The following is a 115,343-nucleotide window of genomic DNA, read 5'->3' on the forward strand; positions in this document are numbered from 1 at the left end:
AGCGTTCCGATTTTACATCGGAACGCTTCACTTATCATTTTCTTTAGTTTATAAACTGGCCAAAGAAGTATTTAATGTTTCACTTGGGCGCATGGCTTTGCTTGTCAATTCATCATTCGGGTTGTAATAACCGCCAATGTTTTGAGGCTTGCCCTGAGAACCGATCAACTCTTCGTTAATTTTCGCTTCATTTTCCAATAAAGTTTTAGCCAATGGTGCAAATCTAGCCTGCAAATCAGCATCCTTTGTTTGAGCGGCTAATGCTTCAGCCCAATATAAAGCCAGATAGAAATGAGAGCCACGGTTGTCGATCGTTCCCAATTTTCTACCAGGAGATTTATCTGTTGCCAGGAATTTAGCGTTAGCCTCGTCCAAAGCATCGGCCAATACCTGTGCTTTTGCATTATTTTGTGTTTGCGATAAATGCTCCAAAGAAGCCTGAAGCGCTAAAAATTCACCAAGCGAATCCCAGCGTAAATAACCTTCTTCTATAAATTGCTCGATGTGTTTTGGGGCAGAACCACCTGCACCGGTTTCGAATAAACCGCCACCGTTCATCAAAGGAACGATTGATAACATTTTAGCCGAAGTTCCCAACTCTAAAATCGGGAATAAATCCGTTAAATAATCACGCAATACGTTACCGGTAACTGAAATGGTATCTAAACCTTTACGGATACGTTCTAACGTAAATTTAGTGGCTTCGATCGGTGCCAAAATACGGATATCTAAACCTGTAGTATCGTGGTCTTTTAAATACGTATTTACTTTAGCAATGATCTCTCTATCATGTGCTCTTTTTTCATCTAACCAGAAAACGGCCGGAGTTTCTGATAAACGTGCCCTGTTAACCGCTAGTTTAACCCAATCCTGAATCGGAGCATCCTTAGTCTGGCACATGCGGAAGATATCGCCTTTTTCTACTTTCTGATCGAAAAACACTTGACCATCAGCATCAGTTACACGGATAGTTCCGGAACCGGTTGCCTGAAAAGTTTTATCATGCGAGCCATATTCTTCAGCTTTCTGGGCCATTAAACCAACATTCGGTACCGAACCGATTGTGGTCACATCGAAAGCACCGTTTGCTTTACAGTCGTCTATGGTAGCGGTATAAACCCCGGCATAAGAACGGTCTGGAATCAAAGCGAAGGTATCCTGAGCCTTGCCTTCTTTGTTCCACATCTGGCCAGAAGTACGGATCATGGCAGGCATAGAAGCATCAACAATCACATCTGATGGCACATGTAAGTTGGTAATTCCTTTATCAGAGTTAACCATGGCCAAAGCCGGACCGTTTTCTATGGCCTGAGCCAAAGCAGCTTCAACCTCAGCTTGTTTAGCATTGCCGGCAATTTTCGCATATACATCACCTAAACCATTTCTGGTATCGATGTTAAGTTCTTTGAAAAGATCTGCGTATTTGGTAAAAACATCCGCAAAATACACTTCAACAATGGCACCGAAAATAATCGGGTCAGACACTTTCATCATCGTTGCTTTTAAGTGTGCAGATAATAAAACACCTGCGGCTTTTGCTTCAGCAATTTCTTTGGCCACGAAAGTTTTCAATGCCGATAAACTCAATGCCGAGCTATCAATCACCTCTCCTGCTTTTAATGGCGACAAAGCTTTTAATTCGGTTACCGTACCATCAGCCGATACAAATTCAATTTTGAACTGGCTTGCCTCAGCAACGGTTGTCGATTTCTCAGAACCGTAAAAATCGCCTTCGGTCATGCTTACTACTTTAGTTTTCGAATCTGCCGACCATTTCCCCATCGAATGTGGGTTTTGCTTTGCATAGTTTTTAACCGCTTTTGGGGCTCTACGGTCGGAGTTACCTTCGCGTAAAACCGGATTTACAGCCGAGCCTAAAACTTTTGCATATTTAGCTTTAATTGCTTTTTCTTCATCAGTCTGCGCATTATCCGGATAATTTGGAATGGCGAAACCCTGAGCCTGTAACTCGGTAATGGCACCAACCAATTGCGGGATAGAGGCAGAGATATTTGGTAATTTGATGATGTTTGCTTCGGGAGTGGTAGCCAATGCACCCAGCTCGCCTAAAGCATCACCAATTTTTTGATCGTCTTTTAAATACTCAGGAAAGTTTGCCAAAATTCTTCCTGCTAAAGAAATATCTCTGGTTTCTACATCAATACCCGCTGATGCGGTAAAAGCTTGTACGATAGGTAAAAGTGAATAGGTTGCCAACATTGGCGCCTCATCGGTTTTGGTGTAGATAATTTTTGATGTATTTGACATGTTTATATTGATTTTGCTTATTAAGGTTAATGATCAGATCAGTTTCAAGCATTGTAAACCGATCTTTTTAAAATCGCCTAAAGATAAAATAATCGAATGAATTAAGGAACATCGCAATGTTATTTATAGTTTACGTAACCGTTTAAATACTTTAAAATCATACTTGTATTTTCTATATTTTAGTTTCAGGAAAACCTAAACTAAAAAACCTGCTTTGAAAACACTCAAATATCCGCTTCCTGAAAAATTAGAAAAAATACTTAGCAGTGATGATTATGAAGACGGCGGAATGGTTATCTCCGGACTTATTTATCAGGACAACGACCTTCTAGTAACCTTTGATCTTTATCCCAGCTCCGACAGACAAATTAAGCAAGTATGGAAACTTAGTATAAAAAATATAGTTGATGAAAAATTCATCAGAAGCTGGGCATATTATTTCACATTCTACTCTGATCATTTTTTACTTTATGAGTTTACCGATACTTATACCGAACTTTATTTTAATGGAAAAGCAAAAGACCCGAAAAAGCTGTTTGTAGATCTGTACAAATCACATTTAAAATCCTACTCCCGGGATTTCCAATTTGCATATGGAATAAATGGCGCAGCGAATATTTTTAACCTTTGCAAAATAGGCAGTGGATTATTTGCTCAAGGCCCTAGAAAAATCATGGAAAATTATCAGCTATGTTTAGCAAAACATCATATAAAATCCAATTTTATTAGTGGAATGCCAAAAACCAATAATAATCTCAAACTATTGATATTCGGCGAAAGTTATTTTATTGGAGAAGAATTTTCATTTACGGAAGTATAAAATTATTGAATCTTCATATGATAATAAATTAAACGCTTATTCTAAATAACAATATCATTTTGGAGCAGTGCACCATTTGCAATTCCCACAGCCACTCCTGCTCTGCATTTTATCCCCAAGGAAATCGGGATACCGCTTCGATCAGGGCTATACACTTAGGCCTGTAGCATGGAAAACCGACATAGTAGCAGAAAACCACCTAAGCTAAACCTGATCGAACGAATGCCATTTTTCATGGCAGCAGGTAGAGCAGGAAGATATTAACCTATGGAATGCCTCAACTGCTTTCCAAAAAAAAATAGATAATTATAACTTAATGATATTAATTATGATGCGGATTGCCTATTTATATGATTTGTGGCTGCCCAGGACAGGAAGCTTTCATGACCCTCATGATTTGTCGCCACCCATGGCAGGAAGCTTTCATTACCCTCATGATCTGTCGCCATCCATGGCAGGAAGCTTTCATGACCCTCATGATCTGTCGCCACCCACGGTGCGAAGCTTTCAACATAAATAGACCTTAACTTCTTCATATTTTGGCTAAACTTTTGTAGGTTGAAAATCTAATATATCTATCTATTTTAAACTTTTTAATTGAAATGACCGAAGCTACCTTAGATCAACTGTTAAATGCCCGCAAATTCGATGAGGCCAAAACACTGATGCAACATGGCGAAAAGCTCTCCAAAAGCATTCAGGAACACCAAAAATCATCTATTCTGGATAACCTTGTTAGAGAAAAACAATACGAAATCCTCCACATGATGGTAAAAGATAAAACCATCGAAACCGACATTTACGAATTCGACAATTTTGATAAAAGCATTTTTCAGAGTATTGTCCGCAATCTTGGCGATAGCAAAGAGGATATCGCATTCTTTAGCGAATTTATTACCCGTTTCGATAACTTAAATGATGAAGTCGATACCAAAACATTATTGGGTTATCTTTTCGAAAACGGAGTAAGCCTAGGGTTGATCAAAGCCTGTATTGATGCGGGTTGTGCCACAAACTTTAAAACCAACGCCGAAGAAAATTACATCCATCAGGTGGTAAAAAGTTTCATCCGCCGTTATGGCCTAAATGATGAGCAGACCACCGACTTATTAAAAGGCTATATCGACATACTCATTAATGAAGGTGTTGATATGAACGAAGGTAATGTAATACAGGAAACGCCATTAATTACCGCGATAAAAACCAACAAGAAAAATTTAATCGCACATCTGCTCGAAAACGGTGCCGATCCCAATCATACCGACCGGGAGGGCAATTCGGCATTCTTTTATGCCGTGGCCCATTCGCAAAGTGAAATTATATATGACACCCTGCGTAACTTTGCTTCGCCAGATTTCGATCAGATCAACAAGGATGGGGTAAACCTGCTTTTCGAATATGTGCGGATGATGTCGAACAGCGAAAGCGGCATAAATTTTCTTAAAAAACTGATTGAAGATGGTGCTGATTTATACCAAACCAGCATATGGTATAGCGCGGATAAAACACCACTGGATGTTATTGCCGAAAAACAGGTGGATATTTTGCAGGCTGTATTGGAAACCGGAAAGGTTGATATTAATAGAACCGATGACGAAGGCAATACCCTCTTGCATAAAGTTTGTGCTTACAATGTAAACTACGAAGCCGAAAAAGCTAAGGAAACTTATCGTAAAGTAAAGTTCCTGATCGAAAATGGAGCAGATATTGCAATCACCAACGATAAGGATCAGACCGCTTTAATGCTCGCTTCGGATGATAACCTGAAAATAAAAACTGTAGAACTATTGCTGAAACAATCTTAAATATGTCGATGTCATTTATAATTGCCTGCGAAAGCGGCAAACGAAAAATTGCCGAACTTTTACTGGCCAACGGTGAAGTAGAAATTGGTTATACAGACGAAAAAGGCAGAACTGCCCTCCATTATGCAGCGCATCGTGGATATCTGGATCTTGTACAGATTTTAATCGACCGGGGGGCCGACTTAGATTACGAGGACCATGCGGGCGAAACCCCATTGTACTTTGCCTGTTTACAAAAACAGAAACAAACTGCACTTTATTTACTCGATAAGGGAGCCAGAATTGATATTAAAGACTTAAAAGGGAACAGCCTGCTGCATTTAACGGCACAGAACGGGCAGATCGAAGTACTGGAAAAACTGCTCAGCAAAGGGCTTGATGTTGATGGTGAAAATAACGAGGCCGAAACACCCTTGCTTATCGCTTCCAGCTGGAGAAATAAAGAAATTGTGCAGAAACTATTGGAATTTGGTGCCAATATCAATACCACAAACAAACATGGCGATTCGCCATTAATTTTTGCAGTCAAATCTAAAAACGCACCAATGGTCGAACTCATCCTGGATAAAGGTGCGAACATTAATCATATCAACCATGCCGGCGAATCGGCGTTGTTGCTCGCCTGTTACGATGCCAACCGGATGCTAACCAAAACCCTGGTGGAGAAAGGCGCAGATGTATTCGTTTCCTCAAAAGATGGACTGTCGCCAATCTGGTATGCCTGTGCCAATAACCAGAAGGAAATTGTCGATCTGTTTTTAAATAACGGCGTTGATGTCAATTATGCAAAACCACTTTCTGGTAAAGACGATTCGATGTATTCTTACCTCGAATGGGTAGAAACGGCCAATAACATTTCCATTTCGGCCAGTTTTTCGTTTGATAACAGTTACAGTTACGGCGGCGAAAGCATGCTCCATGTAGCAGCAAAGAGCGGGCATTTGAGTATGCTAAAAATGCTAATGGAAAAAGGTGCAAATGTGAACATACAGGATGAAAGTGGAAATACCGCCTTGCATTATGCAGCAGCAAACGGCAAAAAAGACGCAGTGAAATTTTTACTTGAGCAAATGGCCGATCCCAGCATTGTAAATGTAAAAGAACAGAAAGCAATCGATTATTCGAATATCAAAGGTTTTAATGAGATCACAGAATTACTGTTAAAATCTGGTCCGAAAAGCGATTTGCACCAGCCTTTGAAAACTGCAATTGTAGAAAACGATGTACCAACGGTAAAAACTGACATGTCTGCAAAAAAGCAGGCCTTATTAGACCTTAAAGAACTACTGGATGCCGGAATATTGTCACAGGAAGAATTTGATGCCGAAAAGGCAAAAATTTTGAAAGGTTAACCAATTTAACCTGATAAATTTTCATGCTCAACATTTAAGTTATAAATTTATCATTAAGAATTTTCCTGGCAGGATTATAAAATTCCAGTCAGGAAAATTCGAAATTAATGCTCACACAAATGAAAAACACATCTAAAATCAAACTGCAGTTATTTACGCTCCTCCTGCTTTCTATCTTAATCTACAGCTGTTCTCCAAAGCTTTATGTAGATGAAACCAAACGTTATCAGGCAGGAACACTCACCGATGCGCAGATAGATTCGCTGCATCTTTTCTTAAAAGAAAACCAAAGACTGGCACTCAAAGATACCATTATCATCAAATACGATTTTAATAAAGATGCCTGTTGGAATGATCTTGATTATCAAAACCCTGAGTTTCTGAATAATGTAAGGTGGACCTTTCAAAAAAACATTACCGAAAAGGCTGAAGCCCGTCCAAAAGTCGCTATTTATCAATACCGTGAGGTAGGAAACAGTTTTAGTCCGGTTAAATCAAAAGGTTTAGAAATAGAAACCGATCCCGGATTTCTCAAAAAGCTGTTATTCAAAGAGAATACCACTTGTGGTACTTCGGCAATTATCCTCCCCGACGGAAAATTTTTACTGGTAAAGTCTGATCCGCAGTTCTCTGCACTGCTTTTGAATGCTAAAGATATCGAGAAAAAACTGCTCGAAAACCTGGTCAAATAAACGTCCAAAATTCTGGTTGCTGTTCATAAACGATTTAACAATTCCTTAACTAAATCTTTGGTTATCATACCGTAATTTAGTTTTAACTAATCGTTTTTAACTTAACATTACTCAACCGGAAAATTATTCTCAGATTTCTTTGCGTCAACACCTTTATCCTAAAGTTGCCTGATACCTTCTATAACACATCACTATTTTAAAAAAGCCGTTAAAGCATGCTAAAATATATCCTTGTTCATCATTACAATGTATTGACAGGGAAAACAATCTGCGCTCTCTCAAGGAAGGTACTTTAGGGTACTTTCCTTTTATGATTCCGGAGTTGTGGCAATTCTGCTAAAATCAAAAACATCTATCCGATTTTGATGTTATTTTTCTAAGATTGTTAAAACCGGTTAATATGAAAAATAAGATTTTTTACGCATCAATACTCTCAACAGCAGTCCTTTTAGGATGTCAATCCAATTCAAATTCGCAGAAACAGGGAGAAGATACCACCGTAACCACCAAAAATGGGGCAGTAGATTTACCCGCACCAGATACCAATGCGGCTAAAAGTAAATTCAGCAAAGTAATTGGCTGGCCAGATGGCAAAACGCCCATTGCTCCTGAAGGATTTGTGGTGACCAAATTCGCTTCCAACATCAAAAGCCCACGCAACACCTATATCGCACCCAATGGCGACGTATTGGTGGCGCTTTCCAATTCAGAAAGAAGTACTGCAGAAGCGGTGGCCAATACAGTAACAGGTAAATCAAAATCTGAGGTTCCGGGAAAAAGTGCAAATACCATTTTGCTTTACCGTGATGAAAACAAAGATGGTAAACCCGAAACTGTTACCACCTTTTTAAATGGTTTGAACCAACCTTTTGGTATGTTGATTATCGGCAATTCATTTTACGTGGCCAATACCGATGGTTTATGGCAATATCCATATAAAGCCGGTGATACCAAAATCACCGCTACAGGGAAAAAGATTTTAAGTTTGCCAGCAGGAGGTTACAATAACCATTGGACAAGAAATCTGATTACCAATGCCGATAAAAGCAAAATTTACGTTACCGTTGGTTCGGGCAGTAACGTTGGTGAAAATGGTATGGAAAATGAAGTGCGAAGAGCCAATATACTGGAAATCAATCCCGATGGAACGGGTGAAAAGATTTATGCCAGTGGCCTGCGCAATCCGGTTGGCGTAGACTGGGCTCCAACCACCAATATGCTTTGGACAGCAGTTAATGAGCGTGATGGATTAGGCGATGACCTTGTACCGGACTATATTACCAGTGTAAAACCCGGCGCCTTCTATGGATGGCCATTTTCTTATTACGGCCAGAACGAAGATCCGAGGTTAAAAGGTAAAAACCCGGAGATGGTTAAAAAAGCAATTGCACCAGATGTACCTGTTGGTGCACACACTGCCTCTTTGGGCTTAGCCTTTTATAAAGGCACAAAATTCCCTCAAAAATACCAGGGTGGTGCCTTTATTGGTCAACATGGATCATGGAACAGGTCGGCAATATCTGGCTATAAGGTTGCCTTCGTTCCATTCAAAGACGGAAAACCAACGGGGAAACCTGAAGATTTTTTAGCCGGATTTGTAGCCGACGCTGATAAGGCAGAAGTATATGGCCGTCCGGTTGGCATTACCCTAACACCTGATGGAGGTTTATTGGTGGCCGACGATGTTAGCGGCGTAATCTGGAAGGTTGCTGCAAAATAATTAATACAATAGCCACAGATCCACAGAATATGCATTAAATTTATCTGCCAGATCTGTGGCTAAACCATCAATCCTTATCCTCTTGAAACCGAACCTGACCTTACTCTTTACCTTATTTTCACTTAGCTGTTTAGCACAGACCATTAAACCCGATTCGGTAAAAAAACTTAGCGAGGTTACGGTAAAAGGTTATTATAACCATCAACCTTTATTGAGATCGGTATCTGCTGTAAACCTGCTTGATAGCAGCTCAATCCGAAATCAACAAACCAGTTCATTGGTAAGCACATTTAACACCGTTCCCGGGGTGAGAATGGAAGAACGTTCACCTGGCAGTTACCGTTTATCGCTTCGTGGCAGCTTGTTGCGCTCACCTTTTGGCATTAGAAATATTAAGATTTATGTCGACGATTTCCCCTTGACTGATGCTGGTGGCAACACCTATTTAAATGCATTGGATGTAACTGCGGTTGGCACCATCGAAATTTACAAAGGACCTGAAGCCAGTATATTTGGGGCAAATACCGGAGGCGCCGTTTTGATCAATCCACCAGGTTTAGATCAGAATGAAATCAGTGCCTCTGCCATAACCGGTTCTTACGGTCTCTTTCATCAAACGGCCGATATTAAACACCAGTTTAAAAACTACAGTTTTAGCTTTAGTGAGGGTTATCAGAAAAGCGATGGTTTCCGTCAGAACAGTGCTATGGACCGAAAATATTTTCAGACCATACACCAATGGAACTACAGTACTGCCGGTAGTTTAAAAGCTTTTGCTTTTTATAGCGATTTGGCATACAGCACTCCTGGGGGCTTAACAGCTGCTCAGTTAGATCAAGATCCTAAACTGGCACGCCCAGCAACACCTACTATTCCAGGGGCCATTTCACAGCAGGCAGCCATTTACAATAAAACCATTTTCGCAGGTTTATCCAATTCTTATCAGATCAATACGCATTTCAAACATGTTATTGCGCTATTTACCTCCTATACCGATTTCAAAAACCCTTTCATTACCAATTACGAAAAACGTTATGAAAGCACTTTGGGTTTACGGACATTTTTAGATTATGCGCAGGCGAGTGAAGGCTTTAAATTTAATGCACAGATTGGCTTAGAAAGCTCAGCGACCAAGAGCCAGATTAATAATTTCGATAATAATGGCGGAGACGCAACTGCGATGCAAGCATCCGACCGGTTAAAAGCCAGTCAGGACTTTGCTTATTTAAGATTAAACTTCGACATCAACAGCAAGTTGCTGGTCGAACTCGCCTCAAGCCTGAATTTCTACAGGTATCAGTATGAAAGTTATTTCCCTGTGGTTATCGCCTCGCAACAACGGAAATTTGATGCGCAATTTATGCCAAAAATAGCACTATCTTATTTATTGACCAGCGATTTTTCAGTCAGGGCTTCGGTAAGCAAAGGTTACTCACCACCCACCATTGCAGAAGTGAGGTCTTCCGACAATAACATCAACAACAATTTACAGGCTGAATCAGGCTGGAATTATGAATTGGGCTTGCGTTACAAAACAAAGAATAACCGCTTTTATGCCAACGGAAATATTTTCCGATATCAGTTGAAAGATGCCATTGTAAGAAGGTTAAACCAAAATGATGCTGAATATTTTATCAATGCCGGTGGAACCAGACAGGAAGGTATCGAACTGGAAACAGCCATCTGGATGATCAGAAATCCTTCTTCTTTTTTAAGAGGACTACAGTTGAGAAGCAACTATACTTTTAGCCATTTCAGGTTTGAAGATTTTGTAAGCGGCAATACCAGCTATAGCGGTAACAAACTGACCGGTGTACCTGAAAACATTTTGCTTAGTAGTTTAGAGTTTAACTTTCCAAAAGCATTTTACCTGTTTGTTCAGCACAATTATACTTCTACCATCCCCTTAAATGATGCAAATACTGCATTTGCCAAAAGATACCATTTGGTAGAGACAAAAGCCGGCATCCGGAATTTAAAGATAAGTAAAACCCATGTTGATGTATTCGCGGGGGTAAATAACTTACTGAATGTTAATTACAGTCTAGGAAACGATTTAAATGCCGCAAACGGAAGATACTTTAATCCAGCCGCCGGAATCAACTTTTACACTGGCCTGGCTGTAAAGCTTTAACAAAAATACCCTAACGATAACTATTCGCCATGTGGTGGGAATGAATTTACGGTATTATGATTGATTACAATATCAAACTTATCAGCCCATCAGTAACACCGAAAATGGAGAAACCTCAAATGAATCCATTTTTAAATATCAGCAGTCAGGCAATGTACTTACCGCCGGATATGCTCGCGGTTAAAATTATTTCTGGTCATTTAACCGGTCTGGCTGATGAGAACGGTTGTATCGAAATGCACTACCGTCAGGTAAATGTTCAGGGGGCACTGATGAGGGGGATCTGTTACTCAAAACCTGAACTATTGGAAAACGGTCAAATCAGGCTCGATGAAACATGGGAATGGACACCGGGTGATCGATCGAAAGGTATATCGGTTATAGAGGAAGAATAATAGCTGATTCCTCTAGCTGTCTTAACGTCTTAATGGTCAAAATTTAAATTAGTTGATCGCTGTAGCAATTCTTAATTATCTTGCCCGTGGGTATGGGCAAAAATGGATAACTTGCCAAAACCAATAAAGATGCTGTGGACCACCGTTAGAAGATAATTTTTGATCAGCCGATATGCAATCCAATATTTCTTGAAAATGCCAGAAAAAGAAACTCGAACTACACGTTTGCCTGCAGTATTAAAAAATGCTGTCGATTTGATATACCATCCATTAGGCTATCAAATCAAAAACTTACAAATGGAAAGCGAAAGCCAGGAATATTTAGCCTGTACATTTGAACTAAAAGGTTTAAAGATTAAACACCGTCTTTCAAAAATCACTCCGACTAAAACCGGGCAATTTGTTACCATCTGGAAAAGGAATGAAGCTGGTATTATTGCTCCATTTGATGATCATGATAATTTTGATCTGGTGATCATCACTGCAAAAAGCGAAGATCGCTTAGGGCAGTTCATCTTCCCAAAGGCAATACTCGTACAACATAAAATCATCACTAAAAATGGCATCGAGGGTAAAAGAGGGATTAGGGTGTATCCCCCGTGGGATACCACAATCAATAAACAGGCAGAGAAAACCCAGCAATGGCAAGCTCCATATTTCCTCAGGGCTTCCTCGAATGGAGAAATCGATCTCGCATTAGCAAAAAAATTAATTGACGTCCATTATTAAAAACCTAAATTAAACTTAGCAAGTTTCGGGTGGTTTGCCGTTTCTTACGATAGTACTTTTGGATATAAATTATTCAAGACCATGAAAACACAGGAAGAAATTAATTTCAACAGGATAGCCGAAGCCATCAGCTATATCAAGGCCAATTTTAAAGCGCAACCGGGGTTAGAGGAAATTGCTGAACAGGTAAATTTAAGTCCCTTTCATTTTCAAAGGTTATTTAGTGAGTGGGCCGGTACCACACCAAAACGGTTTTTGCAATACATCAGCATTGGTTATGCCAAAGAGATGTTAAAAGAAAATCAAAGTTTGTTCGATACGGCCCTCAAAACTGGTTTATCAGGAACCAGCAGGTTGCACGATCTTTTTGTGAACATTGAAGGCATGACACCTGGCGAATATAAAAATGGTGGTGAGAACCTCCACATCAATTATAGCTTTGCAGAAAGCCCTTTCGGAAATATTATTGTGGCAAGTACTTCAAAAGGAATCTGCCATATTGCTTTTTATGATGATGAAAGCATCGCATTGGCGAACCTGCAACGGTCTTTTCCAGCAGCTACCTACCAACAGATACTGGATAGGGAACAGCAGAACGCATTATATATTTTTAGTCACGACTGGAGCAAACTGCACCAGATTAAACTCCACTTAAAAGGAACTGATTTCCAGTTAAAAGTTTGGGAAGCATTGCTAAAAATCCCAATGGGCAAACTAGCCACTTACGGAGGTGTCGCGAAACATCTGCAAAATCCTAATGCATCCAGAGCAGTGGGTTCGGCTATCGGCGACAATCCAGTGGCCTTTCTGATTCCCTGCCACCGTGTAATCCAATCGAGTGGCGCATTGGGTGGATACCACTGGGGGGTGAACAGGAAAACAGCGATAATTGGATGGGAAGTGGCAAAAGCCAATCAGGAATAGTAAAATGACCAGCAAGAGACTACAAACGATGGATTTATTCAACACAGCAATAGATATCAATCAGAACCTGCTGCCCTATGGCGGAACCGTAAATTATTACGGAAAATTATTCACCTTATCGGAAGCTGATCACTATCTCAAGGTGCTGATGAATACCATCGAATGGAAAAACGATGAAGCCTTTATCATGGGCAAACACATCATTACCAAAAGAAAAGTGGCCTGGTATGGCGATGAGTCATATTCTTATACCTACTCCAATAAATCGAAACTGGCCCTACCCTGGACAAAGGAGCTCCTGGAGTTAAAAAAACTCTCGGAGGAGCAAACGGGTACTACATTTAATTCCTGCCTGCTCAATTTATACCACAATGGTGATGAGGGAATGGCCTATCACAGTGACGATGAAAAAGCCTTAGCTAAAGATTCTGCAATTGCATCTTTAAGCTTTGGGGCCGAAAGAAGATTTCTATTCAAACACAAACAGACCAAAGAAACCGTTACTTTATTTTTGGAAAATGGAAGCTTACTGGTGATGAAGGATGAAACCCAAACGAACTGGTTACACCGCTTACCCCCTACCAAAAAAGTAAATCAGCCAAGGGTAAACCTAACGTTTAGAACGATGGTGGTTTAAGCTTGGCTTTTTTTTATATCATTTGCGGTACGTGTGGCACGTACCACGGCCTTAAAAGCTATAAAATGAAAAGAGTAGTTATCACAGGCCTAAACCAGTGGATAATTATTCACTCTGATACTTGGTTCATGTCTCCACGAACTGAGCATTTTAAAAGTTTATATTTTTAGTGGAACTTGGGGCACATACCATGGCTATAGAGGTCATAAAATGAGAAGAGTAGTTATCATCAGCATAAACCAATCGATCACTACTCTCAATCAGATTTTAATGCCTCGGTTTGTGTCTCCCCGAAACAACATTTAACAAATTTATATTTTCAGCAATTTTGGCTTTACTTCATCATAGAATTCCTGAAATATCTTATTGTTATCATAAGACATCCCCGGAAATCCACAACTCTCGAAACAGATCCTCAAATAGTTGATAAACGTAGTATCATTCGGTTCATTTAGAAACCTACCGTCAATACTTTTATCCTTATTTAACTGCAATGCGTATGGAGCTCCGCCACTAATGTTATCCTTATGAAGGTCATCAGCGGAAAGATCTAGATAAGCAAAACCAAAGTCTCCATCTTGAATACATTCTTCCATTTCTTCCAACCAATATTGATCAGTTACCTGAGAAACACAATCCGTTATAGGTGTAATCTGAATCGGATCTGCCATCTCCCACAAAATATTTGGATCTTCTTGATAATTCCATGCAAAATTGCACGAACCAACAAACTGATAAAACATTTTAATCGATACCGGTAATTTCCCGATAGGCTCAACATTCCGCTCTAATACTTTCAGTAATTCGTTCGTATCAGAGAATGGCTTGAGTAATGCTTCATCATTTCCCAATTTATCTTTCCAAAAAATGTAATCAATATCTTTAAGCGCCTTATAGATAACATCTAGATTGAAATTAACCCTTTGGAAGGTTTCAATCAACACTTTTTCAATATCACTATAATAGCTAGGAGAAAATGCCTCTTCTCCCAGCTTTTCAATGTCTGCATAAACACCATGAGTTTCTCCGTTTTTATATCTCTCGTAAAAACTCATTGTGAATAATTAAAAATAATGTTGATTAATGTTTAAACTCCTTAATATCTACAATACGGTTGTCGTCTGCATTTTTCTTTAAGAAAGAAGTACCATTTGAATTAACCACCCAGGTATAACCGTTCTGGATATTCCCAACCAATGTTTCAGGCTCATTTGTCAATGTTGCCGGCAACGGCAGGTTAAAGCTTTCACCTGTGGCCGTGTTTACCTGGTACAAAGAATTAGCAGTTAAAAACACCAATGTAGTTTTATCACTAGAGTACATAAAAAACTTTCCTTGAATGCGTTCATCAGGATTTTGTCGTTTGATGGGATATACCCTGGAATTGATGGTGGTAATAAAGAAATCATTGTTAACCAGGATATTACTACGGGTTAATTCTTCCAGGCCATTGGTATATTTTTTATCTTCTGCACCTTTTGATGCTTTGTTCAAACTGATCACTTCTGTTGCACCATCCTTTACCGTGATGATATAAAACGGCGCCATTTTACCCGCTTCACTGGCTACCTGTACCAATACAGCTGTTTTTTGGGTATTGATATAAGAAGCAAGCAAAAATTTCTTTGCCGCCGCATTCGGTGCATCATCAATGGTAATGGTCGTATCTTTAGATTGGATGGCAAAACGATCAGCAGCAGCTGAAGCGCCCGAATCGGTTTTTACAATAGTCAGGATATTTTTCTTTGATTTAGGGAAGACATTAAAATCTTCGTTGGCAGCAAATGCCTTTGCCTTGTAGGTTTTTTCTGAACTACCGCAACCGAATAAAACAACGGAAAGGAAGAGTGCATAAAGCGTAATTTTCATAGGTATAGTTATTTATTTTTTCGCTAATTTATAATCTTTATTGCTTTTCTTTGGTTAAAGTCACCAGAAAATTACGGCATCTGATAAAAAAATTGTTCTGGTGCAAATTGGTTGTGTTTTTATTTTAACCGTAGCGATCATAAAAAAAGGTGTGGATTACAGAAAGCTGGGAGAACAGTTTAATCTGCGGCTATCTATTTAATCTGCAGGAAATACCTTAGCCAATTTTCTCCCGCGGATTACCCGGATTTACGCAGAACCAGTTTCATTGTCCATTTTATATCTCCCACCATTTACCGCAAAGATCAGGCTCCAAACTCAAATAAATTGGTGGTCTATTCCTAGGTACCAAGTTAACCCCAGGTTAACCCTTTGTTTACCTATTCTCTACCTTTCTTTTATACCTATCCTTTACCTTTTGCTTACCAATTGGTTACCTTTTGCTTACCAATTGGTTACCTTTTGCTTACCTAAAAGGTAAAGAAAAGGTATATATATCATAAATAAAGAGTTAGGTTAGGGTATTGGTGCGTAGCTGCTGGCTACAACACCCATGCTTTTAACTGTCGAATCTTGAGTTTAGATTAAAGATTAATGAATAAAACTAATTTCCTTATTTTTGATCAACGGATAAGCAATGGCAAATACATCGAAGTTCCTGAGTAAAAATAAAAGTGTAGTCTTATATGGGATATTTCTGGCTGTACTGCTTTTTTTGTTAAAGTGGCTGGAGCTTCGCTTTGTGATTATGAGCCATGCCTTTGAAATTTATGCAGGTTCGATAGCCGTTCTTTTTACCGCCCTGGGCATTTGGCTGGCACTTAAATTAACCAGGCCTAAAACCATATTGATCGAAAAGGAGGTTTTTACAGCAAAGTCCGAAATGTTTGTTCTCAACGAAAAAGAACTCGCCAAACTTAACATCAGTAAAAGGGAGTTGGAAGTTTTACAATTGATGTCGGAAGGTCTGAGTAACCAGGAAATTGCCTTAAAATTATTTGTATCGTTAAACACGATTAAAACGCATAATGCCAGGTTATTTGAAAAACTGGAAGTTAAACGCAGAACACAGGCCATAGAGACAGCCAAAAGATTGAGTATTATTCCTTAAGTGGGCTTATTATCTGCATTAAAAACCGAATATTTTAAAAATCACCCTAAAGTATGAGCGTTTAAAAAAATAATCGAAACAATTTTGTGGTATAAATCAATCAAATAAACAACATGAAAAAGAACGTAATTGTATTCGGATTAATCGCGGGCATAATTGTATCGGTATTAATGGTGCTGTCTATCTCGAGGTGTTATAACGATCCCAATCTTGAGCACAGCATGCTTATTGGTTATGCCTCCATGGTATTGGCATTCTCCTTTATTTTTGTGGGCATAAAAAACTACCGTGATAAATATAATGATGGTTTAATTACTTTTGGCAAGGCCTTTAAAATCGGCCTCTACATTAGTTTAATCGCCTCTAGTATTTATGTAGTGGTGTGGCTGATCGATTTTTATGTATTTATTCCCGATTTTATGGATAGATATGTAGCCCAGGCATTGAGAGAGGCTAAAGCTAAGGGTACATCAGCAGCTGAGCTCACTAAAATGGCAAAAGAACTCGCCACTAATCAGGAACTGTATAAAAACCCTATTATGGTGGTGTTGTTTACCTATATGGAAATTTTACCTGTTGGAATAATTGTCTCCCTGGTAGCCGCACTTATTTTGAAAAGAAAAGCGAATGCTCCGGTTGCTTTTCCATCGTAATGCTCCATTAGGTAGAAATTATGCTAAATTTGATCAAATACGATCATAGAAATGAAGATTTTCGCCGAAACAGCACGATTAATTTTACGTGAGTTAACACCAGCAGACGCCGAAGGGATGTTTGAGATGGACAGCGATGCCGAGGTCCATCTTTTTCTTGGCAATAAGCCAGTTCAATCTATTGAACAAAGTAAAGCAGATATCGAATTTATCAGAAAACAATATACTGAAAATGGGATCGGCCGTTGGGCGGTAATCGAAAAGGCAACCGGTAACTTTATTGGCTGGGCAGGCTTAAAGTTGATGACGGAAACACACAATAACCATAGCAATTATTACGATCTGGGCTATCGGTTTAGCAAGCAGTATTGGGGGAAAGGTTACGCCACAGAATCGGCTATTGCCGCAAGGGATTATGGTTTTAAGGTATTAAAGCTTGATGAAATTATTGGAATAGCGGATATCGGCAACCTTGCTTCTATCCATGTGTTAGAAAAAGCGGGCTTAAAGCGAATATCCATTTTCGATTACCGTGGCCTGCCGCACCATTGGCTGAAGATTGAAAAACCAGTTTAACCTCATCAAAAGTGCATTTTGCCTTTTATGGTTTAGTTTTTGATGGTAAATAATAAAATCATTTAAACTTATTGTTATGAAACACCTTATTTACTGCAGCATGCTGATTTTATTATTGAGTTCTTGTAAAGAAAAACTGGATCCGGCAAGTTTTACCAATACCAAATGGGAACTCACTGAATTGCCAGGTTTAACATTGCCCGGATCAGCAAAAGCAACCTTAAATTTTGCAGATAGTTTAAAGATCAGTGGTAAATCATTCTGCAATAGTTATGGCGGAAAAGGCGAAATCACAGATAATAAAATAACAATTAAAGATGTTATCGGCACCAGAATGTTCTGTCAGGAAACTGATGCGGCCGAACGCTCCTACCTGCATGCCCTTAACCAGGTAAACAGTGCCAAAGTAACTGATAACAAGCTTTATCTGCTCAATGGCGATAAAACACTGCTTGTTTTTACTAAAACGGACTAGAAAACTTTAACATTTAGAAAAAAGGCTGAACAAAGTATTTTTACTATTTTCGGCCTTTTGAGTTTAACGCAGGAGTAATGCCATCGATAACAAAAGATCTGAAGTTTTTTTTCTCAACCATAAAAAACGCCTTTAATTTATTTCAACAGAACGATCCGCTGCGCCTGGCCGGTGCAACTGCTTTTTTTACCAATTTTGCCCTACCTCCGATCTTGATTATCCTGATCAGGCTTTTCGGAATGTTTACCGACAGAAAACTGTTGGCTACCCACCTGTTCGAGCGTTTGGCCAGTATTCTCGACAATGAGAGTATTTTACAGATCAGAACTACCTTAAAAAATATCCGCGGCATCGATCAGGCCTGGTATGTGACCTTGTTCAGTTTTATATTTTTCTTGTTTGTGGCCACCACTTTGTTCAACGTGATTAAAAACTCCTTAGAGCAGATCTGGAATATTGCCCAGAAAGATAAAAAAGGCATTATCAATACCTTAAAATCAAGAGCCATATCGGTTACCATTATCCTTTTAGCCGGAATACTGTTTTTTATCGGTTTATTGGCCGATAGCGTGCAGGCTTTAATCGGTGCGTATTTAAAAAATGGCGCGCCATCTTTCGGGCTGATCCTCACCTCTGTAATTAACCAGTTGGTATTTGTGGTGATTGTAACCACCTGGTTTACCATATTGTTCCGGTATTTAACCAACGGGCGCCCAACCTGGCGGGCAGCCATTTCAGGCGGACTATTAACCGGATGCCTTTTTACCGCAGGAAAGTATATACTGAGGATTTTATTGCCACTGAGCAACATCAGTAATATTTACGGCTCAGCAGGATCCATAATCGTAATTATGCTTTTTGTATTCTACTCCTCCCTGATATTTTACTTTGGTGCGTCGTTTATCAAAGCATTAAGTGTGGGCAGGGCTACGCCGATTATACCAAAAAACGGGTCGTTCGCTTATGAGCTTACCGAGGTCGAACCGGAAAAAGAAGACTAACTTTTTTAAGCCATCCAGACAGCGCATAATAAAGCGAACAAATGCCAACAGACTTATTGGATTTGATTCCAGTTTTTAATGTTATACAAAGATTTCCTTTTTTTATCAGTCCGGTTAATCATCCCCTTTCCGTTCGTGTATGCTAAACTTAAAATTCCGTAATCCCCGTTCTGGTAATTAAATGTAGTGCCATCATCTTCAAACAAGGTTGTTTTACGGAGTTGGCTTCCATATAAATTGCAGGTGATTTCGAACCGGCTTTGCGGTGTAATATATTCAAGTGGCTTCGCAAGCGGCAATATCGTTCCTTCTTTCACAAACAAGGGCAGATCGGTATATCCAACTTTTACTTTATATGATTTTCCTCCTTCATATTTTTTGTTGTTATTGAAATCATACCAGTTTCCTTTTGGAAGATATACGCTTCTTTCTTCTGCTTTCTCTGTTAAGGGTGCGGCCAACAGGTCTTGTCCGATCATATATTCATCAGCGATGTTATATACTTCTTTATCATCCGGATAATCCACAACCAGGGCCCTGAATGGTGGTGTACCTTCGAGGTAATATTCCGAAAAAGCATTATACAAATAGGGTATCAAACTCATTCTGAAATTGAGCAGTTTACGGACATCATCCTCTACCGTTTTCGCGTTGTCCATCAGTTCGCCCCTGTTGTTTTTTTCTTTATCGATTTGTAACCAGGGCGGATGTTGAAGATACCAGGAGTTGTAGAGCGTTTGGGCAGATAGTACGGCCGTCTGGCTCCGTCTCATCAGGTCGCTTACAGAGTTTGATTCACGGACTTCCGGCGACCATATTAAGCCTGAGAAACCTGAATTGCCAATCATTTCAATATAATCCTTATGCCCATAAATATCGCTGTAAATGGCAGCGGGATAGGATGAAGCAAATGCGTTTGAAGACCTTACGTCGAGCAGGGTGCGTTTATTCATATCCTTAAAGATCCCATAGATACTTTTTTGATAAAGCAGGCCAAAAACCTGATGCATCTGTTCGCCATCAATGCCTGATGGAAATTCACTGTGTTCGGGAAAACTCCATGTGGCACTACCATAGCTTAGATTTGAATTGTCACATTCATCCATTTTGAAACCATAAATCCCCTGTTCAACAAATGTTTTTTTATGATAATCCGCAAATAGGTTACGCGCTACGGGGTCCGCAAAATCCGGCACCAGTCCATTCCATACCAGGTAATTTCCAGCACGGCTTTTTAGCTGATGATAAAGCGGGGAAGCCGCATTTACAAAGGCATGTTCCCAAAGATTTACTTTAAATCCTTTTCTATACATTGTATCTATAAATTTATTTGGCGACGGGAAATATTGCGTGTTCCAAACATAAGAGCAGGAATAAGCTGTAGTTTGCCATTTCGGCTCCAAACCAATAACATCGCACGGAATATGGTTCTTTCTAAAATAATCTGCAACAGCCCCAGCCTGACTTTGATTAAAGTCGGCTTTCACCCGGTACTTCACACCCAGCGCCCACATCGGTGGCAGCGCCCCTCCACCCGAGAATAGATTGTAACGCTTAAGCGCAGTGAGCAGATCTGGCCCCTCGAATATAAAAATTTCGATGCCCTTTGCTCCCGGAATATCAGCAACCACGTTGCCCGAAGCGGATTTACGGTTTTGGTATAAATCTTCTACTGAATTGGCTGCTCCGAAACTTTTTGTCGGTTTACTTGAATCATCCCTGAGCTCATTTGTAGTACCGCAGTAAAAGGTGGTATAACGTGAAGTATTGATCAATATTCCATAACCTTTGGTAGATACATAAAAGGTGGATGGTGCATGGGTATAGCCCAGATCATTCAGGGGGTTATCATTTACAACCGGTTTTTTTCTCAAGCCTCTTTGATTAAAAGAACCGATCTGCAATCCGAAGCCATATAACTGTTCATTGTCGCCCAACGGGATTTTCACCACTGTTCCACGGGCATTTACCGAGATTTCTATTTCTGAGAGCTCAAATGGGAGTTTCCCATTGGCCAGTTTGCCCATCGCGGCCACTCTGGGTTTCTCATTGCAAAAACTATATGGGGTAAATCTGTCGGGCTGACCTGTACTGATTATTTTAACCCCGGGGCCAACAGTTGTGATATTTGGCTGTGGTATTGAGGCAACAACGCATTTCGCGCCAAATAGTGCAAAAAAGCAGAATGCTTTCGCAAAAGAATATCTCATCATATTTTATACTAGCTTAATGTAAATATAAATCGTTTTAGCAATAAGTTGTGTTTTCAGCGGGTTATTTTTGTTTTATTAAACGAATAGCTTGAATAGTTCAAGATGGAAATATATGGCACGAAAAAAGGGTATCCATTTTTAAATGGATACCCTTTATAAATTTAAATTCAGTGGTTACAAAATCCTATAACCTAAGCCAACTGTAAATAAGTTTAACTTTGTACCAGGATAACCTGCTTTATTGATTTTTGATAAACCCAGTTCGTAACGTGCATCAAAGCTTAATTTTTTAAGGTCTAACCCAGCACCAAACTGCCATGCCAAAGCCTGGTTTTTAAAGTCGGCCCTGAAAACGCTTCCTGCCGCCTGACCGAAACTCTGGTTTTCATCTAGGATTAGTGAAAACATTGGCCCTGTGTTTAAGCGAAGGCCGATACCAGCGGCACCAAATTTAGTACCTATCAATAAAGGCACGTCTAAACTTGTAAAGCGGACTTTATTTACTTCTCCCGTTGCATCACTCACCAAATCCGCTTTCTTTCCTGAAACATAAAGCTCCGGTTGGAAGTAAACACCTGCTGCACCTACCCTGGCCCAAAGACCACCGTAAAAACCTGTGCGGTTGTTACTGTTGAAAGTGTTTTCACTATCAAATTTTGCAAAATTTGCGCCAGCTTTAATGCCTAGCTGGAATGATGGCAATACCTGTGCGCTGGCGAATAAGCCAACAAGCAAAAAGGCAACGGTTAAAGATAAAAATTTCATATGCGTTTAATTTTAGCTGGTGGCATTGTTGATGGCTTCCTGTTCTTTTAAAGCATCAACATTGTTTTTATCACCAAAGTTTTGTGTTTTACCTGCAAAGTAATCTAAAATTCCTGAAATAGTATCTAAGTTATCGGCTAAATTTTGATGGATGTCCGGTAAATCTTTTTCCAGACGGCTATCGCCCAGTTCGATATTATCTACTTCAATTTTACCAATTTTCTGAATAAGTGCCTGTTGAGAGTTTTGCAAGTCTTCCAATTCACGCACAATCTTTTCCATTAATTCAAACTTCTTTAAAGTATTCATAGGTCTTATTTTTTTAGTTCAACTATTTCTTATAAACCCCTGAGCCTCTGTTTTGTTTTTATGCGACCATTTTTTAACAGATAGATTTGGAATTATCAAAAACAACTAATAAATTAGTTTAAAATTATAGGTCATGAGGAAGCTATGCACGTTGTTAATATTAGTGGTTTTGGGTTTAACGGCTTATGCACAAAATGCACCTGCCATTGATAAGGAAAAACTTTTCGATTTTTATCAGACACAACGGTATGCTGATGCCGCGCAGTACCTTAAAAGTATGTTTGGCGAAGAGGTGAGCGATTTTAAAACCCTCAGTCAGATCGGTTATTGCTTTTTAATGGCGGGCAATAATGTTGAAGCAGAAAAATTTTATACCAAGGCTTATGCGCTGCAACCTCTAAATCTGCCGATACTCTTCAGTTTGGGCAGTATCAACACCAAAAGGGGAAATACCGATAAAGCTAAACTGTACTATGGTGAAATTGTAAAAATAGACAGCAATAACTTCAGTGTGCAAAAACTGATGGCCAGCCTATACAGTTCGCCAAAAGATGATTCACTAAAACGGATCTACCTGTTAAAAGCGAACCAGATTAACCCGCTTGAAGGTGATGTGGCCGCCGATCTTGCAGAGGTACACGCCAATTATCAGCAATATGAAAAAGCTTATGATGTGCTTGATATTGCCATTAAAGGAGATAGCGACAACCTGATGCTGCAGCGGACAAAACTTCCCATTGCCAATCAACTCAAAAAGTATGCTGAAGTGATTGCCGCAGGAGAGAAATTACTGAAAGATGGTGCCGATGCCGGGGTGATAAAAGACGTCGCCAAAGCTTATTATTATACCAAAAAATATCAGAAAGCAATAGACCTGTTTAAACTGCTGGAAGCTGCCGCAATGGAAAATGAGGCTACTTTATATTATACCTCACTGAGTTACCGCGCATTGAAAAATTATCCGCAAGCGGCTGTTTACACCAGAAAAACCATCGATGAGGCCATTTCGCCCAATACCTCCAGCTATTATTCGCTGCTGGGACTGGTTTATGAAGAAAACAACCAGTTGCTGCTGGCCAATGCTGCCTATAAAAAAGGACTACAGTTTAAGGCAACACCAACTTTATATTACCGTCTGGCGGTATTTTACGATACGCGTTTAAAACAGGGGAAGAATGCACTTAAATATTACAACCTCTATTTAAAAAGCAGGCCGAGTACAATGGATGATAAGGAAGAAATTAAATTTTCAAAAGACCGGATCGCGCAGCTCAACCTGGCCGATTAAACCAGATCTTCGAAAACAGGTTTTACATTGTCCCAAAATTCATCGAGGGCAATAATCCTGGGTTTAAAAAAAGAGATCAGCTCGGGCCAGTGCTGTTGATTGAAGATGCTCACCCCTTTAATACTAATGGAAATCTGTGATACGGTTTTGCCGAAATCATCCGTTGCATCTTTGATCCAATCCCACTCTTCATTAACTGTATTGTTGAACATGAGCTTAAACTCTTCAAACTGCTCGAATATAAGATGCCTGATATCGGCATCAGGGTGTGAAAGCTGAATACTGACAAAAGCTTTTTTGTTGTCGACATCCATTTTAAAGAAGATGTTTTTTACACCCGTTTTATAATTTGTCCAGTTCACGGTCGAACCGCTGGCTGAAGGAACGGGCTTCATATATTGCCCAAAACTGATCCAAAACTGTTGGCGTAAACGGGCTGCTTCTTCTTTACTGTACATTAATTATTTAACATAAAGCATCGTCATCTCGACTGAAACGCAGTGGAATGGAGAGATCTATCTAAATAGATTTCTCGGTTTCGTTGCACTCCGCCCGAAATGACGATCACTAGTATCCTTTTTTACAATGCCGCAATATTACAGATTAATATTTATATTCAAAATGATAGCTACCGGAGCCTACTTCTTCTTTTTTATCTGTTTTTGGCAATACCACCGTGGCGGTTGCATTGGCTGGAATAGTCACATCAAGTTTGAATACACCATCTGCAATGGTCCATGATGATTTAACGGTACCATAAACCGTCTCCAGTTCTGCTGATGCATTGGTTAATTTTCCACCTGGTCGAGGTGCGATTAAAATGGTCTTGTAACCAGGTTGAGTTGAAACCGGATTGATGCCAGCAATATTTTTATACATCCAATCGCCAATGGCACCATAAGCATAATGGTTAAAAGAATTCATATCGGCCGTTTGGAAGGATCCATCCTGTTTAATCCCATCCCAACGTTCCCAGATAGTGGTTGCGCCCATTTTGACCGGGTAAAGCCATGAAGGATAACTTTCTTGTAGCAACAGATCGTAAGCAACATCTTCATATCCGAACCTGCTCAATACATGACACAGGTATGGTGTGCCTAAAAAGCCTGTGGTGAGGTGGTTTCCATAATCTTTTACATTATCTACCAACCTTTGTGCAGCCTGGGCACGCAGGTTTTCTGGCAACATATCAAATTGTAACGCTAAAACATAGGCCGTTTGTGTATTGGAAATCAGTTTGCCGCTTGGCGTCATATTTTCTTTGATATAAGCCGATTTGATCTGTTCCAATAATGCGGTGTATTTCGTTACATCATCTGTTTTACCCAATACCTTTGCTGCATTCAAGAGCAACTGTGTAGAATGTGCATAAAATGTTTGGGCGATCATATATTTATCGGTTACCGCAGCACGGCCATCATTATCATCATTGGGGCGGTAAAATAACCAATCGCCAAAATGGAAACCCGTGTTCCAGAGATTGTTTCTGGATACCGAAGAAATATAATCGACCCATTTTTTCATACTGCTATATTGTGCTTCCAGTATGCCTTTATCTCCATACGACACATACATATCCCAGGGGATAATGGTGGCCACATCTGCCCAGCCAGCTGATCCCGCATCCCTGTCGCTCAATACATTGGGCACCACAAAAGGTACACTCCCGTTTGGAAGCTGATCTGCGGCGACATCTTTTAACCATTTGGTAAAAAAGCCTGATACATCCATGTTGTAGGCCGCCGTTGTGGCAAAGGCCTGTGCATCTCCCGTCCAGCCTAAACGCTCGTCCCGCTGTGGACAATCTGTGGGTACATCAACAAAATTACCCTTTTGCCCCCAGGAGATATTATGTTGCAACTGGTTTAAGAGGGCATTGGAAGTGCTAAATTTTCCACTGGTTTTCATATCCGAATAAACAGCAACAGCAGTCAGGTCTTCTAGTTTAAGCTCGCCGGGATAACCTTCTATTTTTACGTATCTAAATCCCTGGAACGAAAAATGTGGCTCGAATACCTGCACAGCATCGCCCTTTAAGATATAGTTGTTCTGTTGTTTGGCTGTCCGGAGGTTGGTGGTGTAAAAATTTCCTTCTTTGGTTAATACTTCCGCATGGCTGATGGTGATTTTTGTACCTGCAGCACCTTTGGCTTTCAGCATTACCCAGCCCACTAAGTTCTGCCCGAAATCGACAACAGTTTCGCCAAGCGGGGTTTTAAATATTTTTAAGGCCTTAAATTCCTCATGTTTGCTTACCTGTGGTCCGCTCATGCCAATCAGTTTTTCTGGTCCTTTGGTTAATTCCTGAACAGCTTTCCAGCTGGCACTTTCTTTAAAGCCGGTATTGTTCCAGCCTGCTATTTCCAATCGGGCATCGTAGGTTTCCCCGTCGTAAATATTGGAAGCCCGTATCGGGCCATAAGCGGTTTTCCAGCTGTTGTCGGTAATGATGGTTTCTTTGCTTCCATCGGTATATTCTACTTCAAGCTGTAGCAATAGTGCCCTGGCATCGCCATAAAATTGTTTCTGGTAACCGAAGCCGATGCGTCCTTTATACCAGCCATCACCCAGTGAAACGCCGATTACATTCGCGCCTTTCTTCAATGATTTTTTAATGTCGTAAACCTGATATTGAATATGGTCTTTATAACTCGTCCAGCCTGGTGCAAAGTAGGCATTGCTCACACGTTCACCATTAATGTGGGCCTCATATAAACCTTTCGCAGTAATATAAGCCGTTGCGGATTTTACATCCTTTTTTAAGTTGATTTCCTTTCTGAACAACGGACTGGCCAGCGCAGTATCTTTTCCTTCTACCGAAATCCATTTCGCGCTCCAGTCTTCGGGTTTTAAACCTGTTTGAAAAAACTGGATGGGCGACCACGCAGAGGTGTTGCCATGGTTATCTTTTACCCTAACCTGCCAGTAATATTTTGTTTTCGACGAGAGCTGAGGTCCATCATAGTTAACCAGTACCGATTGATCATTGTTTACTGTTGCTTTCCAAAAAACTTTATCAATGCTTGCCGAGGTACCCAGTTTGATTTCGTAAGTGCGCTGTTTCGTGTTTTTAATACCTGAAACGATCTTCCAGCTAAACCGGGGTTTTGGGTTATCAATACTAAAAGGATTTACTAAATGTTCTACGGTTAAATCTTTTATCGAGATTTTCTGCGCGAATAGTTGAGTGGTGGATAAAAACAGCAAGGTAATCGTCAATATTACACTTGAGGTACGGAAAATCTTATTCATAAATGGTTAGCGTTAATTTTTTAATCTTAACACTACGATATTCAGAATTATTATTCAGGCAACCATCCTGCACTGTCATGAAGATTAAACGTCTATATAACGCATATAAACACACAACAACCTATAATTAAACCACTTATAAAAAGAAACGAAGATTACCGATTCATTAATCTGGCAACATATTTACCGATGATATCGAACTCTAAGTTTACGGTATCGCCCACTTCAACCTCCTGAAGATTGGTGTGTTCGTAAGTATAAGGTATAATAAAAACTGAAAATTCGTCGGCCTGAGAATTTACAACCGTCAGGCTGATGCCGTTAACACAGGCAGAGCCTTTTTCTACCGTTACATTTCCGGCAGAAGCATCATATTTAAAGCGGTATTCCCAGCTGCCGTCCAGTGCTTCACGTTTTACGCAAACGGCCGTTTGGTCTACATGGCCCTGCACAATATGTCCATCCAAACGTGCATTCATCTGCATGCAGCGTTCGAGATTGATTTTACTGCCCACCTTTAAATTATCCAGATTGGTTTTGTTCAAGGTTTCGTCTATCGCGGTAACGGTATGACTACCATCGTTTAAAGCAACAACGGTTAAACATACGCCATTATGGGCCACGCTCTGGTCGATTTTTAGCTCGTGGCTGATGGCTGATGAAATGGTAAAATGGATATTGGTATGGTCGTTTTTAATGGCGGTAACTTCGCCAAGTGTTTCTATAATTCCTGTGAACATTTTTTTATTTATTTCATCGTCCATTTAAACCTTATTACTGAGATTGCTTCGTCGGCTGAAAAAGCCTTCTCGCATCCGATAGCTATCGGATGACGATGTATGTTATTAATATTTCAATCTATTTTTTCTCCAGTGCGAAGGATTTTTAACTACCGCACTTCCAATCTTTATATCTTTCTTTCCGAAAAGGTTCGCTGCAATTACCGCGGCAATCAGTGCTTCGGTTTCATCCTGTACCTTTAAACTTTCAGACTTAAAGTATTTGCCTACAAAATGGGTATCAAAATTACCGGTCTTAAAAGCCTCGTGTTGCATTACAAATTTACCAAAACCCAAAGTAGTTTGTATCCCCGTAATATCATATTCTTCAATCGCCCTCACCATTCGTTCGATCGCTTCTTCCCTATCTTTGCCATATGTAATCAGCTTGGCGATCATGGGATCGTAATAAATCGGGATTTCCATACCCTGTTCAAAGCCATCGTCAACCCTTACCCCATTACCTTTAGGCGTATTGTAAGTCTGCAAGGTACCGATATCGGGCAGGAAATTATTGGCCGGATCTTCGGCATACACACGAAGTTCGATGGCATGCCCGCTGATTTTTAAATCCTCCTGGGTAAAGCTCAATTTTTCGCCTGAAGCAATTTTGATCTGTTCCTTTACTAAATCTATCCCCGTGATGAGTTCGGTTACCGGATGCTCTACCTGCAAACGGGTATTCATTTCGAGAAAAAAGAAATCGAGGTTTTCATCTAAGATAAACTCTACCGTACCAGCGCCGGTATAATTTACCGAACGGGCAACATCTACCGCACATTTACCCATCTCCTGCCTGATTTCCTCCGTTAAAACCGACGAAGGCGCTTCTTCTACCACTTTTTGATGGCGCCTTTGCACGGAACACTCACGTTCAAAAAGATGCACAATATTGCCGTGATGATCGCCCAAAACTTGTATTTCGATATGCCTCGGTGAGGTAACATAACGTTCAATAAAAACAGCACCATCGCCAAAAGCCGAAGTAGCCTCGCTTACCGCAAGTTGCATCTGTTCTTCAAAATCTGCTGCCTGCTCTACAATCCGCATACCTTTTCCGCCGCCACCTGCGGCAGCTTTAATTAAAATCGGAAAACCAACTTCGATGGCACGCTGTTTTGCCTCGTTGACGTCCTGAATGGCTTCTTCTGTACCAGGCACCATGGGGATATTATATTTTAATGCTGCAGCTTTCGCCGACAGTTTGTTACCCATGGTTTCCATTGCCCGGGGCGAAGGGCCAACCAAAATCAGTCCTGCATCGGCAACTTTTTGTGCGAAGCCGGCATTTTCCGATAAAAAGCCATAACCTGGATGGATGGCCTCTGCTCCTGTGAGTTTACAGGCATCGATAATTTTCTCCCCTACCAGATAACTCTGGTTAGAGGGAGCCGGCCCGATAAAAACTGCTTCGTCTGCGTAACGTACATGCAACGCATTACGGTCGGCTTCAGAAAAAACGGCGACGGTTTTGATCCCCATTTCTCTTGCTGAACGCATAATACGCAGGGCAATTTCACCGCGGTTCGCGATGAGAAGTTTAGAGATCGGCGTTAGGGGTTTGGAATTTTCGGACATTTTGGTTAGACTTTAATATATATGCAGATCATAAATAAACGACCTGACTATTGACCATGAACTATAAAACTATGATGTCGGACTTCCGTCTTCGAACCTCCGACTCTGCCTACAAATGTAATATTATTTCAATGGCCTGATCGATCATTTCGGTACTCAGATCCAAATGGGTAACCAAACGGACAGTACTTGCACTGGTGGTATTGCAATGCAATCCTTTTTCTTTCAACTGCTGCACAATTTTCTCTGCCGATCCTTTTTCTACTTCGAAGATTACAATATTGGTTTCTACGGGCATTACCGATTTTACATATTTTGCGTTGGCTAATGCATTGGCCAGCGCCTGTGCATGGGTATGATCATCCTTTAGGCGTTTTACATGGTTATCGAGCGCATAAATGCCCGCAGCGGCTAAAAACCCTGCCTGGCGCATGCCGCCGCCAAAAGCTTTTCTGATTTTCCTTGCCTTATGGATCATCTGTTTGCTTCCCAACAAGACAGAACCAACTGGCGCACCAAGCCCCTTTGATAAGCAGACTGAAATTCCATCGAAATACTTTCCGTATTCGCCGGCCTGATCTCCGGTAGCGATAAGGGCATTAAAAATACGGGCGCCATCCAAATGCAGTTTCAAACCTTTTATATTACACAAGTGGTGGATAGGCGCAATCTGTGATAAGGTATAACAGCTACCGCCACCTTTATTCACCGTATTTTCTAACACCACTAAGCTGGAGTTAGGATAATGAATGTTATCTTCATTGATTTCGGGCTCAATCAGCTCCGGGGTTAAAATTCCCCTTTCGCCATGCAACAACCTTACCGATGCTGCCGAGTGGTACGCGATACCTCCAATTTCGTAGCGATAAACGTGTGCCGTTTGATCGCAGATCACCTCATCCATCGGCTGGGTAAAACATTTGATCGCAATCTGGTTGGTCATCGTTCCCGAGGGGCAAAATAATCCTGCCTCCATGTTAAAAGTCGAAGCCAGTTTTGTTTCTAAGGCATGCACCGTTTCGTCTTCCCCAAAAACATCGTCACCAACTTTTGCACTCATCATGGCATCCAACATTCCGGCAGTTGGCTTGGTTACCGTATCACTCCTGAAATCTAAAAATCTGTTGTTCATTTATCTATTTTGTTGTAAAATATTGTTGACATAAAAAAAAAAGACCGATGCCTTTTCTGGTATAATTTTAAGGTTTTTCGGCGATTAAACACCCTATATAGTGTATTTTTTACACACTTAAATTCCCACAACAACAAATTGTTAAAAAATTATTAAAAAAAAGGATACAAAATATAAGAGTTTTTATACTTTTATCGTGCTAAAACCAAAAATAAATAAAATGATAGTAATTGCAGACGGCGGATCTACCAAAACAAATTGGTGTTTGATTAACGAGGCCGGCAGAAAAATTTACTTTAACACTGAAGGTTACAATCCATATTTTTCAAAAGGAGAGTACATTGTAAAGTCTTTAAATGAGACTCTTCCAGACCACTTGGAAAGAGAGAAATTAACAGCAGTTTATTACTACGGCGCCGGCTGTTCTACACCTGCAAATGTAAAGATTGTTGCTGATGCCATGCAACAAATTTTCACCAATGCAACCATTTTTGTTGGTCATGATTTACTTGCCTCTTCTAGAGCACTCCTTGGAAATGAGCCGGGATTTGCAGCTATTTTAGGTACGGGAACAAACTCATGTCTGTATGATGGATCTGAAATTACCATGAACATCGATTCTTTGGGTTATTTCCTGGGTGATGAAGGTAGCGGTTCGTATATCGGTAAACGCATTTTAAGCGATTACATGAAAGGTTACATGCCGAAAGGATTACGTGAAGCTTTTTACGATAACTATGCTTTAACCAACGAAGATATTTTCGATAACATTTACAACAAACCTTTGCCAAACCGTTTCTGCGCAAGCTTTAGTAAATTTTTATACGATTTTAAAGATAACTATGAGGATTATGCTTTTGCTACCATCGATTACGCATTTACTGCATTTTTCGAAGCATTGGTGATCCACTACCCTAATTATAAAGACCACAAATTAAACTGTGTAGGTTCTGTAGGTTATAGTTTCCGTGATATTTTAAGTATTGTAGCCGACCGTTATGAAATGGGCGTGGGCAAAATTATCCGCTCGCCTATAGATGATCTGGTACACTACCATTTAGAGCTGGCACCGAAGGTATAGTTTGGAGTTGGGAGTTTTCAGTTTGGAGTTTCCAGCCTGGAGTCTTAGAAGATATAATATACAAGCATTAAAAAACCGGTTTGAAGATCAAACCGGTTTTTTAGTGTTCTATAACTGATGTTTGCTTTATTCTTTGATCTTTCTGTTATCTCAGGTCTCATATCTCATATCCTAAAGCTGCGTGTCTTCCGCTCAACGCCCAGCGCTATGCGCTAAAATGAAATTTCTTTCCCGAAAAGCTTCGCATACTTCCGTTTATCAAAACGATATAAGGTAGCAGCACGATAGGATACGCCTTTTTGTTTTTCGTCGAGTTCCTTCAACACGCCAAAACTCACAATTTTTTTTCTAAAATTCCGCTTATCGAGTTTTTTGCCCAAAACCAGTTCATATACATGCTGTAACTGCGTTAGGGTAAATTTCTCCGGCAGGAGTTCGAAAGCAATCGGCTGGTGTTTAATCCGGCGTTTAATTTTTTCTAAACCTTTATCATAAATTTTCTGGTGATCGAAAGCCAGTTTCGGAAGATCAGTTATCGGTAACCAATTTGCCCGTTTTGCATAGGTACTGATCGGACGCAGTTCCTTATCGCCGCCCAAACGGATCAGTGCATAATAAGCCAAAGTAATTACCCTCCCCTGTGGGTGCCTGTGCGGATCGCCGAAAGCATAGTACTGTTCCATGAAAATACCGCGCAAACCGGTAAGTTCATACAAAATCCTTGAGGCTGATTGATCTAAACTTTCATCAGGGCCAACAATGTTACCGGGCAGTGCCCACCAATCTTTAAATGGTTCTTCATTCCTTTCAATGAGTAAGATTTTTAATTCCTTACCATCAAATCCAAACAAAACGCAATCTATCGAGAATACAGAATCTAAATGAGGTAAAATTTGTTCCAAAGTAAAATTTAGTTATTTTAAGCAGATAAAGGTATGACTTTCAATATTAAGTAAAAAAAATAAAATAAATTACTTAGTGTAAAAAATACACACTATATTCGTATTATAAAGATGGAGCCAAATATAAAAAATATAGCTGTACTTACTTCTGGAGGCGATGCCCCAGGAATGAATGCCGCAATTAGAGCTGTTGTTCGTACCGGAATTTACCATGGCATTAATATGTTTGGTGTAATGCAAGGGTACCAAGGTTTAATTACCGACAACATAAAACCAATGGACGCCCGTTCTGTAAGCAACATTTTACACTTGGGTGGAACCATATTAAAAACAGCACGCTGTTTAGAATTTAAAACAGACGAAGGTCAGCAGATTGCCTACAATAACCTAAAGAAAAACGGAATTGATGGCTTAGTGGTTATCGGAGGTGATGGAACATTCACCGGAGCGAAACGCTTTTCAGAAACTTTCGGCGTTAAGGTAATCGGCATACCGGGTACAATTGATAACGACCTGGTAGGGTCTGATTTTACTTTAGGTTACGATACTGCCATTAACACGGTAATCGAAGCCATTGATAAAATCAGGGATACTGCCGATGCACATGACCGGTTATTCTTTATTGAGGTGATGGGCCGCGATTCGGGATGTATCGCCTTGAGGAGTTCGATTGCCAGTGGTGCCGAGGCGGTATTACTGCCTGAGCGGGAAACGAGCGTGAACGAATTGATTAATAAACTCGCCCTTGGTGCGGCTACTAAAAAATCATCAAGTATTGTGATTGTAGCAGAAGGACATAAACAGGGTGGCGCTTATGATATTGCTAAAAAGGTAAAGGAAACTTTCGATCATTATGATACTAAAGTAACCATCCTCGGCCACTTGCAACGTGGCGGCAGTCCCAGCAGTTTCGACAGGATTCTAGGCAGCCGTTTAGGTTTTGCCGCGGTAAATGCGTTAATTGCAGGCGAAACAGAGCAAATGGTAGGTTTAAAAGGAAACGAAATAAAATTAACCAGCATAAGAGAGGCTTTAACAGCGCACTCCTTTAAACTCGAACCCGATTTAATGGAAATGACTGAGGTACTTTCAATATAATATGGTAGCAGTTGTTTATAGCGGATCGAAGACAGCATTCTGGAAAATAACCCAAAATGGACAAGTAGTGGCACATTGCAATACTACTGGCTTAAACCCCTGCTTTGTTGATCCGAAAACGATCTTACAGATTTTAAACAAAAAAGTTGCGCTGGTAAACAATGCTGAAAATATAAAAAAAATCTATTTCTTTGCAGCCGGAGCATCCTCTGCAGACCGAAAGGAAGAATTGGCAAAAACCCTTGCATCATTTTTTAAATACAGCAAAATTGTAGTGGAAAATGATTTATTCGGTGCCGCCAAAGCTGCGTGTTACGATCAGCCTGGTATTGTTGGGATGTTGGGCAGCGGTGCACATTGTGCCTACTTTGATGGAAAAAAACCAGTAAACAATAACTTTGGATTAGGTTATATATTAGGCGACGAAGGTTCTTCAAATTACTTTGGAAAAATACTGCTTAAAGAATTTTTAAGTCTTAAAATGCCTAAAGATATTGAAACCAAGTTTACACTAACGCACAATCTTGATCGCCCTCAAATATTAGAACGCATTTATAATAAGCCACAGGCCAATATATTTCTAACCTCGTTTTTTGATTTTATTACCCAAAACAGCAAACACGAGTATATCCGCAAGCTGATTGATGAAGGATTTGAAAAATATATAGAAACCTACGTTTTGCCCCTGGCAGAAAAACATAACGACCGCGACATCCATATTGTGGGTAAAGTAGCTGCAGAGCTCGAAGACCGTTTAAGGCTGGTAGCCGACAGGTATGGCATAAAAATTAAAAGCATTATTAAAGAACCAATACAAAATTTATTAAAACATTACATTAATTAACAAAACAATGAGCAAAATTGGAATAAACGGCTTTGGCCGTATCGGCCGCTTAGTTTTCAGAGCCGCATTAAAAAGAGGATTGGATATTGTAGCGATCAACGATTTGATCGAGCCAGATTATATGGCATACATGTTAAAATATGATACTACCCACGGTAAATTTGATGGTACTATCGAAGTTGTTGATGGTAACTTAGTGGTAAATGGCAAAACAATCCGGGTAACTGCAGAAAGAAATCCTGCAGATTTAAAATGGGATGCTGTAGGTGTTGAAGTGGTAATCGAATCAACAGGTTTATTCTTAACCCGTGCTGATGCTGAAAAACACATCGCTGCCGGTGCTAAAAAAGTAGTTTTCTCAGCTCCAGCTAAAGATGGTGATATCCCTACCTATGTAATGGGCGTTAACCACCATAAATTAACGGCAGATCAGACTATCGTTTCTAATGCATCATGTACTACTAACTGTTTAGCACCGATTGCTAAGGTTTTAAACGATAACTTTGGTATTGTTGAAGGTTTAATGAGCACAATCCACGCAGTAACTGCAACGCAAAAAACAGTTGATGGCCCGTCGGCTAAAGACTGGAGAGGTGGCCGCGGTGGTTTCTCTAACATCATCCCTTCTTCTACAGGTGCTGCTAAAGCAGTAGGTATGGTTTTACCTGAATTAAAAGGTAAATTAACCGGTATGTCATTCCGTGTTCCTGTTGCTGATGTTTCGGTAGTGGATTTAACTGCACGTTTGGAAAAACCAGCTACTTATGAGCAAATTAAAGCAGCGATGAAAGCAGCTTCAGAAGGTGAATTAAAAGGTGTGTTGGCTTATACTGAAGATGAAGTTGTTTCTTCTGACTTTATCGGTGATGACCACGCTTCTATTTTTGATGCAAAAGCAGGTATATCATTGAATGATAATTTCGTTAAAGTGGTATCTTGGTACGATAACGAATGGGGATATTCTTCTGCACTGGCTAAATTCGTAGAATACTACGCAAGTTTATAAGAAAAAACAGCATATAGCGGTTTTTAAACCACATAAAAGGCAACATTATTCGATTAATGTTGCCTTTTTGTTTTAAACATGTTTTTCACCAGTAAAATATATTTTAATTTTATATAAAAAAATATTTTAGATCGCGATATCACTTGTCAAATCATCACTTATATCATAAAAAATCCAAAAAAGGCTATAAAAAATTGATAAAAGCGATTTTAAAACAAAAATTTGATACCATTTGACTATATCATATTATAAATTGACAATATTTAACAATTCCTTAACATATTTTTGAGCTATATTTGCAATACAGTCGTTTTAAATACCGAAATCTTCCAGAAAAAGATCAGTAAATAAAAAATGACAAAAAAAATACTTAAATTTTTCTTAGTGTATTTTTTACACTATCAAATTTTTTACTATATTTGTAGAGTAATAAACGGAACGATGTTTACTACCATTAAAAAAGATAAATCATTTTCCTGAGAAACTCCGGTTTAGATGGAAGATTAAAGACAAAGCCTGGCTCATAACAGGTTTATATTTGGTTAGAAAAAAGAGACAAGTCTGGATAGATTGTCTCTTTTCTTATTTTAGGGCAAATTGAATTAAGGTTTACTTTTCAGCCATTCCTTAATTCTTATTTCATCATATAACAATCTGTTCTCAAAATAATGGAGCATTAACAGGTAATCTTCGCGATAAAAGTTCAATTCTTCCATTTTATCAAACCATTCAACACTAGTACCAACCTTATCGGCTTCCCATTCCTTTGTTTGGTCTATGCCCAATCTTTTCCACTGTATAACATGACCACAATTTTTAATTTCTGCTACAATTAACGTACAAGAAAAATCATTATCATCAGGACACATTAAAATTGGACAAATAGCCGTTTGGTTTTCTTCAGGCAGTATCCGTTTCCAAACCACAGTTTTTTCTGCTTCAATCTCCATCCAATATACAAGTGTCGGAATAAGCCCTTTATACATATTGTCAGGATATAACTCATCGATTTTTTCATCCAACCAATAACCATCAATACAATAATTTATAAAATCCCAATAACCTTCATAATCACTTTTGTCTAATAATCCTTCAATTTTATTCATTAAATACTTCATTACAATTAATTATATCATAGCTATATAGCTGAGTTTAATTCTATACTTCAATGATCAATTCTTTATTATAACCATTGTATTTTTCATTTATATAGCCGTGTGGATTACAGATAATTTCCGTTTCATCGACCCTATACCTAACCGGAGTATGAATATGGCCATGCACCCAATAAGCAGGTTTGTATTTGAGGATAACTTCTTCAAGATCTGATGCGTAAGCTGAAGCGACAGGATCATTTTGATATTCCTGCGGGATAGACTTTATGCTTGGCGCATGATGACTAATCACAACATTTTTATATGCTTTTGATTCTTCAAGGCTTTTCCCGAGCCATCTTTTAGAAATCTGATGGATTTTATAGGTATCGATTGTCCTTAATTTTGAATAGGACGGATCTCTTCTGATCAATTTGTAATCATTCATTTTAGCCTGGCAGATGATACCGTATTCTACAGGATTTCCGAACAGGGAAAAGTCTGTCCACAAAGTTGCGCCGTGAAACCTGATTCCCCCGAAATCAATATGATCATTCTCTAACACGCAAACATTTGAACCTCTTGAGGCTTGCATTATTTTATGGAACGTATTGGGATAAGTTCCTTTGTAATATTCGTGGTTGCCCAAAACATAAATCACAGGTTTATCCGGAACATTTTCCTTAATCCATTCGATGCCTTTTGTTCCAAGATTGATGTCGCCTGCTAAAATAACGAGATCTGCATTTCTGAAACTCAACTCCGAAACGCCAAACTCCTGATGTAAATCGCTTATAATCTGTATTTTCATCTATTCTGTTATCGCCCAATTGTTTTGTGCCGCCAAACAGCAATCACATTGGTATTTGCATGGTGTTCTTCAGGATTATTTTCTAAAAGAAGCTTTTTTACATCATAGGCCTTTTTGAAGTCACCGATAAGCCCCTTTTCGTTTAAATCTGCTGGAAGAAATGTTTCATCAAAGCCCCCACAATTGCTTAACGCACTGATAGCAAAGTCCTGATCCAATAATTCGTAACCTACAAATTCATATCCCTCAATCAAAATATTTTTACAGTCCTGATCTGGCTCCACAACCACTGTCAAAAGATTAAATTTATTTTGAGGTTCCATCCTTTTGAGAACATAATCGACTGTTGTGAAAAAATTGGTCTGATATAATTCTACAACATGAATAAAATCCCAATCTGTTCCATTGTTGTAATCAGGCTCTACTAAAACTTCATTTAACATTCCATCCAGCGAAACAAGTTCCGTTAAATGAGGCAACCTGGCCCATTCGATGTATTTAGCCCACGACATTCCATCCTGATCATAATTTTTATCGTAAGTTCCTCTGGCAGTATATAAAAAATCCATTAATAAATCATTTTGGTTAGCATACACAACAAGCCGTTATTTAAGCGGTAAAACTTCTCATTGCCATAAAATACACTGAATATGATAATGAAAAATACTTTTAACAGGCTTACCGGCAACAACTGGAGCTATCCAACCTTTCATAGTCAACAGCTTGGCTTTTATCTTCGTCTCACCGGCTTCAGATAGCGTTGCTTCAGGAAACCCCACATCGGCTACTTTGCTCTTTTCATCTATATATAAATCTATATTTAAGCGTGTTGGGGGATATGAACTATTCAGAAAGCTCTCCTTGTTTATCATGGGTGATACTTCTGCCGATAAATACTTGTATAATGCAGACATTCCCTTTTTGTAAACAGGCAAGCTATTTTCGGAGGCAACGGGCTTGCTGAGTACCTTTTTCGTCTGGGCATAACTACCTGTGCAAGAACCGACAATGAGAGAGATAAGAAGCAGAGAGACGTTTTTCATTTGATGAAGATAATATAATCAAAGAATAGCACAAAACTTTTATTATTTCACTCAGATTTTTATTAAGCCATCAAACATTGACCGTTATTGATAAACCTGCCTTCACTAACTGATGAACTAAAGCACCTTCATTTCCAAAAACGAAAAATATTCTGATGACGATATCAATCACTACCGGTCATCTGAATTATTGATTTTAGCAAAAAAAAGGATGTAGCCGCCGGCTACACCCTCTATCTAAATTAACGCTCTCAACTATGAAGTTGATATAAGGCTCTCACCCCTTATAGAGGACAATATTACTAAAGAAAGATTAAGATTTGATGAAGATTTCGATTTTGGAATTAAAAATGTTAATCTCCGCCGCAACCGCCACAGCTTCCGCACGAACTTCCACAGGATGAACCGCATGAACTGCCCCCACTCCCACTATCACCGCTAGCACCATCTGCTGCCCATCCGTTTCTACCATAATTTACAAATGGAATCAAAACCGGTGTCAAAACCGCCGCGCCGTATAAAAAATAACTCCATTGCCAATCTTCTTCTGCTTTGCGTTTATACTGAATATTATTTTCATACCAACCGGGAATGGCTACCGTGCTTAATTTTGAGCTGAGTTTGCGCAGATAGGAAAATATAAAAAAAAGTAAAAACACAAATATGATAACAATTTGTGTCACGGGTTTATCCCTCATAATCCCTGTGATTAGCCTGATCAGCGGAAGCATTAATAACAGAGCAAAAACTAAAAAACTGTTATAAAACAATTTCCCGAATACTTTAGATTGCGTAAAATGGTATTTAAAAGTATCTAAGCTATTGCTTGCATTTCTGAACACAGGTTTCGAGCCTAATATCTTCAACAATTGTGGATAGGATACGCTGCCTGAATCCTGCAAAACCGCGACAATTTGCGCATGCTCCACAGATTCAACCTGAATATCCCTGGAAACGGAGATCATTTGCCCGCTTATCTCTAAGGTTCCGTTATCAATCAGTTCATTCACCGAGCCACTGATCACATCCGACAGCCGGCCGCTTTTGAGATAAACCAGCTCAAAAGGTTTCAGGTGATAAACAAATGAATCCCTGCTAAAAGCATTGAAAATCTGTTTGATTTTATTCTTATTGTACAGGTTCAAGATCACATATAACGGAAGTGCCAATCCGATGAAACCCAGAATAAAATAAGGATTATCGAGATGCACGTAAAGCGGTTTGAGCAAATAATAAAACGGAAAAATGAGCAGAATGAAAACAAGAACGCCATAAAGTGTAAAAAAACCGGTATTAAGTTTAGCTGGCTCAAGCGCTAAACTGCCAAGCATTGTATCATATTTCCAAATGCTTTCGGGCTGTTGCCCAAAATAATCAACATAGAGTTTCTCCGTTTGCTCTGCAGCCCTATTAAACTGCTCGAACTGTGTTTTATGATGTGTAGAGGGAACATGCTGAATTGCTTTCCCCAACAAGCTGCAAAAATCCTGGTAAGATTCCGAGAAAATGAGGTGTTGATGCCAAACTACATCAACAATCGCGGATGGTGATACCATCACATCAGAAACCGCTGCCAGATACATAAACTTTTTATACTCCAGAATCGCTTTTTCTGTAAAGTCTTCCGTCCAGCGGTTTTCATTGGCCAACCTGATGGAAAAGGGGTATGCTCCCGATGATAGATCGAGGTCAAATTGCTTCACGCTATTCCAGAGCGTCTCGTTCATACCCAGATATGTTATTTTTCAAGCTCCAGCCATTTCCCTATCTTTTTCCAGGGAATGCTCAGCGCCATAAATAATAAGCTTAAAAATATTTCCACATTTAAATATAACAAAATTTAATGTCATACCATACAATAAGAAATTTTAGGCCAGTTCTTTAACCAGTTTACTACGGATCCGGCTGAGGGTTTCCAAACGCATCCCCAGGTAACTTGCGATACAACGTAAAGGCACTTTAGATACATGAAGTGAATTTAGTTCGAGGAATTTTTCATAACGTTTTTCTGCTGAAGGAATCCGTGCGAGTATTGATCTTTCTGATGCGGCATGATACTGAAGTGCCAGAATCTTCCTTCCAATAACATTTGTTTCGGGGTAGCTTGCGTAAAGTTTATCGATTAAAATGTGAGGAATGGTCACTAGCTCCGAATTGTCCAGTGCCTGCAAATATTCGATGGATGGTTCGATACTCGCATCAGGATGTTGGATAGCGCCAATAAATTCGCCCCCCAAACTAATCCAGGTTGTAATTTCTTTATCATCTTCCTTAATAAAACCTCTTACCAGGCCCGATACTACAAAAAAAACACAATCATTGTTATCAATAGGCGATAAAATGTACTTGTTCTTTTTGATTAAGAGCGCTTGTACATTTTTCTCAATTTCCTGGATAAAACCCGGTGTTATGGGGCTTAAACTGCTGAAATAATTTAACACAGCATTAACTAAAAATACCTTGCGGGATTCGAGCATACACAAATAGGGATAGACTTTAGACCCTTAATTATAGCAAATTCAATTGAAACATAAAAATAAAGTCGATGATTGGGCCAATTATGCGAATAAAATACTGCTATAAAGCGAAATTCCTAATCTTTCGTGAGGCGATCCGATGTATCCATGTAAACATACTGACATTAGTTTCATTATATTCTGGAAATGATTGCCAAACCTCACAAAATGTTTGCTCCAAGATAGACCTTGCTTTTTCCTGGTCTTTTACACTCCTGATGATACATCCAAAGATGGCGGCAGCATATTGGTGGTATAATACTTTAAATGCCGCTGCATCCTTAGCGCGCAGCTTGTTGGATAAAATCCCCTGATCGGAAAGCCAGGTTTTAAGATTGGCATCCTGATTTGGATTAATGTTGCGACTGAGTGACACTTGCATGGAAATTTTGATATTATAGCTTCAACATGAGCAACTGCAATTTGTTTAGGGAACACACTAATAATCAAACAACTGGATGGAGTATGATAGAAAATGCTTCAGGATATGTGGCTCAAACTGTAAAACTACTTTGGGATTAAAAAAAATGCCTGTGGATACAAATAACGGGGATTATAAAAAAAATTGATCTGTTTCTATGATTAAGCGGTGATGCAAAAAGAGAACTTAGGCGTTCACTTTATTCATTTATAAGCATTATTAATGCTACACACAAACTTATTATTGCCCAAATAGAGTTTCTATAAAAGCAAACATATGAGGAATATCCTTAAAAATAGCACTTTGGCCTGCGGCTTTTCGCCGTCTGCAGATAATAACCAACAGATATTTCATGCGAACCATAATCATAACTGCCCAGTTTATTTAAGCTATAATCATGAGTCCAAAAAAAAATTACAGCTCGTGGTAACATGAGAAAATGGGATCAATTTGATGTAGCTGTCAATAAGATAATTTGACCGTGGAGAGACCATCCTAATTTTTATGAAATAATTCTTGTAGGAGAAAAGACTTATTGTATCTTTGCACCCTCTCTGGAAGCTTCCACTCCAGAGTTTAAGAAAGCCTTTCAGCAATGAGAGGCTTTTCTTATTTGAAACCAACTGAGATCAGTCCGGTCAATATTCAAACAACATGTCCATTGTAATTTCTTTTTGTAGCAAACCGGGGCAGCTTTCTCCATTTGTTACACCATAAGTTGTAATCATTGTTAAGAACAATGATTTTCTTGTTCCAGTTTGATGCTGGCGTATTATAAAATCTATGTCACGCCAAAACCCTGCTTTCATATGCGGTATTGGCGTGATATAAACTGAATATGATGCTTATTTACTTTTAAGTATAATCACTGCCAAAGGAGGTAGATCGACAATTACGGAATATTCCTGTCCGTTATAACCTTCCAGATTTGGAACAATATCCCCCCTGTTATTAATTCCACCGCCATAAAACACGATATCATCGGTATTAAATATTTCTGTCCATTTGGTTTTAAAGGGAACGCCTATTTTATAATTCTCACGAACTACAGGTGTTAAGTTTATGGCAATCACCAGAGTATCTTTTGCTTTTGGTCCTTTGCGCATAAATGTGAAGACAGATTCGTTTGTATTATCGGCATCCAACCATTGGAAACCTTCGTAACTAAAATTGAAATGATACAGTGCAGGCTCTTTTCTATACAGGAAATTTAAGGCCTTAACCGTTTCTTGCATGCCTTTGTGCGGCGGATATTGCAACAAGTGCCAATCTAGCGACTGTGTAAAATTCCACTCATTGGTTTCGCCAAACTCGTTTCCCATAAATAAGAGTTTTGCCCCTGGATGAGTAAACATATAACCATAAAGTGCCCTCAGGTTTGCAAATTTCTGCCAATCATCTCCCGGCATTTTATATAACATTGGCGATTTACCATGCACCACTTCATCATGCGAAAAAGGCAACATGAAATTTTCGGTAAAGGCGTAAGTCATGCTAAAACTGAGCTGATGGTGATGGTGTTTCCGTCCAAGGGTTTCTACTTTGAAGTATTTCAGCGTGTCGTTCATCCAACCCATCATCCATTTCATTCCAAAACCCAGCCCACCAGCATGTACCGGATGAGTTACACCAGGATAAGTACTGCTTTCTTCGGCAATGGTCTGTACGCCATCATAATTCCCGTATACGGCAACATTGAGGTCCTGCAAAAACCGGATCGCACCAAAGTTTTCACTTCCGCCATATTCGTTGGTAGCCGCATCCCCATCTGCTCTGGAGAAATTAAAATATAACATAGATGCCACCGCATCTACCCTTAATCCATCTGCATGGTACTGATCAATCCAGAATAAGGCATTGCTGATCAGGAACGAACGCACTTCGTTTCTATCGTAATTGAAAATATATGATTTCCAATCCGGATGAAATCCCTTTTTCATATCGGCGTGTTCATACAGATGCGTGCCATCAAATTCATATAAACCATGCCTGTCGCCAGGAAAGTGCGAAGGAACCCAATCTAATATTACCGCGATACCTGCTTTATGAAGTTCGTCGATCAGGTACATTAAATCCTGTGGCGAACCATAACGCGAACTTGCGCCAAAATAGCCTGTAATCTGGTAGCCCCAACTGGGGAAATATGGAAATTCCATAACCGGCATGAGTTCTACGTGCGTAAAACCCATTTCTTTAACATAAGGCACAAGCCTGCTGGCTATTTCCCTGCAGTTTAAAACCCGTTCCGGATTATCCGGATCGCGTTCCCAGGAACCTAAATGTATTTCGTAAACCGATATAGGCTGGTCCAAAGCATTGATCTTAGCCCTTTTATTAAGCCAGGCTTTATCCTTCCAGGTATAGTCGGTATCCCAAACAATACAGGCTGTCTGCGGTGGGTGCTCCCAGCGTCTGGCGTAGGGGTCGCCTTTTAAATGTTCTGATTCATCAAAACCTTTAACAAAATATTTATACACCTCGCCTTTTGCAATACCGGGGATAAAACCTTCCCAGATACCCGATTTATCCCACCGTTTATTTAACGGATGTAAAGTATTGTTCCAGTCATTAAAATTACCGACCACCGTTACATTAATGGCATTAGGCGCCCAAACAGAAAAATAAGTCCCTGCTGTGCCTTCAATGGCAGTCAGGTGGGAGCCCATTTTTTCATACAGCCTAAAATGTTTTCCTACCAGGAAAAGATCAATGTCGTAATCGGTAAATAAACTGTGTACCCAAACGGATTTCTTTTTATCGACCTTCGGTAACGCTGCATTTTTTGCAGGAACTTTTTTTGCTGCTGACATAGATATTTTGGCTAGATAGATGAAGCCCCAAACACTAAACAGCATTTGGGGCTAAATGTTACAGACTTAAAATCTGTATATCGGTAAAGTTTTTATTGCATTTAAAATGCAGGATATTTTTATCATCAGTAAAGAAATCGGTAACCTCTTTATTATCGATGATGATCTTTTTCACCTGGAATTTTACGCCAATTACATTGCATACATAAAATTCATAATTAGGTGTATACAATCCTTCATTTCGTTGGTTCACCTTAATGGCCTGTGTATCGCCTTTTACGGTGAATTTTTTTTCCAGATAAATATCCTGTTCGTAAGCAAAGGTATCTCCATGATCCTCGTACATGTACGAATTTACCTCGTAATCGCTGTGATAGATATTTAAGGTTACTTCAGTGATCGATTTTTCATCAACATATTGCATTACCGGATATTCTGGCAGAACGGTACCCGCACGCACAAACATCGGCATGCTGTCTATTTTAGCATCAACGGTATACTCATTACCGCCATCCAGAATTTCATTGGTCCAGAAGTTATACCAGGTTCCTTTTGGCAGGTAAACTTTTCTGGATATCGCCCCCTGCTCCAAAACCGGACAGATCAATAATTTATCACCGTAACAAAATTCATCCTGACGGAAGCTGTTGCTGATGTTTTCTTGTTCCAGCATCACCAATGGCCGTAAAATAGGAAAGCCATAGCGGTGATGTTCCCAAAATACAGAATATAGATAAGGCATTAAACGGTATCTCAATTCGATAAACTTGCGGTTGATGTCTTCGAAAAATTCGCCAAAGCTCCAGGGTTCACGTTCGGCGGTATCACCGGCAGAGTGTGCACGCATAAAAGGCGAAAAAGTTCCCAATTGGATCCAACGGGTAAATAATTCACCATCCGGCTCCCCGCTAAATCCTCCAATATCTGTCCCACAGAAAGGCACACCTGAAACCGATAAACGCTGACACTGGATATTTCCGATTTTTAGGTGCTCCCATGTGGCAATGTTATCACCCGTCCAAACACTGGCATAACGTTGCATACCGGCATAACCAGCTCTGGTAATGGTAAACGGGCGTTTATTGCGCATTAGCTTTTTCAGTCCTTCGTAAGTTGACCTTACCATCTGCATACCGTAAACATTGTGTGCTTTACGGTGCGAGCCACGGTAGCCATCATAATTATGGCGAACATCGTTAGGGAATGTTCCCGAACCAAAAACGGCAGGTTCGTTCATATCATTCCAAAAACCTGCTACGCCCATATCTACCAATTCTTTGTATAGGTTACCCCACCAGGTACGTACTTTAGGATTGGTAAAATCGGGGAACTGGCAACGGCCGGGCCAAACATGTCCTTCCATATAATAATCGTCGCTGCGGCGACAGAAAAATCTTTTTTCCTTACCTTCCTTAAAAACCCAGTAATCATCATCAACCTTAATTCCGGGATCGATCATCACTACTGTTTTAAAACCATCATCTGAAAGTTCTTTGATCATTCTCCGCGGATCTGGAAAGTATTTTTTATTCCAGGTAAAACAACGGTAGCCGTCCATGTAATCGATATCCAGATAAATGGCATCGCAAGGGATTTTTCGTTCTCTGAACTGTTTGGCTATTTCTTTAACCTTTGATTCCGGATAATAACTCCAGCGGCATTGCTGATAACCCAATGTCCATTTTGGCGGCATTGGGTGTGTACCGGTTAAGGTTGCATAACGCTTAACCACATCCATAATATGCGGCCCATGAATATAATAATATTGCAGTTCGCCCCCATCTGCCCAGAAACTGGTTTTATTTACATCTTCGCCACCAAAATCGAAATACGATTTAAAGGTATTATCGAAAAAGATACCGTAAGCGGCCTGATTGTGCAAACCGATGTAAAAAGGTATAGTCCGGTAAAGCGGGTCCTGGTTCCAACCAAAAGAGTAGGCGTCGGTATTCCAGTTTTCGAAACGGCGGCCACGCAGGTTAAAATTGCCCGATTTATCACCCAAACCGAAGAAATTTTCTTCCGGGTGACATTTTTTAGTTGCATAAATATAATAGCCGCCAAAATCTACATTTTCTTCCCAATGCATAGAATTGGCCTCATCTACCATCACCACATTGGTAATATTATCGGAGAAAGAAATATGAAAGTTTGCTTTTTCTATTTTACAGGTTACCGCGTGGGTAGAAATGGCATAGTGATCTTCGTGTTCCTGCATCTTAAAAACGGAAACTTTTTGATCTACTTCGGGCACGGCATAAGAAAAATCATCCAGAAAAACGCCATGCGGTGCCAAACGTACACGGATAATATCATCACTTACCACCCGCACTTCCACTCTGGCATCGCCATCTGAAAAATAAAAGCGGTTGCCTTCTTTCTTTACTTTTTTAACTGCCCCAAGGTATTGTTTAACAATTGGTTTTACCGATATATCAACAGGATTGTTTAAATGCTGTATTTCCTGCTCTTTTTCAATCAGATCACTTGTCTCATTCGGTTTGTCGTTTTGCGCTTCCATCCTTATTTATTCAAATTTTTAAATTCATACCTCTTAAACTGGGATGTGCTTAAGAAAGTACTATAATACAAATATTTTATAAAAGGGCTGTAGCTTTTTTACAAAAGATTCATTTAATAGTGTAAGTTTTACACTAACCATGGTATCCTTTTAGCTCAAATCAGAAATGATATGTGGCTAATCTGCGTTGACTTCAACAAAAAAGCCCGCCCTACTTTTTAAAGCAGAGCGGGCTTTTAGCAGAATATAAAAACTGTTATGGATTAAAGGCAATTCCAAGATAGTAGATGGCACCTGCCATAGGGTTACCGTAAGAAGTGATATAATATTTATTCAACACGTTCGAACCGCCCAGTTTAATTACCGATTGTACCGAAGGGATTCTTAAACTAACCTGTGCATCCAAAGAGCTGTATGCCGGTACCTGACCAGAGGTAAATGAAGAATTCCAGTAGAATTGATCCTGCCAGCGGTAAGAAACATTAAACCCAAAGTTTTTGATAATTTCTTTGTTTCCAAATCCTAAGTTATAGCGGATTTTAGGGGTATTGAAATCGTTGATGTAGTTTACCGGAAGATCGCCGATTTCGTTATAAGAAACGTTACCGCTTATGGTATACTTGCCAACTAAATAATCTAAGCCTAAAGCCGCACCATAAGAGGTTACCTTACCTTCTGCATTTACGGGTACGCCGAATTTAACAAAGCTACCGCCAACATTTTGGTACACATCAACTGCAGTGATAAAATCTTTATAGATATTGTAATAACCATAGGCATCTACCAGTAAGTTTGGAAGAAGCAAGCCTTTGTACCCTAACTCATAAGATTGTACGCTTTCGGGGCGAACACCTTTTGAATCAAAAGTATATTGTTGCAATAATGCCGGGTTAGGTATACCTGTAGCAGCCGCCGAGGCTAAAAATGCACGGTAACTTACGTCGGTATAAGGCTTATTGGTATCCAGATGGTATTTACTGAACATAATTTCCGGCAACCCCCCTATCAATCTTTGCGAACCTCCACCAACTGAAAGATCGATATACTGGTTTTGTGTGGTCGGATTGCGGTAACCTGTTTGGTAAGAAACCCTGATGTTGTTATTTTTAGCTACGGTAAACACACCGGTTACCCTTGGCGTAAACCTGCCTTCAAAATTCTGGCTTTTATCATAACGGCCTGCAAAGGTAAATTTAACCTTATCATTAAAGAGTTTTTTACCGATTTGTGCAAATGCGCCGTATTCTTTAATATCGATAGATTCTGTCAGGTCGTTAAAAATTGTTCCAGCCGAATTTAAATCGTACAAACGGTAAGAAGCGCCAACCTGGAACTCTACTACTTTATCAAAAAGGTTGGTAAAGTTGTACATCCCTTCATAGTGATACAGGTTTGATTTATCATCGAATTTAGCGCCATAAACACTTTTTGAGGGATCAACAGAATTGATACTGGTAGCGCTGATGGTCGTGTTCATTACTTTATCTTTCGCTACTTCGAACTGAGGGCTTCCAGGTGCAAAACGCCCCTGATCGGCAACACTTCTCGCAAACGCTTGCGCAGCGGCGTCACTTTGACCCGCAGCCCTTGCACCAACATAATTACCTATATATTGCGGGAACCAGGTTGTTGATGGTTTAGATATCTCATTCACATAACTACCCAAAATAGATGAAATATATGAGTCGCCCGAACGCTCCTGAGTGGTATAGGCTTTCACAAAGAAATCTTCGCCTTTCACCTCTAATTTATACTGTCCGATATTAAAGTTACGTAACGAATAACGGTCAGAGCCTGTATAAACTGATGTTCCAGTACCCCAATTGGCCTGGCCTACCACCTGTACCGTATTGCTGATGTTGTAATACAATGCTCCTGAAGCTTTTAGCGACTTGGTATCATAATCAACCAGGTTCTCTTCATTATAACCTGTTCTGGAAACATTCTGATCAGGGATAAGGCCTGCTTTTAGACCAACATAAAAAGGAAAGTAATTTTGTACGGGTGCACGCAAGCCTGCCGGCAGACCGGCCAAAAATCCAGCCTGCTGCGCGGTATTTGGAATAGCGGCACCAAAAGTCCCGTCCATTAAAGCCTTAATATTGGGGATTAATCCCCCAGAACCTGCATTGATCCCCGCAATGGTTGCATTTTGCACGCTTAAGGCCACATTCCGCATATTCTGACTCACTTCATCTCCATAAACGTTAATACCATCATAATTTGGATCGCTACTCCTGTCGCCACCTTTCACACTTCTAGAAACCCTGTCGAAATTTGTGTAATTGTTTCCAAACCAATCTTTGGCCTGTAAAAATGAAAACGCAGCTTTAACACCAAATTTATTGTTCCATGATTTTGCCAAACGCACATCCAATTGATTAAATGGTTCAACAGCGCTATTATCATCGTTCACATGGTTTACACCTGTTTTATATTGAAAGCTTGCACCAGGATATTTAAAAGGGTCTTTTGAAGTCATTAATAAAGTACCGTTGATACCACCTGCACCGTAGAGCGCTGATGATGCACCAGGTAGAAGTTCAACATTGTCTACATCAAGTTCGGTGATACCCACAATATTACCAACAGAGAAATTCAGGCCCGGGGCCTGGTTATCCATTCCATCAATATATTGGTTAAAACGGGTGTTACCATTTGAATTGAAACCACGCGTATTAATCGACTTAAAAGTTAAACTCTGCATACTGCTTTCCACACCCTTCATATTGTTCAGGGCATCATAAAATGAGGGCGCTGCAATTTCTCTTATAGAGGCTGCGCTCATCCGTTCGATGGAAACAGGCGATTCTAAAATACGCTCAGGTGTACGTGATGCCGAAACCACCACATCACCGCCCAATACAACTGCCGTTTCCAGTTCCAGATTGATACCTGAAGTGCTTCCGGTAATCTGCTGCTCTACCGAACCATAGCCTACGTAAGACGCGACTAATGTAAAGGGAAGCTTAGCTGTTGTTGTAAATGTAAAACTACCATTGCTCGTAGAGGCTGTACCGCCAGACTGGCCTTTGATGGTTAAACTTACGCCTGCTAGTCCTTCTTTCGATTGCTTATCTTTTACGGTTCCGCTCACCGTAATACTCTGTGCCTGTGCCGCCATACTACCTGCGTACACAAATAATAACACATAGAAGATCTGTGTAAAAATTCTGCTCATAAACGATTGTTAATTTGGTTATTGGGTGATTAGTTAATTCTGTTGTTTGTATTATTAGTTATATAAACTTAAATTCTTTTTTTGAATTAAACAAATTATGTTAGCATAATAATTTCAGTTCAAATTATAATTTTGATTGATATACAGTTTGTTGTATTTTGCATGGAACATAAACCGTCATTTTGCCCTATCTTAGTAAAAGACTTGTTAGCTAACCATTATGAATAAAATTAAAGCCCTGTTCTGCGTCATTATTCCGATAGCATTAGCTTTTTTATTTAATACCAAATTAGGTAGTATGCCCCCGGTGCTAAAATTCCTAAATCCTTTCATGGGTTTCTGGCAAAACGCAGAGAATAATCATTTTATGTTTAACCATAAAGCCAAGATTAAAGGGGCGATAGATAAAATTGAGATCGTTTTCGATGACCGCATGATCCCACATATTTTTGCACAGAACGATCACGACCTTTATCTGGCACAAGGTTACGTAACGGCTATGCACCGCCTATGGCAGATGGATTTCCAGACGCGTTTTGCTGCAGGAAGAATCAGTGAGGTTGTTGGCGGCAAAGCCATTGAGGTTGACCGTTACCAGCGCCGGATGGGAATGGTTTATGGCGCAGAAAATTCTCTAAAAGGAATGATGGCCGATCCAAAAGCAAAAGAAATGATCCTTGCCTACACCGAAGGCATCAATGCTTATATCAAAACACTTTCAAAGGCCAATTATCCTTTGGAGTATAAAATACTTGATTTTAAACCTGAAGACTGGACGCCCGTAAAATGTGCACTTCTGCTCAAACAGATGTCGGCAGTGTTGGCCATGGGCTCAGACGAATTTTACATGACCAACATCCTGAAAAAGTTCGGCCCTGAGGTTACAAAAAATCTTTTCCCTGATTATCCTTTCCGTGAAGATCCGATTATCCCAGTAGGCACCAAATGGAATTTTTCTTCTTTGCCAATACCAAAAACCCCAGAAAGCTTTACCCAGGCCCAAACCGGTGTGGTAAAAACAACAGAAAAAGTTGAGGGTATCGGAAGTAACAACTGGGCACTCTCCGGAACAAAAACCGCTTCGGGTTACCCAATTTTGGCAAATGACCCACATTTAGACTTAACGCTGCCCTCAATATGGTACCAGATCCAGTTACACGCACCAGGCGTAAATACTTATGGTGTTTCATTACCTGGTGCACCCGGGGTAATTATAGGTTTTAACCAGAAAATAGCCTGGGGTGTAACCAACGTTGCTGCCGATGTGCTGGATTTTTACCAGATCAAATTTAAAGACTCCAGTCATAACGAATATTGGTACAACAACAAATGGAAAACCACTACCAAAAGATTGGAGACCATTAAAGTACGTGGCGGAAAAGATGAAATAGATACGGTTTATTATACCCATCATGGCCCGGTGGTATATTTCCAGAAACCAAAATACGGCAGAGCGGATAATGTTCCTGTTGGCGATGCTTTGAGATGGATCGCGCATGATGAATCTAACGAACTCATGACTTTTTATTACCTGAACCGTGGGAAAAATTATAACGACTACCGCAAAGCATTGACTTTTTATACTGCGCCCGCGCAGAACTTTGTTTTTGCCAGCGTGGATAATGATATCGCAATCACCCCCAATGGTAAATTCCCTTTGAAATGGAAAGACCAGGGCAAATTTATACTGGATGGTACTGATCCAGCCTACGACTGGCAGGGCTGGATCCCAAATGCACAGAACCCTACAGTAAAAAACCCGCCACGCGGTTTTGTGAGCTCGGCCAACCAATCTTCGACCGATACGGCTTACCCCTATTATATTAACTGGGAATTTGCACCTTATGAGCGTGGTAAAAGGATCAACGACCGCTTATCGGCAATGAACAAAGCTACCCTAGATAGTATCCGGCTGATGCAGACCGACAATTACAGTATCATGGCACAAAACCTTGTCCCTGCTTTATTGCCTTTGTTGAGTAACGAGCAGTTAAATGCCACACAAAAAGAAGCATTGGCTTACCTGAACAAGTGGAACAAACGTTATGATGCCCATGAAATTGCCGCCAGCGTATTCGAAATATGGACCAAACGCCTGTCGTACGATATTTGGGCCGATGAATTTGAGGTCAAAGGCATCCCAATGCGTTATCCGTCAAGAGACCGTACGGTAGAAATGATCTTGAAGGAACCAAACGCTACCTGGTACGACAATGTTAACACCGCGAAAAAAGAAACACTTTCCGATCTGGCGAACGAAGCTTTTAAATATAGCTGCGATAGCCTCGAAAGACGTTTTGGCCCGATAAATAAAGATTGGGACTGGGCGAATGTAAAACAGAGCAACGTGCCACATCTGGCCAAAATACCGGGTTTCGGATCTAAAGTGCTTCAGATTGGCGGGGCAAAATCGACCATTAATGCTTTAGGCGAAAGCAACGGGCCTTCGTGGCGGATGGTGATCGAACTGGGCAAAATGCCAAAAGGACATGGCGTTTATCCTGGCGGGCAATCGGGCAATCCTGGAAGCAAGTTCTACGACAATATGATCGATACCTGGGCAAATGGTAAACTGTACGACCTGTTCTATATGCAAAGTCCTGATGATAAATCGGGCACAATTATTTCTCGTTTAAAAATTTCTAAATAGGCTAAAATGGTTTTCATTGTTATATTAATCATCTGTTTTCTCTTGCAAATGGTTGCCCCATGGTGGATCATCATCGTAATAGCTTTTGCAACCTGTGGTATTATCGGCAAAACCGGAAAAATAGCTTTCTGGCAGTCTTTCCTGGCTATTTTCTTACTTTGGATCGGTTATGCGCTATTTAAAAGCCTGCCTAATGATAATGTACTCGCTGGCCGTGTAGCGGTAATGACGGGTATAAAAATCTGGTGGGCACTATTATTGGTTACCGGATTTTTAAGCGGCCTGGTTGCCGGGATCAGTGGTTATTGTGGTTATCAGTTCCGCATGGCCATGCTTGCCAAAAAAACTGACGAGAAAATAGCATAATGCTTCGTACTTTTGCAGCGTGGATTTTAAAGCTGACAATATCTTTTCTGTAAAAACGGCCAATGAGTTTAATGCGCTGGCCTTAAATATTTTTAAGTTACAGGCGCAAAACTGTAATGTATACCGTGAATATATCTTTCATTTGGGTGTTGATGCAGACGAGGTAACTGAAGTGATACAGATCCCTTTTTTACCGATCAGTTTTTTTAAAAGCCATTCGGTTTTGAGCAGCACAGATCCTGTCGAAATCACTTTCAGCAGTTCTGGTACTACGGGCATGGCACAGAGTAGTCACTATGTAACCGATGTTAAGCTGTATGAGCAAAGTTATCTTCAGGCATTTGCCGGGTTTTATGGTAACGTTAACGAATACTGTTTTTTGGCGTTGCTGCCCTCTTACCAGCAAAGATCCGGCTCATCCTTAATTTACATGGTTAACGATCTGATCGAAAAAAGTGCACACCCACAGAGTGGTTACTTTTTATACAACCATGATGAACTGTTACACACCCTGCTGGAACTTAGATCAAAAAAACAGAAAACAGTTTTAATCGGCGTTACCTATGCCCTGCTTGACTTTATAGAGCAGTTCGACATCAATTTTCCCGAACTGATTGTAATGGAGACCGGTGGTATGAAAGGAAAACGCAAGGAAATGGTGCGTGAGGAGTTACATGAACAATTAACAAAAGGCTTTGGCGTAAAATCGATCCATAGTGAATACGGGATGACCGAACTCCTTTCTCAGGCCTATTCCTTAGGTGAAGGTGTTTTTAACTGTCCGAACTGGATGCAGATTTTAATCCGCGATACCAATGACCCTCTAAGTTTGATCGGGAATGGCAGAACTGGCGGCATCAATGTTATCGATCTGGCCAATATCAATTCGTGCTCGTTTATTGCCACCCAAGATTTAGGCAGGATAAATCCAGATCAAAGTTTTGAGGTATTGGGCAGGTTTGACAATGCCGATATCAGGGGATGTAATCTTTTGGTACAGTAAATCTTAATTCACCTTATCCGAACAATTGGCACAGATACCTGTGGCAATCAGGTTAAGATGTTCTACATTAAAGCCGGCGGGCACTTTTAAAGCCGGTACCTTAACAGCATCCAGACAATAGATTTTATGGCAGTTGTCGCAGTTAAAATGTACATGTTCATCATGGTGCTCGTGCGCACTGCAGCCACCCGAACAGATGGCGTAGTTGGCGGTTCCCTGCTGATCTAAAACCTTATGGATAATTCCCTTTTCTTCAAAGGCCTGTAGCACGCGATATAAAGTAACGCGGTCTGCATCCTTGCCCATTACCTGTTCTAAATAAGGCTGAGAGGTAGCAGAATCTCTTCCGGTTAAAATTTCCAGCACCTGTAAACGGGGGGCAGTTCTTTTCAGTCCGTTTTTAACTAAAAGTTTTTCGAAACGCTCTGTATTATTTTCCATAGCCATGCAAAAATAAACAATTAATTGATGATTTTGGCATTTTTGATGGTTATTGGCGGTGCGTAACTTGCGTCCTTTTGTTCCAGTTTCAGAATACCTTTCACATGGACGGGTTTTTCACAATAGGACACCGCACTTTCCATCTCAATCATAATCATGACTGGAACCCCGTTTTGTCCGCAAAAATAACACTGATTAATAGGTAGGGTTGCCAACAGGAATTTCTGTTGTTTCTGACCACTTTTTATAGGGATCAGATAACCGGTTAAATCAAATTCCCTGTTATCGAAGCGTTTGATCGATTCAGAAAATAAAGGCAAAAGTTCATTCTTTTCGGTGAGTTCAAATTTTACCGAACCGATTACATCCCAATTTAAAGAGCGCAACTGGTCATTAGCGTTATGTTTCTTTGTTTGTGCTGCAACGGTACTGCCACATAAGATGAAGAAGAAAAAATATGTATATTTCATTTTTTTACAGCATCTAACAGGAAAAAGGTAGACCGGCTATCCCCAGAATCATTGATCACAAACTTCCCCTTGAGCATAATGGGATCTTCTGTCCAGTTAACCGGTTTTAGCGTTTTAACTTCAATCATCGAAGGAATATCGCCTGAACCACAATAAGGGCAAGAGGCAACCGGAACAATGGAAAACATAAACTCGGTAAAACTATTGCCAACCTTGGTGGGGATAATAAAACCCGGCAGTTCGATCACCTTATTATCGATCGCTTTCAACGCCGGTGGGAAAATGGACACCCAAACCAACGGCTTCACCTGCTTATCATATTTAAGGCCGATCAGGTTCCAGATGGGTGTACGCATATCGGTATGTACACTTACCTGAGCAATACCCCTAAAAGAGATCAACAGAATCAATAAAACCGTTATATATTTTTTCATTGCAACTGTTTTGCATTTAAAAGAAAAAACTCACTTCTGTCGTCGCCCGAATCGTTGATAATGAAGACTCCCCTAAGTTTAACAGGCTTTTCCGTTATGGGAATGGCGGCCGACATTTTTACTTGCACCATTGCCGGGATATCACCAGAACCACAGTAAGGACAGGAAGCAATGGGCACAATGGAGAACATAAATTCGGAAAACTTTGCCCCCACTTTTGTAGGAATAATGTAGCCAGGCAGCTCGATCACTTTATTCTGAAGCGCTTTTAATGCCGGCGGAAAAACACTCCCCCATTTCCCCGGTGCAATTTCGGCATCGTACCTCAGACCGATCAGGTTCCAGGTTGGCGTGCGCATATCGGTATGCACTTTAACCTGCGCCACCACATTCAAGACACCAAAACCTGCAACAACCAACGAAACTACACTTCTCATCATGTTAACGGTCTTTTGTCAAAATTTCGGCAATATCAGCCTTGTAAATCTGCATGGCCGGTATCAATGAAGCCAATGTGCCTGTAAATAAACCGATCCATATTAAATAAACTTCCTGTCGAACAGCAGTAAGTCCGGTTAATTTTGCCTGTGAAGACTCCTGGCAGGCACCTATTACTTCAAGTGCAACATGCCCGATCAACAATCCAAAACATGCTCCAATAAGGGTAACCAGGATCCCTTCGAACATTACCAGAAAAAAAAGTTTCGATTTCGGGGCACCAAGACAGCGTATAATGGCCAGATCGTACTTGCGTTCTTTCATGGCATTATACAGACTGATAAAGATGCTCAGTGCGGCAATCGCCATGATCAATATGGCAAACCATTGTAAAGTCTCTATTCCGACCCCGATTAACGAAAACAGTCTTGCACTTTCCATTGCCGGGGAGGCCGCCTGCATATTGGTACTTTGGTTAACCATCCGTGGAAAAATAATAACCGACATTGGCGATTTGTACTGGATCAATATAGCCGTAATCTGTTTATCGTTAATTTCTTTTACTTCTGCTGCTGCAAGATGGTTGTGCATTTCTCCATTCTTCTCTTGATGCATCTTATACACACTCCCAATATTGGTCAGGATCAGGTTATCGGTTATATTTCCCTGTGGTTTCAATATACCCTTTACCACATAAACATGTTGTTTATGGATATCACCATCACCGCTTAATCCGTGTGCCCCATAAAAAGAGTCGCCAATACTCAGTTTAGACGTTGAAGCTACCGTACTTCCAATGGTGACCTCTAAATCTTTTTGCCAAAACCGGCCTGATTGAGTGGATAAACTGTAAAGCCGGGTAAAAGTGCTATCAGTGCCAACAATGCGGTAACCACTGTAATTATCGCCCAGGGCGAGGGGAACGGCTCTTTTCACCATAGGATTCTGCATGAGTTTATAGGCATCTGTTGCAGGGATATTTCCAGTTGGGTAATCGATATGGTAAATACTGCTCAATATCAGTTGTAGCGGACTTCCCTTTGCACCAACAACCAGATCAATATCCTTCGCGTTTTTCTCCAGCTTATTGCCGATCTGGTTGGAAGCCAAAAAAAGAATAGATAGGATACCCACACCAAATGCAACCAAAATGATGTTCAAGATGGTTGTCAGCCTATTTCTAAAGAGGTTTTTGATACTGATTTTAATGAGGTTCATCAGAGTATATAGGTTTTAGTGAAATGTTCCCGAACCCTTTGGTCGTGTGTGGCGATGATCAGTGCAGCACCGTTATCCTTGGCTTGATTGATCAGTATCTGGATTACCTGTGCTGCATTTCCGTCGTCCAAACTGGATGTAGGCTCATCAGCAATCAGCAGATCGGGTTTGTTGACCAGTGCCCGTGCCACCGAAACCCGTTGCAATTGGCCCTGACTTAACTCATCTGGATAATTTTTGGCCAGATCGGCGATGCCGAGATCGTTTAAAAGTAAAAGGTTATGTTCCTGATCTATTGGCAACCCAGCCATTACCGCTGCGATTTCGAGGTTATCAAATACGTTAAGTGAGCGGATCAGGTGTGGTCTCTGAAAAACGATACCAATATGCCTTCCCCTGAAGCGGTCCATGCTCCTTGCTGATAAAGTATATAAGCAGGTGCCGTGAATTAAAATTTCGCCTTCAGTTGGCATTAAAAGACCAGAAATAATATTGAGCAGTGTGCTCTTTCCTGATCCGGATGCACCGAGTAAAAGCCATTGCTCCATGTCTGCTATCTCCCAATCCGGAAACTTGATCTTTCTTCCCTTCTCATAAACGTGAGACAGTGATCGGATATTAATCATGATGTATTGTCTTTTGCATTTTTTTGATCACTAGATTTTTAATGGCATAACGCCTGTACAGTTCTAATCCATTATCCGTACCATGTTTACAGGCAGGATTTAACATCGTAATCAACAACAATGCAGGGATAAACAGGATCTTATAATTCTTGGACATATAGGTTGATCAGGATAAATTTTAGTGTTGATGATCTGACGGACAGGATTTGAGCATTCTCAAATTGATATAATGTGCAGTTGCAATGGTAAATCCACCCAGGGGAATCAATATGGGTTCGAGTAACCCAATTCCTGAAAAATGTCCGAATGCAATACAACTAAAGCCTGTAATAAGTATCAGTATTGGGCTAATGTGATGATGCTGCTTCCGGTATGCCGTGCTTAAACTCCATATGCCCAAAATCAGTGAAACTGCAATCATCGTCATCTCTACCCCTTCATTGGCCAAAAAACCCATACCCCACATCGGTAGAACTGTAATTAAGAATGGTAGGGCGGCGCAGTGTATGGCGCAAAGTGCCGAGGCGGTAATACCGATCCGGTCGAGGTTGATTTTGTAGCTCCTTAGTTTCATTAAAGTAAATTTATCCGACAAATATAAAAGCAATATAGTTGCATTTAGAACAATCAAAATTATATTTGCAACATAATTGCATTAAAATGATAAAGAAACTACCGGTAACCGCACCGGGCGCTTTTTCGGTCAGTAACAAAACCACTCTGCTCAACGTGTATGGATTGAATAAGCGGGATTTAAAAGTAGCTGTAATTGTGAACGACATGAGCGAGGTAAACATCGGTGCTTCCATGATTAAACGCCGGCATACGCTATCGAAAACCGAAAAAAACGGATAGAAATGGTGGAGCGAAAAGAAAGGGAGCTTTATAACGATTGTATGAAAACGAGGCAGAAATTAATGGGGACTGGGATGAGGAATTTGGCGGCCGTGAAAACGAAATTGTTTTTATCGGACAGGAAATGGACAATGATGCAAAAAAAAGCACCCGAAAAGTGTCTGTTAATCTATAGAAACAATTAATTACAGGCTAAACATCGGCTTCAAAAATCCTTTCAAGTACATTCTTTACAACTATTCGGCATAATAGTCGATGAAAGGAATAAAATGGTAGTTTAGTGATGACATCTAGGCTGTAATATTTTGTATGTTTGATTATCCCAAACCAATCCCTACTTATTATGACATCACCCAAGGACTTAACAGAGACTGCAACCTGTCCATCCTGTCCAAAATGTAAGAATTTTGAGACCTACAGGGTGCCGAGAGGTTTTATCTTTAAAACACTCATGCCGTGGATATCGACTAAACGGTACAAATGTTATAAGTGTTTTAACAAATTTTACGTATTTAAATAGTGCCATCTATATTAACACCTCACTTGAGCCACCAACCAGTGGCTTTTTTTATGCATTAAAAAAGGGTTGCCCGTTAAAAGCAGCCCCTGGAGGTTGGATACGTATCCGTTTATATAACTTCCTGTTCTATCTTAAATTCAATCCCAATAAATAAATTTTTCACCTTTAATCTCATTGGGCCAGAAAATTTTATTCAGCGATCAAAAGGAAATAGTTTTTCTTTCCTTTTTGCACGACAATGAATTTATCATTTATCAGATGATCTGCAGTAAAGACCTGCGCCATTTCTGCTACCTTTTCTTTATTTACCGAAACGCCACCACCCTGGATGGTTTTTTTCGCCTCTCCCTTTGATGGGAAAATAGCCGATTTTTCGGCAAGTAGGCTTGCAGCGTCAATTCCGGCACCAAGCTCTTCAATTAGAATTTTATATTGGGGTATGCCATCAAATATGTCTAACACTTCTCTATCAGATAAGCCTTTTAAAAACTCCAATGATCCGTTTCCGAATAAGAACTCAGAAGTTTTAACGGCGGTTTCCAACGCTTCAGCAGAGTGGGTTTTTACCGTGATATCTTCGGCTAAAGCTTTCTGCAGAATACGCAAATGCGGAGCGGCATCGTGTTCTTTTTCTAAAGCTTCTATTTCTCCCTTGTTTTTCAATGTGAAAATACGGATCCATTTTTTCACATCATCATCTGATGCATTTAACCAAAACTGGTAGAATTTATATGGAGAGGTTTTTTCAGGATCCAGCCAAACTGCACCACTCTCGGTTTTCCCAAATTTGGTCCCATCAGCCTTTTTAATGAGCTGCGTGGTAATGGCATAAGCTGTTCCGGCATCCTTTCTTCTGATCAGTTCGGTACCGGTAACAATATTTCCCCATTGATCGGAACCACCCATCTGCACCAGACAGTTTTCGTTTTTCCATAAATGGTAGAAATCGTAACCCTGGATCAACTGGTAACAGAACTCGGTAAAAGACAAACCAGAGTCGCCCTCTAAACGTCGCTTAACGCTATCTTTTGCCATCATGTAGTTTACGGTAATGTGCTTACCTACATCCCTGATAAAGGTAAAAAGGTTCATATCTTTAAACCAGTCGGCATTGTTAACCATTACCGCACCGTTTCCCCCTTCTTCAAATTTCAGGAATTTAGCCAGTTGCTTTTTCATGCCCTTAAGATTGTGCTCAATCATTTCAGGCGTTTGCAGATTGCGTTCATCGGATTTCCCTGACGGATCGCCCACCATACCCGTTGCACCACCGACCAAGGCAAATGGTTTGTGCCCGGCATTTTGAAAATGAATCAGGGTCATGATCTGCGTTAAGTGACCAACATGTAACGAATCTGCAGTAGGGTCGAAACCGATATAACCAGAAGTCATACCCTCGTTTAACTTTTCTTCAGTATTCGGCATAATATCATGCAGCATGCCACGCCATCTTAACTCTTCAACAAAATTCGTCATTGTACAAACACTTTAATAATGTGCGTGCAAAGATAAAATTTTAGCTTAGTTTAAAGCAAATTAGTTGGTTTTGTAAACCAGTTCTTAAAATCGGTCTTCGCGGCTTCAAAATCCGGATGGCCGATAAGACAACCGAGACTTGCATTACTCCGGATGGACTGGTTTGGAACACCCCCGCCATTCAACCAGTTATCACATAGTTTTTTGATCAATGAAACTTCAGCGTCTTCTACCGCGTCCATATCCATGGTATTGAGCTTCACATATTCATCTTTATTGATCCCTGCGGGCAGATCCCAATGTTTGCCGACGGCATCATCAACCAATATCGGTCTCAATGCAGGGTTCATACGGATAAAATCTACCGGTTTAGCCGGCATATCGGGATTGAGGATCATATAGGCCACAAAAGCGGCAGTATCGGGCGGGTCATTTAAGATACTTGTCCCCATTTTCTGAATATCCCTGATTAAACCGGGCGCTTCCTGTTTGGCTTTGAGTTCATCATACTTTGCAGGGATGTCTTCATCATACTGAAGCTGAGAAACTGTTCCCGTCCCTATTGAAAGTACCTGAATATTTTCGATCTGGTATTGTGCCTTATTGCAAATGGCTTCAGTAACCGCAACCAGAACAGGGTTGTTATTACCCGTAACGCCCCCATCCCAGTAATATTTTGGTTTGTTGTTTACCTTAAAAGTAGCGGGCTCATTAAAATAATTAACCGGTGCAGTACTGGAGGCATGGATGGCATCAACCAAACTCAACATACAATCCGTCGGTGTTGCTGCCTGTAGAGGTAAGTTTTTAAGCTTCCTTTCAATAACCGAAGTTGAGGCCATACTATCGCAATCAGACCGGAACAGCTCAGCCCTATTGCGGTAATAATCATAACCTATAATCAAAAACTGGGTCTTGATTGCACCATTTATGGCAATATGTGCCGGGATATCCACCATATCAATCTGCGCAATTCCGGGTAAAATTTCCTTTAAAGCGATATGTTTCCGCCTGGTGGCATATTTAGCACCGATCTTAAATATCCTCGCTATACTGGCCAGCAAACTTTTTTCAAAAAAACTTAACCTCGAAAAAACCTTGCTGCGCAATTTTTCATCCTCAAATATCTTCTCAATTTCAGATAGTCTTAAGTTTTCGGCCATTGCTGCGGCTACCAAACTGCCACCACTGTTGGCCGATACCAGATCAAATTCAGCTAAAACCTCATGTCCGGTAGGATCTGGATTGTTAAAAGTTTCGGCAAAGAGTTTACGCAGGCACTTCACCTGAATGAGTGCCCAGGAACCACCACCATCAAGCGACAGTATCCTGTAAGTTTTAGCATTGGGCATGATGCAAAGATTTAGGAACAATTAAAGCTATACATAATTAGCCTCTAAAACAATATAGCTTTACGGTCAATATTTCCAATCCGGGTTTTACAACATGTAAGAAAACATTACCTTGCAACATGAACTTTTTATCCCATTATTATTTCGACCGAGCAGATAAAGACGCCAATGTGGTAATGGGAACAGTTTTGCCGGATCTGATCAAAAACGCGGCAAAAGAAGCCAATCTTTATCCACAGAAGAATGAATTCCTATTTAAAGGAAACCCTGATGAAGAAAACTTATTAATCGGCTGGAAAAGACACCTGGCGGTTGATCTCTTTTTTCATTCCTCTAATTTCTTTCTGGAGAAAACCACCGAACTGAAACAGCTCATTAAACCGATTGTGGAAAATACGCCCGTGCGCCCATCTTTCCTGGCACATATCGGTTTAGAACTTTTATTGGACCATTTATTGATCGAACACAACCTCATTCAGGTGAACCATTTTTACGATAAGCTTAGTGCAGTTAAAAAAGAATCATTAAGCGATTTTCTGGAACACTGCAACCTGAAAGATCCAGCAATATTTTTCAACTTTCTGGAAAAGTTCATCAGCAGTAAATACCTGTTGAGCTATCAAAAACTCGAGAACATCAGTTATGCACTTAACAGGATATGTATGCGGTTATGGCCCGAAACACTGAACGAAAAACAGCTGCAGCAACTTACCTTTCAATTGGGGATTTTTAAAGCAGTTTTAGAAAAGGATTTTATGGATATTTTTGAGGAGATTGAGGGAAAATTAATTTAACCAAAACATTATGGTTTCAGAAACTATCAAAAGCTAAAGCGACCGTGATATCTATCAAGGCATAAAATAATATAATTTTCTACATCTGCCAGAGTAAAAAAGAAGTATTTTTTCTAAGTTTGTCTTATGTCGCTAACTGCAATAAAAGAAGAAATGGATGCCCTGGTGGCCGAATTAAACCAGCACAATTATAATTATTATGTGCTGGCCATGCCTACCATTGGCGATTATGAGTTCGATAAAAAATTAAAACATCTAGCTGAGCTGGAAAAAGCAAATCCAGACTTTGCTGATCCGAATTCGCCTACTCAGCGTGTGGGTGGCGATATCACCAAAAGCTTCATTACTGTTAACCACAAATACCCCATGTTATCGTTGGGGAATACCTATAATGAGCAGGATCTGCGCGATTTTGATGAGCGCATCCGTAAAGCGATTGGCGACAATTTTGAATACGTTTGTGAATTGAAATTTGATGGTCTATCAATCAGCCTGACCTACGAAAACGGCAAACTTTTAAGAGCTGTTACCCGCGGAGACGGTACCAAAGGGGATGATGTAACCAATAACGTAAAAACCATCCATACCATCCCGCATCAGATTAAATCGAAAGTTGCCCCGGAGCATTTCGAAATCCGCGGAGAGATTTTTATGCACAAAGCAGCCTTTTTACGTTTAAATGCCGCCCGCGAAGAACTCGGAGAAATTCAATATGCAAACCCGCGGAACTTTGCCTCCGGCACAATCAAAATGCAGGATAGTAAAGAAGTGGCCAAACGGCCTTTAGATGGATTTATTTACTTTTTGTATACCGATAAAAATGAATTCAAAACCCATTGGGAAAGTTTAAATGCCGTAAAGGACTGGGGATTTCATGTTTGCGAACACAACAGATTGGTTTCGAACATCGATGCAGTTTTAGAATTTATCCACCATTGGGAAGATGAACGCTTTAAACTGAGTTATGATATTGATGGGATCGTAATTAAGGTAAACAGCTATGCACAACAGCAGGAACTGGGTTTTACATCCAAATCGCCGCGTTGGGCAATTTCATATAAATATAAAGCAGCAGAAGTTGAAACCGTTTTAGAAAAGGTAACCTATCAGGTAGGCAGAACCGGGGCAGTTACCCCGGTGGCCAATTTAAAACCGGTTTTGTTGGCGGGAACCACGGTTAAACGTGCTACGCTGCACAATGCCAATGAAATAGAGCGTTTAGATTTACACGAAGGTGATACGGTTTATGTTGAAAAAGGTGGCGAAATTATACCAAAGATCATTAAGGTAAATCTGGAAAAACGTTTACCGGATGCCCAAAAAGTACATTATCTTCATAATTGCCCAGAATGCGGGACTGAACTGATCAGAAAAGAAGGGGAAGCGGTACACTACTGCCCCAACGATGAGGGCTGTCCGCCGCAGATTGTTGGCAAAATCCAGCATTTTATTTCGCGTAAAGCGATGAACATTGATGGCCTTGGCGACGAAACCATCGAAACCTTTTATAAACATGGTTTGGTAAACCACATCAGCGATTTATATACTTTATACCAAAAATCGGATCAATTGAAAACGCTTGATCGGTTTGGAGAACGTTCAATTGAAAACATGCTTGCCGGGATTGAAAAGTCGAAGGAAATGCCTTTCGAGAAAGTTCTCTTTGGTTTGGGTATCCGTTATGTTGGCGAGACCGTGGCAAGAAAAACAGCAATCGGGGTGAAGAATATCGATAACCTTTCGAAAGCAACTGTTGAGGAATTAATCGCGATTGATGAGATCGGGCAGCGTATTGCAGAGAGTATTGTTGAATATTTTGGAAAAACGGAGCATTTACAGCAGGTAGAATTATTAAAATCAGCCGGATTACAGTTCGAAATTGAAGAAAAGGTAATTACGCTTGATAGTGATAGACTTATTGGAAAAACATTCGTAATTTCGGGCGTTTTTGAAAACTTTAGCCGCGATGAGCTGAAAGACATGATTGAGTCTAATGGCGGCAAGATGTTGAGTGGTATTTCGGGCAAATTGAATTACCTGGTAGCTGGCGACAATATGGGGCCATCGAAACTGGAAAAGGCGAATAAGCTAAACGTTCCGATCATCAGTGATGCCGAACTTTTAGACATGATAAAATAAGAGCGTGACTGAGTTATTGAGTGAAAGATTGCGGACATTCTATCATTCAATAATTCAAAATTCAATAATTATAGATTAAAAATGAACAAATTTCAGGGTACTGGTGTAGCATTGGTTACGCCTTTCAACACAGATGGATCAGTTGATTATAACGGTTTAAAACACCTGATTAATCATTTGGTAGACGGAGGGATAGATTACCTCGTTTCTTTAGGTACAACCGGCGAAACCGCTACAATGACCAAGGACGAGAAGAAGAAGGTGTGGGCCTATACTGCTGAAATTAACAATAACAGATTACCTTTAGTTGCCGGAATTGGTGGCAATGATACTTTGGCAGTTGCCGAAGACATTAAATCTTTTGATGCCACAGGCTACAGTGCCATTTTATCGGTCAGTCCTTATTACAACAAACCTACGCAGGAAGGGATTTATCAGCACTATAAATATTTGGCTGAAATTTCTCCGTTAGATTTGATTTTATACAATGTACCGGGCCGTACAAACAGCAACATGAGTCCTGAAACCACTTGCAGGTTGGCACACGATTTTAAAAACATCATTGCAACCAAAGAGGCTTCCGGAAGTTTCGATCAGTTTAACCAGATTATGAGAGATAAGCCTCAAGATTTTCTTTTAATCTCCGGCGATGATCCGATTACTTTACCAATGATTGCTTTAGGCGCATCGGGATTAATCTCTGTAATTGGTAATGCATTACCTAAACAGCTTTCCGATATGGTTAGACAATGTTTAGCTGGCGATTTTAAAGATGCTGCTCCAGCGCATTTAAGCTTAATTGAGTTTACGCGTTTAGCCTTTGCGGAAGGCAATCCGGCAGGGATTAAAGCAGCACTAAACCATTTGGGTATTTGTGGAGACACGGTAAGATTACCATTGGTTAAAGCTTCTTCATCTTTAGAAAAACTGATTGTAGCAGAAATAGAAAAACTGATTGTGGCCGTTTAAGTCACGGTCTACATGTAATTTACAACAGATTGTTTGATTTTGCCGAAAGGTAGATGATAGCAGTCTGTTTTTTTGTGTGTAAATAAAAAAATTACGAAAACAAAATAATTGACAATCAATAAGTTAAGATAAATCGCCCAAACCATTTACCTTTTTTTATTTCTATCAGGGCAAACTCATGCGTTTTGTAAAATCAGACCGATTGGATGATTATAAATTTATCCGGTAAGCAGATATTACAAATCTAGATTTGTTATCCTGAGCTTGTCGAAGGACTGGTAAATGTGTTTCGACAGGCTCAACATGAGGGCATTTGAAGAGAAATCCTCTTTATGATATCATTTTCAGAAATATTATGCAATCAGTTTATTTCTTCTTTCCAGGAGCAGGTTATCTTGCCAAACACCTTTAGCTTTCCCTATTTTTTCCCTGTAGCCCACTACCCTGAACCCGGCTTTTTCATGAATTTTTAATATTGCAGAATTTTGCAGAAATATACCGGCTTGTAACATCCATATGCCTTTTCTTTCACTTTCTTTAACCAAAGCATCCAATAACGATGAGCCTATGCCCTGACCTTTATAGCCTTGTTTCACATACACTTCTATTTCACCAACTCCGCCCATATCAAAATTTGCTGATACAGGCAAAAGTGCACTCCATCCTACAATTTCATTATTTTGCATCGCTACAAACCTACAGTTTTTAAGGTGCGATAAGTCCCAATCTTTCCACGAAATTTCCGGTGTCCTGAAGCTAGCAGTACCTGTTTCGATTCCCTCCTGATAAATAGCCCTAACCTCTTCCCAATCCCCGGAGCACATGATTTTTATCATCGTTCTATTCAATTTTGGCCACGGTAAGCCTGTTAATGTATAGTTTATATTTGATCAATCACAAAAATAACTAAACATAACCCATATCGCATGTAATACAGGACTAAGTTTGTCCTGTATTATAAATCAGCACAACTCTACAACATAAAGCACACTCAAAGCGCATTTCCGTAACAGAAACGTTAGGTTAACGTTTTTGTATACCTAAGTTTTTTGAATATTCAACGGGACTCATTTTTACCAGTTTTTTAAAGGAATTATAAAAGGCGCTACGGGAAGAAAAACCTGCACTATAGGCAAGTGCCTCTAAAGTGAAATTTTGCATAATATCAGGGTTCCTAATACTTTCCTTTATCCAATTTACACGGTATTGATTGATGTAATCAATAAATCCTTTTTTAAAGTAGCAATTTAATACAATAGAAAGTTTATGGCTGCTTAAACCGATCTCCTGGGCAAGGGATTGAAGCCTAATACCTTTATCCCTAAACGACTGGTGTTTGTGGATATGCTGTTCTAATTTCTGTCCCCATTCTTCCAGTTCTTTATCCCTGTCTTTCCCCGAAAAATTTTTCTGAATGGATATAAGCGTTGAAGTTTTAACATTTAACAGCGAGGCGACCACTTCTAAAGGCAGGCGGTCTAAATAACCTGGATTGGTTTTGGCAAAGTACAGATATCTTTCTTTGGCGTTACCCACCCGTATAATGTGTGCCCTATGCTGTGCATGCTTATAATATTTTTCCAAAATCACCCTGAAGATATAATTCAGCTCAAAGTGATGTAAGAAAAGGCGGTTGAGTTCGTCATTATGCATGGCGAGCAAATGGGTATCCTCAACAGCAACAACATATTCTTGCGAATAGCCAGATCCATGAAGTCCCGATATTGAACTTACAAAATCATTCTCAACAGAGATGTAGGTTGTTATTTTGTGTTTGTTATGGGTAGTACACCCCATCAACGCACCTTTAATTATAAAATATATGTATTCGCAAACTTCGTTCTCGTTAAAAAGGACCTGATCTTTTTTAATGCTTAACTGTAAAAGATGTTCTTCAAGCTCCTCAACCAACTCTGTATCAATCGAATGGATAGCTCCCATGATATTCAGGACATGCCTGATATCTTCAGTATCTGCCTGGGTATATTGCAAGTATTTTGCCACTTTAATACAGTTAATAATGTTGATCAATAATACCCAGAGTTACCTTACTCAGATTTCAAATAGATATGATATATTGGGCACGAAAATACAGCTTTTATTCGTTCACTTGCATTAGATCAGTATTCCATAAATAGGGGTGACTGTTGTATCAACCTTTGGAGATAAGCCCTGATCACCGCAGAGAAACATCAATAAAAAAACGGAAGCTAAAGAAACTAACGGAATGAAGAATAATTAATCTTATATATTTTACGATAATAAAATTATCTACTCGTTATACCAGGAAAAAAAATAAATACAGCTCATAAAAAAGCCTTAGAAAATATTCCAAGGCTTCAAAGATTCATATTTTGATTGCTTAAGCTTTGTTTTTCGTATCCTGTACTTCTAAGCGGATTGCTTGAGCTAAATTTTTTAGATCCTGCATACCTTTACGTATACGGGTTCCAGCAGCGCTGTTACCTTTATTATAAAATTTGTCTGCATCAGCTTCCAAAGCTGCTACTAAACTTTTTACTTCTTCAAATTTTTTCATTTTTAATTAATTTATGGTTTTTTAAGGTTTGATTTTAAATTATCTACTCTAATTTAAAGGGTTTAATGAAATAAAAAAATTTTTGTCGCAATAAAAAACGGCCTTCTATGCCGTTTTTTTCCACATCTAAGGTATTTATAAACATATTGAACATCAAACATCGCCACAAATAATTGATATTCAGAATTTTAAAAACCACCGGTAACAAAAAAGCCCTTTAAACGCATTTAAAGGGCTTTGTGAAATTTTATTGATCTTAAACGGTTGCGAAAAGATTCTCTTTGTAATATCCGTTTTCTAATTTCTCGGCTACTTCACTAAAAGCATCCAAGGTACGTTGTACGTCTTCCAGCGTGTGAACAGCAGTAGGGATTAAACGTAGTTCGATCATGCCTTTAGGAATTACTGGATATACTACGATTGAACAGAATATGCTATAGTTCTCCCGTAGGTCGTAAGTAATCGCCGTAGCATCAGAGAGCTCTCCCTTCAAGAAAACCGGAGTAACCACAGAATCGGTAACCCCTAGGTCGAATCCACGTTCGCGTAAACCTTTTTGTAAGGTCATGGCAATTTCCCAAAGTTTATCCTTTAACTCAGGCTGGCTTTTCAGCAATTCTAAGCGCTTTAATAAACCGATCACCATAGGCATTGGTAAAGCCTTAGCAAAAGTCTGAGAACGCATGTTATACCTTAAAAAATTGGTGATCTGTTCTGTAGATGCAACAAAAGCACCAATACCCGCCATCGATTTAGCGAAAGTTCCGAAATAGACATCTATTCCATCAATACAGTCCTGCGCTTCGTGCGTACCTGCGCCGGTTTTACCCATCGTACCGAAGCCATGTGCATCATCAACTAAAATACGGAAATTGAAATCTTTTTTCAGATCGACAATTTCTTTCAGTTTACCCTGGGCACCGCTCATCCCGAAAACCCCTTCAGTAATTAAAAGGATACCGCCTCCCGTTTCTTCAACCAGTTTAGTAGCACGCTCCAATTGTTTACGGGCACTTTCTATATCATTATGTTTGTAAACGAAACGTTTACCCATATGCAAACGTAAACCATCTACAATACAGGCATGCGATTCCGCATCATACACCACAACATCGTTTCTATCAACCAAAGTATCAATAATGGATACCATCCCCTGGTAACCATAGTTTAATAAAAATGCATCGGGCTTACCTACAAATTCTGCAAGTTCTTGCTCTAATTGCTCATGATAGTTTGAGTTACCGCTCATCATACGGGCACCCATCGGGTAGGCCATACCGAACCGCGCAGCGGCTTCTTCATCTGCCTTTCTAACTTCGGGGTGATTGGCTAAACCTAAATAGTTATTTAAACTCCAAACCAAATGCTCTTTTCCACGAAACTGCATGTGAGGTGCAATTTCTCCCTCTAATTTTGGAAATGAGAAATACCCATGAGACCATTTCTGGTGTTGACCAAGAGGCCCCATGTGCTTTGCTATCTTATCAAATATATCCAATGTAATATGTGTTTTTTTATAATAAAATTTTGCGAATTTAAGCTTTATTCGTCTTAAAATCAACCTACTTGGCGTATTAGATGCATTTAAGATTTTTTTACATACCAATTTTATGCCAAAAAAGCCCCGATTTACCATCGGGGCTTTAAAATTATATTTGGTCTGTTTTAATCAACATTGTCATGCAAAAAAGAATTGTTCGGTCTGATCTCTGTACCGCCGTCCTGATCGTTGCTCAAAGTAAAGCGGCTAACCTGCGACTCAGAAGAATGCTGAACTTGTTGCAATTGCATCTGTTTACGTTTGTAGGCAGGTTCATTTTCCAATTCCTGTAAACCGTTGGTTGTACGCAATTTCATACTTAAATCTTTTAAACGTAAGATACGTTCCTTCGATTTTTTCAATTGCTCCTCCATTGATTCATCGCTTTTGTCATCATCTAAACCAACAACCGGCATTTCGATTTCTGGTTCAGGCTCTGGCATTGGTGGCATCTGAGCAACCGGTGTTTCAAACACAAAGTTAGTCTCAGCTAATTTCACTTCAAACTCAAAACCAGTTTCTTGCGCCGTTTCTTCAATTTGAGGCTCCTCCTCGATTAAAGTATGACGGACTATATTATTTTCCGGTTCCTGAACTTTTTGAGGTTCAGATTTATTGAACATACCACCAAAAAGATCTGCTTGCGAAACTTCTTCCTTTGTTTTTAAAACAGGCTCATATGATGGCGTTGTTCTAGGCTGAATAAAGGAGTTTACAGGTTCAACGGGACGAATTAGCGGCGCTTCTTCAGGCGTCAATAATGATATTTTCTTTTTATTTTTTTCTTCGTTTACACGTTCTTCTGATGTTTGGAAACCTGTAGCGATGATGGTTACCGAAAGTTTATCACCTAAAGATTCATCTGTACAGTTACCCCAGATCAAATCAGCTGATAAACCTGCCTTCTCCTGAATGTAATCGGTAATGATTGAAACCTCATCCATGGTTACCTCACGGAGGCCAGAACTGATATTCAATAAAATGTAACGGGCGCCCTCAATTTCATTATCTTTTAATAATGGAGAGGCTAAAGCGCCTTCCACAGCCTGTAATGCACGGTCTTCACCCTCAGCGGCAAAACTACCCATAATGGCTACACCACTATCTTTCATTACGGTACGCACATCCTTAAAATCCACGTTGATATAACCGGGTACAGTAATAATTTCTGCGATACCTTTTGCAGCTGTTGTTAAAATATCGTCGGCCTGGCCAAAAGCAGAGCCCAGGGTTAAGTTTCCGAAGATCTCACGCAGGCGGTCGTTAGAGATGACCAGATAAGAATCTACATACTTCTTCAATTCTTCCATTCCCTCGTCGGCCTGCAGCTTACGCCTTTTTCCTTCGAAAGAAAATGGAGTAGTAATGATCGCAACCGTTAAGATATCAAGTTCCTTAGCTGCTTTGGCAATGATTGGAGAAGCACCTGTACCGGTACCACCACCCATTCCTGCCGTAATAAAAAGCATTTTGGTGGTACTACCTAACATTGCCTTGATATCATCTATATTTTCTATCGCTGAGTTTTTACCAACCTCTGGGATAGAACCTGCGCCCATTCCCTCGGTTAAGCTAGCACCTAATTGTACCTTGTTAGGTATCGGGCTAGATTCCAAAGCTTGGGCATCTGTATTACAAATAATAAAATCCACACCAGTAATACCAGAAAGGTACATATGGTTTACTGCGTTGCCGCCACCGCCCCCAACACCAATTACCTTGATGATTGAAGACTTATCTTTTAACATTTCGAACTGCATATCTTTATGAATCAGTTGTTTAAAAATTTTTAAATTCTGTTCATTACTCAATGTAATATTAACACTTTTTCAACAGACGTTTTCCACAACTGTTGATAATGTGGAAAACTCATCTTTTGTGGAAAAATAATTAACTTTTCAAGTAATCTTCATCACTTACATTCATATCATCCTGAATGAAAGTTCTCGTTTTTGCAAGTAATTTATCGAACAGACCAGGTCCTCGTTTTTCTTTTTCCTTTGCTGTTTTTGGTTTTTCTACAAAAACGCCCGGCTGTTTCATCTCTTCAATCAACTCTTCTGCTTTTTGAATTCCCTTGATCAACAAACCGACACTGGTTGCATACATCGGGCTTTTCAGATCATCATAGATCGTTTTAGGCATATCTTCGTATTTAGATAAGTGCTCGTTCGGATAACCGATACGGCAATCTAAACCCGTTACATATTCTACAGCTTGAGACAAGTGTTTCAATAAAGCACCGCCACCCGTGATTACGATACCACCAATGAGCTTTTTCTCATATCCTGAAGATTTGATCTCATAGTATACGTGCTCAATAATCTCTTCCATCCGTGCCTGGATTACATAAGCCAGGTTTTTAACAGAAATTTCTTTTGGTTCGCGACCGCGCAGCCCCGGAACACAAATGATTTCGTTTTCTTTATTCTCCTCAGCAAGCGCAGAACCAAAACGCGTTTTTAATAACTCAGCCTGGTTACGCATCACCGAGCAACCCTCTCTGATATCTTCAGTAACACTATTGCCACCAAATGGAATAACCGCTGTATGACGGATAATACCCTCGTGGAAAATGGCAATATCTGTAGTACCACCACCAATATCAACCAATGCAATACCAGCTTCTTTTTCTTCCTCGCTCAACACCGATTCGGAAGAGGCCAATGGCTCAAGAATTAAATCCTGAGTTTGTAAACCTGCATTGTTTACACACTTAATGATGTTTTTTACTGCCGTAACCTGACCAGAAATGATATGGAAGTTAGCTTCAAGGCGTACCCCTGCCATACCGATCGGATCTTTGATCCCCGGTTCGTTATCGATGGTAAATTCTTGTGGCAATACATGGATGATCTCCTCACCCGGCGGCATTACCAGTTTAAACATATCATCAATCAACTTATCGATATCCTTTTTGCCGATTTCGTTGTTTAATTCTCTTCTTGTTAAAATTCCCCTGTGCTGTAAGCTCTTAATGTGCTGACCTGCAATACCCACATTTACCACCTGTATCTCTACATTGGATTGTCCGCTTGCCACTTCAACTGCTTGAGCAATACCCTGCACGGTTTTTTGAATGTTAGAAACCACTCCACGTGTCACCCCCGCCGATTCTGCCTTGCCTATTCCTAAGATTTCTATCTTACCGTGTTGTGTTCTACGACCGACGATAACACAAATTTTTGTAGTACCGATATCCAATCCTACTACAATGGGCGACTGACTGGTAAATTTTGCCTTGTCCATATTCGTTAATTTTGCTGAGTTTTATACTGTTTTTCCAGGGCTCTGATTTCCTTCTCTCTTGCTTCTTTCTCTTTTTTCAGTTGCGCCTCAGATTTTGCCGGCCTTGGCTGTGCTGTTACCGTTTGCTTCGGTTTTTCTCTTTTATCCGCAGGCTTTGTTTCCTTTGGTTTGGTAGCCGTGGTAACCGCCGGCTTTTTTACTTCTGTTTTAATCGTTGCTGTTTTTTTTGGCTCAACCTTCTTAGGTTCTGCTTTCTTTGTTTCCACCTTTTTTGGTTCAGCTTTAGCCACAACCTTCTTAGGCTCTACTTTTTTAGGTTCAGCTTTTTTAACTTCTTCTTTTTTTGCTGCTTCTTTTTCTGGCTGATCGGCCTCAGGGCGATCGTCCATCGCTGCAACAATTGTACTATTGATCAATGAATCGGCAACACTTCGTTGTATCCTCAAACTATCAACGGCCGAAAATGTTTTTGCTTTTTTTCCTAAACCTGTCGAATCTCTTTTTTCGCAAACGATCTGGTTGGTATATTTAATATTTATCGTTTTATAGGTATCCCAACCGACCTGCGGCATTGCTTTTTTATAAAACAATAACAGGTTCTTCATTTTCTTTTCCAAAGAATCAGCATTACCCAAAATGATGCGCTGATTGCCCACCCTTGGAATCAATTCGATATCATTTTTCTGATCGACTACGATCTGTTCGATCTGAGCATCCCAAAGCGTATCTTTTTTGATATACTGTGCCGTTTTATATAAATCCTTTGCTAATTGCGTATGCAGGGTATCTACGCGGCTACCAAAAACTTCTGATATATGTCCCGTTGCTACCAGTACATTCGCAGTGAAGTTTGAAGATATCGGCATTTTTAAACCATCATTGTCGATATAAAAATCCTGACCGTTTTCGTTCAACAGGCGCAAAATCGGTTGCCGCTGTTTTACTTCGATATGCAGCACGCCATCCATATCCACATATACCTTTGCAAAGCCGATATATGGGTTGGACTGTAGTTTTTTCTCGATCTTGTGGATATTGATATTTTCGAGGTTTCGACCTAAAAGAATACCCTGGTCTTCCTTTAGAATGGCATCAATTTCTTCGCGTTCGATAAAATTATCAGCACCGGGGATCAGAATCTTGACATCGGTACATTTAACCGTCTGCTTTTTAACGTTAATAAAACTCAATAGCAACACCACCCCTGCAAGGCTGATGAGCCAGGCAAAGCCAGTAAAAATTGCGTTCCAGTTTATACGTTTAAGCATGGTTTAAAGTGTTTTTTAAAGGTTCGATAACCGTGTCGATATCGCCCGCTCCTACTGTTAAAATTAGTTCAGGTTTTGTATCCTTAACATACTGAACCACAAAATCTTTTCCACATATCTTTTTATTCCTTAGGGTAATTTTATCCAATAAAAACTGTGAATTAATCCCCTCAAGAGGCAATTCTCTTGCCGGATAAATCTCTAGCAACAACAGTTGATCAGCTGTGCTTAAAACTTTTGCAAATTCATCTGCAAAATCCCTTGTACGTGAATACAGGTGCGGCTGAAAAATTACCGTTAACTTTTTATCAGGATACAACTGCCTAACCGCATCAAAACAGGCCTTTAGCTCTTCCGGGTGGTGTGCATAATCATCGATGTAAATCTGGTTACCATTATTCACGATATACTCAAAACGCCGTTTAACTCCCTTAAAATTGGCAACGGCCTGTTTTACCTTTTCAGCATCAATGCCCAATTGCAAAGCGATGGCAATGGCAACAGTCGTATTTTCAACATTGTGCTTACCAGGGAGCATTAAACTGATATCTTTTATAGCCTGGCTACCGTCTCTATAATCAAAAACAAATTTCGATCCCTCCACCCTTAAATTCTCTGCTTTCGCCGTTGCGGTAGTACTTGCGGCATAACTGATGCTATTTTCCAGGAGTAATCCTTCGTGCGCGTACAAAGTACCTTCGGCTTTAAGCTGACCTGCAAATAGTCTAAATGACTCTTCGAGGTGACTTTTATCTCCATAGATGTCCAAATGATCGGCATCCATTGAAGTAACCACCGCTACGTCCGGATGCAGCGTAAGGAAAGAACGATCATATTCATCGGCCTCTACCACCACAACATTGTTATCCCCAAAAAGTACGTTGCTGTTATAATTACTGGTTATACCACCCAAAAAAGCCGTGCAATCGTAACCTGTATCTTTTAAGATATGTGCTACAATAGAAGAAGTTGTCGTTTTGCCATGCGTACCTGCAACAGCAATACAAAACATGCCTTTACTGATAATACCCAGCACTTCAGAACGCTTTTTAAGTGAAAACCCCTTATCGATAAAGTGGTTTAAAACCTTCGAATCTTTCGGGATCGCGGGGGTATAAACCACCAGTGTATCGTCATGATTATCCAGAAATGCACAAGGCAGCGCAGAAGATTCATCAAAGTATGTAATCAGAATACCTTCCTGCTCTAATGTTTCGGTCAATTTGGTCCTGGTTTTATCATAACCACAAACCACCTGTCCGCGTTTAGCAAAATACCGGGCAAGTGCACTCATGCCGATACCACCGATACCAACAAAGAAAACCCGATTTATTTTACTTAATTCCATTTTTCTTAGATTTGAGATGGGAGATATGAGACACCAGACAAACCGTCTAATCTCAAATCTTACATCTGGTTTTTCATATCTCTACTTAATCAATTTCAATACTTCTTTTGCAATAATTTCATCTGCCTCTGGCAATGCCATTTTGCCCAGGTTTTCTGAAAGCTTTTCGCTCTGTTCTTTATTGTTTAACAACGACAGTGCTTCTTTTACCAATGCATCTTCAGCAGAACGGTCGTTAATTAATATTGCTGCTCCGTTTTTTACCAGGGCCATTGCATTTTTAGTTTGATGGTCTTCTGCAACATTAGGCGATGGCACTAAAATCACCGGCTTTTTAATTAAACAAAGCTCAGCTATGGTTCCTGCTCCTGCCCTGCTGATAATGACATCCGCTGCGGCATAGGCCAGATCCATTTTATTTAGAAACTCCAGGATCCGGACATTGGGGTGATATGCGGTGCCCAATCTTTCAATAATCCCCTTATAGTAATATTTACCTGTTTGCCAAACCACCTGAACATCCTCTGCCAGAATATCTGGCAGATGTTTTTCAACTGCTTTGTTCAATGTACCCGCACCTAAACTTCCTCCGGTAACCATAATGGTTTTTTTCAAGGGATCGAGTTTTAACAGTTCGGCACCCTGATAGTGTTTTCCTTTAATATCGACTACTTCCTGGCGTACAGGATTTCCTGTCTTCAAAATTCTGTCTGCCGGGAAAAACTGGTCCATATCATCAAAAGCGACACAGATTTTCGAGGCCTTTTTCCCCAGCCACTTATTGGTTACCCCCGCATAGGAATTCTGTTCCTGGATGAGGTAAGGAATTCCTTTTAAAGAGGCGGCATACAATAGCGGACCTGAAGCATAGCCACCAACACCCACTACGACGTCGGGCCTAAAATCATTGATGATCTGTAAGGCCTTACGCACACTGCCGATAACCTTGAATGGAAGCGCCAGATTTTTAATGATCGAGCCGCGCTGCATCCCACTGATATTCAACCCTATAATCTTATATCCGGCCGCGGGAACTTTTTCCATTTCCATCCGGCCATTTGCACCCACAAACAAAATCTCACAGCCTGGCACCATGCGTTTTAGCGCATTGGCTATGGCTACGGCGGGAAAAATGTGCCCGCCGGTGCCACCACCTGATATGATAATTTTTGGGGAATTATTCATTTTTATATTTATTTATTTTTAACCGAAGGCACTGAGTTGTCTGGCTTTATAACAGCAAGGTTATGTTGACCACCAAGGCACGAATACACAAAGTATGATCATGCCCCGTTTAATTTTTCAACCTTCCAACATTTCAGCCTTCAACCTCATTAAGCTATCGCCGGAATCTCTCCAACAATTATTTTATTTTTCGTTTTTTCTTCTTTCGATGTCAGTTTTGCGTTTTCTTCTACATCACGGCTTACACTTAATATGATACCGAAAGCCACGCTGGTAAAGATCATTGATGTACCGCCCATACTCACCAACGGAAGCGGAACTCCGGTTACAGGCCCCAACCCTACTGCTACAGCCATGTTGGCAAAAGCCTGAATGGTTAAACTGAAACTCAGTCCGGCAGCCAACAGCGCACCAAAAGCCTTGGGCGCCCGGGTGACGATCTTGATACATCGGTATAAAAGCACCAGGTAAAGCACCATAATTACAATTCCTCCCAGTGTTCCCCATTCTTCAATAATAATGGCGAAAATAAAATCGGAATAGGGGTGTGGCAGGAAGTTGCGCTGCGTACTATTACCTGGTCCTTTACCAAAAACACCACCAGTAGCCAGGGCAATTTTTGCCTGATCTGCCTGATAAGTTTTATCTGAATGCTGCATCTCGGGATGCATGAACGTATTGATACGCGATATGTATGTTTTTCTCCTCGGCCCCAAAAAGAAAACAAACAGGAGCAGCACCAAACCGCCTGCACAAACAATCGCAATCTGTTTAATACTGATCCTACCGATAATCAACAGCAAAATACTTACACCAAACAACATTAAAGCTGTAGAAAGATTGGCCAGTGCGATCAAAACAAATACCACACAGACCGAACCCATAATCGGTATAAATGATTCTTTAACGTTTTTAATATTTTCTTGCTTTTTGGTCAGCATTCGGGCCAAAAATGTAATCAATGCTAATTTTGCTAAATCGGATGTCTGAAAAGTGAGTCCGATTACGGGTATTTTAACCCATCTGGAAGCATCGTTTAAATTCGTTCCGAATATTAGCGTATAAAATAGCAGGGGAATGGTCACAATCATGAGCACCTTCGAAATACCGGCATAATAGCGGTAGTCGAGCAGGTGGGCGATATAAATCATCCCAATACCCATCAGTACAAAAATCAAGTGTTTGGTGAGCAACAGTTTCTCTACGGTTTCTCCTTTTTTATATGCCAAAGTGCCTGTTGCACTGTACACCGCCATTACGGATATAAGCGAAAGCAGGATGATAATCAACCAGATCCATCTATCGCCTTTTGTTTTATTAAGTAGTGCTTGGAACATATATTAAGCCTCCTATTATAATTCTCTAACTGCCGCTTTAAATTGGTTACCTCGGTCTTCGTAATTTTTAAACAAATCGAAACTTGCACAGGCAGGCGACAATAATACCGCATCACCCCGTTTGGCCAAATGAAAAGCAATCTGTGCCGCTTCATCTGCCGAAAAAGTATTTACGATCACATCTACATCATCTTCAAAAGCATCGTGGATACGTTTGTTGTCCTTACCTAAACAAACGATAGCCTTGACCTTGCTTCTAACCAGATCTTTAAGCATATTGTAATCGTTTCCTTTGTCAACACCGCCCATAATCAGTACCACATCACTGGTCATGCTTTCCAGCGCATACCATGTCGAATTTACATTGGTGGCTTTACTGTCGTTAATGAAATCGATACCAGAAATTTTGGCCACATGCTCTAACCTGTGCTCAATATTTTTGAAATTGCCCATGCTTTCGCGGATGGTCTCATTTCTTAATTCTAAAACTTTCGACACGATGCCCGACGCCATAGAATTGTAAATGTTGTGCTTGCCCTGTAAGGCTAAATCTGAAATCGTCATGGTTAGCGGATTATTTGGTTCTGTAAGGATATGTATAGTAGTTTCTTCTAAATAAGCACCCGGTTCAACTTTTTTGACAATTGAAAAGGGAAAGGTTTTGGCTAAGGGCTTGGTAATTGCGATGGCCTTTAAGCTCTCTTCATCATCTGCACAGTAAATAAAGACATCTTCTGAAGTCTGATTCTGAACAATGCGCATTTTTGATGCGGCATAATTTTCCAGTTTATAATCGTAACGGTCTAAATGATCTGGCGTAATGTTTAATAAAACCGCGATATCGGCTTTAAACTCAAACATATCATCAAGCATGAAACTCGAAATTTCCAGTACATAGTAATCGTAATTTTCTGTTGCCACCTGCGCAGCAAAACTCTGTCCGATGTTGCCGGCCAAACCGACATTTAAACCTGCATTTTTTAGGATGTGGTAGGTTAATAAACTGGTGGTCGATTTACCGTTTGAACCCGTGATACAAATGGTTTTTGCACTAGTGTATCTTTTGGCAAATTCGATTTCAGAAATCACTGAAATTCCCTTTGCTGTAAGTTTTTTGATAATAGGTGCTGTTGAGGGAATACCCGGGCTTTTGATTACCTCGGTAGCATTCAGGATCAGTTCTTCCGTATGTTGTTCTGACTCGAAGGGAACAGACAGTTTTTCCAATGCAGCTTTATATTTATCGGTAATCACACCATAATCGGATACAAAGACATCGAAACCTTTTGCCTGCGCCAGTTTAGCAGCGCCAACCCCACTTTCGCCTGCACCAAGAATAACCACACGGCCATGCCCTGCCATTGCTGACTTAGTATTGCCTGATGTGTTATTATCGGTGTTCATTTTTTCTATTTTTTAGTATCAAGTATTGGGTAGTAAGTACCAAGACAAGAGAACTATCATTTTTAACTTTTATTTTTTTTTGCCAAAAGGGCATTTATATTCTCTACTGTTCCGGCGTTTATACCATCTTGCTTTATTTTTCTTTTGAGGATGACCTTACCCTCTATGCTAAGCCTTCCACCTTAAAACTATCTCAATTTCAATGTTACAATGGTCATAATTGCCAGCATGATTCCGATGATCCAGAAACGCGTTACAATTTTTGCCTCGTGATATCCTTTTTTCTGGTAATGGTGATGTAATGGCGACATCAGGAAAATCCTCCGCCCTTCGCCAAACTTCTTTTTGGTATACTTGAAATAAGATACCTGCATAATTACCGACACCAGCTCCACCAGGAATACGCCACATAAAATCGGGATCAAAAGCTCTTTGCGGATCATCAGCGCAAATGAGGCGATGATCCCTCCGATGGCCAGACTTCCTGTATCGCCCATAAAAATCTGGGCCGGGTAAGAGTTGTACCAAAGGAAACCCACACAGGAACCAACAAACGCCCCTGCAAAAATCATTAGCTCTGCCGAGTTGGGGATATACATGATATTGAGGTAATCGGCCATGATGGTATTACCCGACACATAGGCCAAGATCCCAAGGGTAATCCCGATTACAGCTGAGGTACCTGTTGCCAAACCATCAATACCATCGGTAATATTTGCCCCGTTCGAAACTGCGGTAATGATGAATACTGTAATGATGAGGAAGATGATAAAAGCATATTTCTGATAATCCCCACCTAAAAACTTAAGCACTTTTGCATAATCGAACTCGTTGTTCTTATAAAAAGGCATATTGGTTTTGGTGGATTTTACATCCTGGGTATAATAAAAAGTCTCGCCTTTCTGCCGCAGCACCATCGGCACAGACGAAGTGTTTTTCACATCATCCTGCACCGTTTCCCTTACCACAATATTGGGATGAAAGTACATGGTACAACCCACGATTAAGCCTAACCCAACCTGACCTACCACTTTAAAACGACCAGCTAATCCCTCTTTATTCTTTTTAAATACCTTGATATAATCGTCCAAAAAACCGACAGCACCCATCCATATCGTAGTGATAATCATGAGGATGACATAGATGTTGGAAATATTGGCAAACAACAAAGTCGGGATTAGGATACCCAGCAAAATAATAATACCGCCCATGGTAGGGGTACCCTGTTTTTGCATCTGACCTTCTAAACCTAAATTCCTAACCGTTTCTCCAACCTGTTTTTTATGCAGATAGTCTATTAGCCTCCGACCGTATACGGTAGTAATTACCAATGATAAAATAATAGAGATAGAAGCACGGAAAGTGATGTACTGAAACAACCTCAACCCAGGTATATCGTAATGCTTATGCAGGTATTCGAATAATAAATATAACATTAGCTGATTGGTTTTAGTTGTTCAAGTAAAATTTCTTTATCATCAAAATGGTTCCTTACCCCATTTATTTCCTGGTATTTCTCGTGCCCTTTACCCGCAACCAGAATAATATCTCCAGGTTTTGCCAGGTGGCAGGCTGTTTTTATGGCTTCTCTTCTATCTAATATGGATAAGGTTTTACGCTTATTGGTAGGTGAAACACCTGCTTCCATTTCGTTGATAATCGTTTGGGCATCTTCAGTCCGTGGATTATCAGAGGTCAGGATCACCTTGTCACTCCAATCGCAGGCTACCTGAGCCATAACCGGGCGTTTCGTCTTATCCCTGTCTCCACCGCAACCAATTACGGTAATGACCTGTTCTGTTCCTTTGCGGATATTGGCTATGGTACTCAGCACATTCTGAACGGCATCAGGCGTATGGGCATAGTCTACAATGCCAATAATCTTATTGGCGGAGGTGATATAATCAAACCGGCCTTCCGCACCCGATAAGCGGCTTAACAGCGTCAATACTTTCAGTTTATCCTGTTCCAGCAAAATCGCAGTTCCATAAACTGCCAACAGGTTATAGGCGTTGAATGAACCTACAAGCTTAAAGTATACATCTTCATTATCGATATCCAAATGAAGCCCGCTGAACTGATTCTCGATAATTTTTGCTTTAAAATCAGCCAGTTGTTTCAGCGCATAGGTTTTTTTATACGCTTTTGTGTTCTGCAACATCACCACACCATTTTTATCATCGATATTGGTGAGTGCAAACGCCGATTTAGGCAAGCCATCAAAAAATGCTTTTTTGGCTTTTAAATAAGCATCAAAGGTTTTATGAAAATCTAAATGATCATGTGTTAAATTCGAAAATACCCCTCCAGCGAAAGTCAAGCCTTCAATCCGGTGCTGAGAAACCGCGTGCGAACTTACTTCCATAAAACAGTAATCGCAGCCTGCATCAACCATCTGCCTTAAAAGCTGATTCAATGCAATCGGATTGGGCGTAGTATGTGTTGCCGCCACTACCGTATCATTGATATAATTTTCAACTGTTGACAAAAGGCCTGTTTTGTAGCCTAAATCTTTAAATAGTTTGAAAAGTATGGTGGCGATGGTCGTTTTTCCGTTGGTCCCGGTAATACCGATCAGTTTCAGATCTGCTGATGGATTTCCAAAATAGTTCCCAGCAATAATCCCCAAAGCAACTGATGTGTTTTCTACTTTAACATAAGTGACCCTAAAATCATGAACCTCCGGTAAATTCTCGCAGATGATTACTCCAGCTCCCTGTTCAATGGTCTGCTCAATAAACTGGTGTCCATCTGCCGCCGTGCCCACTATCGCAAAAAAGACGTCATCTTTACTTACTTTACGTGAATCGAAATTCAGCGCATTGATTTCCCTATCAGTTTTACCAACCAATTCTTTAATCGTTACACCGTAAAGTAAATCTTGTAATTGCATTTTATTATTTATTCTTTTAATAGCAAGTAGTGAATATGGGGTAGCAGGACATGAAGTCTTATTACCCTATGCCTTCTACCTTAATTCAATTCTATCTGTACACCTAATCCTTTACCCACCCTGGTTCCTGCGATAATGGATTGACTGACTACCTTTCCTGAGCCATTAACTTTGGTTTTCAATCCAGCATTCCCTAAAAGATACAATGCATCTTTCAACCCCATCCCGGTTACATTAGGCATTACCCCTTTTCGTTCGTTGTTTTCCTGAAAAATTGTCCCCGCACTGGTATCTATAATATTGTAATATTCTGATTTTGAAGCAAAAAGCGGTTTAAAACCAAATGCTTTATATACTTTTTGAGTGGCTTTGCTCTGCCCGGCTTTTGTTGGCGGATTACCGGTATTGCCGACCAAACGGGTGGGCATATCGTTATACATCTGCATATCGCTGGCATAAATACGGTCGGCGATTTCCCTGAAAACCGGACCAGAAACCGTGGCACCATAATAAGCACCTTTTGGATCGTTGATTACCACAATCAAAGAATACTTAGGTTTATCGGCCGGGAAGTATCCTACAAAAGAAGCCTGGTACTGCTTATTGGCCTTATAGCCCTTATTCGCATCCGCCACCTGGGCAGTACCCGTTTTACCTGCTATTGGATATAAGGGATTGTAAACAATCTGCTTTCCACTGCCCTCGGTTACCACTCCTTCAAGCATTTTCTTGATTTTGCTCAAGGTAACATCCGAACAGATTTTATCATTGATTACCCTTGCTTTAAACTGCTCAATCGGATTACCCAGCCTTCTGATCTCTTTCACAAAAATTGGTGCGATCATTTTGCCATTGTTAGCCACCGCATTATACATGGTAAGCATTTTTAATGGCGTTAATTGCATCTCATAACCATAAGCCATTTGAGGAAGGGTCATATTTTTATTCCAGCTCCTGTTCGTTTTAGGGTTTTTAACCACCGGCATTGCCTCTCCGGGAATCTGCAGTTCCATTTTTTTGTTGAGCCCCCAATCATACAGGTGATCGGTAAATTTTATCGGATCGTTGCCATAATGCGTGTTAATCAGCTTTGCGATTGCCGCATTGGAAGAGGTTTCAAAGGCTTTTTTCGCCGTAACGGTTTCAATTTTTGGATGTGAATCCGTGATCAGCTTTCCGGGGATCTGATAGTAGCCTGTACCGATCATGGTGTTCGTATCGATAAGTTTGTCTTCCAAAAGCGCCATGTAAGAGGCCAGTTTAAAGGTTGATCCCGGATCCTGGTTACCTGCAATGGCATAATTAAACTTCTCTTTATATACCCCTTCTTCTACTTTAGAAAAATTCGCTACCGCACGGATTTCGCCCGTTGCGACCTCCATCAGGATCACTGTACCGTGATCGGCCTGCGATTTGATCAACTGTTTCTCCAATGCGCTCTGTGCCAGATCCTGCATATTCACATCAATGGTCGAAATAATGTCGGCACCATCTTTCGGAGCTACCTCAGCTTCTTCGTTTACGGGAATATAAACCCCTCCTGCGATACGCTGCATCAATCTTTTTCCGGTTTCACCGTTAATGTATTCTTTGTATGCCCCCTCTAAACCCACACCGTTTTTAACATTTTCATTTTTATAACCGATTGTACGGGCAGCTAATGCCTGAAAAGGAAGAATACGCTTGTTCTGTTGAACAGCGATTAAACCGCCGCTAAACTTACCAATGTTATATAAAGGAAAAGTTCTGATGGTTTTAAGATCAGCATACCCTACTTTCCGGTGAATCAATAAATAACGTGCGCTATCCTGACGGCCAACACGCAGATAACGGGCATACTCTTTAGGGGTTTTATCCTTAAAAATCTGCGAAAGTTTATAACCAAGTGAATCTACCTTCTCGTTAAACACCTTATCCTCTGCGATGCCACCGGCAAACATATCCATACGGAGTTCATACTCCGGTATCGAAGTGGCCAGCAAACTCCCATCATTGGAATAGATGTTCCCACGGGTAGCCTCAACATTTACATATCGTGTAGAAAGACTATCCGCCATAGCTTTCCATTTTTTTCCCTGCACATACTGCACCTGACCGAGGCGTAAAAACACCGCGAAAGCAAAAAGCACAATTAAGCCAAATGCCAGATATACACGAAGCAAGATGTTTGCTCTAATATTCATCGCTTTTAACAATTATTTTTTTTGGTGGTTCAATCAGTTCTTTTATTCCAAGGGTATCAACCTTTTTGGCAACCTCTGTCAATTTGCTCTTGAACATCAGGTCGGCCTTTAGGGATTTATACTCCCATCTCAACTCTTTTACTTCTTTATTTAATTTATCAATGCGGCGAACATTATTTACCGCAAAGTGGCTATTGGCAATGTAAACCATTCCCAAAAGCGCCAAAAAACACAAATAAGGCAAAGCATCAGTTGCCACCTCTTTTGTTACGAGTCCATCATTGAAAAGCTTGCTGATAAACGAATTGCTATCCATTTTTTCTTCAGCAGTCTTCGGCCTTTTGGGCGCAGCTTTAAGCTCTGGTTCGGGCCCGATCTCCTCTTCTTCTATCTCTTCCCTAAACCTGTTCATATCTTTTCTGCAATTCTTAGTTTCGCACTGCGCGCCCTATTGTTCCGGGCAATTTCTTCATCAGTGGCCATTATCGCCTTCCGTGTAATTACATTAAATGGCTTTTGCTGATTTCCGAAGAAATCTTTTTCCACCTCGCCCTGAAATTTGCCTTTTGCCATAAAGTTTTTGACCGGCCTGTCTTCCAAAGAGTGATAAGACATCACCACTAAATGACCCCCGGGTTTCAATACATCAGCGGCTTGTTGCAAAAAATCTTCGAGCACCTGTATTTCAGCATTTACCTCTATACGCAGCGCCTGAAAAACCTGCGCTAGATACTTGTTTTCTTTTCCTTTCGGGATATAGCCAGCAATGGCTGATTTCAAACTGTCGATATCCGTAAAAGGCTGCTCTAAACGCGAAGTGACAATGGCACGGGCCAAAGACTTTGCGTTTTTCACCTCACCATAAATCCCAAAGATTTTATGAAGTTTATCTTCCGTATAGGTATTTAAAATTTCGGCGGCCGTCAGATCGCGGTGCTGATCCATACGCATATCCAGAATGGCATTATGACGGATCGAAAAACCACGTTGTGGTACATCAAACTGATGCGAGGAAACCCCAAGATCGGCCAGAATACCATCAACCTGTCTAAAACCTTTTAAACGGAGATTATTTTTAAGAAAACCGAAATTCTGATCAATAAAAATGAAACGCTCATCAGTCGGAATATTGGCCTGTGCATCCGGATCCTGATCAAAAGCAATTAATCTTCCTTTTGGTCCAAGATGTTTCAATATCTCTCTGGAGTGTCCACCACCACCAAAGGTCACATCCACATAAACCCCGTCAGGGTTAATATTCAGACCATCAATACAAGGCTGCAACATCACAGGCACGTGGTAATTATTCTCCATCCGCGCCTCCTTTCTTATCGCCCATTACTTTTTGCGCAAGATTCGCAAAATTGGCCGGAACATCATCAAAAATATCTTCATAAGATTTTTTGTCCCACACCTCGATACGGTCCAACTGACAGGCCAATACAAGATCGCTCCCGATGCCCGCATATTCTACCAAAGATTTAGGAAGCAGCACACGGCCAGCAGCATCAAGGGAAAGCTCGGTTGCCCCACGGGTAAAAGCCCTTACAAAGGCACGGTTTTCCTGATCGTAAATATTAAGCTTGGCAAGGTCGGCCACTACAGCGTCCCAAACATTTTTAGGATAGATCACCAGGTTTTTTTCAAAACCACGGTTAATAATAAGCCCATCATTCTCAGCATTAGGCAATTGTTTCTTAAGCGCAGCAGGCACCATAAGGCGGCCCTTTGCGTCAAGTTTACAATCGAATTCTCCTAAAAGTTGGGTCATAGTGGTTTCTACACTTTATATCTAGTGTAAAAGTAAATAGTTCTACCACTTTTTACCACTTTTTACCACAAAAAAGTTTTCCACATCTTTTTTGTTACAGTAATGGTCCCACAATATAGCTAGAATAACTCCACCCGCACAACTAAAAAACCACTATAGTCTGATAATAAGCAGGTTAAAAATAAATATTAAAAAAGTGTCACGTCCGCCCAGATTTTCACAGAAATCAAAAATAAAGCTAAAAATGAGGATCGTAATAACTCATAACGGACGCCAAAAGCATGCATTTTATTCAAAGCCCAACATCCTGATAGACTAAATGGCCAGATCTCTCACATCACTTATTTAGACTGGTTAAAAATAATTTGGAACAAAGCATTTAAAACGATTTCTTTGTAGCATAGAACTATCCTTTAGCTGATAAGACAAAGGGAAAAAGCGCTCAACAATGAAATCAGAAAATAAATCCAAAAGTTTGAACTGGGCAAAACATCAAAAAAGATGGTTTGGCAAATGGCACCTTTATCTGGGTATTATTGCCGGAGCAATAGTTGCTTTTGTAGGTGTTACGGGAAGTATCCTGGTTTTTCAGGACGAAATTGACCGGGCTTTAAATCCCGATCTGTTTGTGGTGGTGGCTCAGAAGAAGAAGATGCCCATTGAGGATATTGTGCCGCTTATCAAGGCAAATTATCCTAAACTGAAAATTGATTATCTGTTTTTGGGAGACGTTAAAAATCCCAATGAAGCTTATAGCATCACTAACTTAAAAACAGAGGAACAGACTTTTATCAATCCTTATAATGGTAAGATCAGCGGGAAGCGGGTATACACCAGTTCTTTTATCAGGGTAGTTACCGAACTGCACCGCACGTTGCTGATTCCTGTAGCCGGAAGATACATCTGCGGACTGGCTTCGCTATGTCTTTTAATTTTAACGATTTCGGGCCTTCGTTTATGGATCCCCCGGAAATGGAAACAGTTAAAATCGGTGCTTACGGTAAGGTTTAGCGGATCGTTTAAGCGGCAAAATTACGACTGGCACAACTCATTGGGCTTTTATTCCTCTCCTTTTGTTGCCATATTGAGCCTGACAGGTTTTTCGATTACTTTCTCTACCCTGGTTATTCCGTTCTTATTCTTGCTCAGCGGAAAATCGCCACAGGGCGTAGCTAAATTATTGGGCGCGAAATCGGCATGGCATGCGCAGGCAGTTCCCCTCCCGTTAAAAGCTATTGTTGCTGTTGCAAAAGAAAAAATGCCGAATGGCTATATTGGCGGAATTGCCTTCCCTGCAGATAAAATGGGCACTTACCGTTTGGATGTGGTGAGTGGAAACTTGCCAAGGGTTGGAAAAAGAGAAATGTTGATTGTTGATCAGTATACTGCAAAATCTTTACTGAACAGCCGTAAAGATTTTCCAAACGTTGGCAATGCTTACCTGGGCTGGTTAACGCCGATCCACTATGGGAGTTTTGGCGGCAGGCCGACGCAGGTTATTGCCATTATTGCCGGATTAATGCCTCTTGCGCTTTTTATTACGGGTTTTATTATTTGGTGGCCGCGTTATAAAAAACAAAAGAAAGGCAAAAAGAGAAAAACAGATGAGGCCATCTTGGAAGATACATCGGAAACTGATATTGCTCAAAAGACACTTAAATCAGCTAAAATCAGAATGCCCCTCCCTAAACTTGGAAAGTATTTCGTAATCCAGTTTAAATCTGGCTTTAAATACGCAGTCATGATTCTTGCGATCAGTTTTGCGATGGGTGCACTGTATGGGCTTCCATCCGGGATCATTATTCAGCCAGCCATTTTCGTTATTGCTTTTAGCTGTGTAATGGTATGCCTCAATTTTATATGTGCGCTTTTATCTGAACTGTTCAATATACTATTCTTGCTTCCATTCAGGAAAGGTAGCCATAGGGTCACCCGGTATTTCGCCTTATCAACCGCGTTTCTGATCTGCTATTTAGCTGTATACATTGTGCTGTTAAATACAGGTTTAGAGGTTTTCTAGCTTATTTCTCATACACTACACGCCTGCGACAGGGAGGAGATTAACAAGTTAAAATCAGTCGAATTTCTTGAACTGGATTAAGAAATTATTGCGCTAAATTGGTCATTTTTACAGAAACCAAAGCATTTAAATAGGCTTGATTATAACAATTGAAAAACCATAGCACATGTTACTTCATGCACCAAAAACACTTGCAGGCATCGAAATACCCGACAGTAATTTAGCCAAACAAGCTACTGAACTTTTAATTGAGCACGGTTCCGAATTTTTATACAACCACTCCCTAAGGACTTTTATTTTTGCCTCGATAAATGGCAGACAAAAGAAAATGAAATACGATCCAGAGCTATTGTATATCTGTTCGGTATTCCATGATCTTGGCTTAAGTCCACATTACAGCAGTGATGATAAGCGTTTTGAAGTAGACGGGGCAAATGCTGCCCGTGATTTTCTGAAAAGTCATGGATTTGCTCAACAGACTTTACAGTTGGTATGGGACGCCATTGCACTACATACAACACCCGGCATTGTAGAATATAAAGAGGCCGAGGCGGTACTATTGAACGCTGGGGTGGCACTTGATGTGGTTGGAAGAGGCTACGAACAGCTAAAAGATAATATCCGACAGGAAATTATCCATCGCTTTCCGCGTACTGACTTTAAGAAAACCATTATCCCCACCTTTTACGAGGGATTTAAACATAAACCCCATACGACCTTTGGCAATATGAATGCCGATATATGTACCTGTATGATCCCGAATTTTAAAAGCCCTAATTTTTGTGATGCCATTATCAATTCTCCGTGGAGCGAATAAGTGAAGCGCCTAATTAAAGTTCTAGGACTAGTAATCACCCAATACCCTAAAATATAACTCCCGTTGTGAAATTACGAACAAGGAGATAAAGACAAACAGAAAATTATCAAAGTTTTTATCGTCTTTAGCTACAGTACTTTCAAGCTCCCAGCCACTAAAAAAAGTATGTTTTATTTTAAATAATCTTATGCCATCATAGAACAGATCAATAGAGGGTTGTTTAGTCCAGAAGCTTACATGTGCAGCAATATCCAGATTAACACTAATCTGGTTGTCATTCTCATCATATATCAGGCTGGTTATGGTGATCATGGGGATACTACCGCCTAAAATATCACAAAACACAAAATTGTCCTTTTTTAACTGGAAGTTGCTTTTTTCGCTTTGAAGATCTTTTACCAGGGCATATTCGCTTCCCGCCATATCACATGTGAGTATTTTTTCCTCTTCTTCTGTAAAAATGAACGAAAACAATTCCTGCCCTTCACTATTGCTAATCACCAATTTGTGGTCGGGCTTTCGAATTTGCCGTAAATTGTAATAATTCATAGTAAGATGTTTGTAATTATAAAGGCCTGGATTTATTCCGGGCCTTTTTAAAAAATAGTTATTTTGCAGGTGTGATCACGATTTTTCTAAATTCAATCGGGGCGTGATCCCCCTGAAGGTAAATAGGCCCTGCCTCGCTTTCATTACTATCCAATGCACCTCCGGTAATGCCGGGGATTTCCTGGTTGGAGATAATGGTTTTTCCATTGGCGACTATGGTTACCAGACGGCCAACAAGGGTAATATCGTAAGTTTGCCATTGATCCGGGCCAAGCGTAGCCATTTCGTTAGGCGCTAAAAACCCATAAACACCACCAAAAAGTACACTGTTAGGATGCGAATCTTTTTTACTGTCTTCGATCTGCACTTCGTAACGCCCTCTTAAATACACCCCGCTGTTTCCTCCTTCTGCATACTTAAATTCGACATGAAGTTTAAAGTCATTATATTTTTGTTCGGTAATCAGGTTTATTCCTGCTTTTGGACTGGTTAAAATACCGTTCTTCACTACCCATTGGCTTTGTCCGTTGGTTTTCCAGCCCGAGAGATCCTTGCCGTTGAACAGGTTGATCGGTTTGCCCCATGGAGGTGCTGCCGTTCTTTTCAGGTAGGGTGCTTTAACACCTTTCCAGCTATATTCCTTCCCATTACAATCTGTCATTTTTCCCTGAATCCCAGAATCAGTCAGGTTGCCCTCGATAACCAGATTCGATGCACCACTCTCCCATTGTGGCGGGATTTCAAATTTAAACCTGCCATCGGCAAATTTCACTTCCGATACCGGGCGGGCACTGCCTGCGGTAGATACAAAATAACCCACCAGCGTTTTTACTCCGGATAATTTTACTTCCAGCCAGGCAGGTGCCGATTTTCCGTTGATATCAACGGTAATGTCCCATCGTCCAATTATGGGAGCAGGCTCTGCAGCCAACTCAATGGGGTCAGGTTTTGTAACTGTAGCAGCAAATGTTCTTTCAGACAGGCCCGCAATCAGCAGAGACCCCATACCGAATAAAAAGATTTTTTTTCTCATAGATGTAATTGACTTATTAAGTTGTTCATGTTTTATCCCAAGACTGTTATTGATACCAGACTGAGATAATAATCAGAAAGATAAAACTTATTTTTTGAAGCACCATAACGATCGGCAAAATGAAGTTTCTAAAACACCAAGACAGTAGAACAACAAAGCCCTTGCAGATTGCTCTACAAGGGCTTTGTTTATATTAGGATTTATCGTTTATCCATTGATGGCTTTAACACCTGGTAATTCTTTACCTTCCATATATTCGAGTAAAGCTCCACCACCTGTGGAAACGTAACTTACTTCATCTTCCATACCGAATTTTGCAATTGCCGCAGCAGAATCGCCACCGCCGATTAAGGAGAATGCACCATTATCTTTGGTAGCGGCCACAACAGCTTCTGCAACTGCCTTGGTACCTACCTGGAAACTCTCCATTTCGAAAACGCCCATCGGGCCATTCCACAATAAGGTTTTAGAGTTTTTGATCACATCCTGGAATAAAGCCACCGATTTTGGACCGATATCCAATCCCATCCAATCTGCAGGGATCTGACCGGATGTCACATCTTTTTTATCCGCATCGTTTGCAAATTTATCTGCAATTACCGTGTCCACCGGTAAAATCAGGTTTACACCTTTTGCTTTCGCTTTTTCGATCAATTCCAAAGAAAGTTCTTGTTTATCGGCTTCTAATAATGAGGTGCCGATTTCACCGCCCTGGGCTTTAGCAAAGGTATAAGCCATACCACCGCCGATGATCAGGTTATCTACTTTGTCCAATAATTTCTCGATCAAAAGGATTTTATCCGATACTTTAGCACCACCCATAATTGCAGTGAACGGCCTTTCCGCATGATTTAATATTTTCTCGGCATTTTCTACTTCTGATGCCATTAAATAACCGAAATATTTGGCATCAGGGAAAAACTGGGCAATAATGGATGTAGAAGCGTGTGCACGGTGCGCCGTACCAAAGGCATCATTTACATATACATCGCCTAATTTTGATAATTTCTCAGCAAAGGCCACATCACCTTTTTCTTCTTCTTTGTAAAAACGAAGGTTTTCCAACAATAAAACTTCACCTGCTTTTAAATCTGCTGCCTGTTTTACGGCACTTTCGCCTATACAATCGTCGGCAAATTTAACTTCAACACCAATAAGGGCCGATAGATCAGGTAAGATGTGTTTTAAAGAATATTTATCTGTCGGACCTTCTTTCGGGCGGCCTAAATGCGACATTAAAATCACTGCACCGCCATCTTTCAGGATTTTAGAAATGGTCGGTAAAGCAGCTCTGATTCTTTTATCATCTGTAATTCTAAATTCATCATCTAAAGGCACATTAAAATCTACCCGGATTAATGCTTTTTTATCTTTAAAGTCAAACTGGTCAATAGTATTCATGTTGTTATTTTTGATTTAAGTTTAATTTCATTTCGTAATGGAAACCGATGCCTGGGATATCAAATTCCGGCGATTCGGTGGTAAAACCGATCTTTTTATAAAATGCGGCAGCAGTTGAACGGGCATTGCACCATAAATAATCGGTATTGTATTCTTTAAGGTATTCGATGGCAAAAGTTACCAATGCGGCACCATAACCTTTTCCGCCTTCATCGGGATGGGTGGCCATTCCCCTGAGCTGATAGCCCTCCCCTTCTTCAGGAAAAAAATCGTTGCGCATAAAGGTTGCTATCGATTTTATTTCCCCATCTTTTAAAAATCCAAGATGGAAAGTATCATAAGCCGTATCGCCTTCAAAAACACATGCTTCAAAGGGCTTGCCATTGCGTAAAACCAGGCTTCTTAAAGGGAGTACTTCTTCTGGAAGAATAAATTTGACCATATTTTTAGTATCATTAGCTAATCTCAGATTTCCAAGACATTGCCATAGGATGCACCGCAAACGTTTGCAAAGTTAATAAAGCAATTGAAACCTGATAATAATATCGGTCTGAGTTTTTAACAATTTAGATCTGAACCAGCGGAGCCCTAAAAAATAGATTTTTTTTTTTGCAAAGCAGGTCCTATGCCTTTCGGTTGAGGCAGTCCTTCTTTCCGCTCTTATCTTTTTGTGATTGTTTAATGGTTGCTGATTTGAACTGTAACAAAAAGTATAACCGCTGCATCAAGGTTTAATTCACAGGGGGCAGTGCGAAAGAACCACAAATGAAACTATTGGCAAGAAATTAATAGGCGTTTTGTATTTCTTGCAGTAAGGAAGTTCTTTAGCCCCCGGCACAGCGGCATTCCCAAAGCGAAGCGGAGGGATACAGCCAAGCACGGAAACAAACCTTAATGGTCGTACAACATTGCGCTTCAAAAAAAGAGGGCTGATTTTTAAATACAACCTACTATTTAATCACATGGGCCGTTCCGCTCGTCGATCCTTTTGAGGATAAAGGACAGCACCATGGCATAGGCCACATAAGCCACGAATACAAAAAAACCAAGCTGAAGAGCCGAATTATTAGCTGTGACTGTTTTCAGTGTTCCGCTCTGCACATTTAATCCCGAAAGCTGGCTTTTCAATATGCCGTTTAAACCGATATAAGTCATGGCAATACCAACCACCATTACATCTGCCATATCCCATTTACCAAGATCGAAGGCAAGAAAGCGAAGTACTTTCCGGCTGCCGAACAGATGTCCGCAGGATACATGAACACCCCTTGCAATAATCCGAAGCAAAGGCAGTACCACCACAAAAACAAGCAACAATACACCAACCAATACCGCATCGGGTTTTGGCTGTTCAATCAGGGTGCCTATAATACCAAGTATGCTTTTGCTCTGAAAAAAGAGCACCTGGTTGGTGAAAGCGATCTTATCACCCAAAAGGCCAAATTCGAGCGACTGGATACGCGCATCCACCTCTATAATCGGTGAGGTAACGCCAACAGTAAGTAAAATCACGGCAAATAACAGCGACATCACAAACAGTGGAACATGCAGCCGCACCGATTTTCTTAAAAACAACCAAAGCATCAGTGCTATGGCTACACAGCCCAGCATCCCCAAGCCACACTGGAAAGTCTCTTTTTTGATCTCTGCGAGCCTTGAATTTACCAAACGGTCGTAGGCGGTTGCATTTGCAACGTGATATTTATGATAGATATTCTGCTCTACAGTGGTGATGGTGGTATCGGTACTGTCGTAGGTCTGGTTTTCTAACTCATCCAACTTGCTCGTTGCAACCCCCTTAAGCCTTTTCAGGCTTTTTGGGCTGGTAATCTTCGTCACGATGGTTTTGGCAAACGAGGGCACCTGCGCATGGAGTTCATCCACATCAACAAAACTTTTAAAAGCCAGTTTCTTCAGTTTACCGCCAAGGGTCTTCTGAGGTTTGGTCACCTCTGATACCGCTTTGTTTACCAATCCATGCAACTCTTTTTCCACCTCTTTGCGCATGTCTTTTTTCTGCTCCGCGGTTAAATTAAAGCCTTTTACCCGTTTGTCAACAACTGCCGAAATTTTTTCGCCCCATCGGTCAACCGAAAAGATCCCAAAAGTGATATTGTTTGATAAGCTATAATCTTCCTTTATGCGTTTCTGCTCGTAAGAAAGCTGATGAAAACGATAGCCAAAGTAGGCTTCTCCAATCAACAGGATGCTCAATCCTACAATAAGTGCAAGAGGCGCGAACCGGTTCTTTTTAGAATGGATATTTTTAGGGGTATCTGTTGTCGTTGCCATAATAAGTCAATCAGCTGTAATAAAGGAGTTAGTGGGCATCATGTGGGGTAATGAACTTCAATATCGTGGAGAGAATGAGGCCATAAAGCACAAAACTGATGAATATGATGTATCCCGGCTGGAGCGCCGTATTATTGGTGGTTAAGATGGTAAGCGAATCATTTTTGATATTGAGCGCCTGGAGCTGACCTTCTAGCAGGCCGTTAAGCCCTATGTAGGCCATCAGGATGGCGATTACGATTACATCGGCCATACTCCATTTTCCCGACTGGAAAGCGAAGTATTTAATAATTCCGTTTTCAGCCAGACGTTTACCGCCTAAAAGGTGTACACCTGTTGAACTGAGTTTAACCACCGGGAAAAGAATGCTAAATACCAGGATCAGCACCCCTACCAGAATGGAATCAATTCCGGGCTGCCCGATCAGTACCCTTACTACGTCCATAATGCTCTTGCTCTGAAAAAACAGCACCTGATCTTTGAAGACAACATGTTCGCCCAATAATACAAAGTCGAGCGAACGGATCCTGGCATCCACTTCGATCATGGAAGCTGTGAGGCCCACCCCCAAAAGTATGAAAGCAAAGAGCAGCGACATTACGAAAAGCGTAATATGAAGATCTCTGCGTTTGCGGAGCCCCCACCAAAAGCCGAGTACCACCACCACGCATGCCAGCATTCCAAACGAATATCCATAGGTTTTGGTTCGGATATCGGCAAGGGATTGAACCAGCTTTTTATTGAGCACAGGTGTTGATGATACCTTGTATTTTTGGTACATGGCCCTTACAGAAGCGCCGTTTGCCACAAATGCACTGTCGAGCTTTTCCTCATCGGCCAGTTGATTAAATTCGCCCATGGCCATTTTGCTCAACTGCTTTTTGTTCTTCGGATTGTCGACCTCGGCAATGATCTTTCTGGCAAAACCCGGTACCTGCGCCCGGATACTATCAGAATTGACAAAATTACGAATTGCAAATTTCTGAATCTTTCCGCTTATGGTTTTTTTTGGTTTGTTCACCAAAGCTTCCGCCTTGTCTATCAGCGCAAGCAATACCTGTTGCACTTCTGTTTGCAATACCTTTTTCTGTTTTTTGGTCATCTTCAGGTTACCCACCTGATGGTGCACAATCCTGGATACATTATCTTTCCACTGCTGTACGGAAAACAGCCCGAAGGTTATGTTGTTGATATCGGAATAGTCCTCCTTGATCTGTTCCTGCTGATCGGAAAGCTCGTGCAGCCTAAAGCCGAAATAACCCTCTGCACCAAGCAGGGCGGCAAGTATCAGGATAAGCAGCAATTTTGGAATAAAGGATTTTCTCTCCTTATTATGTGTTGTTTGTGTTTCCAAGCCGGTCAGTTTACACAGTTATAATTCTTTTTCTTTGCCCAGGACCTGGAAAAACCAAACGAATGATTTACCAATAGTAATATCTGGCCATTGGGAGATAAAACCGACAAAACATAAAAAGGTTTTTAAAGCGAATAAAAATATTGTTATTACCTACATTAAGGCAAAGCAGGTTTCGAAATCCCGGCTTTTTGCTGCGCGAATTTTGTCCTCAGGTCCTTGATCACCGTATGGTATCTTAGATCTTTTGCCAGGTTTAATGTCTCATGGGGATCATTTTTCAGATCATAGAGCTCTTCATAATTGTGCTCAACGAAGTTCATGTATTTAAAACGTTTAGTTACAATCCCTTCTTCTTTTGGAATATGTGGACTTCCTAAATAATAATGCTGATACACAAAATCGTTTCTTTCGGGGATCTGTCTTTTAATCACTTTGATCAGATCTACACCTTGCATGCCTTTTGGAACGGCTAGATGGGCCATTGATAGAATGGTTGGTGCAATATCGATGTTCAGTGCCATCTGCGAGGCTTTTTGATGTGGCAAATTCGGATCATAAATAAACATGGGCACCCGGATAGATTCTTCATAACCATACCATTTGCCTTCCATGCCGTGCTCACCCAGGAACATCCCGTTATCACCCATAAAAATTATAATGGTCTTTTTGGTGAGGTTTAACCGGGCAAGTTTTTTAACCATCTCACCTACTACATCATCCACGCCGGTAATCAGGCGGTAATAGTTTTTAACGTTTTCCTGATAAAGTTCTGGTGTACCAAAAAGCCCTTTCCATCTTGATCTTCCAAAATTCTCATCTGTTCTTAAGAAACCGGGCAATTGTTTCCAGTATTTTGGATCGGCCGTTAAGGGAACTGGAATGCTTACGTTTTTATAATAATCCTTATAGCGGGGCTGGATAATATATTTAGGCGGATTGCCGTCCTGCTCGTGCGGGGCTTTGAAACTTACCGAAAGGCAAAAGGCATCTTTATTGCCAAACTGATCTAAAAAATCGCCTATGGCATGCCCAATAGTATCGGTATCGTGGATTTCCTTTCCGTTTTTACCAATGGTTACATAATCAGGCTGCGATTTCTCCCCCGCCTCGGTATCCACCCAAAAATCATATAAGCTGTGGGGCGGATGTTTACCCACGCCGAATTTTCCGATAAAGCCCAGTTTATATCCGGCATTCTTCAATAATGATGGATAGGTATTTGCAAGGGCCGCGGGAGAAAGATCGGTACTGAAGTCGCCAATATTGTGCCGCGATTGATATTGCCCGGTTAATACACTTGCCCTGCTTACACAACAGATGGAAGTGGTAACAAAGGCATTTTTAAAAAGTATACCCGCGTTTGCCAGTTTATCCAGATGTGGTGTTTGGATAATGCGGTTCCCCATTGCGCCCAGCGCATCAAAACGCTGATCGTCGGTCAGGATAAAAATAATGTTTGGCCTTTCTACCTGTCGGGAATTCTGTTGTTCTTCTTGCTTAGCTATTTTAAAGGAAACGAGGCCAGTAAGCGCTAGCCCCATAAATACAATCTTTGCCTTGGTGATGTGCTCCATTATCTTTATGGTAATAAAAATTTAATACGACTATTGACCGGCCGCTTTATTTTCTTTCTGATAAACACGGTCGCCGGCAGCGCCCTCATCCCCTTGCTCCCTCATCCAATCTTTTAACTTTAGCGCATACTGCTTAACGAGTTTGCTGTAACTTTTATCGGCCGCAAGGTTATTCAATTCGTAAGGGTCTTTTTGAATATCGTAAAACTCCAGGGCAGGCCTGGTGGTAATGCGGTCGACCATTTTTTTTGTTTTTTCAGATGTTTTTGCCTTTTCTACCCAATTGTTCCAATAACTGCCCTTATTTGCCGGGTTCATCATGTATTTGATGTAGTATGGTGCGTCGGGTGTTAAGTTCATCAGCAGTTTATAATGGGTATCGCGGATGGAGCGGATCGGATATGGTGTCCCTTCAGGAATGTTGTCGTGAATCCCAAAAGCAACTTTCCTATGCGCTTTGTTTTGATCGGCCAGGACATTTAAAAAACTACTTCCATCCAATCCTTTAACAGGCTCTCCTCCGGCAATATCTATCAGTGTAGGTGTAATATCTTCATACTGTACCAGTGCATCTGTTTTAGAACCCGGCTTTACTTTTTCCGGCCACCTTACAATCATTGAACTTTTCTGCCCGTTATCCCACAAGGTCCACTTACCACCGGGAAATTGTGGCCCTTGCTCACCCAGGAAAATAAAGATCGTATTTTGGTCCTGCCCGGTTTCTTTTAGTAATCTGCGGATATCACCTACCTGGTTATCCAGTCGCCTAACTTCCGCCAGGTATTTGCAGTACAGTTCCCTTACATCCTTTGTATCGACCATATGTGGCGGCAGGATTACCTTCTCAGGGTCGAATTCATCCGGGTTGCCCATTGTCCATGGAGCATGTGGATTGATGCTCATGATAAAGAGGCAAAACGGGTTGGCATCTTTTTTTGTTATGAAATTCCTGATGTCATCCAGTTCATAATCATCGGTTTTGGCCACACAGTTTGGCTCGAATCCTTTAATGATCTGAAAAGGGAAAACAGAGACAGGCTTTGTACTGTGGTCTTTTCCGGTCAGGGCTACGGTATATTTCTGATCACCAAGGTATTGGCAGATGCTTTTCAAGCCCGTGTGATAAACCGGTTTATGGTTTTGGAACGATCCATGGTGCATGGGATAAAGACCGGTAAAGAGCGATGCCCTTGTGGGTACACACATGGCTTCCGAGCAGATCATCTGGTCGAACTTCATACCTTCTGCCGCAAGCGAATCGATGTTTTTGGTCTGCAGGTTTTTACCGCCATAACAGCTAAGCTGCCTGCTGTCCAGATCATCGGCCATAATGATTACGATATTCGGCCGGGTAGATACCTTTACTGCTTTGGATTTAGTTGAAGGTTTAAAGGAAAAAATGGGGATTAAAACGGTAGTGGTTAAAATCAGGGTGATTAAGGTGGATTTAAGTTTCATCATGATCAATTTCTTTTCGGATGACTATTTGGAGGTAAGTTTGGGAAGGGATTTCCACCAGGCCAATAGTTTTTCTCTTAATTCAGTTGTGATCTTGGGCTGATCTGCTGCCACATTGGTACTTTCTTTTTTGTCTTTAAGGATATTATACAGCTGAATATCGGTACCGTTGCTGTTCATCAGCAGCTTCCATTCGCCTGAGCGGACAGCCAGGTTCGGGCTTTTATCAACAGGCCTTGGGTATTTAAAGGCAATATCATTACGGCCATATTCCCAGAACATCTCTTTGCTCCTGGCCGAAGGTTTTCCGGTTAAAACCTGACTTCTATCCATTCCGTCCCCTTTGTAACCTGCAGGCAATGCTATCCCGGCCATCTTTGCCAGCGAAGGCAAAAGATCCAATGCGTTTACAACAGAATTTCCGTCTGTTTTACCAGCATTGATATGACCAGGCCAGCTGATCAAAAAAGGCATTCGGGTACCACCTTCATAAAGCGAGAGTTTTGATCCTCTCAGTCCTTCTGCCCTGCTTCCGCGGAAACTGGGTAACGGACCATTATCACTGGTAAAGATAACGATGGTGTTTTTGTCTGCTCCTGATTGCTTCAAGCCATCCAGAAGCCTGCCGATCTGAAGATCGTATTCTTTTAATACCAGTTTAAAAGCCGCCTCTTCCTGTGGGTTCATCGGAAACTGGCCGGTGTATTCAGTTTCTTTGCGCGGTACCCAGGGGGTATGCACATCATCAGGCCATAGATTGATGAAACAGGGCTGGTCTTTATGTTTTGAAAGAAAATCGAGGGTTTTATCCACGAAGTACTTTGTCCTGTCCCAACGTTTAATACTGTCCTTGTCCGACCAGATCCAGTCTGTAGCAGTAAGGGCCGGATCAGGATCGGGACTTTCATAAGTACTGGCATGGGAATCGAAACCATATTGCTCGAAACCTGGAGCATTTTTCACATCCCTACCGCCGCCCATGTGCCATTTGCCAAAATGCCCCGTGGCATATCCCGCATTTTTAAAGATTTTTGCGATGGTGGCTGCCTGGGGATCAAGAAAATCAGCTTGCTCCGCTTCACTGTTGTGTTTTTTATTATCGAGATAGGTACTAAAATTCCACCTCCCCGGATACATCCCTGTAAGCATACCCACTCTTGAGGGTGAACATATCGGTGCAGCGCTATAATATTGAGCGAGTTTTAATCCGTCTTTTGCAATGCGATCGATATTAGGCGTGGGTACAAATTTACCACCAAATGCTCCCACATCGCTAAAGCCCATATCGTCGGTGAGGATGATGATGATATTGGGCGGCAGGGCTTTTCCATTCTTTTTATTCTGGGCATCGGCAATTAGAACAGTTGTTAAAAGTACAAGGGTTAAAAGTGTGTTACGGGTAGTCAGTCTGATCATGTATTTCCATTATTTGTCCGAAAAATCTACTGAGCGAAAAATGTTGACAAGCAAAAATTACTCTACCAAATCTATAGAATTAATACTTATTAAAATGTAATTAATTGGATATATTGTAATCCGGGCTATCTACCCCATTCATGCAAAGGGGTCCTTATCCGAATTAAATCAAACAGATCTTCTAATCCTGTGTTGAATGATATATAACATGTTGATCTAATCCGTTAAGCCGTGAAAGAAGAAAATATAAAAAAAGCCGCCAGGATTTTATTGGGTGCCGGCCTAATTACCGCCGGAATCGGCCATTTAACATTTGCCCGTAAGCCGTTCCAGGCCCAGGTACCTGATTGGGTCCCATTAAAAAAAGATGATACCGTTGTATATTCCGGTCTGGTTGAAATTGCGTTGGGAACGGCATTAGTACTTAGTCCAAAAAAATATGAAGACGCGATCGGTAAAATTGCAGCGGGCCTGTTTGTGGCCGTATTCCCGGGGAATATTTCACAGTACACCCATAAAAGAAGTGCATTTGGCCTCAATACGGATGCAAAAAGATTTTCACGCCTATTTTTTCAGCCTGTACTGGTGTATTGGGCGCTGAAATCTACCCGGAAATAGCTTAGCGTTTAGGGCTGGGGGTTGGCACCAATTAGCCAGTTAACCACGCGCAAATGACCAATAACCAATGGACCTTACTTTAGCTGGTCAATTTTTTTCACAACATCGATCAAACGACTGCTGTAACCAAATTCATTATCGTACCAGCCCACTACCTTAACCAGATCGCCCACGATTGAGGTTAACAAGGAATCAAATATACAGGAATGTGGATTATCAATAATATCGACTGAAACAATCGGATCTTCTGTATATTCAATCAGGTCTTTTAATTCGTTTTCGGCTGCATATTTAAAAGCGGCATTAATCTCCTTAATGGTTGTTTTTTTCTTCAACAGGCAGGTGAAATCTGTTAATGACCCATTTAAAACCGGAACCCTGATGCCTGCTCCGCCCAGACGGCCCTCCAGCTCTGGAAAAATATGGGTGATGGCTTTTGCGGCGCCTGTAGTGGTTGGAATAATGGAGGAAGAGGCTGCCCTCGCCCTGCGCAGGTCTTTATGGTTTGCATCATGCAGGTTCTGATCACCCGTCATCGAATGGATAGTAGTAATATAACCTTCCTCAACCCCCCAGTTATCGTTCAGGATTTTGATCATTGGTGCAATGTTATTGGTGGTGCAGCTGGCATTGGACAATATCTGGCTTTTCAGATCAATCTGATCATCGTTAACCCCCAATACCACCATTGGGATATCATCGGCAGCCGGTGCAGAAATCAATACCTGTTTTGCCCCGGCAGTAATGTGCTTTTGTGCAGACAAGCTGGTTAGGTTTTTACCTGTACAATCGATCACCAGATCAACCCTTAGTGCCGACCAGGGCAATTCATTGGCCTCTTTAATCGCAAAGACAGGGACCGTCAGCCCATCAATAACCAATGCATCCGGTTTAGCGGTGACCTTGCCGGCGAAAACACCATGAACGGTATCGTACTTAAATAAATGGGCCATTGTTTTCGCATCGGCCAGATCGTTAACCGCCACCACTTCAAATCCCTCAGCCAATGCTAAACGTAAAAATGTTCTTCCTATTCTACCAAAACCATTTATTGCCAGCCTCATTGTATTAAAAATTAGAGCGCAAAATTAGTATTTATTTATCAAAGCAAAGACCTGAATATATAAGATGGGAAAGCAATGATGAAAACATTTAAAATACTTTAAAGCTCATCATAGGAGGTAAAATTTCTGGTTTAAATCTATGAAAATTTTTTCTTTTTCAGAAGACCCAGTGTTACTACGCTGTTGAATAGGATACAGATACCGATAATGATCAGGATTAAGACAAAATTGCCCAGGTTCTGCAACAGAATGGTCGCAGCCACTATAATCACATTGAAACTAAGGGTTGAAACTACGATCCAGTTTGGTTTTATGCCCAGCTTTTCTAAACGGTGATGGATATGGTTACGGTCGCCCTTAAATGGAGAACTGCCTTTTAATATGCGGATGGTAAATACCCTTAGGGAATCGAAGATAGGCACGATGAGAAGGGCAACCGCTATTGCCGGGGCCGAATAAAAGGCAGGCGTATTCTGTCCGGTAAATTTATTCAATTCAATAAATTTGATGGCCAGCGCCGCAGTAACGAGCCCAATAATCAAGGCTCCGGTATCGCCCATAAATATCTTGGCCGGAAACCAGTTATATTTCAGAAATCCGGCAATGGCACCTGCTAATGAAAATGCGATGAATGCATAAGGGATCTGCCCCATTATGGCAAACAAAACCCCGAAAGCGAAGCTGGCAAAGATTCCGATCCCTCCGGCCAGTCCATCGATCCCATCGATTAAGTTAAATGCATTATTGAGGAAAATAATCAAAGCAATAGAAAAAAGGCCTCCCCATATCGGGGCCATATCGCCTATACCCAATACACCGTATAAGCTTGAGAGACGGAAGGCACCAAAAAAGACCAGGATATATGCCACGACAATCTGCAGAATAAATTTGGTACCCGTATTGGTACCATGTACATCATCCTTTAAGCCAAGCGCAGAGAGAATAATACAGGAAACGATTAAAAAGTTGGCTTCCCTAAAATTAATAATCGAGGAAAAAAGTAAGATACTGATGATGAAGCTGCCCACAATGGCCAAACCGCCCAAACGCGAAATATTCCGTTTATGATTTTTTCGGTGTAAATCATTTTTATCGAAAAGCCGATATTTTAACGAAGTATAAATCACACTTGGAATACTTAAGATTACGATGGAAAAGGCCAGAATAAAAATGGCAATATAGCAATAACTGGGGTTTGTATGCAGGATATTCTCAAACAAAATGATAGTGACTTGCCAGCAAATATAACTATACTAAGATAAACAAAGTTGTAATGAAAAATCTTTAATTTGACATATATCAAATCAGTTGACTTACGTCATGTTAAACAGACAATAAGTTTAACTGCAATAGGTTATTTATCGGATAAACAGCAAAAAAAATGATTACGATCCGCTAAAACTGGCTCAGCTTGCTTATTTTTTTCTTCAGTACTACCCAATAAGGCCAAGGTATTTCATTTCTTTTCAGTGCTTTGTAGTCATGAAACAAGGCCCTAATCCTGCTACCAATAGAATGGTTACTCACGCCACCCATCCGCATATTCACCATGAGCATTGGCAGATAAGCGGTTTTAATCTTATGGGTATACAGGTAGCGCAATATCAGTTCATAATCTGCGGCTGTACCAAAATCCAATGAATATACGCCGTGTTGTGCAAACAATGCTCTTTTTAAATACAATGTAGGGTGCGCAGGCATCCATCCGCTTTTTAAGTCTGTAAAGGTCGTTGGCTTAGATTTCCATTTCCTAACAATTTGATGTGTTGTGGGGTGAATATAATTCAGATCGCCATATAGTCCGTCTATAGCAGGGTCTGTTGTAAAGGTTTTGGCTACTGCCGCCAATACATCTGCGCCTGCAAGCATATCATCTGCATTTAGGATACCTACAATATCTCCCGTTGATTGTTGAATACCCTTGTTAATCGCATCATACAGGCCCCCGTCCTTTTCCGAAAGGAAATAATCGATATGGCTTCCGTTTTTTCGAATGATATTTTGTGTTTGATCTGTTGATCCCCCGTCAATCACTAAATATTCTACATCCTCATAGGTTTGCGCCATTACAGAATTAAAACATTCCTGTAAAAATGTTTCTCCATTATAAACAACAGTGATGAGGGATATTTTCATTTACGCCATGCGCTTCCTTATTTTTTTGTAAACAGGTGAAGCAGGCTGTAAATATAACAGAATAAGGTATTAACCCGGGCAGGTTAATTTGATTTGAAATAAAATTTATAGTTTATTTCTTTTTCGAATGATAAATATGCCAAAAAAACCTGCAGCGGCGCCGAGGGCCCATGTGTAGTCGTCAAGGTTACATTGGAGAACGTAATTTGAATAGTAAGTTCCTTTAGTGGCAACCCCCGTTGAGCATGTTATAACCTCTAGACCAGTACCTACCCCCACCGCTAAAATTACACCTCCGCCGTTGGTACAAACGTAGCAAGATTTAGCAGAACTAACAGTGCCAGTATAACAACCATTACTGTTTGTTCCAGGTGTAGTATAAGGAATAATAGTGCTACCTAGATTCAATCCGATGATTACGCTGGCTGGTATATTATAAAACGTTGTATTTATGCGACATCCATCTGCCTTACTCAGAAGAGGCAAAGAACAAACTAGTATAATTAAAAAGAAGTATCTTCTCATGTACATTTAATGTGATACACGAAGTTACCGAGCTTATAAACTATAAAATCCGTTCGTTTTGTTCAGTATTTCCCTTATATGTAGCCAATTAGCTATTGAGAATTAATAGATGAATTGAATAATATCAACTGAGACTTAGCATTTAAATTCTAATAGTAGATCTCTTTATCATGACAATTAGTATTAAAGTTTAACTTAAACATATCGGCCAGATGCGTATAGTCTAAGCATAATTCGATCCTTAGATCTTATGAGCGGATAAGAAAAACCATTGTCTATTGGTATGATGATTGTAAAAATCCACCTCTTTTTCTTATGAAAAAGAAACCTAGAATACCAGACAAAAATGTTAATATCACAATATCGTGGTCCAAAGGAAGGTTGGCTGTAGGGCTGCCGCATGCGTAATTGGGATCACGATCAGCATAGTAGGCTGGGTCATTATAACGATAACCGGCTTGAAATCCCTCCCTTCTTTCAGGAGCGCTTACAAAGTTTGATGGTAGTGAAGACGCGGTTACGCACCTGTAAGCTTCATTACCTGTATTATTTGATGTTATTTCATTTGCCGCCTTATAAGATACTTCCATATTACTGCTTGCAACCCACTTTTTACCTGCTGGATAAACATTAATGTAGCCACACCTATATCCAGTATATCCTTGTCCTGATATTATTTCAATAATCTTAGATGGTGAGGAATTGTAAACATAAACCGTCCGATCAGTGTGTCCATTGTAAATGGCAGTTCCAAGAAGCTCGGTAGCAACACTGCTTCCTAAATTACAACCTGTCCCTGTTGTCTGGGCCCTTAAATTATTGCTTAAAAAGAACGATAAAAAGAGAATAACGAGTAAAAAATTATATTTCATAAAAAAACTTTCTGTAGTATGAATTCTACAGATTTCCGCAAAAATTGCAAAATAAATGAATGAATTCTCAGCCCTTACGGAATTCTGTTTTTTCTATGACGAAGAGATTATATTGCCTGAATCGTGCTTAGAGGCACATTTTATTGACAATTGTCAAGCTTTAAAACGGAGAAAGTGCGCTATTTCTGCTTAGAGAGGTATTAGTAAAAATTACGAAAAAATTTGGGGATGATTTTTACTCAAAAAAACACCTTCTTTATGTTGACAATTGTCATGAACAAAATGAACAAGAGTTCGCGATTCTGTAAGTTTAATTACTAGAAAATACCGTGATCAGAAATTACAAGTTTATACATTGCTGTGAAACTAAAAAGCAATTTAGCATTTACCCATGCCATGCATACGGCTTTATTTAAATAAAAATTTTAGAGCGGCTATTATACTGAGGAAGATCAATTTTACTATCAGAACTACGTTTCCTCAACCTAAAAGAATACAGACCTACTGTAGCTGATAATAAAATAAATTACAGTAAAAGGCCCAAATATATTTGGCTTACAAGGGCTACAGTTTGTTGTATTGCTCTAACAACAAATTCGGTAGCTCGAACACCGCAGACCTCGATATATTAGGTACAGGTGGTACCCACAAAAATTCCACCTGTACTAATTTCGCAACAACCATCATCCTTAAGACCTGAGCAGAACAGCATAAAGCAAAGGGGCATAAAGCCAACAAGGCTAAAGACCCCATTATATGTGTTTAAATAAATATAACATGGCAGTAACTGTATATACCAAAATATAAAATAAACCATTTTATTGTAGATTCAAAAAATAAATACATATGATTAAATAAATACATACAAGGTATATTAAACTCTTATTCTGATTCAAACCCTTTCAAATTGTTTCCTTTTTCCTAGGTTCTTCAAAACGTTCATTGAGATGAGAATTGATAGCATTACCCGAACAACAGTACCTCTTTATTAGGTTGGATCGGTAAACCGCCGAAACTATATGCCAAATCCATAGATAACTATTGATCAATTGCGGTTAATCAAAACCATAACATGGATAACTTAAAAAGCTAAACAAAATATTGAACGTAATGAGTAAGGAGTGACGCTTTTCGATCACAGAATGCTTCGGCAGAATTGCGTTAAACAGTCATTGAACTCTTAGAAGGGTAATACCAGTGCAAAATATCGGTGATAGATCTAAGAAGTAGGAATGAACATAAAAACGTTAAAAATCTCTCCTCGATACGTAAAGAAAACCTACTAATCCAATTGTGAATACGCTAAAAGGGACATAGTTATCTAAGGGGCAATCGGTACGATTTGTGGAAAAAGACACGAGGGTTCCATAGGCATTTCCAGGACCGTTTACTCCCATGATATAACAAGAACCATTGCCCGCTGCCAAACCACTGTAACAATATATATTAGCGACTTGGTATTTATTAGTATTGGTCCCATCGTTGATATATTGTGGGACCCCGTTGAAACTGCCACTTCTTGTTGCGTAAATAGAGTTAGTGCCTCCAGATGCCGTTGCCTGGCAACCAGTGATTTTTGCACTATAAGAAACTGAGGTAATTAGCGATACCAATACCATTAATATTAAACGGAACTTCATAAATACTGCGGATAGAGACTGCTTCAAAGGTAAAAATATCTTATAAAAAGAATTCAAAAAAGCTAAATCATCATACAAAAATCTATTTTCTTGTACTTAATTATAAGTATAATAAGACTCTAAGGGAGAATAGCCCTTATTGTTTAGCAACTTATGGATAGGATATTTAAATTGTCGACCACAATCTTGAATTGCGCCAATACTAGTATGGTATAAATAGCCCCAAGATTGTGAAATGCTCTTATTAAATAGCTAACCTAAGCCCGATATCTTTAAATTTCTGTTGCTTTTTCAGCGAAAACCCCAAACAAGTAACTATTAAAATTTAAAAAAAAGTAACTCAAAATCGATAGATTGGTTATCGCCATTTCAAATTTACATTTGGGCCCCTTTAGTGCTTCAATACGCAGGCCAATGCCCTGACAGTATAGGTAGAGCAAATAACACCTATACTTGCTACATTATAGCCGAGCCGATGTAACTGTTTGAGGCTTTCATGGAAAGTAACAATATCTTTGGTTAAGTAAACTATAACAAGAGAGAGCAAAGAAAATTTCATTTTAGGTACATTCGAAAAGGCTGCTGCTACCAGAGCATGTAAACTGATCCAAAATTAAAGAAAAAAAATATCCGTAATCCTAATCCTACAAAAAGTTTTTTTTATATTGATAATAATCAATTCAAATTGAATGAATGCCATACAGGAAATGTGACACGAAAACTATCATAATCAACTATATTTCAACACAATAAGAATGCAATCAACATTAAGAGAAAGCGCCTGTGCCATTCGATGATAACCTCAAACCATCTTATTTATGCTTATAAAGTGCCGCTCGGACTGCACTTTTCCAATTACTAATTTTTTTTAAGCATCTTTAAACTGTATTTTTGCAGTTACTTGCACATGTCATTTAGTAAGTACATCGTCCTAATAATTATGACTAGAAAACACCCCCTTCTACACCCGTTTCTTCTTTTAGCGATATCAATGATAATGTTTAGCTGTTCAGTTCGTAAGCAACATAGCTTATTTAATGCACCAAGCGATATCGTGACCGATACAATTAAAAAAGTTTATGTGGTAAATGATCAGGGCATAAGCGATGCATACTATAAAATCAAGGTCAGCGATCAATTGGCCATTAGAAACGTGCAAAATCCCGAGTTTGGCGCAACCGCAACCGGAAACTCCGGTACGCAATCAAATAATGTATCAGGCACCGCTCAGAATGTACTTTCCTATCCTGTTGAACCTGATGGCATGGTTAATTTACCTGCCATTGGAAAAGTAGATGTAATTGGTTTAACCAGGCGGGAGGCTGCCATAAAGATTCAGGATATTTATAAGCAAAAACTGCTCAAAGATCCCATTATCGAGCTAACTGTTGTTAATCTAAAGGTGACCTTACTGGGCGAATTTAGTAAGCAGGGAAATTTTCTACTGGAGAGAGACAATACCAGTTTGATCGAAATCCTTGGTGAGGCAGGTGGTATTACCAAAACTGCAGACCCTAAAACGTTAAAAATTATTCGTGGCGACCGTAGTCATCCTGAGATTATTTACGTAAACTTAACTGATATTAATAGTTTGGCGAGCAAAAAACTGATTTTACAGAATAATGATATCATTGTACTTCAACCCACAAAAGGCGCTGCACTGACTGAGAAATTGCAAAGTTTCAACAATATTGTACAACCTTTATTGGTGGTTGTCAATCTTGCAGTATTAATTTTTACCGTAACACGCTAATGGAAAGAGCAGAAGATTCAGAAGTTAAGGCTGTTAGTCAACAAATAGATTTTTACAAAATATTCAGGGTATTTTGGAGTAGATGGTATTGGATAGCCGGCTGCGTCGCCATTGCATTGGTAATTGCCAAAATAAAAGTGCTTTATACCCAACCGATATACCAAACCAGCGCATCGCTCAAACTTCAGGACAGCAACCCGGGTGTAAGCACCAATAACCAGATGCCCACACAGGTTTACAATTATACAGACAAAATTCAGGCAGAAAGTTTTGTGATCCGCAGTAATGATGTGGTGCTCAATGCCATTGCCCATCTTGATTACAAAATCTCTTATTATTTAAAGGGCCGTATCCGCACTACCGAGCTCTATCCAAATACTCCTTTTCAGATCGAGATTATACAACAGGATTCGGTTAACTTTAGCAGGAGCTTATATAATATCGAAGGTATTGACGATAAAAGTTTTAGCATTAGTGATCCCAACAATGAAAAAGCAAAACAGACCGTTCATCGTTATGGAGAGCTATTAAACATGGGCAATATGCGCTTTCGCATTAAATCTGTTGTTCCGAAAGGAGATTATAGCTTTAAGTTTAATACCAAAGAAGATTTTATCGGACGGGCTATGGGCGTAAATGTGGGAGAAGCCGCCCGCTTTACCAATGTGATGAGTTTAAGCTTAACAGATGGCAACCCTGTTTTTGCTGCCGATATGCTCAATGCCATCATGAAAGAATATGTGCGCTACGACCTGATCCAAAGACAACGTTCGGCAAAACAGACGGTGCAATTTATCGATACGCAATTGGGTTTTATCGATACCGAGGCAGGTAAATCAGGCAGTACACTAGCTAACTATAAAGCACAAAACAAAATTGTCGATCTTGGATCCGCCACCTCTACCACAATCGGCAAATTATCGGATTTTGAGAAACAGAAAACAGAGCTGAACATCAAACTACTGGGTATCAAACAACTGGAAGATCAGGTGAACAATAACCGTTCGAAAGTAGAAATTGGCTTAGATTTAGAAGGGGATATAAATAGCGGATTGGGTACGTTGGTTACCCAGCTCAACACCCTACTGGCCAATAGACAACTCAAACTCAATCAGTTTAATGCAGATTCACAGCCTGTAAAGCAGATAGACCAACAGATTGCCAACGTAAAAGCAAGCATCAGGAGCAACGTACAGGCCATGCGAAATAACAATGAACAAACCATCCGTTATATCGACAGCCAAATTTCTGGTGTAAACCAAAACATCAGTACCATTCCTGCCAAAGAACAAAACTTTGTAAAACTCAGTACGAACTTTGAAGTAAACAATAAGGTGCGTTCTTATTTATCAGAGAAAAAATTAGAGGCCGAAATGAACGCCGCCGCGACGGTGCCTGGCGCCGCCATTGTAAATATGGCTTACCCATCCTATTATTCGATTTCTGCCGATTCGAACAAGGTATACAGTCTGTGTATGATTGTGGGCTTAGGTGCTGGCATCGGCCTGATCCTATTGGTCCGCTTTTTAAATCCTTATGTTTACGATAAGGAAACCGTTGAAGGCTTAACCAACACCCCAATTATTGGCGTCATCCGTAAATTCCCGGATTTTATCGATCAGGATAACCGTCAGGCGCTATCTATTGCTAAACCAAAATCAGTGTTCGCCGAATCTGTACGTTCAGTACGTACCAACCTGAGCTTTTTGGCCAGCCATAAAAAAAGCAAAGTAATCTGCATCACCTCAGAAATATCTGGCGAAGGGAAATCATTTGTTACCGTAAATCTGGCCGGTACACTCGCGTTAATTGAGAAAAAAGTAGTCTTAATCGCTGCCGATCTTCGTAAATCAAGGCTACATAACGTTTTCGGAAGCGACAACCGCAGGGGGCTGAGCTCCATTTTATCCGGACAGAACAAGTTGGAAGATGTACTCATCCATGATGAGGTACATCATATCGACTTTATTCCATCAGGGCCTGTACCACCCAATCCTTCAGAGCTTTTGCATACTGCCGCCATGCGCGACTTATTGAAAACGCTGGAAAAAGAATATGATTATGTTTTGGTCGATACTGCGCCGGTTGGTCTGGTTTCGGATGCCATTCCATTGATCAGAAATTCGGATGTAAATTTATTTGTCATCCGCTCAGGCGTTTCGCAAACACGGGCGGCTGCTATACCAGAAAGATTATCTCGTGAATATGGATTGAGCAATATGGCCATTGTGTTAAACGCTTTTGGTGATGATGCCCTCTATGCCAATTATTATACCACTGATTACAGCCGGGGTGGAGGCAATAGCACTTATTACTACTCTGACTATTCAGGCTACTCGGGGTCCGGCTATTATGAGGATGAGAACCGGAAATGGTGGATGTTTTGGAAGAAGAAATAGGTTCGTTAGTCAATAGTTTATGGCTAATTGCTTAGGATGGATGATTGCTTTAATTTTTGAAATGGCTTAATGATTGATCAAAATTACAGATGGTATCCGGTTTACACGCGTTCAAGGGCAGAGAAAAAGGCGCATGAAGAGTTGATGAGAAAGGGTATCTCTTCTTATCTACCACTTAAAAAGACTGTTAAACAATGGAGCGACCGGAAAAAAATAGTTGAAGAGGCTTTAATCAAGTCTTATCTGTTTGTGTATATTTCGGCCAAAGAATATGCTGAAGTTTTGATGACCAATGGCATTGCCAGATTTATCTATTTCTCCAGCCAAATAGCGTCTATACCCGAACAACAAATTGGAGATCTTAAACTTCTGCTTGCTACCGATGCAGATCTTGAGGTTTTTGAACACGACATCAAACCTGGTGAACGTGTGTTGATTAAAGCTGGCCCATTTAAAGGGATCGTGGCCGAACTGGTATTGATCAAAAATAAACAACGTATAATTTTGCGTTTACAAAATATGGGCTACGCGATTGAGATTAATACTTCTATGGCGTTTGTAGAACCGATTTAAGATTTGAGAAAGTCCTGGCTAAGCGGTCTGAGGTCGGAAGACAAAATGCAGACAGCAAAGCATATAGAAAATTGAATAGTGGTGGATAGGTGCTTATACAAGCAGCGTTAAAATGCTAAAGAAGTTAAAGACACCTTTAGCTGGAACTTAAATAAAAAAATACCGAACTGCGTTCAGGGAGATGTGTGAGGGGAATTTATTTTTAAAAATGTCAGTCATTTTTTTTTAAAAAATGTGACTGAGAGGGCGAAGCTGTGCACGGGCAAACAATAGAAGTTGGTAGAGGTATAATGGAAGACGGGTATACATGTGTAGAATTGCAGGCATAATTGACCGGCACAGATCAATAGATCAGCTTAAACGGGAGGTTAAAGGTATGTGCGATATCATGGCACATGGCGGGCCCGATGATGAGGGTTTTTATGCCAATGATCGGGATGGGACGGTAATGGGCCATAGGCGGCTGGCACTTATCGATTTATCTCCCAAAGGGCACCAGCCTATGCACAGTCAGCATAGCAAACTGGTTATTTCCTTTAACGGCGAAATCTATAATTACCTGTTGTTAAAAAAGGAACTACAAGAACTGGGCTTTCAGTTTAAAACGGAGAGCGATACAGAGGTTATTTTAGCCAGCTACGCTACCTGGGGAGTGGAAAGTTTCAACAAACTCAAGGGGATGTTTGCTTTTTGTCTGTACGATGCCGATCGGCAACAGAGCTTCCTTGTACGCGATCCATCAGGCATAAAACCATTATATTATAGTGCAGTACAAAAACATCTGGTTTTTTCGTCGGAGGTCAAAGCTTTTGCTGAAACGGGTTATTCTTATTCAGAACAAGCAGATTGGAAAATCCTTTTTCTGGCATTCGGGCATTTACCAGAGCCTTACACTACTTTTAACGAGGTGGTGATGTTGGCTAAAGGGCATTATCTGGTTTGGGAACATCAACTCGATATTTTTGAGATTAAATATTATGTTCAGCAACAGGAATTTAAGAAGATTACAAATCCTCAAGAGGCTAAAACTGCTGTACAACAAAGCTTATATACATCGGTTAAAAGACATCTTTTAGCTGATGCTAAAATTGGCGTTTTTTTGAGTGGGGGGATTGATAGCAGCATTTTGAGTCTACTTGCTGATGAAATTCAAGCTGAAACTGCTTCAGGCCCGGGCATGCTCAACACCGTTTCGATTAATTTTGAAGAAACATCATTTTCTGAGAAAGTTTTTCAGGATATCGTTGTTCAACAGCTTCATGCTAATCATTCGGAATATACCATCACCCCTACCCTTTTCTCAGTATATTTCACTACAGCTTTAAAAGCCATGGACCAACCCACCACTGATGGTATTAATTCGTGGTTCGTTAATTATTTTGCCAAAGAAAATGGCTTAAAAGCTGTACTTTCGGGCATTGGTGCCGATGAGCTATTTGGAGGCTATCCTTCCTTTAACCGAATGGGGTGGCTTAAACAATTAAAAAGATTGCCCCAATTTATACTCAGAAAAAATCTGTGCTTTAAAAATGCTTCACTGAAAAGGACATATTATTTAAGTTACCAAAATACAGTTGGTGACTACCTCTTTTTAAGAGGCATGTTCGCCCCCGACGAAATCGCACGGCTGTTATCGTGCTCCATCGCAGCGGTAGACCGTGCACTGCGGCATGCAACAATCGGTTCAGCTCCCGCACATTTAAAAGATGGGGAAAAGGCGAGCTGGCTAGAATGTAATCTATATATGCAAAATCAATTGCTTAAAGATACCGACGTCATGAGCATGCAACATGGCGTGGAGGTTCGCATTCCTTTTTTAGACCAGGATTTACTTGGAACACTAAGCGCAACAGCAAGCAGATTAAAGTTTGAAGGCAAACGGCCGAAATCACTTTTAATCGATGCTTTTTCGGCTATACTTCCCAAACCGATATGGGACCGCAAAAAAATGGGTTTCACCTTTCCATTTCAACATTGGTTAAAGAAAGATAAACACTTTCTAGATTCGATAAAAACAGGTGATAATAAATTCGCTTCGGCAATGGTTGATGATTTTAGGAAGGGAAATTTACATTGGAGCAAAGTGATGGCGCTTTATCAGGTATTTAGGGGTTAGGAAAAAATAAACTTGGAAAGCAAAAAAATTTTATTTCTTACTTTACGCATCTTCAGTTTAACTGGAGGGATAGAAAAAGTGTGCAAAACCTTTGCGAAGACGCTTGATGACCTCAAAACGAGTTCTCAGATCCAATCTTATCGGGTATTGTCGATGTATGACGATCAGGCAGACCCGGCTTATGTATCTCCGGTTTTTTTTAAGGGATATCATGGCAAAAAAGCAAACTTTGGTTTAGCGGCGATCAAACAAGGGTTAGAAGCGGATGTGGTCATCTTAAGTCATGTTCACTTATTACTCTTTGCACGGATCATCAAACTATTAAAACCAAGTATCCGTATTGTGCTCTTTACACATGGGATAGAAATATGGAATGCTTTGGCAAACTGGAAAAAGCAGATGCTGGGGAAAACAGAGATCTGGGCGGTAAGCCGCTATACCGCGGCGCAGATTATGCAAAAGCATGGGACAGCCGGCGCTCAGATCAAAGTGTTGAACAACTGTTTAGACCCCTATTTTAAATTAGGCGAATCCTCATTAAAACCTGCTTCACTCCTTTCAAGATATGACATTCGCGATAACCAAAAAGTTTTGTTAAGCATTTGCCGTTTATCTTCATCAGAACAGTATAAGGGATACGATCTGGTTATTGAATGCTTAAAACAGGTTATTCAGGTGTATCCGGATCTCGTTTACCTCTTGGTTGGAAAAGCAGATGCAATAGAACTAGCGCGTGTTGACACACTTATTGCCAAATTTAATTTACAAAAAAACGTTGTACTTACCGGCTTTGTGCCAGAACACGAACTTGCCCTGCATTATCAATTGGCCGATGTATTTGTAATGCCAAGTAAAGGGGAGGGATTTGGACTTGTTTTCATCGAAGCTGCTGCCCATGGCTGTACGGTAATTGCTGGTAATGCTGACGGCAGTAGAGATGCCTTAATGGATGGCGAACTGGGTAAACTGGTAAATCCCAATGATATAGTGGCAATTGGTGAGGCAATGATTGCCGCTTTGCATAAAGAAAAACATGAAGCCAAAGCGATCCGGGATGCGTGCTTTGAAACATTTGGATATCGAGCATATCAGGAAAAAGTATCAAACTTATTATTTAATAATGCACAAATTAACAGGAATATAAACCAGCATGTATAACGAAGAGCACATCTGGACCATTGAGGCTAAGGCTTCCCTATTCGATTTAAAGCTCAACGAAGTTTGGGCCTATCGCGATCTCCTTTGGCTTTTGGTTAGGCGCGATTTTGTTTCATTTTATAAACAGACCATATTGGGTCCGTTGTGGTTTTTTATCCAACCTTTATTTACGACGATCATTTTCACCTTTATATTTGGAAATTTAGCAGGTATCTCTACTGATGGCTTACCCAAACCACTATTTTACATGGCCGGTATTACTGCCTGGAATTATTTCTCTGATTGTTTAATCAAAACTT

General features: G+C 40.3%; 100 protein-coding genes (1 of these 100 running past the window's edge). 38 read left to right on the plus strand and 62 right to left on the minus strand.

All coding sequences use genetic code 11. The features are described 5' to 3' along the window. Positions 1-48: 48 nt before the first annotated feature. Positions 49-2,268: an NADP-dependent isocitrate dehydrogenase gene (locus AC04Q1_RS03570; protein ID WP_478361888.1), complete on the minus strand. Its 2,220-nt coding sequence runs from the start codon at positions 2,266-2,268 to the stop codon at positions 49-51. 214 nt (positions 2,269-2,482) lie between these two features. Between AC04Q1_RS03570 and AC04Q1_RS03575 the strand changes: the two genes are divergently transcribed. The 11 genes from AC04Q1_RS03575 (at position 2,483) to AC04Q1_RS03625 (ending at position 13,476) form a co-directional block, all read left to right on the plus strand. After that, complete coding sequence (locus tag AC04Q1_RS03575) at positions 2,483-3,088, plus strand: hypothetical protein (RefSeq protein ID WP_478361890.1); 606 nt, start codon at positions 2,483-2,485, stop codon at positions 3,086-3,088. A 602-nt stretch (positions 3,089-3,690) separates the two neighbouring features. Next, complete coding sequence (locus AC04Q1_RS03580; RefSeq protein ID WP_478361891.1) at positions 3,691-4,893, plus strand: ankyrin repeat domain-containing protein; 1,203 nt, start codon at positions 3,691-3,693, stop codon at positions 4,891-4,893. Positions 4,894-4,901: 8 nt separating this feature from the next. Further along, a complete protein-coding gene (locus AC04Q1_RS03585; protein WP_478361893.1) occupies positions 4,902-6,245 on the plus strand; it encodes an ankyrin repeat domain-containing protein in 1,344 nt (447 codons plus the stop codon). 119 nt (positions 6,246-6,364) lie between these two features. Further along, on the plus strand, positions 6,365-6,937 hold the full coding sequence (locus AC04Q1_RS03590; protein ID WP_478361895.1) for a hypothetical protein: 573 nt from the start codon (positions 6,365-6,367) through the stop codon (positions 6,935-6,937). 400 nt (positions 6,938-7,337) lie between these two features. Beyond that, positions 7,338-8,657, plus strand: coding sequence for a PQQ-dependent sugar dehydrogenase (locus AC04Q1_RS03595; RefSeq protein WP_478361896.1), 1,320 nt, complete (start codon positions 7,338-7,340; stop codon positions 8,655-8,657). 82 nt (positions 8,658-8,739) lie between these two features. Next, positions 8,740-10,791 (plus strand): TonB-dependent receptor, encoded by a 2,052-nt coding sequence (locus AC04Q1_RS03600; RefSeq protein ID WP_478361897.1) that lies wholly within the window; start codon positions 8,740-8,742, stop codon positions 10,789-10,791. Between the two features lie 88 nt (positions 10,792-10,879). After that, a complete protein-coding gene (locus AC04Q1_RS03605; protein WP_478362832.1) occupies positions 10,880-10,975 on the plus strand; it encodes an avidin-fold protein in 96 nt (31 codons plus the stop codon). A gap of 52 nt (positions 10,976-11,027) precedes the next feature. Continuing rightward, on the plus strand, positions 11,028-11,186 hold the full coding sequence (locus AC04Q1_RS03610; protein WP_478362834.1) for an avidin-fold protein: 159 nt from the start codon (positions 11,028-11,030) through the stop codon (positions 11,184-11,186). 195 nt (positions 11,187-11,381) lie between these two features. After that, complete coding sequence (locus AC04Q1_RS03615) at positions 11,382-11,915, plus strand: MepB family protein (RefSeq protein WP_478361899.1); 534 nt, start codon at positions 11,382-11,384, stop codon at positions 11,913-11,915. 81 nt (positions 11,916-11,996) lie between these two features. After that, positions 11,997-12,839, plus strand: coding sequence for a methylated-DNA--[protein]-cysteine S-methyltransferase (locus tag AC04Q1_RS03620; RefSeq protein WP_478361901.1), 843 nt, complete (start codon positions 11,997-11,999; stop codon positions 12,837-12,839). Positions 12,840-12,867: 28 nt separating this feature from the next. Beyond that, positions 12,868-13,476 carry an alpha-ketoglutarate-dependent dioxygenase AlkB family protein gene (locus AC04Q1_RS03625; protein WP_478361902.1) on the plus strand — a complete coding sequence of 203 codons (609 nt, stop codon included), beginning with the start codon at positions 12,868-12,870 and terminating at the stop codon, positions 13,474-13,476. A gap of 311 nt (positions 13,477-13,787) precedes the next feature. Here AC04Q1_RS03625 and AC04Q1_RS03630 read toward each other — a convergent pair whose 3' ends face one another. Together AC04Q1_RS03630 and AC04Q1_RS03635 are read right to left on the minus strand one after the other, a co-directional pair. Next, complete coding sequence (locus AC04Q1_RS03630; protein ID WP_478361904.1) at positions 13,788-14,531, minus strand: hypothetical protein; 744 nt, start codon at positions 14,529-14,531, stop codon at positions 13,788-13,790. A gap of 25 nt (positions 14,532-14,556) precedes the next feature. Continuing rightward, positions 14,557-15,345, minus strand: coding sequence for a hypothetical protein (locus tag AC04Q1_RS03635; protein WP_478361906.1), 789 nt, complete (start codon positions 15,343-15,345; stop codon positions 14,557-14,559). A 637-nt stretch (positions 15,346-15,982) separates the two neighbouring features. Between AC04Q1_RS03635 and AC04Q1_RS03640 the strand changes: the two genes are divergently transcribed. The 5 genes from AC04Q1_RS03640 (at position 15,983) to AC04Q1_RS03660 (ending at position 19,161) form a co-directional block, all read left to right on the plus strand. After that, positions 15,983-16,456, plus strand: a complete 474-nt coding sequence (locus AC04Q1_RS03640; protein ID WP_478361908.1) for a response regulator transcription factor — start codon at positions 15,983-15,985, stop codon at positions 16,454-16,456. Positions 16,457-16,569: 113 nt separating this feature from the next. After that, positions 16,570-17,109 carry a DUF4199 domain-containing protein gene (locus AC04Q1_RS03645; RefSeq protein ID WP_478361910.1) on the plus strand — a complete coding sequence of 180 codons (540 nt, stop codon included), beginning with the start codon at positions 16,570-16,572 and terminating at the stop codon, positions 17,107-17,109. A gap of 51 nt (positions 17,110-17,160) precedes the next feature. Beyond that, the gene (locus tag AC04Q1_RS03650) at positions 17,161-17,685 is read left to right on the plus strand and encodes a GNAT family N-acetyltransferase (protein WP_478361912.1); all 525 of its coding nucleotides are present in this window, start codon (positions 17,161-17,163) and stop codon (positions 17,683-17,685) included. A 76-nt stretch (positions 17,686-17,761) separates the two neighbouring features. Continuing rightward, on the plus strand, positions 17,762-18,160 hold the full coding sequence (locus AC04Q1_RS03655; protein ID WP_478361914.1) for an META domain-containing protein: 399 nt from the start codon (positions 17,762-17,764) through the stop codon (positions 18,158-18,160). A gap of 77 nt (positions 18,161-18,237) precedes the next feature. Beyond that, a complete protein-coding gene (locus tag AC04Q1_RS03660) occupies positions 18,238-19,161 on the plus strand; it encodes a YihY/virulence factor BrkB family protein (protein ID WP_478361916.1) in 924 nt (307 codons plus the stop codon). Positions 19,162-19,214: 53 nt separating this feature from the next. Here the strand turns inward: AC04Q1_RS03660 and AC04Q1_RS03665 are convergent, their stop codons facing one another. The 3 genes from AC04Q1_RS03665 to AC04Q1_RS03675 form a co-directional block, all read right to left on the minus strand. After that, positions 19,215-21,374 (minus strand): glycoside hydrolase family 31 protein, encoded by a 2,160-nt coding sequence (locus AC04Q1_RS03665; protein ID WP_478361918.1) that lies wholly within the window; start codon positions 21,372-21,374, stop codon positions 19,215-19,217. Positions 21,375-21,548: 174 nt separating this feature from the next. Beyond that, the gene (locus AC04Q1_RS03670) at positions 21,549-22,139 is read right to left on the minus strand and encodes a porin family protein (RefSeq protein WP_478361920.1); all 591 of its coding nucleotides are present in this window, start codon (positions 22,137-22,139) and stop codon (positions 21,549-21,551) included. Between the two features lie 12 nt (positions 22,140-22,151). Continuing rightward, positions 22,152-22,448, minus strand: a complete 297-nt coding sequence (locus AC04Q1_RS03675) for a hypothetical protein (protein WP_121282359.1) — start codon at positions 22,446-22,448, stop codon at positions 22,152-22,154. 133 nt (positions 22,449-22,581) lie between these two features. Here AC04Q1_RS03675 and AC04Q1_RS03680 point away from each other — a divergent pair, with 133 nt between their 5' ends. Continuing rightward, complete coding sequence (locus AC04Q1_RS03680) at positions 22,582-23,736, plus strand: tetratricopeptide repeat protein (RefSeq protein ID WP_478361923.1); 1,155 nt, start codon at positions 22,582-22,584, stop codon at positions 23,734-23,736. Here AC04Q1_RS03680 and AC04Q1_RS03685 read toward each other — a convergent pair. The 5 genes from AC04Q1_RS03685 to AC04Q1_RS03705 all read right to left on the minus strand — a co-directional run bounded on the left by AC04Q1_RS03685 (position 23,733) and on the right by AC04Q1_RS03705 (position 30,477). After that, positions 23,733-24,194, minus strand: coding sequence for a DUF4268 domain-containing protein (locus AC04Q1_RS03685; RefSeq protein WP_478361925.1), 462 nt, complete (start codon positions 24,192-24,194; stop codon positions 23,733-23,735). The genes AC04Q1_RS03680 and AC04Q1_RS03685 overlap by 4 nt on opposite strands. Positions 24,195-24,339: 145 nt before the next feature. Next, complete coding sequence (locus AC04Q1_RS03690) at positions 24,340-26,988, minus strand: family 78 glycoside hydrolase catalytic domain (RefSeq protein WP_478361926.1); 2,649 nt, start codon at positions 26,986-26,988, stop codon at positions 24,340-24,342. 155 nt (positions 26,989-27,143) lie between these two features. Continuing rightward, positions 27,144-27,728, minus strand: a complete 585-nt coding sequence (locus tag AC04Q1_RS03695; protein ID WP_478361928.1) for a riboflavin synthase — start codon at positions 27,726-27,728, stop codon at positions 27,144-27,146. A gap of 105 nt (positions 27,729-27,833) precedes the next feature. Further along, positions 27,834-29,345: an acetyl-CoA carboxylase biotin carboxylase subunit gene (gene accC, locus AC04Q1_RS03700; RefSeq protein ID WP_478361930.1), complete on the minus strand. Its 1,512-nt coding sequence runs from the start codon at positions 29,343-29,345 to the stop codon at positions 27,834-27,836. 109 nt (positions 29,346-29,454) lie between these two features. Continuing rightward, positions 29,455-30,477: a threonine aldolase family protein gene (locus tag AC04Q1_RS03705; RefSeq protein ID WP_478361932.1), complete on the minus strand. Its 1,023-nt coding sequence runs from the start codon at positions 30,475-30,477 to the stop codon at positions 29,455-29,457. A 220-nt stretch (positions 30,478-30,697) separates the two neighbouring features. On the opposite strand from AC04Q1_RS03705, the gene AC04Q1_RS03710 reads away from it, so the two are divergent. Continuing rightward, a complete protein-coding gene (locus AC04Q1_RS03710; protein ID WP_131030138.1) occupies positions 30,698-31,558 on the plus strand; it encodes an N-acetylglucosamine kinase in 861 nt (286 codons plus the stop codon). A 212-nt stretch (positions 31,559-31,770) separates the two neighbouring features. Here the strand turns inward: AC04Q1_RS03710 and AC04Q1_RS03715 are convergent, their stop codons facing one another. After that, positions 31,771-32,460 (minus strand): NUDIX hydrolase, encoded by a 690-nt coding sequence (locus tag AC04Q1_RS03715; RefSeq protein ID WP_051584721.1) that lies wholly within the window; start codon positions 32,458-32,460, stop codon positions 31,771-31,773. A gap of 111 nt (positions 32,461-32,571) precedes the next feature. Here AC04Q1_RS03715 and pfkA point away from each other — a divergent pair, with 111 nt between their 5' ends. Genes pfkA through gap (AC04Q1_RS03730) form a run of 3 tightly spaced genes read left to right on the plus strand, consistent with a single transcriptional unit; the run spans position 32,572 to position 35,408 of the window. Next, complete coding sequence (gene pfkA / locus AC04Q1_RS03720; RefSeq protein WP_108200905.1) at positions 32,572-33,558, plus strand: 6-phosphofructokinase; 987 nt, start codon at positions 32,572-32,574, stop codon at positions 33,556-33,558. A 1-nt stretch (position 33,559) separates the two neighbouring features. Beyond that, entirely contained in the window at positions 33,560-34,402 is an 843-nt protein-coding gene (locus tag AC04Q1_RS03725; protein WP_478361937.1) for a hypothetical protein, read from the plus strand. A 7-nt stretch (positions 34,403-34,409) separates the two neighbouring features. Further along, entirely contained in the window at positions 34,410-35,408 is a 999-nt protein-coding gene (gap, locus tag AC04Q1_RS03730) for a type I glyceraldehyde-3-phosphate dehydrogenase (RefSeq protein WP_029280245.1), read from the plus strand. A 602-nt stretch (positions 35,409-36,010) separates the two neighbouring features. Here the strand turns inward: gap (AC04Q1_RS03730) and AC04Q1_RS03735 are convergent. The 10 genes from AC04Q1_RS03735 to AC04Q1_RS03780 form a co-directional block, all read right to left on the minus strand. Next, positions 36,011-36,514, minus strand: a complete 504-nt coding sequence (locus AC04Q1_RS03735) for a hypothetical protein (RefSeq protein WP_478361939.1) — start codon at positions 36,512-36,514, stop codon at positions 36,011-36,013. A 52-nt stretch (positions 36,515-36,566) separates the two neighbouring features. Next, positions 36,567-37,313, minus strand: coding sequence for a metallophosphoesterase (locus tag AC04Q1_RS03740; protein ID WP_478361941.1), 747 nt, complete (start codon positions 37,311-37,313; stop codon positions 36,567-36,569). A gap of 8 nt (positions 37,314-37,321) precedes the next feature. Continuing rightward, on the minus strand, positions 37,322-37,882 hold the full coding sequence (locus AC04Q1_RS03745; RefSeq protein ID WP_478361943.1) for a hypothetical protein: 561 nt from the start codon (positions 37,880-37,882) through the stop codon (positions 37,322-37,324). A gap of 57 nt (positions 37,883-37,939) precedes the next feature. Next, positions 37,940-38,356, minus strand: coding sequence for a hypothetical protein (locus AC04Q1_RS03750; RefSeq protein WP_478361944.1), 417 nt, complete (start codon positions 38,354-38,356; stop codon positions 37,940-37,942). 353 nt (positions 38,357-38,709) lie between these two features. Further along, positions 38,710-40,083 carry a glycine-rich domain-containing protein gene (locus AC04Q1_RS03755; protein WP_478361946.1) on the minus strand — a complete coding sequence of 458 codons (1,374 nt, stop codon included), beginning with the start codon at positions 40,081-40,083 and terminating at the stop codon, positions 38,710-38,712. A gap of 141 nt (positions 40,084-40,224) precedes the next feature. Continuing rightward, positions 40,225-40,833, minus strand: a complete 609-nt coding sequence (locus AC04Q1_RS03760; RefSeq protein ID WP_478361948.1) for a Crp/Fnr family transcriptional regulator — start codon at positions 40,831-40,833, stop codon at positions 40,225-40,227. Positions 40,834-40,933: 100 nt separating this feature from the next. Next, positions 40,934-41,254 (minus strand): RNA polymerase sigma factor, encoded by a 321-nt coding sequence (locus AC04Q1_RS03765; RefSeq protein ID WP_478361950.1) that lies wholly within the window; start codon positions 41,252-41,254, stop codon positions 40,934-40,936. Positions 41,255-42,138: 884 nt separating this feature from the next. Further along, complete coding sequence (gene glgB / locus AC04Q1_RS03770; RefSeq protein ID WP_478361952.1) at positions 42,139-44,103, minus strand: 1,4-alpha-glucan branching protein GlgB; 1,965 nt, start codon at positions 44,101-44,103, stop codon at positions 42,139-42,141. Positions 44,104-44,161: 58 nt separating this feature from the next. Continuing rightward, complete coding sequence (locus tag AC04Q1_RS03775) at positions 44,162-46,624, minus strand: glycoside hydrolase family 31 protein (RefSeq protein ID WP_478361954.1); 2,463 nt, start codon at positions 46,622-46,624, stop codon at positions 44,162-44,164. Between the two features lie 256 nt (positions 46,625-46,880). Continuing rightward, on the minus strand, positions 46,881-49,805 hold the full coding sequence (locus AC04Q1_RS03780) for a TonB-dependent receptor domain-containing protein (protein WP_478361956.1): 2,925 nt from the start codon (positions 49,803-49,805) through the stop codon (positions 46,881-46,883). Between the two features lie 220 nt (positions 49,806-50,025). Here AC04Q1_RS03780 and AC04Q1_RS03785 point away from each other — a divergent pair, with 220 nt between their 5' ends. From AC04Q1_RS03785 to AC04Q1_RS03795, 3 genes are read left to right on the plus strand one after another with little or no spacing between them, the layout of a single operon-like run. Next, entirely contained in the window at positions 50,026-52,455 is a 2,430-nt protein-coding gene (locus AC04Q1_RS03785) for a penicillin acylase family protein (RefSeq protein WP_478361958.1), read from the plus strand. A gap of 6 nt (positions 52,456-52,461) precedes the next feature. Next, on the plus strand, positions 52,462-52,821 hold the full coding sequence (locus AC04Q1_RS03790) for a hypothetical protein (RefSeq protein ID WP_316848325.1): 360 nt from the start codon (positions 52,462-52,464) through the stop codon (positions 52,819-52,821). A gap of 19 nt (positions 52,822-52,840) precedes the next feature. Further along, positions 52,841-53,824, plus strand: a complete 984-nt coding sequence (locus AC04Q1_RS03795) for a LuxE/PaaK family acyltransferase (protein WP_478361960.1) — start codon at positions 52,841-52,843, stop codon at positions 53,822-53,824. 3 nt (positions 53,825-53,827) lie between these two features. Here AC04Q1_RS03795 and AC04Q1_RS03800 read toward each other — a convergent pair whose 3' ends face one another. Genes AC04Q1_RS03800 through AC04Q1_RS03835 form a run of 8 tightly spaced genes read right to left on the minus strand, consistent with a single transcriptional unit; the run spans position 53,828 to position 58,025 of the window. Beyond that, the gene (locus tag AC04Q1_RS03800; protein WP_478361962.1) at positions 53,828-54,265 is read right to left on the minus strand and encodes a Fur family transcriptional regulator; all 438 of its coding nucleotides are present in this window, start codon (positions 54,263-54,265) and stop codon (positions 53,828-53,830) included. 20 nt (positions 54,266-54,285) lie between these two features. Continuing rightward, the gene (locus AC04Q1_RS03805; RefSeq protein ID WP_478361964.1) at positions 54,286-54,735 is read right to left on the minus strand and encodes a hypothetical protein; all 450 of its coding nucleotides are present in this window, start codon (positions 54,733-54,735) and stop codon (positions 54,286-54,288) included. Continuing rightward, the gene (locus tag AC04Q1_RS03810) at positions 54,732-55,169 is read right to left on the minus strand and encodes a hypothetical protein (RefSeq protein ID WP_478361966.1); all 438 of its coding nucleotides are present in this window, start codon (positions 55,167-55,169) and stop codon (positions 54,732-54,734) included. The genes AC04Q1_RS03805 and AC04Q1_RS03810 overlap by 4 nt, the downstream gene beginning before the upstream one ends. After that, positions 55,166-55,609, minus strand: coding sequence for a hypothetical protein (locus AC04Q1_RS03815; protein WP_478361967.1), 444 nt, complete (start codon positions 55,607-55,609; stop codon positions 55,166-55,168). The genes AC04Q1_RS03810 and AC04Q1_RS03815 overlap by 4 nt, the downstream gene beginning before the upstream one ends. A gap of 1 nt (position 55,610) precedes the next feature. Then, a complete protein-coding gene (locus AC04Q1_RS03820) occupies positions 55,611-56,825 on the minus strand; it encodes an ABC transporter permease (RefSeq protein WP_478361969.1) in 1,215 nt (404 codons plus the stop codon). Beyond that, positions 56,825-57,451 carry an ABC transporter ATP-binding protein gene (locus tag AC04Q1_RS03825; protein WP_478361971.1) on the minus strand — a complete coding sequence of 209 codons (627 nt, stop codon included), beginning with the start codon at positions 57,449-57,451 and terminating at the stop codon, positions 56,825-56,827. Before AC04Q1_RS03825 ends, AC04Q1_RS03820 begins: the two co-directional genes overlap by 1 nt. After that, the gene (locus tag AC04Q1_RS03830; protein ID WP_478361973.1) at positions 57,444-57,608 is read right to left on the minus strand and encodes a hypothetical protein; all 165 of its coding nucleotides are present in this window, start codon (positions 57,606-57,608) and stop codon (positions 57,444-57,446) included. The genes AC04Q1_RS03825 and AC04Q1_RS03830 overlap by 8 nt, the downstream gene beginning before the upstream one ends. A 21-nt stretch (positions 57,609-57,629) precedes the next feature. Further along, positions 57,630-58,025, minus strand: a complete 396-nt coding sequence (locus AC04Q1_RS03835) for a MerC domain-containing protein (protein ID WP_478361975.1) — start codon at positions 58,023-58,025, stop codon at positions 57,630-57,632. 86 nt (positions 58,026-58,111) lie between these two features. Between AC04Q1_RS03835 and AC04Q1_RS03840 the strand changes: the two genes are divergently transcribed. Together AC04Q1_RS03840 and AC04Q1_RS03845 are read left to right on the plus strand one after the other, a co-directional pair. Continuing rightward, positions 58,112-58,306 carry a GTP-binding protein gene (locus AC04Q1_RS03840; protein ID WP_478361977.1) on the plus strand — a complete coding sequence of 65 codons (195 nt, stop codon included), beginning with the start codon at positions 58,112-58,114 and terminating at the stop codon, positions 58,304-58,306. Between the two features lie 37 nt (positions 58,307-58,343). Beyond that, entirely contained in the window at positions 58,344-58,481 is a 138-nt protein-coding gene (locus AC04Q1_RS03845; protein WP_478361979.1) for a hypothetical protein, read from the plus strand. Between the two features lie 534 nt (positions 58,482-59,015). Here the strand turns inward: AC04Q1_RS03845 and tyrS are convergent. Beyond that, entirely contained in the window at positions 59,016-60,302 is a 1,287-nt protein-coding gene (tyrS, locus tag AC04Q1_RS03850) for a tyrosine--tRNA ligase (RefSeq protein ID WP_478361981.1), read from the minus strand. 50 nt (positions 60,303-60,352) lie between these two features. Then, on the minus strand, positions 60,353-61,654 hold the full coding sequence (locus AC04Q1_RS03855) for a patatin-like phospholipase family protein (RefSeq protein WP_478361983.1): 1,302 nt from the start codon (positions 61,652-61,654) through the stop codon (positions 60,353-60,355). Between the two features lie 119 nt (positions 61,655-61,773). Here AC04Q1_RS03855 and AC04Q1_RS03860 point away from each other — a divergent pair, with 119 nt between their 5' ends. From AC04Q1_RS03860 to dapA, 3 genes are all read left to right on the plus strand, one after another. Next, entirely contained in the window at positions 61,774-62,448 is a 675-nt protein-coding gene (locus AC04Q1_RS03860) for an ACP phosphodiesterase (RefSeq protein ID WP_478361985.1), read from the plus strand. A 126-nt stretch (positions 62,449-62,574) separates the two neighbouring features. Next, positions 62,575-64,587: an NAD-dependent DNA ligase LigA gene (ligA, locus tag AC04Q1_RS03865; protein WP_478361987.1), complete on the plus strand. Its 2,013-nt coding sequence runs from the start codon at positions 62,575-62,577 to the stop codon at positions 64,585-64,587. A gap of 81 nt (positions 64,588-64,668) precedes the next feature. Then, positions 64,669-65,556, plus strand: coding sequence for a 4-hydroxy-tetrahydrodipicolinate synthase (gene dapA, locus AC04Q1_RS03870; protein WP_478361989.1), 888 nt, complete (start codon positions 64,669-64,671; stop codon positions 65,554-65,556). Positions 65,557-65,909: 353 nt separating this feature from the next. Here dapA and AC04Q1_RS03875 read toward each other — a convergent pair whose 3' ends face one another. The 17 genes from AC04Q1_RS03875 to mraZ all read right to left on the minus strand — a co-directional run bounded on the left by AC04Q1_RS03875 (position 65,910) and on the right by mraZ (position 86,273). Continuing rightward, positions 65,910-66,392, minus strand: a complete 483-nt coding sequence (locus AC04Q1_RS03875; RefSeq protein WP_478361991.1) for an N-acetyltransferase family protein — start codon at positions 66,390-66,392, stop codon at positions 65,910-65,912. 187 nt (positions 66,393-66,579) lie between these two features. Next, a complete protein-coding gene (locus AC04Q1_RS03880) occupies positions 66,580-67,560 on the minus strand; it encodes a helix-turn-helix domain-containing protein (RefSeq protein ID WP_478361993.1) in 981 nt (326 codons plus the stop codon). 358 nt (positions 67,561-67,918) lie between these two features. Next, on the minus strand, positions 67,919-68,095 hold the full coding sequence (locus tag AC04Q1_RS03885) for a hypothetical protein (RefSeq protein WP_056871440.1): 177 nt from the start codon (positions 68,093-68,095) through the stop codon (positions 67,919-67,921). A gap of 256 nt (positions 68,096-68,351) precedes the next feature. Next, on the minus strand, positions 68,352-69,593 hold the full coding sequence (locus AC04Q1_RS03890; protein ID WP_478361995.1) for an aminotransferase class I/II-fold pyridoxal phosphate-dependent enzyme: 1,242 nt from the start codon (positions 69,591-69,593) through the stop codon (positions 68,352-68,354). Positions 69,594-69,760: 167 nt separating this feature from the next. Further along, positions 69,761-71,395 carry a cell division protein FtsZ gene (ftsZ, locus tag AC04Q1_RS03895; RefSeq protein ID WP_478361997.1) on the minus strand — a complete coding sequence of 545 codons (1,635 nt, stop codon included), beginning with the start codon at positions 71,393-71,395 and terminating at the stop codon, positions 69,761-69,763. Positions 71,396-71,525: 130 nt separating this feature from the next. Continuing rightward, entirely contained in the window at positions 71,526-72,884 is a 1,359-nt protein-coding gene (ftsA, locus tag AC04Q1_RS03900) for a cell division protein FtsA (RefSeq protein WP_055915204.1), read from the minus strand. Positions 72,885-72,889: 5 nt separating this feature from the next. Then, a complete protein-coding gene (locus AC04Q1_RS03905) occupies positions 72,890-74,152 on the minus strand; it encodes a cell division protein FtsQ/DivIB (RefSeq protein WP_478361999.1) in 1,263 nt (420 codons plus the stop codon). Beyond that, complete coding sequence (gene murC / locus AC04Q1_RS03910; RefSeq protein WP_478362001.1) at positions 74,145-75,500, minus strand: UDP-N-acetylmuramate--L-alanine ligase; 1,356 nt, start codon at positions 75,498-75,500, stop codon at positions 74,145-74,147. Before murC ends, AC04Q1_RS03905 begins: the two co-directional genes overlap by 8 nt. An 81-nt stretch (positions 75,501-75,581) precedes the next feature. Beyond that, on the minus strand, positions 75,582-76,685 hold the full coding sequence (gene murG / locus AC04Q1_RS03915) for an undecaprenyldiphospho-muramoylpentapeptide beta-N-acetylglucosaminyltransferase (protein ID WP_478362003.1): 1,104 nt from the start codon (positions 76,683-76,685) through the stop codon (positions 75,582-75,584). A gap of 149 nt (positions 76,686-76,834) precedes the next feature. After that, positions 76,835-78,022: an FtsW/RodA/SpoVE family cell cycle protein gene (locus AC04Q1_RS03920; RefSeq protein WP_478362005.1), complete on the minus strand. Its 1,188-nt coding sequence runs from the start codon at positions 78,020-78,022 to the stop codon at positions 76,835-76,837. A 15-nt stretch (positions 78,023-78,037) separates the two neighbouring features. Then, positions 78,038-79,426 (minus strand): UDP-N-acetylmuramoyl-L-alanine--D-glutamate ligase, encoded by a 1,389-nt coding sequence (gene murD / locus AC04Q1_RS03925; protein ID WP_478362006.1) that lies wholly within the window; start codon positions 79,424-79,426, stop codon positions 78,038-78,040. A 188-nt stretch (positions 79,427-79,614) separates the two neighbouring features. After that, positions 79,615-80,862 carry a phospho-N-acetylmuramoyl-pentapeptide-transferase gene (mraY, locus tag AC04Q1_RS03930; protein ID WP_478362008.1) on the minus strand — a complete coding sequence of 416 codons (1,248 nt, stop codon included), beginning with the start codon at positions 80,860-80,862 and terminating at the stop codon, positions 79,615-79,617. After that, positions 80,862-82,319, minus strand: a complete 1,458-nt coding sequence (locus tag AC04Q1_RS03935; RefSeq protein ID WP_478362010.1) for a UDP-N-acetylmuramoyl-L-alanyl-D-glutamate--2,6-diaminopimelate ligase — start codon at positions 82,317-82,319, stop codon at positions 80,862-80,864. Before AC04Q1_RS03935 ends, mraY begins: the two co-directional genes overlap by 1 nt. Before the next feature lie 80 nt (positions 82,320-82,399). Then, positions 82,400-84,502 carry a penicillin-binding protein gene (locus AC04Q1_RS03940; protein ID WP_478362012.1) on the minus strand — a complete coding sequence of 701 codons (2,103 nt, stop codon included), beginning with the start codon at positions 84,500-84,502 and terminating at the stop codon, positions 82,400-82,402. Next, entirely contained in the window at positions 84,492-84,914 is a 423-nt protein-coding gene (locus tag AC04Q1_RS03945) for an FtsL-like putative cell division protein (protein WP_478362014.1), read from the minus strand. The genes AC04Q1_RS03940 and AC04Q1_RS03945 overlap by 11 nt, the downstream gene beginning before the upstream one ends. After that, positions 84,911-85,816: a 16S rRNA (cytosine(1402)-N(4))-methyltransferase RsmH gene (rsmH, locus tag AC04Q1_RS03950; protein ID WP_478362016.1), complete on the minus strand. Its 906-nt coding sequence runs from the start codon at positions 85,814-85,816 to the stop codon at positions 84,911-84,913. Before rsmH ends, AC04Q1_RS03945 begins: the two co-directional genes overlap by 4 nt. After that, a complete protein-coding gene (gene mraZ, locus AC04Q1_RS03955) occupies positions 85,806-86,273 on the minus strand; it encodes a division/cell wall cluster transcriptional repressor MraZ (protein ID WP_055915237.1) in 468 nt (155 codons plus the stop codon). The genes rsmH and mraZ overlap by 11 nt, the downstream gene beginning before the upstream one ends. A 448-nt stretch (positions 86,274-86,721) precedes the next feature. On the opposite strand from mraZ, the gene AC04Q1_RS03960 reads away from it, so the two are divergent. Next, the gene (locus AC04Q1_RS03960; protein WP_478362018.1) at positions 86,722-88,293 is read left to right on the plus strand and encodes a PepSY-associated TM helix domain-containing protein; all 1,572 of its coding nucleotides are present in this window, start codon (positions 86,722-86,724) and stop codon (positions 88,291-88,293) included. A 166-nt stretch (positions 88,294-88,459) separates the two neighbouring features. Continuing rightward, a complete protein-coding gene (locus tag AC04Q1_RS03965) occupies positions 88,460-89,110 on the plus strand; it encodes an HD domain-containing protein (protein WP_478362020.1) in 651 nt (216 codons plus the stop codon). Positions 89,111-89,137: 27 nt separating this feature from the next. On the opposite strand, the gene AC04Q1_RS03970 is transcribed toward AC04Q1_RS03965, so the two are convergent. The 9 genes from AC04Q1_RS03970 to AC04Q1_RS04010 form a co-directional block, all read right to left on the minus strand. Further along, positions 89,138-89,659, minus strand: a complete 522-nt coding sequence (locus tag AC04Q1_RS03970) for a hypothetical protein (protein ID WP_478362022.1) — start codon at positions 89,657-89,659, stop codon at positions 89,138-89,140. 58 nt (positions 89,660-89,717) lie between these two features. After that, positions 89,718-90,692, minus strand: a complete 975-nt coding sequence (locus AC04Q1_RS03975; protein WP_478362024.1) for a 3-keto-disaccharide hydrolase — start codon at positions 90,690-90,692, stop codon at positions 89,718-89,720. A 207-nt stretch (positions 90,693-90,899) separates the two neighbouring features. Continuing rightward, positions 90,900-92,093: a phosphoglycerate kinase gene (locus AC04Q1_RS03980; protein WP_478362026.1), complete on the minus strand. Its 1,194-nt coding sequence runs from the start codon at positions 92,091-92,093 to the stop codon at positions 90,900-90,902. Positions 92,094-92,097: 4 nt separating this feature from the next. After that, positions 92,098-92,535: a GNAT family N-acetyltransferase gene (locus AC04Q1_RS03985; protein WP_478362028.1), complete on the minus strand. Its 438-nt coding sequence runs from the start codon at positions 92,533-92,535 to the stop codon at positions 92,098-92,100. Between the two features lie 512 nt (positions 92,536-93,047). Beyond that, positions 93,048-94,385: a paraquat-inducible protein A gene (locus AC04Q1_RS03990; protein WP_478362030.1), complete on the minus strand. Its 1,338-nt coding sequence runs from the start codon at positions 94,383-94,385 to the stop codon at positions 93,048-93,050. Positions 94,386-94,413: 28 nt separating this feature from the next. After that, entirely contained in the window at positions 94,414-95,739 is a 1,326-nt protein-coding gene (locus tag AC04Q1_RS03995; protein WP_478362032.1) for a paraquat-inducible protein A, read from the minus strand. A gap of 158 nt (positions 95,740-95,897) precedes the next feature. Further along, positions 95,898-97,316, minus strand: coding sequence for a sulfatase family protein (locus AC04Q1_RS04000; RefSeq protein ID WP_478362034.1), 1,419 nt, complete (start codon positions 97,314-97,316; stop codon positions 95,898-95,900). A 30-nt stretch (positions 97,317-97,346) separates the two neighbouring features. Beyond that, the gene (locus AC04Q1_RS04005) at positions 97,347-98,777 is read right to left on the minus strand and encodes a sulfatase family protein (RefSeq protein ID WP_478362036.1); all 1,431 of its coding nucleotides are present in this window, start codon (positions 98,775-98,777) and stop codon (positions 97,347-97,349) included. A gap of 21 nt (positions 98,778-98,798) precedes the next feature. Beyond that, positions 98,799-100,190: a sulfatase family protein gene (locus AC04Q1_RS04010; protein ID WP_478362038.1), complete on the minus strand. Its 1,392-nt coding sequence runs from the start codon at positions 100,188-100,190 to the stop codon at positions 98,799-98,801. 231 nt (positions 100,191-100,421) lie between these two features. Here AC04Q1_RS04010 and AC04Q1_RS04015 point away from each other — a divergent pair, with 231 nt between their 5' ends. Further along, the gene (locus AC04Q1_RS04015) at positions 100,422-100,808 is read left to right on the plus strand and encodes a DoxX family protein (RefSeq protein ID WP_478362040.1); all 387 of its coding nucleotides are present in this window, start codon (positions 100,422-100,424) and stop codon (positions 100,806-100,808) included. A 74-nt stretch (positions 100,809-100,882) separates the two neighbouring features. On the opposite strand, the gene gap (AC04Q1_RS04020) is transcribed toward AC04Q1_RS04015, so the two are convergent. From gap (AC04Q1_RS04020) to AC04Q1_RS04035, 4 genes are all read right to left on the minus strand, one after another. After that, positions 100,883-101,872, minus strand: a complete 990-nt coding sequence (gene gap, locus AC04Q1_RS04020) for a type I glyceraldehyde-3-phosphate dehydrogenase (RefSeq protein WP_478362042.1) — start codon at positions 101,870-101,872, stop codon at positions 100,883-100,885. A gap of 137 nt (positions 101,873-102,009) precedes the next feature. Continuing rightward, positions 102,010-103,092: an MraY family glycosyltransferase gene (locus tag AC04Q1_RS04025; protein WP_478362044.1), complete on the minus strand. Its 1,083-nt coding sequence runs from the start codon at positions 103,090-103,092 to the stop codon at positions 102,010-102,012. Between the two features lie 175 nt (positions 103,093-103,267). Continuing rightward, a complete protein-coding gene (locus AC04Q1_RS04030) occupies positions 103,268-104,008 on the minus strand; it encodes a glycosyltransferase family 2 protein (RefSeq protein WP_478362046.1) in 741 nt (246 codons plus the stop codon). Positions 104,009-104,808: 800 nt separating this feature from the next. After that, on the minus strand, positions 104,809-105,405 hold the full coding sequence (locus AC04Q1_RS04035) for a hypothetical protein (RefSeq protein WP_478362048.1): 597 nt from the start codon (positions 105,403-105,405) through the stop codon (positions 104,809-104,811). A 2,637-nt stretch (positions 105,406-108,042) separates the two neighbouring features. On the opposite strand from AC04Q1_RS04035, the gene AC04Q1_RS04040 reads away from it, so the two are divergent. The 6 genes from AC04Q1_RS04040 to AC04Q1_RS04065 all read left to right on the plus strand — a co-directional run. Then, a complete protein-coding gene (locus AC04Q1_RS04040) occupies positions 108,043-108,798 on the plus strand; it encodes a polysaccharide biosynthesis/export family protein (RefSeq protein ID WP_478362050.1) in 756 nt (251 codons plus the stop codon). Then, the gene (locus AC04Q1_RS04045; protein ID WP_478362052.1) at positions 108,798-111,197 is read left to right on the plus strand and encodes a GumC family protein; all 2,400 of its coding nucleotides are present in this window, start codon (positions 108,798-108,800) and stop codon (positions 111,195-111,197) included. The genes AC04Q1_RS04040 and AC04Q1_RS04045 overlap by 1 nt, the downstream gene beginning before the upstream one ends. Before the next feature lie 69 nt (positions 111,198-111,266). Further along, positions 111,267-111,770 carry a UpxY family transcription antiterminator gene (locus tag AC04Q1_RS04050; protein WP_478362054.1) on the plus strand — a complete coding sequence of 168 codons (504 nt, stop codon included), beginning with the start codon at positions 111,267-111,269 and terminating at the stop codon, positions 111,768-111,770. Between the two features lie 307 nt (positions 111,771-112,077). Then, positions 112,078-113,886: an asparagine synthase (glutamine-hydrolyzing) gene (gene asnB / locus AC04Q1_RS04055; RefSeq protein ID WP_478362056.1), complete on the plus strand. Its 1,809-nt coding sequence runs from the start codon at positions 112,078-112,080 to the stop codon at positions 113,884-113,886. Between the two features lie 12 nt (positions 113,887-113,898). Beyond that, positions 113,899-115,044, plus strand: a complete 1,146-nt coding sequence (locus AC04Q1_RS04060; RefSeq protein ID WP_478362058.1) for a glycosyltransferase family 4 protein — start codon at positions 113,899-113,901, stop codon at positions 115,042-115,044. Next, on the plus strand, positions 115,037-115,343 hold the 5' end (the start) of the coding sequence (locus AC04Q1_RS04065; RefSeq protein ID WP_478362060.1) for an ABC transporter permease. 548 nt of this gene lie beyond the right edge of the window; the window shows 307 of its 855 coding nt (coding positions 1-307); it begins with the start codon at positions 115,037-115,039; its stop codon lies off the right edge, out of view. Before AC04Q1_RS04060 ends, AC04Q1_RS04065 begins: the two co-directional genes overlap by 8 nt.

It is taken from the genome of Pedobacter humicola (assembly GCF_056490705.1).

Bases quoted from the DNA above. Each gene is read 5' to 3' on its own strand.
- AC04Q1_RS03860 (WP_478361985.1), top strand. From the start codon at position 61,774: ATGAACTTTTTATCCCATTATTATTTCGACCGAGCAGATAAAGACGCC.
- AC04Q1_RS03840 (WP_478361977.1), top strand. From the start codon at position 58,112: ATGATAAAGAAACTACCGGTAACCGCACCGGGCGCTTTTTCGGTCAGT.
- AC04Q1_RS03755 (WP_478361946.1), bottom strand. From the start codon at position 40,083: ATGAACGAGACGCTCTGGAATAGCGTGAAGCAATTTGACCTCGATCTA.
- AC04Q1_RS04030 (WP_478362046.1), bottom strand. From the start codon at position 104,008: ATGAAAATATCCCTCATCACTGTTGTTTATAATGGAGAAACATTTTTA.
- AC04Q1_RS04005 (WP_478362036.1), bottom strand. From the start codon at position 98,777: ATGATGAAACTTAAATCCACCTTAATCACCCTGATTTTAACCACTACC.
- AC04Q1_RS03960 (WP_478362018.1), top strand. From the start codon at position 86,722: ATGAAATCAGAAAATAAATCCAAAAGTTTGAACTGGGCAAAACATCAA.
- AC04Q1_RS03595 (WP_478361896.1), top strand. From the start codon at position 7,338: ATGAAAAATAAGATTTTTTACGCATCAATACTCTCAACAGCAGTCCTT.
- pfkA (WP_108200905.1), top strand. From the start codon at position 32,572: ATGGAGCCAAATATAAAAAATATAGCTGTACTTACTTCTGGAGGCGAT.
- AC04Q1_RS03885 (WP_056871440.1), bottom strand. From the start codon at position 68,095: ATGAAAAAATTTGAAGAAGTAAAAAGTTTAGTAGCAGCTTTGGAAGCT.
- mraZ (WP_055915237.1), bottom strand. From the start codon at position 86,273: ATGACCCAACTTTTAGGAGAATTCGATTGTAAACTTGACGCAAAGGGC.
- AC04Q1_RS03650 (WP_478361912.1), top strand. From the start codon at position 17,161: ATGAAGATTTTCGCCGAAACAGCACGATTAATTTTACGTGAGTTAACA.
- AC04Q1_RS03800 (WP_478361962.1), bottom strand. From the start codon at position 54,265: ATGGAAAATAATACAGAGCGTTTCGAAAAACTTTTAGTTAAAAACGGA.
- AC04Q1_RS03660 (WP_478361916.1), top strand. From the start codon at position 18,238: ATGCCATCGATAACAAAAGATCTGAAGTTTTTTTTCTCAACCATAAAA.
- AC04Q1_RS04040 (WP_478362050.1), top strand. From the start codon at position 108,043: ATGTTTAGCTGTTCAGTTCGTAAGCAACATAGCTTATTTAATGCACCA.
- ligA (WP_478361987.1), top strand. From the start codon at position 62,575: ATGTCGCTAACTGCAATAAAAGAAGAAATGGATGCCCTGGTGGCCGAA.
- gap (WP_478362042.1), bottom strand. From the start codon at position 101,872: ATGAGGCTGGCAATAAATGGTTTTGGTAGAATAGGAAGAACATTTTTA.
- AC04Q1_RS03750 (WP_478361944.1), bottom strand. From the start codon at position 38,356: ATGAAAAACGTCTCTCTGCTTCTTATCTCTCTCATTGTCGGTTCTTGC.
- AC04Q1_RS03820 (WP_478361969.1), bottom strand. From the start codon at position 56,825: ATGAACCTCATTAAAATCAGTATCAAAAACCTCTTTAGAAATAGGCTG.
- AC04Q1_RS03985 (WP_478362028.1), bottom strand. From the start codon at position 92,535: ATGGTCAAATTTATTCTTCCAGAAGAAGTACTCCCTTTAAGAAGCCTG.
- murG (WP_478362003.1), bottom strand. From the start codon at position 76,685: ATGAATAATTCCCCAAAAATTATCATATCAGGTGGTGGCACCGGCGGG.
- AC04Q1_RS03965 (WP_478362020.1), top strand. From the start codon at position 88,460: ATGTTACTTCATGCACCAAAAACACTTGCAGGCATCGAAATACCCGAC.
- AC04Q1_RS03670 (WP_478361920.1), bottom strand. From the start codon at position 22,139: ATGAAATTTTTATCTTTAACCGTTGCCTTTTTGCTTGTTGGCTTATTC.
- AC04Q1_RS03635 (WP_478361906.1), bottom strand. From the start codon at position 15,345: ATGAAAATTACGCTTTATGCACTCTTCCTTTCCGTTGTTTTATTCGGT.
- AC04Q1_RS03580 (WP_478361891.1), top strand. From the start codon at position 3,691: ATGACCGAAGCTACCTTAGATCAACTGTTAAATGCCCGCAAATTCGAT.
- AC04Q1_RS03935 (WP_478362010.1), bottom strand. From the start codon at position 82,319: ATGCAATTACAAGATTTACTTTACGGTGTAACGATTAAAGAATTGGTT.
- accC (WP_478361930.1), bottom strand. From the start codon at position 29,345: ATGTCCGAAAATTCCAAACCCCTAACGCCGATCTCTAAACTTCTCATC.
- AC04Q1_RS03810 (WP_478361966.1), bottom strand. From the start codon at position 55,169: ATGAAAAAATATATAACGGTTTTATTGATTCTGTTGATCTCTTTTAGG.
- AC04Q1_RS03585 (WP_478361893.1), top strand. From the start codon at position 4,902: ATGTCATTTATAATTGCCTGCGAAAGCGGCAAACGAAAAATTGCCGAA.
- AC04Q1_RS03640 (WP_478361908.1), top strand. From the start codon at position 15,983: ATGGCAAATACATCGAAGTTCCTGAGTAAAAATAAAAGTGTAGTCTTA.
- AC04Q1_RS03785 (WP_478361958.1), top strand. From the start codon at position 50,026: ATGAATAAAATTAAAGCCCTGTTCTGCGTCATTATTCCGATAGCATTA.
- AC04Q1_RS03745 (WP_478361943.1), bottom strand. From the start codon at position 37,882: ATGGATTTTTTATATACTGCCAGAGGAACTTACGATAAAAATTATGAT.
- AC04Q1_RS03570 (WP_478361888.1), bottom strand. From the start codon at position 2,268: ATGTCAAATACATCAAAAATTATCTACACCAAAACCGATGAGGCGCCA.
- AC04Q1_RS03705 (WP_478361932.1), bottom strand. From the start codon at position 30,477: ATGAACAACAGATTTTTAGATTTCAGGAGTGATACGGTAACCAAGCCA.
- AC04Q1_RS03940 (WP_478362012.1), bottom strand. From the start codon at position 84,502: ATGAATATTAGAGCAAACATCTTGCTTCGTGTATATCTGGCATTTGGC.
- AC04Q1_RS03655 (WP_478361914.1), top strand. From the start codon at position 17,762: ATGAAACACCTTATTTACTGCAGCATGCTGATTTTATTATTGAGTTCT.
- AC04Q1_RS03625 (WP_478361902.1), top strand. From the start codon at position 12,868: ATGGATTTATTCAACACAGCAATAGATATCAATCAGAACCTGCTGCCC.
- AC04Q1_RS03815 (WP_478361967.1), bottom strand. From the start codon at position 55,609: ATGATGAGAAGTGTAGTTTCGTTGGTTGTTGCAGGTTTTGGTGTCTTG.
- ftsZ (WP_478361997.1), bottom strand. From the start codon at position 71,395: ATGCAGTTCGAAATGTTAAAAGATAAGTCTTCAATCATCAAGGTAATT.
- gap (WP_029280245.1), top strand. From the start codon at position 34,410: ATGAGCAAAATTGGAATAAACGGCTTTGGCCGTATCGGCCGCTTAGTT.
- AC04Q1_RS03920 (WP_478362005.1), bottom strand. From the start codon at position 78,022: ATGTTCCAAGCACTACTTAATAAAACAAAAGGCGATAGATGGATCTGG.
- AC04Q1_RS03990 (WP_478362030.1), bottom strand. From the start codon at position 94,385: ATGGCAACGACAACAGATACCCCTAAAAATATCCATTCTAAAAAGAAC.
- ftsA (WP_055915204.1), bottom strand. From the start codon at position 72,884: ATGGACAAGGCAAAATTTACCAGTCAGTCGCCCATTGTAGTAGGATTG.
- murC (WP_478362001.1), bottom strand. From the start codon at position 75,500: ATGGAATTAAGTAAAATAAATCGGGTTTTCTTTGTTGGTATCGGTGGT.
- AC04Q1_RS03590 (WP_478361895.1), top strand. From the start codon at position 6,365: ATGAAAAACACATCTAAAATCAAACTGCAGTTATTTACGCTCCTCCTG.
- AC04Q1_RS03945 (WP_478362014.1), bottom strand. From the start codon at position 84,914: ATGAACAGGTTTAGGGAAGAGATAGAAGAAGAGGAGATCGGGCCCGAA.
- glgB (WP_478361952.1), bottom strand. From the start codon at position 44,103: ATGTCAGCAGCAAAAAAAGTTCCTGCAAAAAATGCAGCGTTACCGAAG.
- asnB (WP_478362056.1), top strand. From the start codon at position 112,078: ATGTGTAGAATTGCAGGCATAATTGACCGGCACAGATCAATAGATCAG.
- rsmH (WP_478362016.1), bottom strand. From the start codon at position 85,816: ATGGAGAATAATTACCACGTGCCTGTGATGTTGCAGCCTTGTATTGAT.
- AC04Q1_RS03760 (WP_478361948.1), bottom strand. From the start codon at position 40,833: ATGCTCGAATCCCGCAAGGTATTTTTAGTTAATGCTGTGTTAAATTAT.
- AC04Q1_RS03620 (WP_478361901.1), top strand. From the start codon at position 11,997: ATGAAAACACAGGAAGAAATTAATTTCAACAGGATAGCCGAAGCCATC.
- AC04Q1_RS03695 (WP_478361928.1), bottom strand. From the start codon at position 27,728: ATGTTCACAGGAATTATAGAAACACTTGGCGAAGTTACCGCCATTAAA.
- AC04Q1_RS03735 (WP_478361939.1), bottom strand. From the start codon at position 36,514: ATGAATAAAATTGAAGGATTATTAGACAAAAGTGATTATGAAGGTTAT.
- AC04Q1_RS04035 (WP_478362048.1), bottom strand. From the start codon at position 105,405: ATGAAATATAATTTTTTACTCGTTATTCTCTTTTTATCGTTCTTTTTA.
- murD (WP_478362006.1), bottom strand. From the start codon at position 79,426: ATGAACACCGATAATAACACATCAGGCAATACTAAGTCAGCAATGGCA.
- AC04Q1_RS04000 (WP_478362034.1), bottom strand. From the start codon at position 97,316: ATGGAGCACATCACCAAGGCAAAGATTGTATTTATGGGGCTAGCGCTT.
- AC04Q1_RS03675 (WP_121282359.1), bottom strand. From the start codon at position 22,448: ATGAATACTTTAAAGAAGTTTGAATTAATGGAAAAGATTGTGCGTGAA.
- AC04Q1_RS03765 (WP_478361950.1), bottom strand. From the start codon at position 41,254: ATGCAAGTGTCACTCAGTCGCAACATTAATCCAAATCAGGATGCCAAT.
- AC04Q1_RS03970 (WP_478362022.1), bottom strand. From the start codon at position 89,659: ATGAATTATTACAATTTACGGCAAATTCGAAAGCCCGACCACAAATTG.
- AC04Q1_RS03825 (WP_478361971.1), bottom strand. From the start codon at position 57,451: ATGATTAATATCCGATCACTGTCTCACGTTTATGAGAAGGGAAGAAAG.
- AC04Q1_RS03975 (WP_478362024.1), bottom strand. From the start codon at position 90,692: ATGAGAAAAAAAATCTTTTTATTCGGTATGGGGTCTCTGCTGATTGCG.
- AC04Q1_RS03835 (WP_478361975.1), bottom strand. From the start codon at position 58,025: ATGAAACTAAGGAGCTACAAAATCAACCTCGACCGGATCGGTATTACC.
- AC04Q1_RS03610 (WP_478362834.1), top strand. From the start codon at position 11,028: ATGCACTACCGTCAGGTAAATGTTCAGGGGGCACTGATGAGGGGGATC.
- AC04Q1_RS03830 (WP_478361973.1), bottom strand. From the start codon at position 57,608: ATGTCCAAGAATTATAAGATCCTGTTTATCCCTGCATTGTTGTTGATT.
- AC04Q1_RS03875 (WP_478361991.1), bottom strand. From the start codon at position 66,392: ATGATAAAAATCATGTGCTCCGGGGATTGGGAAGAGGTTAGGGCTATT.
- AC04Q1_RS04050 (WP_478362054.1), top strand. From the start codon at position 111,267: ATGATTGATCAAAATTACAGATGGTATCCGGTTTACACGCGTTCAAGG.
- mraY (WP_478362008.1), bottom strand. From the start codon at position 80,862: ATGTTATATTTATTATTCGAATACCTGCATAAGCATTACGATATACCT.
- AC04Q1_RS03780 (WP_478361956.1), bottom strand. From the start codon at position 49,805: ATGAGCAGAATTTTTACACAGATCTTCTATGTGTTATTATTTGTGTAC.
- AC04Q1_RS03685 (WP_478361925.1), bottom strand. From the start codon at position 24,194: ATGTACAGTAAAGAAGAAGCAGCCCGTTTACGCCAACAGTTTTGGATC.
- AC04Q1_RS03790 (WP_316848325.1), top strand. From the start codon at position 52,462: ATGGTTTTCATTGTTATATTAATCATCTGTTTTCTCTTGCAAATGGTT.
- AC04Q1_RS03680 (WP_478361923.1), top strand. From the start codon at position 22,582: ATGAGGAAGCTATGCACGTTGTTAATATTAGTGGTTTTGGGTTTAACG.
- AC04Q1_RS03630 (WP_478361904.1), bottom strand. From the start codon at position 14,531: ATGAGTTTTTACGAGAGATATAAAAACGGAGAAACTCATGGTGTTTAT.
- AC04Q1_RS03855 (WP_478361983.1), bottom strand. From the start codon at position 61,654: ATGCCCAATGCTAAAACTTACAGGATACTGTCGCTTGATGGTGGTGGT.
- AC04Q1_RS03615 (WP_478361899.1), top strand. From the start codon at position 11,382: ATGCCAGAAAAAGAAACTCGAACTACACGTTTGCCTGCAGTATTAAAA.
- AC04Q1_RS03725 (WP_478361937.1), top strand. From the start codon at position 33,560: ATGGTAGCAGTTGTTTATAGCGGATCGAAGACAGCATTCTGGAAAATA.
- AC04Q1_RS03805 (WP_478361964.1), bottom strand. From the start codon at position 54,735: ATGAAATATACATATTTTTTCTTCTTCATCTTATGTGGCAGTACCGTT.
- AC04Q1_RS03710 (WP_131030138.1), top strand. From the start codon at position 30,698: ATGATAGTAATTGCAGACGGCGGATCTACCAAAACAAATTGGTGTTTG.
- AC04Q1_RS03740 (WP_478361941.1), bottom strand. From the start codon at position 37,313: ATGAAAATACAGATTATAAGCGATTTACATCAGGAGTTTGGCGTTTCG.
- AC04Q1_RS03665 (WP_478361918.1), bottom strand. From the start codon at position 21,374: ATGATGAGATATTCTTTTGCGAAAGCATTCTGCTTTTTTGCACTATTT.
- AC04Q1_RS03645 (WP_478361910.1), top strand. From the start codon at position 16,570: ATGAAAAAGAACGTAATTGTATTCGGATTAATCGCGGGCATAATTGTA.
- AC04Q1_RS04010 (WP_478362038.1), bottom strand. From the start codon at position 100,190: ATGATCAGACTGACTACCCGTAACACACTTTTAACCCTTGTACTTTTA.
- AC04Q1_RS03775 (WP_478361954.1), bottom strand. From the start codon at position 46,624: ATGGAAGCGCAAAACGACAAACCGAATGAGACAAGTGATCTGATTGAA.
- AC04Q1_RS03905 (WP_478361999.1), bottom strand. From the start codon at position 74,152: ATGCTTAAACGTATAAACTGGAACGCAATTTTTACTGGCTTTGCCTGG.
- AC04Q1_RS03980 (WP_478362026.1), bottom strand. From the start codon at position 92,093: ATGAATACTATTGACCAGTTTGACTTTAAAGATAAAAAAGCATTAATC.
- AC04Q1_RS04045 (WP_478362052.1), top strand. From the start codon at position 108,798: ATGGAAAGAGCAGAAGATTCAGAAGTTAAGGCTGTTAGTCAACAAATA.
- tyrS (WP_478361981.1), bottom strand. From the start codon at position 60,302: ATGACGAATTTTGTTGAAGAGTTAAGATGGCGTGGCATGCTGCATGAT.
- dapA (WP_478361989.1), top strand. From the start codon at position 64,669: ATGAACAAATTTCAGGGTACTGGTGTAGCATTGGTTACGCCTTTCAAC.
- AC04Q1_RS03690 (WP_478361926.1), bottom strand. From the start codon at position 26,988: ATGAATAAGATTTTCCGTACCTCAAGTGTAATATTGACGATTACCTTG.